The 104,314-nt window shown below is 29.4% G+C and carries 82 protein-coding genes, 19 tRNA genes and 1 riboswitch (2 of these 102 cut by a window edge); of the genes, 6 read left to right on the top strand and 95 right to left on the bottom strand.

Annotated features, from left to right (window positions below):
- The 14 genes from psyc5s11_RS02345 to psyc5s11_RS02280 form a co-directional block, all read right to left on the bottom strand.
- Positions 1-1,557, bottom strand: partial view of a M13 family metallopeptidase gene (locus psyc5s11_RS02345; RefSeq protein ID WP_224036041.1) — the 5' portion only. The gene continues 504 nt to the left of window position 1, outside the view; only the first 1,557 of its 2,061 coding nucleotides appear in the window; its start codon is at positions 1,555-1,557; its stop codon lies off the left edge, out of view.
- A gap of 309 nt (positions 1,558-1,866) precedes the next feature.
- Positions 1,867-2,076 (bottom strand): DUF350 domain-containing protein, encoded by a 210-nt coding sequence (locus tag psyc5s11_RS02340; protein ID WP_224036040.1) that lies wholly within the window; start codon positions 2,074-2,076, stop codon positions 1,867-1,869.
- Between the two features lie 187 nt (positions 2,077-2,263).
- The gene (locus psyc5s11_RS02335) at positions 2,264-4,732 is read right to left on the bottom strand and encodes a glutathionylspermidine synthase family protein (RefSeq protein WP_224036039.1); all 2,469 of its coding nucleotides are present in this window, start codon (positions 4,730-4,732) and stop codon (positions 2,264-2,266) included.
- 110 nt (positions 4,733-4,842) lie between these two features.
- Entirely contained in the window at positions 4,843-5,193 is a 351-nt protein-coding gene (locus tag psyc5s11_RS02330) for a hypothetical protein (RefSeq protein WP_224036038.1), read from the bottom strand.
- A 2-nt stretch (positions 5,194-5,195) separates the two neighbouring features.
- Positions 5,196-5,822: a normocyte-binding protein gene (locus psyc5s11_RS02325; protein WP_224036037.1), complete on the bottom strand. Its 627-nt coding sequence runs from the start codon at positions 5,820-5,822 to the stop codon at positions 5,196-5,198.
- Positions 5,823-5,828: 6 nt separating this feature from the next.
- Positions 5,829-6,212 carry a hypothetical protein gene (locus psyc5s11_RS02320; RefSeq protein ID WP_224036036.1) on the bottom strand — a complete coding sequence of 128 codons (384 nt, stop codon included), beginning with the start codon at positions 6,210-6,212 and terminating at the stop codon, positions 5,829-5,831.
- Positions 6,213-6,759: 547 nt separating this feature from the next.
- Entirely contained in the window at positions 6,760-6,936 is a 177-nt protein-coding gene (rpsU, locus tag psyc5s11_RS02315) for a 30S ribosomal protein S21 (RefSeq protein WP_158519182.1), read from the bottom strand.
- A gap of 344 nt (positions 6,937-7,280) precedes the next feature.
- Entirely contained in the window at positions 7,281-7,694 is a 414-nt protein-coding gene (locus tag psyc5s11_RS02310; protein ID WP_224036035.1) for a response regulator, read from the bottom strand.
- A 12-nt stretch (positions 7,695-7,706) separates the two neighbouring features.
- The gene (locus tag psyc5s11_RS02305; RefSeq protein ID WP_224036034.1) at positions 7,707-10,388 is read right to left on the bottom strand and encodes a PAS domain S-box protein; all 2,682 of its coding nucleotides are present in this window, start codon (positions 10,386-10,388) and stop codon (positions 7,707-7,709) included.
- Positions 10,389-10,404: 16 nt separating this feature from the next.
- Positions 10,405-10,875: a chemotaxis protein CheD gene (locus tag psyc5s11_RS02300; RefSeq protein WP_224036033.1), complete on the bottom strand. Its 471-nt coding sequence runs from the start codon at positions 10,873-10,875 to the stop codon at positions 10,405-10,407.
- Between the two features lie 109 nt (positions 10,876-10,984).
- Positions 10,985-12,721 (bottom strand): methyl-accepting chemotaxis protein, encoded by a 1,737-nt coding sequence (locus psyc5s11_RS02295; RefSeq protein ID WP_224036032.1) that lies wholly within the window; start codon positions 12,719-12,721, stop codon positions 10,985-10,987.
- Between the two features lie 13 nt (positions 12,722-12,734).
- Positions 12,735-13,232 carry a chemotaxis protein CheW gene (locus psyc5s11_RS02290; RefSeq protein WP_224036031.1) on the bottom strand — a complete coding sequence of 166 codons (498 nt, stop codon included), beginning with the start codon at positions 13,230-13,232 and terminating at the stop codon, positions 12,735-12,737.
- Positions 13,233-13,409: 177 nt separating this feature from the next.
- A complete protein-coding gene (locus psyc5s11_RS02285) occupies positions 13,410-14,006 on the bottom strand; it encodes a TetR/AcrR family transcriptional regulator (RefSeq protein WP_224036030.1) in 597 nt (198 codons plus the stop codon).
- A 235-nt stretch (positions 14,007-14,241) separates the two neighbouring features.
- Positions 14,242-16,950, bottom strand: coding sequence for a PAS domain S-box protein (locus psyc5s11_RS02280; RefSeq protein WP_224036029.1), 2,709 nt, complete (start codon positions 16,948-16,950; stop codon positions 14,242-14,244).
- A 327-nt stretch (positions 16,951-17,277) separates the two neighbouring features.
- Between psyc5s11_RS02280 and psyc5s11_RS02275 the strand changes: the two genes are divergently transcribed.
- Complete coding sequence (locus psyc5s11_RS02275; protein WP_224036028.1) at positions 17,278-17,436, top strand: hypothetical protein; 159 nt, start codon at positions 17,278-17,280, stop codon at positions 17,434-17,436.
- Between the two features lie 80 nt (positions 17,437-17,516).
- Here psyc5s11_RS02275 and psyc5s11_RS02270 read toward each other — a convergent pair whose 3' ends face one another.
- Both psyc5s11_RS02270 and psyc5s11_RS02265 read right to left on the bottom strand, forming a co-directional pair.
- Entirely contained in the window at positions 17,517-17,678 is a 162-nt protein-coding gene (locus psyc5s11_RS02270) for a hypothetical protein (protein ID WP_224036027.1), read from the bottom strand.
- Between the two features lie 249 nt (positions 17,679-17,927).
- Positions 17,928-18,806: a hypothetical protein gene (locus tag psyc5s11_RS02265; RefSeq protein ID WP_224036026.1), complete on the bottom strand. Its 879-nt coding sequence runs from the start codon at positions 18,804-18,806 to the stop codon at positions 17,928-17,930.
- 157 nt (positions 18,807-18,963) lie between these two features.
- On the opposite strand from psyc5s11_RS02265, the gene psyc5s11_RS02260 reads away from it, so the two are divergent.
- A complete protein-coding gene (locus psyc5s11_RS02260) occupies positions 18,964-19,158 on the top strand; it encodes a tyrosine-type recombinase/integrase (RefSeq protein WP_311196437.1) in 195 nt (64 codons plus the stop codon).
- Between the two features lie 62 nt (positions 19,159-19,220).
- Here psyc5s11_RS02260 and psyc5s11_RS02255 read toward each other — a convergent pair.
- The 22 genes from psyc5s11_RS02255 to psyc5s11_RS28180 form a co-directional block, all read right to left on the bottom strand.
- A tRNA-Arg gene (locus psyc5s11_RS02255) sits at positions 19,221-19,297 on the bottom strand.
- Between the two features lie 45 nt (positions 19,298-19,342).
- Positions 19,343-19,416: transfer RNA gene (locus psyc5s11_RS02250), tRNA-Gly, on the bottom strand.
- A 19-nt stretch (positions 19,417-19,435) separates the two neighbouring features.
- A tRNA-Gly gene (locus psyc5s11_RS02245) sits at positions 19,436-19,510 on the bottom strand.
- A 5-nt stretch (positions 19,511-19,515) separates the two neighbouring features.
- A tRNA-Leu gene (locus psyc5s11_RS02240) sits at positions 19,516-19,600 on the bottom strand.
- Between the two features lie 16 nt (positions 19,601-19,616).
- Positions 19,617-19,692, bottom strand: a tRNA-Lys gene (locus psyc5s11_RS02235).
- A 5-nt stretch (positions 19,693-19,697) separates the two neighbouring features.
- Positions 19,698-19,772: transfer RNA gene (locus psyc5s11_RS02230), tRNA-Gln, on the bottom strand.
- A gap of 67 nt (positions 19,773-19,839) precedes the next feature.
- Positions 19,840-19,915: transfer RNA gene (locus tag psyc5s11_RS02225), tRNA-Lys, on the bottom strand.
- Positions 19,916-19,938: 23 nt separating this feature from the next.
- Positions 19,939-20,012 (bottom strand) — tRNA-Gly (locus psyc5s11_RS02220).
- 32 nt (positions 20,013-20,044) lie between these two features.
- Positions 20,045-20,119, bottom strand: a tRNA-Gly gene (locus psyc5s11_RS02215).
- Positions 20,120-20,125: 6 nt separating this feature from the next.
- A tRNA-Leu gene (locus tag psyc5s11_RS02210) sits at positions 20,126-20,210 on the bottom strand.
- Positions 20,211-20,226: 16 nt separating this feature from the next.
- A tRNA-Lys gene (locus tag psyc5s11_RS02205) sits at positions 20,227-20,302 on the bottom strand.
- 5 nt (positions 20,303-20,307) lie between these two features.
- Positions 20,308-20,382 (bottom strand) — tRNA-Gln (locus psyc5s11_RS02200).
- A gap of 4 nt (positions 20,383-20,386) precedes the next feature.
- Positions 20,387-20,462, bottom strand: a tRNA-His gene (locus psyc5s11_RS02195).
- A 4-nt stretch (positions 20,463-20,466) separates the two neighbouring features.
- Positions 20,467-20,543, bottom strand: a tRNA-Arg gene (locus psyc5s11_RS02190).
- Positions 20,544-20,580: 37 nt separating this feature from the next.
- Positions 20,581-20,654 (bottom strand) — tRNA-Gly (locus psyc5s11_RS02185).
- A gap of 17 nt (positions 20,655-20,671) precedes the next feature.
- Positions 20,672-20,747 (bottom strand) — tRNA-Pro (locus psyc5s11_RS02180).
- Between the two features lie 11 nt (positions 20,748-20,758).
- Positions 20,759-20,835 (bottom strand) — tRNA-Arg (locus psyc5s11_RS02175).
- A gap of 165 nt (positions 20,836-21,000) precedes the next feature.
- Positions 21,001-21,074, bottom strand: a tRNA-Gly gene (locus psyc5s11_RS02170).
- A gap of 17 nt (positions 21,075-21,091) precedes the next feature.
- Positions 21,092-21,167 (bottom strand) — tRNA-Pro (locus tag psyc5s11_RS02165).
- A 265-nt stretch (positions 21,168-21,432) separates the two neighbouring features.
- Positions 21,433-21,912, bottom strand: a complete 480-nt coding sequence (locus tag psyc5s11_RS02160; protein ID WP_224036025.1) for a metallophosphoesterase — start codon at positions 21,910-21,912, stop codon at positions 21,433-21,435.
- A 167-nt stretch (positions 21,913-22,079) separates the two neighbouring features.
- Positions 22,080-22,691, bottom strand: a complete 612-nt coding sequence (locus psyc5s11_RS02155; RefSeq protein ID WP_224036024.1) for an XTP/dITP diphosphatase — start codon at positions 22,689-22,691, stop codon at positions 22,080-22,082.
- 101 nt (positions 22,692-22,792) lie between these two features.
- The gene (locus tag psyc5s11_RS28180) at positions 22,793-22,912 is read right to left on the bottom strand and encodes an AIR synthase-related protein (RefSeq protein WP_375541985.1); all 120 of its coding nucleotides are present in this window, start codon (positions 22,910-22,912) and stop codon (positions 22,793-22,795) included.
- A 218-nt stretch (positions 22,913-23,130) separates the two neighbouring features.
- Here psyc5s11_RS28180 and psyc5s11_RS02145 point away from each other — a divergent pair, with 218 nt between their 5' ends.
- The gene (locus psyc5s11_RS02145) at positions 23,131-24,888 is read left to right on the top strand and encodes a hypothetical protein (protein WP_224036023.1); all 1,758 of its coding nucleotides are present in this window, start codon (positions 23,131-23,133) and stop codon (positions 24,886-24,888) included.
- A 204-nt stretch (positions 24,889-25,092) separates the two neighbouring features.
- Here the strand turns inward: psyc5s11_RS02145 and psyc5s11_RS02140 are convergent, their stop codons facing one another.
- The 27 genes from psyc5s11_RS02140 to psyc5s11_RS02010 form a co-directional block, all read right to left on the bottom strand.
- Complete coding sequence (locus psyc5s11_RS02140; RefSeq protein ID WP_224036022.1) at positions 25,093-26,589, bottom strand: ABC transporter substrate-binding protein; 1,497 nt, start codon at positions 26,587-26,589, stop codon at positions 25,093-25,095.
- Positions 26,590-26,772: 183 nt separating this feature from the next.
- Entirely contained in the window at positions 26,773-27,045 is a 273-nt protein-coding gene (locus tag psyc5s11_RS02135) for a hypothetical protein (protein ID WP_224036021.1), read from the bottom strand.
- Between the two features lie 3 nt (positions 27,046-27,048).
- Positions 27,049-29,043, bottom strand: coding sequence for an NAD-dependent DNA ligase LigA (gene ligA, locus psyc5s11_RS02130; protein ID WP_224038114.1), 1,995 nt, complete (start codon positions 29,041-29,043; stop codon positions 27,049-27,051).
- A gap of 112 nt (positions 29,044-29,155) precedes the next feature.
- Complete coding sequence (gene pcrA / locus psyc5s11_RS02125; protein WP_224036020.1) at positions 29,156-31,423, bottom strand: DNA helicase PcrA; 2,268 nt, start codon at positions 31,421-31,423, stop codon at positions 29,156-29,158.
- Positions 31,424-32,000: 577 nt separating this feature from the next.
- Complete coding sequence (locus psyc5s11_RS02120; protein ID WP_224036019.1) at positions 32,001-32,717, bottom strand: pseudouridine synthase; 717 nt, start codon at positions 32,715-32,717, stop codon at positions 32,001-32,003.
- A 418-nt stretch (positions 32,718-33,135) separates the two neighbouring features.
- Complete coding sequence (locus tag psyc5s11_RS02115; protein WP_224036018.1) at positions 33,136-33,969, bottom strand: lytic transglycosylase domain-containing protein; 834 nt, start codon at positions 33,967-33,969, stop codon at positions 33,136-33,138.
- A gap of 81 nt (positions 33,970-34,050) precedes the next feature.
- A complete protein-coding gene (locus tag psyc5s11_RS02110) occupies positions 34,051-36,528 on the bottom strand; it encodes a triple tyrosine motif-containing protein (protein WP_224036017.1) in 2,478 nt (825 codons plus the stop codon).
- A 274-nt stretch (positions 36,529-36,802) separates the two neighbouring features.
- Entirely contained in the window at positions 36,803-37,234 is a 432-nt protein-coding gene (locus psyc5s11_RS02105; RefSeq protein ID WP_224036016.1) for a YaiI/YqxD family protein, read from the bottom strand.
- Positions 37,235-37,239: 5 nt separating this feature from the next.
- Positions 37,240-38,589, bottom strand: a complete 1,350-nt coding sequence (locus psyc5s11_RS02100) for a glucose-6-phosphate isomerase (RefSeq protein WP_224036015.1) — start codon at positions 38,587-38,589, stop codon at positions 37,240-37,242.
- A gap of 214 nt (positions 38,590-38,803) precedes the next feature.
- Positions 38,804-39,121, bottom strand: coding sequence for a hypothetical protein (locus psyc5s11_RS02095; RefSeq protein WP_224036014.1), 318 nt, complete (start codon positions 39,119-39,121; stop codon positions 38,804-38,806).
- A 397-nt stretch (positions 39,122-39,518) separates the two neighbouring features.
- Positions 39,519-41,060, bottom strand: a complete 1,542-nt coding sequence (gene guaA, locus psyc5s11_RS02090) for a glutamine-hydrolyzing GMP synthase (protein ID WP_224036013.1) — start codon at positions 41,058-41,060, stop codon at positions 39,519-39,521.
- A 214-nt stretch (positions 41,061-41,274) separates the two neighbouring features.
- Positions 41,275-42,732 carry an IMP dehydrogenase gene (gene guaB / locus psyc5s11_RS02085; RefSeq protein ID WP_224036012.1) on the bottom strand — a complete coding sequence of 486 codons (1,458 nt, stop codon included), beginning with the start codon at positions 42,730-42,732 and terminating at the stop codon, positions 41,275-41,277.
- A gap of 146 nt (positions 42,733-42,878) precedes the next feature.
- Positions 42,879-42,976, bottom strand: a riboswitch (purine riboswitch).
- Positions 42,977-43,080: 104 nt separating this feature from the next.
- A complete protein-coding gene (locus tag psyc5s11_RS02080) occupies positions 43,081-43,572 on the bottom strand; it encodes a prepilin-type N-terminal cleavage/methylation domain-containing protein (protein ID WP_224036011.1) in 492 nt (163 codons plus the stop codon).
- A gap of 254 nt (positions 43,573-43,826) precedes the next feature.
- The gene (gene groL, locus psyc5s11_RS02075; RefSeq protein ID WP_224036010.1) at positions 43,827-45,452 is read right to left on the bottom strand and encodes a chaperonin GroEL; all 1,626 of its coding nucleotides are present in this window, start codon (positions 45,450-45,452) and stop codon (positions 43,827-43,829) included.
- A 77-nt stretch (positions 45,453-45,529) separates the two neighbouring features.
- Positions 45,530-45,814 (bottom strand): co-chaperone GroES, encoded by a 285-nt coding sequence (groES, locus tag psyc5s11_RS02070; RefSeq protein ID WP_224036009.1) that lies wholly within the window; start codon positions 45,812-45,814, stop codon positions 45,530-45,532.
- A 348-nt stretch (positions 45,815-46,162) separates the two neighbouring features.
- Entirely contained in the window at positions 46,163-47,650 is a 1,488-nt protein-coding gene (locus tag psyc5s11_RS02065; RefSeq protein ID WP_224036008.1) for a 4Fe-4S dicluster domain-containing protein, read from the bottom strand.
- Positions 47,651-47,812: 162 nt separating this feature from the next.
- On the bottom strand, positions 47,813-48,745 hold the full coding sequence (locus tag psyc5s11_RS02060) for a DNA-3-methyladenine glycosylase family protein (protein WP_224036007.1): 933 nt from the start codon (positions 48,743-48,745) through the stop codon (positions 47,813-47,815).
- Positions 48,746-48,849: 104 nt separating this feature from the next.
- Entirely contained in the window at positions 48,850-49,254 is a 405-nt protein-coding gene (locus tag psyc5s11_RS02055; protein WP_224036006.1) for a C-GCAxxG-C-C family (seleno)protein, read from the bottom strand.
- A 131-nt stretch (positions 49,255-49,385) separates the two neighbouring features.
- The gene (locus tag psyc5s11_RS02050; protein WP_224036005.1) at positions 49,386-50,234 is read right to left on the bottom strand and encodes a 3-hydroxybutyryl-CoA dehydrogenase; all 849 of its coding nucleotides are present in this window, start codon (positions 50,232-50,234) and stop codon (positions 49,386-49,388) included.
- 394 nt (positions 50,235-50,628) lie between these two features.
- Complete coding sequence (locus psyc5s11_RS02045) at positions 50,629-51,636, bottom strand: electron transfer flavoprotein subunit alpha/FixB family protein (protein WP_224036004.1); 1,008 nt, start codon at positions 51,634-51,636, stop codon at positions 50,629-50,631.
- Positions 51,637-51,658: 22 nt separating this feature from the next.
- On the bottom strand, positions 51,659-52,438 hold the full coding sequence (locus tag psyc5s11_RS02040; RefSeq protein WP_224036003.1) for an electron transfer flavoprotein subunit beta/FixA family protein: 780 nt from the start codon (positions 52,436-52,438) through the stop codon (positions 51,659-51,661).
- A 13-nt stretch (positions 52,439-52,451) separates the two neighbouring features.
- Positions 52,452-53,591, bottom strand: coding sequence for an acyl-CoA dehydrogenase (locus tag psyc5s11_RS02035; RefSeq protein ID WP_224036002.1), 1,140 nt, complete (start codon positions 53,589-53,591; stop codon positions 52,452-52,454).
- 102 nt (positions 53,592-53,693) lie between these two features.
- Positions 53,694-54,479, bottom strand: a complete 786-nt coding sequence (locus psyc5s11_RS02030) for a short-chain-enoyl-CoA hydratase (RefSeq protein ID WP_224036001.1) — start codon at positions 54,477-54,479, stop codon at positions 53,694-53,696.
- 347 nt (positions 54,480-54,826) lie between these two features.
- The gene (locus psyc5s11_RS02025; protein ID WP_224036000.1) at positions 54,827-55,462 is read right to left on the bottom strand and encodes a redox-sensing transcriptional repressor Rex; all 636 of its coding nucleotides are present in this window, start codon (positions 55,460-55,462) and stop codon (positions 54,827-54,829) included.
- A 297-nt stretch (positions 55,463-55,759) separates the two neighbouring features.
- Complete coding sequence (locus tag psyc5s11_RS02020) at positions 55,760-56,341, bottom strand: zinc dependent phospholipase C family protein (RefSeq protein WP_224038113.1); 582 nt, start codon at positions 56,339-56,341, stop codon at positions 55,760-55,762.
- Between the two features lie 614 nt (positions 56,342-56,955).
- Entirely contained in the window at positions 56,956-57,525 is a 570-nt protein-coding gene (locus psyc5s11_RS02015; protein WP_224035999.1) for a bacteriohemerythrin, read from the bottom strand.
- 26 nt (positions 57,526-57,551) lie between these two features.
- Positions 57,552-59,549, bottom strand: coding sequence for a methyl-accepting chemotaxis protein (locus tag psyc5s11_RS02010; protein ID WP_224035998.1), 1,998 nt, complete (start codon positions 59,547-59,549; stop codon positions 57,552-57,554).
- 639 nt (positions 59,550-60,188) lie between these two features.
- Here psyc5s11_RS02010 and psyc5s11_RS02005 point away from each other — a divergent pair.
- Entirely contained in the window at positions 60,189-62,198 is a 2,010-nt protein-coding gene (locus psyc5s11_RS02005) for a methyl-accepting chemotaxis protein (RefSeq protein WP_224035997.1), read from the top strand.
- A gap of 282 nt (positions 62,199-62,480) precedes the next feature.
- On the opposite strand, the gene psyc5s11_RS02000 is transcribed toward psyc5s11_RS02005, so the two are convergent.
- The 11 genes from psyc5s11_RS02000 to ulaG form a co-directional block, all read right to left on the bottom strand.
- Complete coding sequence (locus psyc5s11_RS02000) at positions 62,481-64,589, bottom strand: methyl-accepting chemotaxis protein (RefSeq protein WP_224035996.1); 2,109 nt, start codon at positions 64,587-64,589, stop codon at positions 62,481-62,483.
- A gap of 299 nt (positions 64,590-64,888) precedes the next feature.
- Entirely contained in the window at positions 64,889-65,533 is a 645-nt protein-coding gene (fsa, locus tag psyc5s11_RS01995; protein WP_224035995.1) for a fructose-6-phosphate aldolase, read from the bottom strand.
- Between the two features lie 113 nt (positions 65,534-65,646).
- Positions 65,647-66,573 carry a transketolase family protein gene (locus tag psyc5s11_RS01990; RefSeq protein ID WP_224035994.1) on the bottom strand — a complete coding sequence of 309 codons (927 nt, stop codon included), beginning with the start codon at positions 66,571-66,573 and terminating at the stop codon, positions 65,647-65,649.
- Positions 66,574-66,586: 13 nt separating this feature from the next.
- Positions 66,587-67,402, bottom strand: coding sequence for a transketolase (locus psyc5s11_RS01985; RefSeq protein ID WP_224035993.1), 816 nt, complete (start codon positions 67,400-67,402; stop codon positions 66,587-66,589).
- A gap of 106 nt (positions 67,403-67,508) precedes the next feature.
- Positions 67,509-68,354 carry an L-ribulose-5-phosphate 3-epimerase gene (locus psyc5s11_RS01980; protein ID WP_224035992.1) on the bottom strand — a complete coding sequence of 282 codons (846 nt, stop codon included), beginning with the start codon at positions 68,352-68,354 and terminating at the stop codon, positions 67,509-67,511.
- 27 nt (positions 68,355-68,381) lie between these two features.
- On the bottom strand, positions 68,382-69,071 hold the full coding sequence (locus tag psyc5s11_RS01975) for an L-ribulose-5-phosphate 4-epimerase (RefSeq protein WP_224035991.1): 690 nt from the start codon (positions 69,069-69,071) through the stop codon (positions 68,382-68,384).
- A 200-nt stretch (positions 69,072-69,271) separates the two neighbouring features.
- Positions 69,272-70,300: a hypothetical protein gene (locus psyc5s11_RS01970; protein WP_224035990.1), complete on the bottom strand. Its 1,029-nt coding sequence runs from the start codon at positions 70,298-70,300 to the stop codon at positions 69,272-69,274.
- Positions 70,301-70,484: 184 nt separating this feature from the next.
- Complete coding sequence (locus tag psyc5s11_RS01965; protein ID WP_224035989.1) at positions 70,485-70,778, bottom strand: PTS sugar transporter subunit IIB; 294 nt, start codon at positions 70,776-70,778, stop codon at positions 70,485-70,487.
- A 339-nt stretch (positions 70,779-71,117) separates the two neighbouring features.
- Positions 71,118-72,575, bottom strand: coding sequence for a PTS ascorbate transporter subunit IIC (locus psyc5s11_RS01960; RefSeq protein WP_224035988.1), 1,458 nt, complete (start codon positions 72,573-72,575; stop codon positions 71,118-71,120).
- An 85-nt stretch (positions 72,576-72,660) separates the two neighbouring features.
- Positions 72,661-73,122, bottom strand: a complete 462-nt coding sequence (locus psyc5s11_RS01955; RefSeq protein WP_224035987.1) for a PTS sugar transporter subunit IIA — start codon at positions 73,120-73,122, stop codon at positions 72,661-72,663.
- 60 nt (positions 73,123-73,182) lie between these two features.
- Complete coding sequence (gene ulaG / locus psyc5s11_RS01950) at positions 73,183-74,247, bottom strand: L-ascorbate 6-phosphate lactonase (protein WP_224035986.1); 1,065 nt, start codon at positions 74,245-74,247, stop codon at positions 73,183-73,185.
- A 378-nt stretch (positions 74,248-74,625) separates the two neighbouring features.
- Between ulaG and psyc5s11_RS01945 the strand changes: the two genes are divergently transcribed.
- Positions 74,626-75,420 (top strand): DeoR/GlpR family DNA-binding transcription regulator, encoded by a 795-nt coding sequence (locus psyc5s11_RS01945; protein WP_224035985.1) that lies wholly within the window; start codon positions 74,626-74,628, stop codon positions 75,418-75,420.
- Positions 75,421-75,533: 113 nt separating this feature from the next.
- Here the strand turns inward: psyc5s11_RS01945 and psyc5s11_RS01940 are convergent, their stop codons facing one another.
- The 7 genes from psyc5s11_RS01940 to psyc5s11_RS01910 form a co-directional block, all read right to left on the bottom strand.
- The gene (locus psyc5s11_RS01940; protein WP_224035984.1) at positions 75,534-76,601 is read right to left on the bottom strand and encodes a mannose-1-phosphate guanylyltransferase; all 1,068 of its coding nucleotides are present in this window, start codon (positions 76,599-76,601) and stop codon (positions 75,534-75,536) included.
- 168 nt (positions 76,602-76,769) lie between these two features.
- Positions 76,770-78,716: an SEC-C metal-binding domain-containing protein gene (locus psyc5s11_RS01935; protein WP_224035983.1), complete on the bottom strand. Its 1,947-nt coding sequence runs from the start codon at positions 78,714-78,716 to the stop codon at positions 76,770-76,772.
- 240 nt (positions 78,717-78,956) lie between these two features.
- Positions 78,957-80,282 (bottom strand): SEC-C metal-binding domain-containing protein, encoded by a 1,326-nt coding sequence (locus psyc5s11_RS01930; RefSeq protein WP_224035982.1) that lies wholly within the window; start codon positions 80,280-80,282, stop codon positions 78,957-78,959.
- 278 nt (positions 80,283-80,560) lie between these two features.
- Positions 80,561-81,517 (bottom strand): aldo/keto reductase, encoded by a 957-nt coding sequence (locus tag psyc5s11_RS01925; protein WP_224035981.1) that lies wholly within the window; start codon positions 81,515-81,517, stop codon positions 80,561-80,563.
- Between the two features lie 197 nt (positions 81,518-81,714).
- Positions 81,715-82,554, bottom strand: coding sequence for an AraC family transcriptional regulator (locus psyc5s11_RS01920; RefSeq protein ID WP_224035980.1), 840 nt, complete (start codon positions 82,552-82,554; stop codon positions 81,715-81,717).
- Positions 82,555-82,704: 150 nt separating this feature from the next.
- Positions 82,705-84,489, bottom strand: coding sequence for an ABC transporter ATP-binding protein (locus tag psyc5s11_RS01915; RefSeq protein WP_224035979.1), 1,785 nt, complete (start codon positions 84,487-84,489; stop codon positions 82,705-82,707).
- Positions 84,490-86,250: an ABC transporter ATP-binding protein gene (locus psyc5s11_RS01910; protein ID WP_224035978.1), complete on the bottom strand. Its 1,761-nt coding sequence runs from the start codon at positions 86,248-86,250 to the stop codon at positions 84,490-84,492. It lies immediately after the preceding gene.
- 184 nt (positions 86,251-86,434) lie between these two features.
- Between psyc5s11_RS01910 and psyc5s11_RS01905 the strand changes: the two genes are divergently transcribed.
- Positions 86,435-87,280, top strand: coding sequence for an AraC family transcriptional regulator (locus tag psyc5s11_RS01905; protein ID WP_224035977.1), 846 nt, complete (start codon positions 86,435-86,437; stop codon positions 87,278-87,280).
- A gap of 198 nt (positions 87,281-87,478) precedes the next feature.
- Here psyc5s11_RS01905 and psyc5s11_RS28175 read toward each other — a convergent pair whose 3' ends face one another.
- From psyc5s11_RS28175 to psyc5s11_RS01850, 12 genes are all read right to left on the bottom strand, one after another.
- Entirely contained in the window at positions 87,479-88,609 is a 1,131-nt protein-coding gene (locus psyc5s11_RS28175; RefSeq protein WP_375541984.1) for a glycoside hydrolase family 127 protein, read from the bottom strand.
- Positions 88,531-89,466: a beta-L-arabinofuranosidase domain-containing protein gene (locus psyc5s11_RS28170; protein WP_375541983.1), complete on the bottom strand. Its 936-nt coding sequence runs from the start codon at positions 89,464-89,466 to the stop codon at positions 88,531-88,533. Before psyc5s11_RS28170 ends, psyc5s11_RS28175 begins: the two co-directional genes overlap by 79 nt.
- A 150-nt stretch (positions 89,467-89,616) precedes the next feature.
- Positions 89,617-91,650 carry a glycoside hydrolase family 31 protein gene (locus psyc5s11_RS01895; protein ID WP_224035976.1) on the bottom strand — a complete coding sequence of 678 codons (2,034 nt, stop codon included), beginning with the start codon at positions 91,648-91,650 and terminating at the stop codon, positions 89,617-89,619.
- Positions 91,651-91,667: 17 nt separating this feature from the next.
- On the bottom strand, positions 91,668-93,788 hold the full coding sequence (locus psyc5s11_RS01890) for a methyl-accepting chemotaxis protein (protein ID WP_224035975.1): 2,121 nt from the start codon (positions 93,786-93,788) through the stop codon (positions 91,668-91,670).
- Positions 93,789-93,865: 77 nt separating this feature from the next.
- Positions 93,866-94,711 (bottom strand): carbohydrate ABC transporter permease, encoded by an 846-nt coding sequence (locus psyc5s11_RS01885; protein WP_224035974.1) that lies wholly within the window; start codon positions 94,709-94,711, stop codon positions 93,866-93,868.
- Complete coding sequence (locus tag psyc5s11_RS01880) at positions 94,711-95,619, bottom strand: carbohydrate ABC transporter permease (protein WP_224035973.1); 909 nt, start codon at positions 95,617-95,619, stop codon at positions 94,711-94,713. Before psyc5s11_RS01880 ends, psyc5s11_RS01885 begins: the two co-directional genes overlap by 1 nt.
- A gap of 74 nt (positions 95,620-95,693) precedes the next feature.
- Positions 95,694-96,947 (bottom strand): sugar ABC transporter substrate-binding protein, encoded by a 1,254-nt coding sequence (locus psyc5s11_RS01875; RefSeq protein ID WP_224035972.1) that lies wholly within the window; start codon positions 96,945-96,947, stop codon positions 95,694-95,696.
- A gap of 204 nt (positions 96,948-97,151) precedes the next feature.
- Positions 97,152-98,678 (bottom strand): response regulator transcription factor, encoded by a 1,527-nt coding sequence (locus tag psyc5s11_RS01870; RefSeq protein WP_224035971.1) that lies wholly within the window; start codon positions 98,676-98,678, stop codon positions 97,152-97,154.
- Between the two features lie 12 nt (positions 98,679-98,690).
- Positions 98,691-100,574, bottom strand: a complete 1,884-nt coding sequence (locus psyc5s11_RS01865; protein ID WP_224035970.1) for a sensor histidine kinase — start codon at positions 100,572-100,574, stop codon at positions 98,691-98,693.
- A 371-nt stretch (positions 100,575-100,945) separates the two neighbouring features.
- Positions 100,946-101,623 carry a transaldolase family protein gene (locus psyc5s11_RS01860; protein ID WP_224035969.1) on the bottom strand — a complete coding sequence of 226 codons (678 nt, stop codon included), beginning with the start codon at positions 101,621-101,623 and terminating at the stop codon, positions 100,946-100,948.
- Between the two features lie 211 nt (positions 101,624-101,834).
- Positions 101,835-102,767 (bottom strand): glycyl-radical enzyme activating protein, encoded by a 933-nt coding sequence (locus psyc5s11_RS01855; protein WP_224035968.1) that lies wholly within the window; start codon positions 102,765-102,767, stop codon positions 101,835-101,837.
- Positions 102,768-102,770: 3 nt separating this feature from the next.
- Positions 102,771-104,314 carry the 3' portion of a glycyl radical protein gene (locus psyc5s11_RS01850; protein ID WP_224035967.1) on the bottom strand. Its footprint extends 802 nt past the window's final position, so the window shows 1,544 of its 2,346 coding nt (coding positions 803-2,346); its start codon lies beyond the right edge, outside the window — the gene reads right to left on this strand; it ends in the stop codon at positions 102,771-102,773.

The following is a 104,314-nucleotide window of genomic DNA, read 5'->3' as shown; positions in this document are numbered from 1 at the left end:
ACTTGCATTTTTATCATAAAATGGCGCTTGTAATATCCCTGCTGGAAATACAACTTCGTTGTTTAATGCATTATAATATGCATTCACCGTACAAGCTCCCATATTCCACTCATTTTTATTAACTGGTTTATTTAATTTGGAAAATTGTTTTCTGCTTTGTGCTGTATAAATGTTTATTACATTTTCAATTAAAGAGCCTCCATCCTCATACGAATTAATTTTTATATCGCTATAATCATTCCATTTGTTAGGGTACCCTATTTTTACATTAATGTTTTCTAATTTATTAAGTGCTTCATCTTTTGTTGATTTACTCATCCATGAAATGTTTTGTAATCTATTTTCAAAGTTTTTTATTATTTCTTTTGCCATATTTTCTACATCATCTTTAGAATTTTCATCAAAATATTTATTTACATATAATTTACTTAAAACCTCATTTAATTGGCAATTTGCAAACTTAACTCCAGAGAATTCATTTAAGTCCATTAAATCCACTCCATAGAATATTTTTCGGAGTTCATTGCTTGCTTTTCTATGTTCAGAAGTTAAATAATTATCTGTATTTAATAACACGCTTGTTTTCAAGAAAATCTTCATATTATCTATATTATCTTCAGTTATAAATGAATTTACCACTTTTAATTCTTCAGGGTTTTCTACTATTATTTTTTTTACATTACTTATGTTTAGTTTAGATAATAATTCACATAAATCTATATTAGGTATCAATTCCTTTAGTTTATCACTGGTATATTCATTATATGATTTTTGTATTCTATTATCGTCCTTGGCTTCTTCTTCAGAAGATGGTATCTTTTGAGCAATATTATTTTCAATATCATAAAAAACTTCTGCATTTGTTCTTGCTATGCTTTCATCTTCTCCATATAAAGTATGTAATTTAGTTAAATATTTAATATAGACTTGTTTTATGTTTTCACTTTTGTTGCTAGTATCTTTATAATAAAATGAATTACCTAATCCAAGATTGCTACGTGATATATATAAGACATTAATATCAGTGTTTTTATAATCAGGACCAACACCTAAATTAATTAATGATTGAAAATATGAAAATTCGTTTTCACTTAATATATTTTTCAAATCCTTTAGCGTTTTGATCTTGTCAATTTTATTTATATATTTTTCTATAGGCTTTATTCCTAACTTATTTCTTTTTTCCATATCCAAATAATTGTTATATAAATTTAAAATTTTCAATTCATCACTATTTTTATCATATGCATCTTTATTTTTTTGTATATCTAATATTGTACTATGTATATCTTCATTCACTTTTCCGCATACTTCTTCGAAGGTTCCATAAGAAACATATCCATTTTCAAGTTTTGTATTTGATAACCATTCCTTATTTACTGCATTATAAAAATCATCTTGTACTCTAATATCTTGTTTAAATTCTACTGCGTTACTACTTGCACTACTCTCTATATTAAATTCTGAGCTATATGCAACATTATTTATATTCATTGACATACTTAAAATAAAAACTGTTGTTAGTGATGTTATTTTCTTTAGTAAATTATCTTTCATAGTCTCCCCCTCTTACATTGTTAATTCAACTCCTATTGATTGTATTTAAATTTTATAATTCTTTTATAAAGTCTATAACCCATAAAATCGAGTTATTCTTGGTCATATTTTCTTTTAATTCTCTATTAGTATTATTTAATTTATTGCTACAAATAATACATGATTTTTAAAAAATAAAATCAAATATTATAGTTTTAATTTTTTACACAAAAAAACACCTCAAAAATACTTCTATTTCTAAGGTGTTTTACTTATAATTTTATTATTCTTTAAAAACATGTACAATTATTGGCATCAAGTAAAATCTAATTAAGATACTACTCCAGCAATTATAATTCCAATAGCAATCATAAATCCTGCTATAACAATAGCCATAGCAACATTCTTTTCTTTTAGCTCTTGATTAAAATCAAGTCTAGTTAATACTTTATCAAAAAACCAGTATCCAAACACTAAAAGTAAAATCCCTATAAAACCAAATACAATACTTATTCCAACATTATTTAAAACACCATTCATTAAAATCTTCCTCCTTTTATTTATTATTTGCTAGAAACCCAACTCACACTCACGCGCTGATCAAGTTCTGAGAGCACAATCATAGATTGCACCGTGTAAAGTTCTGCTAAGCAATAAGTATGTTAACTAGCAGAACTAGTTAACTAAGTTCGAATAAATAAATACAAGATTTCGATTCTCACTTATCTCACTTATCCAGCTTAATATATGTAGACATATATGTAGCATTCTTATTAGTTATAAAATCACCCATTCTCGTAAATAGTCCCGATGGTTTATCATCTGTTATATATACCCCTATTACTGGGAATTGATATTTACTATATTCTTTTATTGTTGAATAAACGCTTCCATATAAAGGCTTATTATTGACTCTATTTTGAAATACAATATCCTCTTGTTCTTGGCTCACTCCATCATAACTCAACTCAATGCCTGCACCTTCTCTCGAAAGATATGGCTTGATTACACAATCAGAAGAAAGCTTCTTATCAGGTTCTAAGCATGTATAAGGTATATATTTCAAAATAAAATTTTCATCTTGTTCAGAAAAAAATTCCTTCCCCATAAGCTCATGAATTACTGCAAAAAGTGCCTTAGATTGAGTTATTAATGTATGTCCAGGATTTATTAAATAGTCTCCGGAATTTAAAGGTTCAATTATCTTCTTCATTTCTTCCTCATAATAAAACCAATCTAATGGATAATGTCTATATATAGCATTAATTTCTTTTCCATAAAGATAAAGTTCATTATTGGTTACCTTCAAATCATATATATTTCCAAAGACAATATTATATTCTTTTAATTCCTCTAATATTTGAGCTATCAATTTGCTTGTATATATATCTTCATAATACCACGAAGTCACAACTGCAACATTTTTTATTTTTTTATTTTTTTTGAGCTCTTTTAATATGGACGAAAATGTTTCCCTTATATGATTTTTAAGATTTTCATTAGGATTGTCATATTTAATATTAAGTTTCTCCTTAATTATAGCATTTAGTCCAATAGCTTCAACTAATCCAGCAGGAGTTTCTGAATTAAATTCTAAAATTTTTAGATCTCCGTTGTTATCAATAGCAAAATCTATTCTTCCAAGTGCACAAAGTGCAGAAGTTAATGTCCTAGAAACTAATTTATAAAGATCTTCCGGTATACCTAATATAGGTCCAAAAAGCTCCATATTCTTTTGTATATAAGGATATATTCTTTTTAAAATCTCACAAAATTTATGCGATGCAGAAAATAGTTCTTTATAGAGACTTTCCTTTATAATCACTGAATCTAATGAAATATACTCAGTGATATTTGTGTATGCACCTGTAAATTGATATTTAAATGTGGCTTCCTCTATTATATCATTCCAAACTTCTTTTCTGTTTTTAGGGTTGAACTCTTTTATAAAAATAGAAGAATCTTTAACTCCAAGAGGGCACATCCATGTATAATTATCATTAGTTAAAAAATTCTTACTCCATCTAACTAAAAATCCCTGTGCTTTATAGTTTATCAGATAAACTCCAAAGTTTCCAAACGCTAATGTTGGAATATTCATATTATAAGCACTTGGAGCATAGGTATATTCCTGTTTTATATTGATTAAATTCTGTCTTATATGTATCTTATTACTTTCAGATACAATTTTCATTTGCTCATTCCACTTTTCTTGTGTATAAAGCTTGCCAATATAAACTTCTTGACTATATCTACCTAATGAGGATTTAATAACATATTTATCTTTATTCGTTATCACCTCTTCTGTATCACTTGGTTTTAATATTTCTGTATATGGAATACATTTACTAATAATCATCTTATCTTTTAAAGAAAGAAGCTTAGAGTCTTCTCTTACTAAATTCCACAAATAAGCAAAGAATCCTTTTGCTTGAATAGCAATAATTCTAGGATCATTTATTAATAAAACATTACCTTTATTGGCACACTCTAAAATTTCATTTATATTAGAAATTTCATAGAAAAACTCTGTAGGAAATAATCTTAATATTATAGGTAACTTAATATCAGAATACCCATAAACGTATTCATCCTTAACAGATAAATTACTTGGTCCAACCTGTACTATATTAATATTTGTATTTTTTAAAATATGTTTGAAATAATAACTATGATGTAATTCTTCATAATGACAAGGGTCCATTAAGAATCCCACATTAATTTTCTCTTCACTGTTAGAATAACTACCACAAATTTTTAACAATTCTTTAATAACATTATCTATAAATTCTACATTTAGATTTCCATCAAAATTACTTTTTCCTGCTAAATGCATTTCTTTTTGTCCACAAGGCTTGTCATAATTAAATTCAGCAAAATAAATATTATTCTGTTCATCTCTAAAAGTATCATATCTCGTCCAAAACATTGGAGCTATAGGACATTTTAAATTGAATATTTTATCTTTAAATAAAAAATCATCAAAATAATTTAATGCATCCTTATGTATTCCTGTAATCTCTTGTAATATTCCTAAAGAAATTCTATTTATTTCTTCACTATAAAACACCATTTCATTATAGGTATCTTTATCAAAATAAAAAGGTATTTGTGAATGGACATACTCTTCCCCTAAAGAACTTACCATATAATTATCAAATAAAACATCCTCAGTGTATTTAATTTGTTTCTCCATGTAATAAATCACTTCCCATAACAAAGACTATTTTCTTTTCAATTGTCCATTATAATACTTTAACTATAAATTTTATTAGTCTTCAAAACTCGAAGCTTTTTTAATTCATCTTAACTAGAAGAACTTCCACCCTTTGCACCAGAGTATCCTGAAGATTTTCCACTTGATGAGCTTGTTATACCACTTTTACTACCACTTGAAGAATCACTATTTACAGAAGCATCGCTATTAGAAGACTTTGCACCAGATGAACCTCCACTAAAACTATTCCAGCCTCCATAATAACCTCCACCGCTAAACCCATTTCCATTAACAGTTCCTTCTTCTTCTTCCTTTTGTTTTTCTTGTGGATTATAACATCCTCCCAATCCAAATGGTCCACTAACTAAAAATGCTGTAGCTACAGCTATAGATAGTGCTCTTTTTTTATTTTCCTTTACTATTTGCCCAAAATCTTTCATTATCACATCACCTTTATTATTTGTACCCTCATGTCCTTATTTATAAAATTTACATAATCATTTAAGTCTTCCTTTATATTATCTTTAGTCAAAATAATAACCTTACTGTACTCTAGTTCTTTTAACACATTGATACCCGGAATATCATCTTCCCCTATACCATATTGATTATTTAATTTATCCTTTAAATCATTAGTCCAAAGCTTATCATTATATCTATCATAAGGAATTAACATAACAAACTTCTTACTATTTATCTTTTTTAATTCCAATCCATTATTTATCAATTTATTAATATTATCTTTATTCCCTATTATTCCAAAAGGATGAAATAATAAATTAACGTTTAAAATTGGTTTTATAGAATATTCATTATTTAGGACTAATGCTAAATTTAAAATTTCATCAAGGGGTAAATCAATTATAAGAAAATTATTTTCATTAATATTTTCCATTATAATATCTACTACTTTTTGATCATATCCATTTATATTTTTTGTCTCTAGGGTAAAATCATCATATGTTTGTAATGAAACAAATGGTGTGCTTCTAAAGAACCCTTGAAACGGGCCTAAATCTGACTTCCATCTTCTATAGACATTTCTTAAATCTATTTCCTGTAGAGTCATATAATCCTACCTTTCATATGTAACAGCATAAATTTCGTCTAAGGATATACAATGTTTAAAACCATCCTCATTTATAAATACTAAATGACTATCCGCACATTCACTCTCACATACTTCACCTTTGAATGTGATTTCAGGCTTAGAATCTTTCCAAGACTTAACATTAGAATATACATTAATCTCTTTAGCATAAGATAAAAAACCATACGAAAGTTTATATATAAAAGCAAAGTTATTTTTTAGGGAAAATACTTGTCTATAATTTTTATAATCTATAACCGTATCAATTACTAGTGCTCCATTATATATAGAATTAACTTCTCCTTCAAGAATTTCTGTGGGCTTGTCATTAAACCATTCATCATAAGTTCTATAAATATAAATTTCCATCTTTACCCTCACACTTGTTTTGCAATTTTAAATTAATAATCATATTATAATATATTTTTTCTTTGCAATGTACTATAACTTATAATTTATTCAAATAGTTATAATTTTTAGAATAAATTATAACAAAAAAATAATGATAATATAAATCATTGTAATTTATATTATCATTGTCTATTTGCTCTTGCTTTCCTAGTTTCCATCCAGTCATTTGATCTACTCACAATTTCAAATCCCATTTTTTATGTACTTTATGTGCATCTTCTGTAATTAAAATCCATTGATAAACATCACACATATGCGGATTTTCTAAAGTATAAGTAATTTCTTAAATATAAAAAGCCTAAGGTAGAAAATTATTCAAAAATCTTTTCTACTTCAGGCTGAAATTTTTATTTTTTATATTCTGATAAATTAAGTAGCTCGTACCTATAAATTTTCGTTTCCCCATGGATACTTCTGAGACATAAATTGTTGAAGTTGCTACTTATCTATAACTAAAATAGTCTAATATCAGAATTGTTAGTACTTGTTAGTAAACTACAATTTACTATTTGAATTTTCTTTTTCTAGCTTCAATTGACTTTTTCTTTCTTTTTACACTTGGTTTTTCATAGTGTTCTCTTTTTTTGACCTCGGCAAGGACTCCAGACATTGAACATTGTTTTTTAAATCTTCTTAATGCTTGCTCTAGAGTTTCATTTTCTCTCAATTTAATTTCTGACATGATTATATCCCTCCCTCCATCACTGTACTGTAAACTATAAATACAATTTACAAATGTGAGCTTCTTAATATTATACAATATTTGCTGAAATTCTGTCAATCCTAAAAAGTTTAATAATTAATTATAAATTTGCTTATTAAAGGTATAATATCATTAAAATCTCAGTGATACTTCATACAATATTATTTTTATAAATTCATCTTATTGAAATGCTCTTTAAATTACTTCAACTCATGCCCGCTCAAAATTATTATTTATCCTAAAATATGAAATAATATGCATACACACATATATCCTATTTAAGGAGGTGATGACTTATGGAGTGAAATCTTTGAAATCATTATTCAATCTCCTGCTGTTCCTTTTTTTATAGCATCTAAATTTTTCATTACTTCAATTAACTTATCGGTGTCAATAGGTTTTGAAGCATAGGCCACACAGTCTAATTCAAATGCCTTATGAACATGTTCGGTATCAGCAAGAGCCGTAATCATTATAATTTTTACTTTCTTGTCAGGCATTATTCCTCTTTGTTTTTCGAAATCTCTTATAGCCTTTAGTACCTTTATACCATCAACTTTAGGCATCATAATATCTAAACATATTACATCATATGGTTCTGTTTCCTTTACAGATATTAAATAGGCATCTAATGCCTCCATACCATCAACAGCTACATCACACTCTCCATATTGAGATAAAAACTTCAATAAAAATCTTCTGCTTGTCATATCATCTTCAGCAATTAATATTTTCATATCCTTTTCCTCCTATAATACTGATTTTTTAAATACTTCAAAAACATAGCTGGCCTTCCGCCCTTTTTCAATTAACATTTCAAAATTACCACGTCTTGTTGCCAATTCTATTTTAAATGCAATAATTTTTAGTTCTTCAATACCAAGCTTATTAGATAAGTCTTTTATTTTATGTGCCAGTGACTCAATCATAAGAAACTCTCTTTTTTCTAAATCATTATTCATAGCGTCTATTGCCTTTGATAATTCATTTAACAAAGGCGAATCTTTCTTATCAAAACTTGGTACTTCTATTTTCTTTAGAACAATATTGCCAACTTCATCTAAGTATATACCTACATCTGATATATCATTATTATATTTATTTGAAGATAAACTTTTCTCTATAGCACTGTATAATTCCTCAATTTTTATGGGTTTTGATACATATTCATCCATGCCATGTGCTAAAAACTTCTCTCGATCACCCTTAAGAGCATAAGCTGTTATTGCTATAATTGGCGTATATTTATTTTTTTCTCTTATCTTTTTAGCTGCTTCAATACCATCCATTACTGGCATTTGAATGTCCATTAAAATGACATCATAGGAATTTTTCAAACACATATCTACGGCCTGAAGCCCATTAACAGCAGTATCCACTAAGTACCCGCGTTCTTTTAATATACGAGTAATAACCATTTGATTTATTTTATCATCTTCAGCTAGCAATATATTATATGGTCTATCAATTTTTTTTAATTCAATTATCTCTTTTGGCTTTGTTTCAATTTTAACACCTATAGCAAACTTAAGAATTAAATAAAATTTACTTCCTATCCCACTTTCACTTTCTACCCATAATCTACCACCCATTATTTCTGATAGTTGTTTGGATATTGCAAGACCCAATCCTGTCCCACCGAATCTTCTAGTGATAGAACCATCTAGCTGACTAAAACTTTTAAATAACATTCCTACATTGTCCTCTGAAATTCCTATTCCTGTATCTTCAACAGAAAATTGAATTTCTAATTCATTATCTTGATTTTTTATTTCTTTAACCTTTATCCGAACTTCCCCTCTCTCAGTAAACTTAATCGCGTTACTTATAAGATTATTAAGTATTTGCTGAAGTCTGCTTGGATCACCAAGTACATATTGAGGAATAGCTAACGAAAATGTATAATTTAGTTCTATTCCTTTTTTAATGGCACTTGGAGAATGGGCTTTTATTGTTTCTTCGATTAAAGATTTAATATCAAAATTAATATTCTCAATAACTAGCTTTTTTGCTTCCATTTTCGAAAAATCTAAAATATCATTGATTACTTTTACTAAAGAATTAGAACAAGATTTCACAATCATAAGATTTTCTTTTTGTTCATCGCTTAACTCTGTGGCTAACGTTAAATCAACCATACCAACTATTCCATTTAAAGGTGTTCTTATTTCGTGACTCATATTGGCTAAAAATTCACTTTTTGTCTTATTCGCAATTTCCGCTACTTCCTTAGCAGCTTTAAGACTACTTTCTACAACTTTTCTTTCAGTTATATCTCTTATAATGCTTATAATAACTCTCTTGCCACCTACATCCGACCCCTTAGCACTTATTTCAACTGGAAACGTACTTCTATCCTTGCGATAATGAACAGTTTCATAAAATATTTCACCTTCATCAATATTTTTAATAAAATCCTGTGTAATTATTCCTTCTGCACGCAAATCCCTTATATTAAGTTTTAAAAATTCTTCATAGGTATAGCCATATGAACTTAATCCTGATTGATTAACATCAATAATATTACCCTCAGTATCGATAAAATGTATAATGTCTCTTACCTTTTCTGAAAGTATTTTATATCTTGTAACATCTTCTTCCTTATTTTTTCTATCTGTTATATCCATTAATACTATAACTGCAGTTCTTTTATTTTCATTAATCATTGGCGTAATACTCATTTTAAGCCAAAGTTCCCTTGCCTTTCTATTTTCAATGAAAGATTTGCTGAATTCAATGTTTGTAGTTGCTATTCCAGATTTTAATGCTAAATTCATACCTATTTTCATCTCACAATTTTCGCATTTTCTGCTGTATCTACATCCTTGTTGATCTGAAAAACTTTCTTGACAAAAAAATGCATCTCCAAACTTTTTGCCTATACTTTGTTCTTCAGTACTATTCAAAAAATCTAGTGCAGCCTCATTAACTCTAGTAATCATTGTATTTTCATTGATAACTATAACCCCAACTGGAGCGGAGTTAAATACTTTCATATAGTTACTTTGTTCCTCTATCAGTTTAAGTTCCATACTTCTAATTTGTGTTATGTCTTTAAAAACTGTTACTGTTCCTGATAAAATTCCTGTTTCTCCCACTATAGGCGAAATATTTACTGATATGTATTTACGAGTTCCACTCTTTGTGATTAAAGCAGATCTTTCTTTCACTCCCGTTGCAGTACCTGCTATAAGCACATTATTAATAGCACTTTCTAACAACTGATTCGTATCAGCATCTATAAGTACAAATATATCATAAAACTTTTTACCAATAACTTCACTTGTAGCCCATCCCATTATTTCTTCTGCAGCAGTATTTAAGAATATAATATTTCCATTTATATCTGTAGCAATTACCCCATCACCTATGCTTGATAGTGTAGTAGCCAAAAAACTATTTTTGCTATCTATAGTCATATTTCGTAGCATATTATACATCCACCACCTATATTTTAATCTGTTGGTAAGAGACGGTTACTTGTCCACAAAACATATCTAACTCAATAGTCCTACTAACATTTTTTCCAGTATCCCTATCATTAAACTTTAAATTCATTTCTTTCAAAATGTTTTTTGATACCTCTAAATTTTTTCTTCCTATATTAAATACATCATCGCTTCTGATAGAGTTTGCACCTCCATAAAGATTTATGACCAGTTCTCCTTTTAGACATCCGTAATATTTAGACATTTGATTTATAAGTGTTGGTATTCCTGTTGATGCATAATAACATGACCTATTATTTTTTTCTTCAATGCTGAGTGGATTAGGCAGTGCTATATGAATCATTCCTCCAACCTTTTTCATGGGGGAATATACAACTACACCTATACATGATGCTAAAGCAAATGTTTTGATGCTATCTTCTATATTGTTTGATATAGCCATTTCTCCTATTCCAATTATCTTCTGCACTTTATAACCTCTTCTCTAATCATAGAATCGATAAGTAGATGTATATTGTCTAGATAGGACTGCTTTTCTACTGCCCCTATTATTACCAGGTACATTTAATGTTTATTTTTTAATATTTACCGAATTCTTGATCACTTAGTGCTATTCTTTTTAATTTTTTTGTAGTAACTGCAGCTTCTCCATAGGACTCATTTTTCAAAAATTCAGTTTGGTTTCTTTTATTACTATTCATATTTTTAAGCATTCTTAGTACTTCTGGACTTAATTCATCCATTCCATTGTAAGAAGAATAATTACTTTTCTTTAACCGAAACCTTGCCACTTGCTCTCTTAATAATTCAGCTTGACTTGATAATTCTTCACTTGCTGCTGCGCTTTCCTCTGATGTTGCTGAATTTGTTTGAACCACTTCAGATACTTGCATAACCCCTTGATTTATTTGTAAAATTCCTATTGCTTGTTCATTTGATGCTACTGCAATATCACTTACTATATTAGAAACCTTAGCCACACCATCAACAATCTTATTAAGTGCCTCTGCTGTTTCAGTTGCTATCTTTGTTCCACCTTTAACTTTCTTTATTGAGCCTTCAATCATATCAGTAGTTTCTTTAGCAGCATTTGCTGAACGTGCTGCTAGATTTCTTACCTCTTCAGCAACTACTGCAAACCCTTTACCGTGTTGTCCTGCTCTAGCAGCCTCTACTGCGGCATTTAAAGCAAGAATATTAGTTTGGAAAGCTATTTCATCTATAACTTTTATAATTTTTGATATATTAGAAGAAGATTCATTTATCTCCTCCATTGCCTTTAGCATTTCTTTCATTTGATTATTTCCCTTAACAGCATTTTCTTTAGCAATCTCTGCTAATTGGTTGGCTTCATTTGCATTATTAGCATTTAATCTAGTCTGTGCTGAAATCTCTTCAATTGAAGCAGTTAATTGTTCAATAGAACTTGCTTGTTCTGTAGCCCCTTGTGATAACTCTATACTTGAATCTGAAACTTGTTTAGAGCCTGTAGCCACCTGTTCAGATGCTGTATTTATATTCCCCATAACTTCATTTATATTGTTTGACATTTCTCTAAATGAAGATGCTAGAATTCCAACTTCATCTCTAGTATCAATATTTATAGTTACATCAAGGTCACCATTTGCTATTTTATTAGCAGCATTCATAAGTTCTTTTATAGGCTTGCTAATTATCTTTGCAACAAATAATCCAAGAACTGCAGCAACAACCATTGCTAATATAACAACACTTATCATTACTATTACCGTGCTATTTGTATCATTTGAATATTGATCAGACATTTGATTACCAGTTGTTGATTTAAGACTAAATAGTTTATTTATATCATCGGCAACATCCTTTACTATGGGTGCTAGCTCGGTGTAAAATAATGCTTTAGCTTGATCAGATTGATCCGCAATTACTAAACTTATAACCTTATCTCTACCTGTACTATACTTTTCAATTTCATCGGATAAATTTTTGAAAGTTACACGGCCTTCCTCTGTAGTTATCGATTTTTGAACAGTACTTAATTGTTCTTTCATTTTTTTGTCTGCTTCTTTTATCTTATCAATATTTTCACTTCTCTTGTTTGTATCTTCTAAGAAAATGACATCTCTTATAGTGCTTCTTGTCTCATTAAATGTAATTCCTAATTGACCAACATCCCCTTGTGCTACACCAAAGTTTATAAATAAATCTGAATATTTTGTGTTGATGCTTTTTATATTAGTTATACCTACAACACCAACTATACCTGCAAGTATTGAAACCAATATAAACGTGGAAACAAGTTTTGTACTTATCTTTAAATCATAAAACCACTTCATTTATTTTTCCCCCTTAATTTATACTCTCTAAATTTTGAATTTCATCACTACTTAGCAACTTATCACAGTCAAGTAAAAGTTTAACTTCATTTTTCACTTTACCTATACCTTTTATGTATTTATTCCCAAGTTCCTTGTTTAAGTCAGGTGGCTTAACTATATCTTGATCCTGTATTGATATGACCTCTGAAACAGCATCCACTATAAGCCCTACTGAAATATCCTTAGTTTCTACAACAACTATACATGTTCTATCATTGTATTCTCTAAATGGCTTTCTAAATCTTAATCTTACATCCATAACCGGTATTATCTTTCCGCGAAGATTTATAATTCCTCTTATGTACTCTGGTAATTCTGGCACTTCTGTTATCTCTTGAACACCTATTATTTCAGTAACATATTTAATATCTAATCCGTAAGCTTCACTTCCTAATGTGAAAGTTAAATATTTTCCCTTTTGAGTATCCTCTTCCTGATCAATTACCAATTGTTCAATAACATTAGACATATTCTTTTACTCCCTTCTAGTGCTATTTATATTTTCTCTATGATTTTTCATCTTTTCCAAAACACTAACTTCATAAAAACTACTGCCACAATAACCATATCTCAAATAGTGGAAACGTTTATATTTTAAGGCTTATCTTCTCTAATAAAATAACTCTTTTATACAATGTGCACTACTTTATTTATTCTTTTCTAAAAAAGCATTCAATAACATATCAAGCATTTCTAGTGTTCTATCCTTAATGGAAAAATTAAATTCTGTTTTTCTCCATTTTAGGCAGATTTCTCGGCTCCCCCCAGTAATTAAATCTTCAAGTAATTCACTACTAATATCTGCTTTTATTATTCCATTTTTTTGTCCTTCTTTAACTGTTTCAATAATAAAGTTTGAACGTTTATTTATAATCAATCTTACCTTATCAGATAATTCAGGATCACGCATTAAACTATCATAGGCTTGGATTAGTGCAGTGATTGCTGGATAATTTTCATAGTATTCAGCATAAGAACATACGAAATGTCTAATATTTTCAATTGGACTAAGCTCTCTTTTCATACTAGTTTCTATAATAGCATTATCAAACTGACTAAAGTGATCAATTACTCCAATCATAATTTCAGTTTTATTCTTAAAATGTCTAAATAATGTTCCTTCAGAAACGCCTTCACGTTTAGCAATTAGTTTAGTTGAAAGATTTTGAAGGCCAACCTCATTTAAAACCCCTATTGTAGAAATTATTATACTTTCTCTTCTATGTAATAAAGATATTCCCATATACTACCTCCATGCGGAGTGAATACTTACTCCTCTAACCATAATTGTATCATTTTATATATTTATGTCAATACATATGATTTTTTGAGTATATATGTATATTTTTCCTCTATTAAGCGCTGTGTCATATTTTGTAAAAATCAAAATAACATAAAAGCCTACAGTAGAAATTTATATAAAATTTTTTTTCTACTTTAGGCTAAAACTTTTGACATTATCATCAACTTAACAGAATCTATTTAATCACTTGGTTAATAATATTTTGTAATTTTGTTAAATCTATAGGTTTACTTATATAATCATCCATACCAGCAATCAATGCATGTTCTTTATCTCTTTCCATAGCATATGCAGTTGTAGCTATAATTGGCGTATGTTCACTTGTCAACTTTTCTTTCTCTCTAATAATCTTAGTAAGATCAAATCCACTCATTTCTGGCATTTGTATATCCATTAATATTAAATCAAACTCATTATTCTCTAATATTTCTAATGCTTCTTTCCCATTTTGAGCCACAGAAATATTCCAATTCTTCATCTTGCATATTTGTTTAATTAGCAATTGGCTTACATAGTCATCTTCAACAAGAAGAATATTTCTATTTTTTAGTACTTTCTTATCTTTTTCATTATTTTGAATAGCTAAATTTTCTTGTTGTTGATTTTTTATACCTGCCCAAAATGTAAAATAGAATGTACTCCCTTTATCAATCTCACTTTCAACACAGATTTCGCCACCCATAATTTCTACCAATCTTTTAGAAATAGCAAGACCTAAACCAGCTCCCTGAAATGACTTTGTTTTTGTATCATCAAGCTGTGTAAAATAATTGAATAGTTTCGGTATATCTTCTTCCTTAATACCAATTCCCTCATCACTAATAGAAATCATTAATTCAACCTTATTTTCCACTACTTTTACTTTCTTAATTGAAAATTCAATTTGTCCCATTCCAGTAAATTTAATAGCATTTCCAATCAAATTAGTAATGACTTGTGTCAACTTGATACTATCTACGCATATTTCTTCTGGAACATCATCATTTATTATAATTTTAAAGCTTATGTTTTTATTTTTTGTTATAGGACTAAAAAGTGCGTCTATCCTTCTGATCATACTATGAATATTCATATTTTCTGGTTTAAGTTCAACTTTTCCAGCTTCTATTTTTGATAAATCAAGTATATCATTTATAATTTTCAATAATACATTTGAAGATAACTTTATGATATTAACCATTTCCTTTTGCTCATCGGTTAAATCACCAAATAAAAGTAGTTCTGACATTCCCATAATACCATTCATAGGTGTTCTTATTTCATGACTCATATTAGCAAGAAACTGGCTTTTCGCCATGTTAGCAGAATCTGCTTCTATCTTTGATTTTCTAAGTTCATCTTCAATTTCCATTCTTTCAGCGATTTCTTTTTCCAAAGTAGCATTAATGATTGACAATTCATTATTAGCTTTTTCAGCCTGCTCTTTAGCTTCTAATATAGCCTTTTCAGCCCTGTGCTTTTCTGTTTTATCAAGACCCAACGAGATGGTTCCAACAAGATTTCCTTCATTATCATGAAGCATGGTATTATGCCATTCGCAGAATAATATAGTTCCATCTTTTGTAATATTCTCATTTGATGTAATTTGATTTGTTCCCGAATCAAGTAAATTTTGAGCCACATCAGTTATTGAAGGTTTTATATCTGCTGGTATTAGCAAATCTACAAATCGTTTTCCTAGAACCTCTTCCTTTGACCACCCGAAGACTTCTTCTCCTCTTTTGTTCCAGTCTACAAATCTGAAGTCTTTATCCCATATTCCAAAAACAAGCGGAGAATTCTCGTAAACGCTATGATATAGTTCTTCACTCTTTTTTAAAGCTCTTTGTAATTTTATTTCTTCAGTTATATCAAAAGCAAAACCTATAATACCTATTATGTCACCATTTCTATTAAACATAGGGACTTTGTCAGTTCTAGCCCACTTTTCACCTTCTACTGTAATTACCCTCTCAATAATATTTCTTTTCGCTAAGCCAGTCGCTATTACTTCATTATCATCTTTTGTGTACTGCTCCATATCTCCAATAGGAAAAAGTTCATAAATACTTTTGCTTATAAGTATTTCCTTCGCAATACCGATACTGTTAACATAATTATCATTAACCCATATAAACCTATTATCCAGATTCTTATAGAAAATCATTCCAGTAAAGCCATCTAAGAAGTTCTTATATTCAAAAGTAAGATCTAATATCTCATCTTCCACTTGCACACTCTTTTTAATATTATCAAGTAAACGCATCAATTCCATTTTAGCACGCTCTGGCTTAAAATATTCTTCTGAAGAAATGTAGTAAGGGTTTTTAAATACCTCATCCTCATAAACAACTTTAGGATAGGTACTTATGATAGTTTTTATACGATCAGGCAAAAACTTATTAATATCGTACTGACAAATCTTTATTATGTCGAGTTTTTCTATAACATCGTTTATTTTAAATTCATATTCTATGAACTTTTCAGTATCATTAATCACGCCTAAAATCCAATTCATTTCATTGATTATTCTCAAACCTTTGTAGCCTTTTCTTTTTGCTTCATATAATATATCTTTAAAAACTTTCACTAAATTAGTAGAATCACAGTATCCAAATTGCATGTACACGTCTTTCGCATTTGACATTATTAAAATCCCTTGTTCTTTAGCACTAGTTACATCTAGCCCTCTTGTTTCAAGAAACTTACATATATCTTCTTCTTTGCTTTCTTCAACTAGGCAAATGCACACTTCCTTATTATCAATACCTGTATTAATCTGAGCTTCTATCATTTTGTATTGTTCATCTATACTTGAATAAATAAAACATGCTTGATCGTGAAGGCTTAACGCCTCAATTTTTTTTGAATTTTTAGACTTTATACCGTTGAATCTGCTTTCCATCTTAAGCCTCCCAAATGAATTTAACTTTTATTCTATATAAAAATATCTTATAAAATTAAACAACTTTATTTAATAATATCATAAAATACTTATTTGATTAATAATTTTAATTTGTCTAGCCTATGGCTTCGTGAATTTATTTTTATTTAATCTATAATCATTGTTCATATCCTTCTCAATCTCTACCACATAATCCTTACACATTTCATACAGCCTTGAGCTAACAGCCTATCAACAGAAAATTCACTGGGGCTACTGTTTTCCCTAAAGAGGATGAAGAAACTAAGTTAAATAAGGTTAGTAAAGTTCATGATTTGAGACATACATATGCTAGAAGACTTTTTGAACTTGCTTGGTGAAAAACCTAAGACAGTACAAGAATTATTTGACCATAGCGATACCTCAGTTACTCTCGTAATATATACTCATGCATTAGAAATTATGAAAGTAATAGAAGTTTCAAAATTAGATGATTTATATATATAAATGCAGACTAATTAATACCTGTATTTTTTATATAGTTTTTATAAGGGGCAAAATAAAAATACCAACACTTTAGTCTTTTACTAAAGTGTTGGTATTACTAGTTTTATGGTGCACTTGGTGAGATTCGAACTCATGACTTCCGGAAACATTGAATATTTTTCTTTAAGAACTGATTTAAACTTTTCAATACTTTCTTTAGGCAATATTGATGTTGTTCTTAAAGTAAGTTTTTCCCTTTTCAATAACTATTCCTCTATGTAATCTATAATCTGCGTGTATAATTGCATTTGCAACTGCTTCTCTAACCGCCTTATGAACCCTTGTATCCTCTTGCCTTATTCCATCAATAGTTCTAAAATGAATATTTAAATTATCTGTTATTTTATTTATAATCTTAAAATTGCTTTATCTTCTATTACTCTAGTTTCAACAGAATTGTTACTTAATATATTAGATTGTGCATAGTAATTGCACTTGCTTTTCTGACTATCCTATTTATTCTCACTAAGTTTCACATAGAAATCAGTTAAATTTGAATTTTTTTCATCAAAATAGAATTTAAATGTGTTTGCCTTAGTTATTATACATATTGTCTGAATACTTCCATATTCTTTATATTTCTCAAATTTTATATCATCTATTTTTTCTATAGGCACATATAAAAAACTATAACTATGTATAACCTTTTTCCCATATTGAATTGGAGTCCCTCTATTTATCACCAATAATTCTCTATCATTTAATAAATGCATTGTACTTAATAGTGACCTTGAACTAATTAGTCCAAATAATTTTGTATTATTTAAATTAATAGTCTGTTGAAATACCATTATAGGAAAAACATCACCATGTAGACCTCTTTGTTTAATAAGGCTTTCGTACAAAGAGTCTATTTCTCCATTTTTATTCTTATCAATTACAGATATACTTTTATATGTATTTTGTGTATATCTATTTCTTATTATTTTCACAAGTTCAAAGATAATTTCTATAGAGACTGCATTATATGGAATAATTATAGTACTGTTTTGTAAATGAATAGTTAATTTACCTAATAGCAGAGATCTATAATTTTCTATACTTTCTACTTCATAATAGTAAAACTTTACTTCTTCAACTTCTTTACCATTACGCTTGAGAATATAACAATAGTCCTCATACATGCCAATAACATAATCATATAAATCCATATCAGGTTTAGCTTTTCTTCTTTCTATATCCCTAGGTATTTTTATTAATATTAAATAATCATTATTTTCCTTATAATAGGGAAAAAATAATGATGGCATTGGATTTTTCTCAGTTATTTTGTAAATCCAAGGGCCAAAAGCATCATATTCACTTACTATAAATTTATCTGCTTGTCCCACTTTATTAACACCCCATACTTTCTTAATAAATTTTAGCTAAAACAATATAATGTTAACATAATGTACTATAATAGTTTATTTTTCAATAATACTATATTAGCAGAATTTGGAATCGCTTTCAATTATTAAATAAATCTATGTTGTCTAAACAATATAAATTAAAATAATAAAGCCTAGAAAATTTCATGATTTGAGACATACTTATGCCACTAAACAATTCGAAAATGATATCCCCTTAAAAACTGTCTCCAATTTATTAGGCCATAGTACTATAAAAATGACAGCAGATACCTACACTCATGTACTAAAAAGGCATAAAGATAAGAGCATTGATATACTTGACTCTCTCTAGTGTGGGAAAATAACAAATACCAACGATTTGAATTTCTCTAAACCGTTGGTATTACTAACATATGGTGCACTTGGTGAGATTCGAACTCACGACTTCTGGATTCGAAGTCCAACGCTCTATCCAACTGAACTACAAGTGCATAATATTTGTATATAAATAAAAACAACTGTAAACAGTTGTTTATTGGAGCGGGTAGTCGGAATCGAACCGACCTTTCCAGCTTGGAAGGCTGGAGTATTACCGATATACGATACCCGCATGTATATTTAAATGTAAATGGAGCGGAAAACGAGATTCGAACTCGCAGCCTCCACCTTGGCAAGGTGGCACTCTACCGTTGAGTCATTTCCGCTCATTTGGTGCAGATGAAGAGAGTCGAACTCTTACACCGTAAGGCGCTAGATCCTAAGTCTAGTGCGTCTGCCAATTCCGCCACACCTGCATAATAGTTATTAAATTGGTGGCTTACCCGGGAATCGAACCCGGGACACCATGATTAAAAGTCATGTGCTCTACCAACTGAGCTAGTAAACCATAAATGGCTGGGATGGCAGGATTCGAACCTGCGCATAACAGAGTCAAAGTCTATTGCCTTACCGCTTGGCGACATCCCATTAAATGGAATGAACCATAGAGTTTATTCCACATATTCTAACAATTTGTTAGAGATATATTTACCACTGGTGCGCTATCAGGGATTCGAACCCTGGACACCCTGATTAAGAGTCAGGTGCTCTACCAACTGAGCTAATAACGCATATTATTTTGTAAATATATAAATGGAGCGGGTAGTGAGAATCGAACTCACCTTTCCAGCTTGGAAGGCTGGAGTATTACCGATATACGATACCCGCACATACAGTTTGTCTTATATACCAAATGTAATTGGAGCGAAAAACGGGATTTGAACCCGCAGCCTCCACCTTGGCAAGGTGGCACTCTACCGTTGAGTCATTTCCGCTCATTTTGGTGCAGATGAAGAGAGTCGAACTCTTACACCGTTAGGCGCTAGATCCTAAGTCTAGTGCGTCTGCCAATTCCGCCACACCTGCATAATAGTTATTAAATTGGTGGCTTACCCGGGAATCGAACCCGGGACACCATGATTAAAAGTCATGTGCTCTACCAACTGAGCTAGTAAACCTAAAATGGCTGGGATGGCAGGATTCGAACCTGCGCATAACAGAGTCAAAGTCTATTGCCTTACCGCTTGGCGACATCCCAACAATGGGGTGGACGATGGGGCTCGAACCCACGACAACCAGTACCACAAACTGGCGCTCTACCAACTGAACTACGTCCACCATATGGTGCGTTTTAAGGGATTCGAACCCCCGGCCCACGCCTTAGAAGGGCGTTGCTCTATCCAACTGAGCTAAAAACGCATATTATTTTATGTTTGTTACAAACATTAAGTTTGTATGGAGCGGGTAGTGAGAATCGAACTCACCTTTCCAGCTTGGAAGGCTGGAGTATTACCGATATACGATACCCGCATGTATTATTCTTTAAATGGTCGGGGTGACAGGGATTGAACCTGCGACCTCATCGTCCCAAACGACGCGCGCTCCCAGCTGCGCTACACCCCGAAATATTTAAATGGTGCGTTTTAAGGGATTCGAACCCCCGGCCCACGCCTTAGAAGGGCGTTGCTCTATCCAACTGAGCTAAAAACGCATATTATTTTTTTGTTTTTAAGACGTTTTTTATTATATAACATCTATGTGTATTTGTCAATTTTTCTGTTTTCGGAACGTTTTTTATTGTAACCTGTTCCTAGAAATTTGTCAACACTTTTTGAAAACTACATTTTTATATTTTCATACAAACAACAATCTTGTATGGAGCGGGTAGTGAGAATCGAACTCACCTTTCCAGCTTGGAAGGCTGGAGTATTACCGATATACGATACCCGCATATACTATATTTCAAATGGTCGGGGTGACAGGGATTGAACCTGCGACCTCATCGTCCCAAACGACGCGCGCTCCCAGCTGCGCTACACCCCGAAGTATTTAAATGTGTTTCTTAACTTGTCACTTTATATCTCAGCGACAATGATTATTCTACAATATCAAATCTGTTTCGTCAATACCTTTTTGATAATTTCCTAATAAAAAAGATAAAAATGATTTTACCTTCAATAAAATTCTTTTATTGAAAATTGTTTTTCTAAGATAATATTCATCTTTTGTTTAGCATAATCAATTAGGCATATCGAAAAAATAACAAGTCAGTATACTAGTTTACTACGTCTCATATGCCCAATTAAATTTATGATTTAATTTCTTTTAAATACGTATGAATATTTCCTTCATCACTAATTTCTATAAATCCAACATATCTTCCCTTAAATCTCGGTAGTGATATACTCCCTGGATTCATAAGTATAATTCCATTTTCCTCTTCTATTATCTGTTCATGAGTGTGCCCAAATAGAACAATGTCTACCTCTAGTTCTCTCCCCCTATAATAAATGCTATTCATAGAACTTTTTACACCATATAAATCTCCATGTGTAAAAAATATTTTTCTTCCATTTACCTCAATGATATTTTCTTTAGGATATTTTGCTGAATAATCGCAATTACCAGCAACTGCATATACTTTCCCTTTAAAACCATGTTCTAATACTTCAACGTCATCAATATTATCACCTAAATGTATCAATATATCCGCATCTTTTATTAATTCCTTAGCTGAATTAATATATTTTATCACTCTATGCGTATCGCTTACTACTGCAATCAACATAATTTTTTCTTCCTCCTCTAATCTATCTTTAGTAAATTTGTGAATTAAAATAAAGTTTATCACTATTATAATAAAGTTTGAGGTAAATTAATACTTATTATACTATATATTCTTAATAAGTTTTATTATTTCAATGATATAATCCCATATACGTCATTTATAATCAATTATAATAATTCACGAATTATTTTTTTTAATTCTTTTAGTGCAACACCTCTATGGCTAATTTCATTTTTTTCCTCTGAAGTTAATTGTGCAAAAGTTTTATTTAATGGTTCATAGAAAAACAATGGATCATATCCAAATCCACCTTCTCCATGTAGTTCTTCTACGATATGTCCCTTTACATCTCCTGTAACTTTAAAGTACCCTCCTCGGTCTGTAAATAGGGCTAATTGGCAAATAAACTTAGCGCCTCTATTTTCTTTATGTACTCCACTTAAATTTTTTAGAAGTTTTTCATTATTTTTTTTATCATTACCATGTTCCCCGGCATATCTAGCTGAATATATTCCTGGTTCCCCCTTTAAATAATCAACTGTTAAGCCCGAATCATCTGCTAATACAATAAAATTTTCATCACCTCTTTTTAATAAAAATTCATATATTTCTTTTGCCTTCTTTTTTGCATTTTCTTCAAATGTTTTTCCATCCTCAACTACATCTATATTAATGTTTTCATTTTCTAAAGATTCAACTTCTATATTCAATTCTTTTAATATTTCGTTCATTTCCTTAATCTTTTTCTTATTATTACTAGCTAATATCAATCTTTTCACTATTTATTTTCCTCCTGTTACAAATATTTATAATATATAATTTCCATAAGACTATTAACAATGTAATTACCTTTCAGAATTTCTTAGTTCTTGGTTACAACTTAAAAGTTTTTAGTTATATCAAATATAGGTATTTTATCTTTATAAATTCTAAACCCATTATTTGATGCCATAGCCATCTCAAATAAGCCTCCAAGAAGTCCTCCTTCAGTTATTATCATGCATTGAATTAGCTCCGAATTCTCCACCTATTTTGCCTTCTTCTAGAACACTTATTTTATTTATTAAGCTTTTCCAAAATTCTATTTCTTAAATCATCAAAATCTAATTTTCCTTCCTTCATTATAAAAAGATCTCCTTTTATTTATATTTTATGTACTTTTTATTTACTAATTTCATATTAATGAATAAGATGAGAATTTTATGAGAGGTGTATACATTGAGATATATAGGACCATTCTTTAGGATGAATAGTCTTTCCCCAAAAGAAATCAGTGGTCAGCTTTTTCATTTATCAAAAGAATCCATAAAAACTTTAGTATTGAACTCTAAATGTGGTCTTTTGGCACAAATTAGAACTCCAAAAAAATCTTCTATAAATGATATTAGCATATTAAATAATTTTTCTCCACTATTATGCTTATATAGGAAATCTTCTCCATTATTCATTCATAGCAAAAGTAGTCATGGCTTTGATGAATCAAGTTTTAAGAAGGAAATAAATCCTTCTACTAGTGCTCTTATGACATTATGTTTACTTGAACTAAGTGAATATTACTCACACTATGATGAAGGAGGCAGAAATGTAGTGTCTCTTGAAAAGCCCTTTAAATACCTTGCAAAAGAGCAACTGCAATTTTACTCTGAAAACTTAAGAAATAGTGAGGGTTTGTTTGTTGATAAAAAGAATATATCTGATGGGAATTCAAAAGGTTTTTCTTTAGTCGATAAAGATGGAAAATTTAAATTTTCTGATCAAGCCTTTATGATGGATGCTTACTTATTATATTCATATTATAATGAGCCTGACCAAATCAGCGATGAATTCATTAAATTTTCATATGAAATCTTGGAAATGTTTAAAGACTATAAAGCTGCCTTATATGATTTATCGTTTAATGAAAATGTCCAAATTTTTCTTTCATTAAATATATTTTATAAATACTCTTCCAATTTAGATGCAAAAGAACTTATTTTAGATTTAGGAGATCTCTTAATTTCTAAATTTCAAGAAAAAGATTATTATTTAGATTCAATAGATGATTGTGCATTATTTTCTATATGCTTAATGGAGGCTTATAAACATACAGAAATGATTACTTTTAAAGAAATGGCTAAAGACATCACCGAAAAATTAATTAGCTTATATGATGCTGATAAAAATATATTTATTAAACTTGGTGATAAAAAAGAAAGTAAATATTCTTGCTTAGATGTTAATGCTTATCTTCTTTCATTGATTATCTACTCGAATCAAGAAAATAAAGTTACTGAGCTAAAGCCTATAATTTCTGGCATTTATCGAAAATTCTTTGTGAATGGTGGGCTTTTAACAAGTTGGCCTGAAGCACCAACCTTAGATGAGATTGAAAGATATAAAAAATTAAGTTTACGTTCTGACGATATGTTAGACGAAACATATTTTAGAATGCCAATATTACCTACCCCTAAAAGTACTGGTTTAGCTCCTATATTTATAAAAAATTTAAGTTATTCAAAAAGAAAAGATTCTTTAAGTACTAACAGAACTTCTTTTGATAGTAATAAAAATATGTTTAATTTCTTTTTAATTATTTATTTTCTTAAAGATATGGTTGAAGATTTCATGGAATTCACTCCTTCTCTTGATTCAAATTTACCACTTAATTCAAGAAGTATTAATAAAGTTAAACTTAATTCTGATAAAGGTTCCATAAATAAAAATGCTCTTTCGAATGTTGATAATGAAAATCCAATAAATTTATCTACACCAAATTCTTCAGAATTTATTAATAAGAAAATCAATCCAATTACTCTAACAACTGAAGAATATACTAATTTTGAAGAATCTGAAGCTAAATATATAAATATTTTAAAAAAGACTAATAATATTAATTTATCAACTAAAAATAATATTTCCAAAGCTAACCCTTCATTTAAAAATAAAAAATATAAAAAAAATAAAGCTCAGCATCTTCACAACAATAAAAAAGTTTAAATATATATGTTCCAATGTACAATTGACAATTGTGAATTAAATTCTTACAGAATTTCTTAAATTTGAAATGAAGAATCACTTTCGCACTTACCAGCCTATATTTATAAAATAAATTATTAATTTAAAATTAATAATTGTCAATGCTTAATTATTAATAATTGAGCATTGGTAATTATATATAAAAACTATTTTGTTTTTTTTAATTTATTTGAGTGTAGAGAAATCTATATTTCCATTCCCATCTAATTTAAATTGTGATATTTTATTAGAAATAGCTATGTTTTCATTGTAAAACACTAATGGAAGTATATTATAATTATCAAATAGACTTTCCTCTAAACTTGAATAATCATAATTAGTTTTATTAATTATTTGCTTTTCTAAAATCTTATTTTGATTTTCTGTTAAGTATTCTTTAAATTCAAAATACAAATTTGATTTATCAAATACATTAGCCTCACTATTAATCAAAAGCATATCATATCTTTTCTTTAATTCTTCATCTTTAAATTCTTCTTTTACTAGGCTATATTTTATAGTTATATTTGTATTATCCTTAAACCATTGTTGAATGCTTCTGCTTAAAATTCTATTTTCATTATTATCTTCACATAATAACGTTAATATTTGAGGTTTATTCCATTCTCCTTCTTTATTACTGATAACTTTTCTTGCTTGTAATTTAGTTAAATCTTTCTTATCTTCTCTAAAGAAGCTTCCCTCTGCAACATCAAATTCATTACTATTTAAATTTTGATACGATTCAACAGCTTTACTTATATTATTATAAATTTCTCTTCTTCCTTGAATGGGAATCGAATTTTCTTTATTATTAATAACTAAATATGTTGCTTTCATTTCAGGCAATGTTATTAATCTTTGTTGTTCAGCTAATTTATTAAGTTCGCTTTGAGGCGGATTTATTACAATATCTCTTTGCTTAACTTCATACGCTGCCATTGATGTTTCAGCACTATCATCATTTAATATATTAATATTAGATATAATATTAATACTGCTCTTTTCATTTCTTTTTAATGTCATATTGTCTTTACTAACATAATCAATCTTATAATCGCCCGAATAAATCAATGCGCTATAATTCTTTTTTATATTAGCCCACATTACTAAATATTTTCTTAATCTATATTGTGGTTTAGTTAATTCACTTAAAAAATTATCATTTTTACTATTTAATCTAATAATAACAGAATTTTCTGTACCCTTTATAGCAACTCCAGTTTCAAATATAATTTTTCCAGCTTTAAATTCTTTTGTTCCATATACATTAAGTAATGCTTGTATGTTTTCTTCATCTTCTTGCTTTATTAGTTCCTTGAAAAAGTCAACTATATCATTAGGTGTTATTTTGCTTCCATCACTCCAAAAAATATCATCTCTAAGTTTAAATTCATATTGGATTCCTTCTGAATCTTTTATAATTTCACTTGCCAATGATGGTACTATTTTATTATCTTCACTCTTTGAAACTAGCCCTCTGCTAACTGCACACACAATATCCTCATGTCGCTTAGATAAGTTAGTCACTTTTTCCAAATCCTTTGGAATTTCATCTATTCCATAACTTAATGTTCCTTCTAAATCATTAGTATATACATTGCTGTTTTCCCTATTTATAAATCCTGTACAAAATAAAATTATAGAAATAATTATAACTCCATAGAAAAAATATTTTTTCATAATTACACCCTTTACTTAGCTTTAAATATATAGTTTACTTTTTAATTTGCCTTATATATTTATTATTAACATAAATTATTTTTTCTAATCAAAAAGCTAACTCAAAATAATTTAAGATTATTTTAAGTTAGCTTTTTAATAATATATTAAATTTAAAATTTCTACGCTGTTTAAATATCTTAATTATTTAACCAAATTCATCATAAAGAAAATTAAAGAAATAGATATTGTAAAACTAAATGCAGAGTATATTATTCTCTTTCTCCCAGTTTCATTAATAAGAAATCTAATTCCCAAAATCGTCATAGTGATACAAACACCAAGTTGTATTGGTAAATACGAATTAAAAATTTGATTAACATAATAAAATTGGTATGTTGTTGTAAAAGTACAAATTATTAGAATGCTTGTTATAAATGCTGCCATAGATCCAAGCACATTTACTATTCTTTTCATACTCTACCCCCTTAATATTTTCTCAAACTCTTCTTCTGAAAGAACTTTCACTCCTAATTCTTCTGCTTTAGTCAATTTTGATCCTGCAGCTTCTCCTGCTATTACATAATCTGTTTTCTTACTAACACTTCCTGAAACTTTTGCACCTAAACTTTCTAGTTTATCTTTTATCTCAGTTCTAGAATAATTCTTAAGCGAACCAGTTGCAACAACAGTTTTTCCTTCAAAAGGATTTTCTATAACTTCTTTTTCACTAAATCTCGGATTAACTCCCAAGGCTAATAATTCTTGTATTGTTTCCATTACTTTCTCTTCTTTAAAGAATCCCATAACATCTTGTGCAACTATATCTCCAACATCTTGAACTCCTATAAGTTCTTCAAATGTAGCATTTTTCAAACCTTCTATGGATTTAAATTTATTTACTAAATCTTTAGCTGTTTTTACTCCCACATTTGGAATTCCTAAAGCATATATAAATGCATATAATTCGCAATCCTTACTTTTTTCAATAGCGTCTAAAAGGTTTTGTGCTTTTTTAGTCCCAAACTTTTCTAAATCTATTAATTCCTCTTCTTTTAATTTATATAAATCCGAAATAGATTTAATATTAAGCTTTTCAAATAATTGCTCTGCTGTTCTTTCAGAAAAACCTTCTATATTCATAGCTTCTCTACAAGCATAATGGACTATACTTTTAACCAATTGAGGTTTACATGATAATGTATTTTCACAAAAATAATGTGCTCCATTTAAAATCAAATGGCTCCCACATGCAGGACAAACTTCTGGTACTTTGATTTCTTCTGAGCCTTCTACTGTTTCTGTAACAATTCCCATTATCTCAGGAATAACATCATTGCTCCTACGTACAAATACTTCTGCTCCAATTCTAACACCTTTTCTTGCAATATCATCCATATTATTAAGAGTAGCTCTTTTAACTGTAACACCTGCAAGTTCAACCGGCTCTAGTATTGCTGTTGGTCCAACTCTTCCACTTCTTCCAACATTCCATTCAACATCTAAAAGTTTAGTTGTTGCTTCTTGAGCTTCAAATTTAAATGCAATTGCCCATTTAGGAAATTTAACTGTATATCCGAGTAGTTCTCTTGTTCTTATATCATCTATTGCAACTACTAATCCATCTATATCATAATTTAAATCAAATCTAATATCTTTTATATATTCAATTTCCTTTTCAATCTCATCTATAGATGTGCAAACTTTAATATACTCATCAACAGGCAAGCCTTGCTCTTTTATAAATTCCATCATTTCTAAATAAGTCTTAAATTGATTTCCTTCTTTATATCCCACATCATAAAAAAATGCAGAAAGATTTCGTTTAGCAGTTTCTTTTACATTAAGATTTCTTAAAGCCCCTGCCGCTCCATTTCTCAAATTCTTTAATGGAGCTTTCGAAGTTTCATTATAATTTTTAAAAGCTTCTTGAGTCATCACAGCTTCTCCATGAACTTCCAAAACATCTTTGCTATGAATCTTAAGTGGGATTGGTTTTATTGTTTTTACTTGTGATGTTACTTCTTCACCAATGTTTCCTGTCCCTCTTGTTGCTGCAATTTCAAGTATACCATCATTATTATATGTTAAATTAATTGTTAATCCATCGAATTTTTTTGTAAGTACGTATTTCAAATCTGGTAGGTCTTCACCTTTACTTTTCATATCTTCGATAAACTTAACATTCCTATTATGCCAATCTCTTATTTCTTGAAGACTTTGAGCCTTATCTAAACTCCAAAGTCTTGCTTTATGAGTATACTTTTTAAATCCTTGTAATACTACATCGCCAACTCTTAATGTTGGTGAATAAGGAAGTATATATTCAGTTTCTTTTTCTAACTCTTGAAGCTCATAATAATCTTTATCATAATCCTTATCACTTACAGAAGGGTTATCTAAAGAATAATATTCATACGAATATCTATTTAATTTTTCCACAAGTTCTTTTATTCTTTCAATTTTATCCACAATTAGCCCTCCAAAATTACTCCTATAAAAAATCTCATCATAAACTTTGTGTTTTTATTCTTAACGCTTACTCCTTGAAAAGAATTTGTTCTTCAACGGGTAATTACGCATTCTATTATAGCATCTTTAGCTTTGCAAATGATAATAACAATGATTTAACACCTTGTTTGTCAAAGGCAACAGTTAACTTCTTATCATTACCCGAATCTTGAACGGATACAATTGTTCCGACCCCAAACTTTTCATGAACAACCTTTCTACCAAGTGTTGCTTCATTGCTAGTTATATATTCTGTTGCTATTTCAGCCATAGTACTTCTATCAATTGTATTATTAATGCCACCATTAGAAAGAGTATATGCCCTGTTACCTGTAACACTATTTCTTAAACTATGTGGATTAGTATAAGAATTGCTTTTCATAACCTTTTCTCTATTTTTAATACTTGCCTTTTCTACGCCAACATATTCTTTCAGCTCTGGCTTTATTTCATTAATGAAATCAGATTGAGGATATGCCACAGTTTTACCAAATACTCTTCTAACTTCAGCTGATGTCATAAATAATGTCTCTTTAGCTCTAGTTATGCCAACATAGCATAATCTTCTAGACTCTTCCATCTCTGATTCTTTTTCAAACGACGCATTTCCCGGGAAAATACCATTTTCCATTCCGACCATAAATACCACTGGGAATTCTAATCCCTTTGAACTATGAATTGTCATTAATACTACAGTATCATCCTGTTCTTCAATTTTATCTGTATCTTGAACTAAAGAAACCTTTTCTAAATATGCAGATAATGATTTATCTTCGCTATTTCTTTCAAAATCAACAGCATCAGATACTAATTCTTTTAGATTTTCAATTCTGCTCTTATCCTCAATTTCATTGGATTCCTGCAATTGCTTCATGTATCCAGTATCTTTTAATATAGATTCAATCAATATTGATACTGGCACTGTTTCACTAAGAATCATTAAATTCTCCATTAGTCCAACAAATGGTGTTATAGTTGAAACATTTCTTGGTGTCAATGTAGGAATACTCCTAACATCTGATAATGCATCCCATACGTTTAATTCAAAACTAGCAGCAAATTCTTGTATTTTAGAAACAGTCGCATCTCCAATACTTCTTTTAGGTACATTTATAATTCTTCTAATACTAATATCATCTTGTGGATTAACAAGAACTTTTAAATATGCTAATACATCTTTTATTTCTTTTCTGTCATAAAACCTTGTACCCCCTACTATCTTATAAGGAATTCCAATTCTTCTAAAGCTTTCTTCAAAAATTCTTGATTGAGCATTTGTTCTATATAATATAGCAAAATCATTATAGTTCTTATCGTCTTTGCTTTTTATATCTACAATTTGTTTTGCAACAAAATTCCCTTCATCATTATCAGCATAAGCTCTATATATCTTGATTTTACTTCCAGGTTCTTGCTCTGTTCGAAGTACTTTACTCTTTCGATTTGCATTATTAACAATTACAACATTAGCTGCATCCAATATATTTCCTTTAGATCTATAATTTTCCTCTAGTTTGACTACCTTAGCAGCCGGGTAATCTTTTTCAAAATCCAAAATATTTCTAATATCTGCGCCCCTCCATTGATAAATACATTGATCATCATCCCCGACCACGCATATATTCTTATATTTAGATGCAAGTAATTTTACTAGTTCATATTGAGCACCATTAGTATCTTGATATTCATCAACCATAATGTACTTAAACTTATTTTGATAAAATTCTAATACTTCAGGCTTATTCCTAAAGATTTCAACTGCTTTAAAAATCAAATCGTCGAAATCTAAGGCATTATTTTCTTTTAGTCTTTTTTGATACATTTCATAAACATCTGCAATTTTCTTTTCTCTAAAGTTAGCTTCATTTTCTAACATATAGCTTCTAGTGCCTTGCATTTTATCTTTAGCCTTACCTATTTTACCTATTATCTCTTGTTCTGTTATGTCCTTATCATTAATATTAAGAATTTTCATGCATTCTTTCACTAATACCTTTTGATCTGAGCTATCATATATCGTAAAACTACTTTTATAGCCTATCTTATCTATTTCTCGTCTTAGAATCCTAACACAAGTTGAATGGAAAGTGGATATCCACATATTATCAGCTCTTTCACCAATAAGTACTTTAACTCTATCCTTCATTTCCTTAGCTGCCTTATTCGTAAAAGTAATAGCCAATATACTGTAAGGTGCAATTCCTAAATCTTCAATCATATGAGCCATTCTATGTGTTAAAACTCTTGTCTTACCTGAACCTGCTCCAGCTAAAATAAGCACCTGCCCATCAATTGTAGTTGCACCTTCATATTGCTCTTTATTAAGTAATGTTTTTAAATCCATTTACTCATTCCTCCTTTCCTAACCTTTAATATTATACCATATGTAATAATATTTAAATCACTAAGAGTTCCAAAATATTATTTTTACATTTAATTTTCTCGATAAAAACTTTAATATATATTAAAGTTTACAAATTACTGCTAACAATTGAAGCTGAAATCCATTCAATAATTGTTAAAATTTAATAATTAGTAATAGAAAATATTATATATATAATGAAAAACTGAATGATAAAAATCATATATTTCAAAATATGATTTTTATCATTCAGTTTCTATGTTTTTTTGATATTTTTAACAAACAATCATTTTTTTAATCATTATTTGTTTTGATACCGTATTCATATTTTACAGTAAACATTTTCATTCTATAATAAAAAAAACGCAACCCTTGGGGCTAGGTTGCGCTTTAGCAATAAGCAATAAGCAATAAATAAAAAGGGGGCTATATATTCCTTTTATTTATCCTTGCAAGCTTATTATAGGGTATTATTATTGATAATGCAAGTAATTTAATAAAATTTGTGATTTTTTTTGCAATAAATGAATTATTTTATTGCAAAACAATTTAACATTCGTTAATAACTCTTTAAAACGCTTAATTCATCATCTGTTAATTCTCTATATTCGCCTTCTGCTAATTCAGGATCTAATAAAAGACCTCCAAATTCTTCTCTTTTAAGATATACAACTTGTTTTCCAATAGCTTCAAACATTCTTTTTACTTGATGAAACTTACCTTCTTGTATTGTAAGCCTAATTTCAGCACCATCATCGCTGCTAGATAGTATTTCAAGATTTGCCTCTAAACACTTATATCCATCATCTAATGTAACGCCATTTTTGAAAGTTACTATATCTTTTTCATCAACCTTTTTGTCGATTTTTGCATAATAAACTTTATCAACATGCCACTTAGGTGCTATTAATCTATGGTTAAGTTCTCCATCATTAGTCAATAGTAATAAGCCAACAGTATCTTTATCTAACCTGCCAACAGGAAACGGTTCAAATGCTTGATGATCTACCTCTAATAAATCAATTACAGTTTGATCTCTATTATCCTGAGTTGCAGATATAACACCATCAGGTTTATTCATCATCATATATATATATTTACGATACAATATTTCTTCCCCATTAATTTTTATACTTACTTTTGCAGGATCAACAATCATTCCATTGTCCTTAACTATTATTCCATCAACTTCTATAAGGCCTTTCTTAGCAAAAGATTTAACATCTTTTCTACTTCCATATCCTAAATTAGAAATTATTTTATCTAATCTTTCCATGTTTTCACTCCAATCGTCTTTAATTATTTGCAAATGTAAAAGTGATACTTTTTTAGAGCACGTAAGACAAGAAATTTGTTCTGCAACCTTTTCAATTTACGATGCTATTCCTTTAGAATATCTTTATGTTTTAAGTTTTCGGTTGTGCTTTACGCTTTTTTTATACGTGAAATTATCTTATTTGCTCTTTGCTCTTTTTTCATACGTGTATATTTTATCATAGTGTCCCAACTAGCGACATATAAATTTATTTTTCTCATATTTTTTTACTTTAATACGCATTTTCTATTATTTTAAATTTAACAAAAAAAACAATACACAATGCATAGTTCACAAATCACGACTAAGGATGAAATACTAATAACATTCCTTAATTGTACATTGTGTCTTATGCATCGTGCATTAAAAACACCCTATTCTAGATTCCATTTTTATAATATCCCATTACTCTTGGAACATAATTTTGAGTTTCTTCTGGCATTTTATATAAATCAGATGCTGATGAAACACCTCTTCTTTGCATAGTACCTGGCCCCCCATTGTAAGCCATAAGTGCCATCTCTGCATTTCCATTATATTGATTCAAATATTCTTTAAATAGTTTAGTTCCACCATTAATATTTTGGTCTATATCATATTGATCTGTAACACCTACACTAGCAAAATTTTCTGGCATAATCTGCATTAATCCAGACGCTCCACAACTTGATGTTGAATAAGGATCAAAATCAGATTCTTGCTTAATTATAGATAATATTAAATTTGAATCTACTCCATACTTTTCAGATGCAGCATTTACTGCATTATATATCTTCTGCATATCAGCATCACTTCTACCAGATAATATAGATCCAGATTTTCCTTTTGAATTCACATACTTATTATTTAAAACCATAGGTATATCTTCTAAGTTTTGCCCTGCTGCACATTGTTGTATCGATCTATTAACATTATTTGTAGCTACAACAGTATTAGTAGCATTTGTACTATTTGTAGTACTCAAATTTTCATCATTTGTTGCTTGACTATTGGTTTTATTTATACCATCATTTATTGTATCCGCATTGTTTTTCTTAGAATTCTTTGCTGACTCCGCTAAATTTTTCATTACTAATTGAAATGCTAAATTCGATTCATCATTAGTACTACTACCGCTTGTTGAACTAGAATCACTAGTAATTTGTCCATTCCCTATCATATTCATTGCCAATAGTTGCTCATTTGAGATTTGATTTAAACTATCTATTGCCATCTTAAAATAACCTTCCTCTCAAAATTCATCTTAGGCATCTGAAAAAATAAATATCCACATATGCCTCTAATTATTTTCGAACTATTTTTTTAAACCTTTAACATAAAATACTATTTGATCATAATCTTCATAACTACCCTTTTTATAATAGCTCTTTGCTAATGCTAAAATTTTATATTTCCCTGAAATAAATGGTATAAAGCTATAATAGTGTTTTCTGCTATAGGCTTGTACCTTTTTCCACTCATTATTCTCCATTAGATAAAATTCATAACAAACATCCTTGCCACCTCTGCTTATAACCTCAAACGTCAATTCTTCATTTATGTCACCCTCCACTTTATTGGTTATTATTTTAGTTTCTATTACAGGTGGTGCTTCACTTACATATAAGCTTACTTGTTTCTTAGAGTCATATTCACCCTTGCACTTTAGATTTTTAGCATAAACTTCTATTGTATATTTACCTGCAATCTTAGGCACAAATCTTAATTTTTTATTCTTTGAGAATTCTGTTTGTTCAACAGAATTTCCATTAATCTTCGTTTCATATTTAACTACAACATTTTGCGTGTTTTGAATAATACATTCAAACTCAATAGTTTCTCCAATTAAATGAGTCTCCTTAAAAGGTAAAATTATATAATCTATCTCTCCCGGTACGTATTCCATAGCTTTTAAATGTATAACTGTCTGAGCATCATAAGGCTTGTTTGAGTATTTATCCTTAAGCATTATTTCTACTTCATATTCACCAGCTTGCTTAGGAATAAAATTAATCCAGTTAGATTTATTATAATCCACTCCCTCTAACTTCCTACTATCTTTCCTAATTATAAATGAATATTGAAGTCTTGTTCCACCTTCTCCATTAACCATTATGTTAACAGGCTCTCCAATTATAATTTTCTTTTCCTTATCAATTACTACATCCAAAATTTTTACTAGTTTTTTCCCTTTCTTTTCAATAGTAAATGCAATTTTTCTAGTATCCTCATATTCTCCCTTGTAGTTAAGATCCTTAACATATAATATAATTTCATATTCCCCAGCTTCCATTGGCTTCCATATGAATTCATCTTTATCTATAAAACCTGTATCTTCTTCAATAGGCCCCTTTACCTTATATTTATATAATATATTATTTCCACCTTGAACCTCAGAGGTAAATTTTATATCAGTTTCACTTGCTTGAGGTGAATTTAAGTCAGCTACAAAACTATTAATTTTAATATCCTTATACGGTTTAACAGTATATACTAAAATAGCCCTATCATCATATTCTTTATTAGAAAGAATACTCTTCACAAGACATAAAATCCTATAAGTTCCATTTTCCATCTCTTTATAGTATACATCACTTTTTGTAGAATAATCCTGTATGCAAACTGATTTCCCATCCTTGTAAATTTTATAAAATTTGTATAACAATATAATCTCATCTTTTTCACTAGCTTCGGCTTGAAGATTGGTTTGAACTACAAATTCAAGCTTTTCTCCAACAATTAATGACTTACTTAAACATTTAAAGTTTGTTATTTCTATTTTCCTAATATTTTTAACATTTACTTTTATAGTTCTGTAATCTTCAAAGCTTTCAGTAGATTCCATTCTTTTACATTGTATTAAAAATTCTTTTTCTCCTGCTTCAGTAGCCGTATATTTTAAAATATTACTTGTATCATAATCCCTAACTATATCCCAGTCCTTATATCTTTTAATATAAAACCTATATAAATACCCATTTGTATCATTTGATTTTACTTCTATAGAACACTTTTCACCAATGACAACTTCTTCTTTATCAATGATAATTTCCTTTATAACACTTACTTCTCTATCATTATTATCTTTTGATTCTTCTGATAATACATTGTTTTTTTCTAATATTACTTCATGAAGAATTTCACCTTTATTGTTTTTAACATTTATTTTTTTATCTTTATTTTCTGCTAGTTCTATTTTCAGATTATTATTTCTTTTACCATCTTCAGAAAAAGCTATCTCACCACAATCATCATTAGCCACTACTAGAGTTTCTTTTTCCTCCTTTAAAAGCTCTTTAACATCAAAAAATACAACATTATCTTCTGCATTATTTATTGTTTTTTTTAATTCTATTTTGTTTTCAGTAAAGTCTTCTTTTTTAATTCGTAATAGATCATCATTATCTACTATATCTTTGAAATCTATTTTTTCATTTCCTTCATTCACAGCTTTTTCAATAGATACTTCTTCGTGCATTATATTTATTGCTTCTCCTCTTACTATAGAGTAATCCTCCTTAGCTAGATAATCCAACGGCTTTCTTCCATCTTTTTCTCTCCCCTGTACCATAACCATATACTCCCCTTCTCTTTTAGGTTTCCACGCGCACTCATTGTTTTCTGAAAATTCTTGTATAGTATTCCAAATTCCGCCCTTACCAACAATAAATTTATATTCCAAATTTCCTATTTGACTGTCTACTTTACTTAATATATTTATTTCAGTGCCAACATTTTGTGGCGTTTGCTTATCAAAAATTATCTCAACATATTTCAACTGAAGTTCTTCCATGAAATCCATACCCCCTTTCATCATTGTTCTCAAGCAAGTCCCTATTATTATATTATACATTTATACCAATATTTGTAAATAACTTCAGTCAATTTTTATTTTAATTATATCATATTTCTTTATGCAAACTCATAGATGGAGTAGTTATTCAAAATAACATTTCACTTTTTTGTCTTTTAGATTAAAATTTCCTCAAAAAAAGAAGCCTATAATTTTCATTAAGCTTCTAAATATAATATATAAAACATAATTTTATTTTTTCATATGTCTACGATTAACTTTTTACAAGTTTTATTAAATTTTTTTCTAACCTTAAATTGTCTTCTTCTGTTCTTTTTTTAGCATTTGAAGTTTTTCCGCCACCTCTTCTGATTTTTTGTGAAAGATGCCTTTCTTCTAATAATCTATCAATATTCTTTTCATCATAAATAAAACCTTTAGGATTTATCACCTTTGCTTTTTTAGATAAACATATTGCAGCTACACCATAATCCTGAGAAACAATTATATCACCCTCTTTAGTTTCATTCATCACATACATATCTACACTTTGGAATCCGCTATCAACAACTTTAACTTGTGCATATTCGCTTTGGATAAAATGATGAATATCACAATAAATTATCATTGGAATTTCATGGTTCCTTGCTATTTTTTCAATAATGGAGATGCCTGGACAGGCATCTCCATCAATTATAATTTTCATTTAAATTAAAGTCTCTTTTCTAGTTCTGCTTTAATATCTTCATATCCTGGCTTTCCAAGTAGAGCAAACATGTTTTTCTTATATGCTTCAACTCCTGGTTGATCAAACGGATTTACACCTAAAATATATCCACTTATTCCACAAGCCTTTTCAAAGAAGTAAACCATATATCCAAAGTAATATGGTGAAAGTTCCGGTACATTTAATACAACGTTTGGAACTCCTCCATCATTATGAGCTAATAAAGTTCCTTGAGCTGCTTTCTTATTAACAAAATCCATACTCTTTCCAGCTAAGAAGTTTAAACCATCCATATCATTTTCAGCTGCTTCTATATTGATTTCATATTTTGCTTTTTGTACATTTATAACTGTTTCAAAAAGAGTTCTTCTTCCTTCTTGAATATATTGTCCCATTGAATGAAGATCAGTTGTAAAATCAACTGCTGCTGGAAACAATCCTTTATTGTCTTTTCCTTCTGATTCTCCAAATAATTGCTTCCACCATTCATTAAAGAAATGAAGTGATGGTTCATAGTTTACTAATACTTCAATTACTTTTCCTTTATTATATAAAGCATTTCTAACTGCTGCATATTGATAAGCTTCATTATCTTTAAGAGATGGCTTTGAATAAACTTCTCTTGCATCTGCAGCACCCTTCATCATTTCATCGATATCGATTCCTGCTGCAGCTATTGGTAATAACCCAACTGCTGTTAATACTGAGAATCTTCCTCCGATATCATCTGGAACTGCAAAGCTTTCATATCCTTCTGCATCAGCTAATGTCTTTAAAGCACCCTTAGCTTTATCTGTTGTTGCATAAATTCTTTTTCTAGCTTCCTCTGCGCCATATTTCTTTTCTAAATATGTTCTTAAAATTCTAAATGCTATTGCAGGTTCTGTAGTAGTACCTGATTTTGAAATTATATTTAAACTTATGTCTTTTCCATCTATTGCTTGTAAAAGTTCAGTCATATATGTAGAGCTAATATTATTACCTACATAAAATATTTTAGGAGCCTTTCTTTTATCATTATCTAGTGCATTATGAAAATTATTTGTTAGCATTTCAATTGCTGCTCTCGCACCAAGATATGATCCACCTATTCCAATAACTATTAGGATTTCTGAATCTGCTTTAATCTTTTCTGCTGATTTTTTAATTCTTGTAAATTCATCTTTGTCATAATTTACTGGTAAGTCAATCCAACCTAAAAAGTCATTTCCTGCTCCTGTTCCGTTATGTAACTTATCATGAGCACTTTTAACCATATCCTCCATATAATCAATTTCAGTCATAGCTAAATAAGGTGCAACTTTTGATAAATCTAATGATATCCCTTTATTCATTTTCTATTCTACCTCCATATACAATTAAAAATGTTTTTCTTTTCTAATTATATCACAATTTATAGCAATCTTAACTTATGTTTGTATTTTTTATTATTTGCATAAATATAAATAATAATTCTATTTTCTATATTTCCACTATTAAAAAAAGAGAAATATTTATACAATTCCTCTTTTTAATAGCGCTATTTATTTTTATATAACAATTTTTTGTTTAACAGCAATTTCGTCTGCAGCAACATCTATTTCTTTTTATAAAGCATAAAACTTCTTGTTTCGCCAATTCCTGTCCAGCTTTACACCCTTCTTGAAATCCTTCAACTCGCCCTTTTTCACGACCATCTTTAAATCCATCACAATAGCCTTGCTTATAACCTTCATTGTAAGCATCTGCTAGAACATCAGCAAAACGATCACGATTTCTATGATGGCAATCATTTATTTCATCACTTGATAGATTTCTTCCATCACTGGTTTCAAGTTCATCTACATCATTATTTCTGCATTCCCTTTCATCATTTCTGTTTCCCATATTCTTCTCTCCTTGTTAATTGATTATAATTTATTCAATTAAAAATATTTTCAAATAAAACTTTAGAAGTTTTAACAAGTCTTAATATTATATTATGCTAATTTATTATATTTGTTATTAATCATAGTGAAAAATATACAAGTGCACATATGTATGGAAACTATTGAGGTAATGGACATTAATTTTAATTTTTTCCTTGTTTTATTGAAAAATCACTACCACTCACAATACCTGTTAATGGTTATTAAATATTCCCTACTTACCATTCTAAAAATGTCTTAAAACAAGCGAAAAAGTAGCTACGATATAATATATTTTATATATAAAACGTAACTACTTAAATCATACTTATATTTAATTTTAATCTTTATAAATTATCTAAAATCAGTATCTACCTTTATTCAAACTCTATAGTTGCTGGTGGTTTTCCTGTACAATCATACATTACACGGTTAACCCCTTTTACTTCATTTATAATTCTAGTTGTTACTTTTCCAAGTAATTCCCAAGGAAGTTCAGCTGATTCAGCTGTCATGAAATCACTTGTAGTTACTGCACGAAGTGCTATTGCATAATCATAAGTTCTTTCATCTCCCATTACACCTACTGAGCGCATATTAGTAAGTCCTGCAAAATATTGACCTATTTCTCTATCAATCCCTGCTTTTACAATTTCTTCTCTATAAATATAGTCAGCATCTTGAACGATTTTAACTTTTTCAGCTGTTACTTCACCTATTATACGTATTCCAAGACCTGGTCCTGGGAACGGTTGTCTATAAACTAAATTTTCAGGTATATCAAGTTCTAAACCTGCTCTACGTACTTCATCTTTAAATAATAATCTTAATGGTTCTATTATTTCTTTAAAATCTACACAATCTGGAAGTCCTCCAACATTATGATGTGATTTTATAACTGCAGATTTACCAAGACCACTTTCAATTACATCTGGATAAATAGTTCCTTGTACTAAGAAATCAACTGATCCTATTTTCTTAGCTTCTTCTTCAAATACTCTGATGAATTCTTCACCAATTATTTTTCTCTTTTGTTCGGGTTCTTCTATTCCAGCTAATTTTTCATAAAATCTTTCTTGTGCATTTACACGAATAAAGTTTAAATTGTATTGTCCATTAGGTCCAAATACTTCTTCAACTTCATCTCCTTCATTTTTACGAAGTAAACCGTGATCAACGAATACACATGTTAATTGATTTCCAATAGCTTTCGAAAGCAATACTGCTGCAACAGAAGAATCAACTCCGCCTGATAATGCACATAACACTTTACCATTTCCAACTTTTTCACGTATTTCTTCAATTGTCTTTTCAACAAATGAGTCCATTTTCCAATCTCCAGAACATCCACAAACATCATATACAAAGTTTGAAAGCATCTTTGTTCCTTCTTGTGTATGCATTACTTCTGGATGGAATTGAACTGCATATAAATTCTTTTCTTCACATTCCATACCTGCAACTGGACATGCTGGAGTGTTTGCAACTATTTTAAAGCCTTCTGGTGCTTTTTCTATGTAATCTGTATGACTCATCCAACAGATTGTAGATGGTGATACACCGTTAAAAATCTTTGATTCTATGTTAACATCAACTTTTGTCTTCCCATATTCACTTACAGGAGCTGTTGAAACTTTTCCTCCAAGAACATGTGACATTAATTGTGAACCGTAACATATCCCAAGTATAGGAATTCCAGTTTCAAATAATGTTTTATCACATAAAGGAGAATCTTCGCCATATACACTATTTGGGCCACCTGTAAATATTATTCCCTTTGGATTCATTTCTTTTATTTTATCAACACTTAAGGTATATGTATGAACTTCACAATACACATTGCATTCTCTAACTCTTCTAGCAATTAATTGATTATATTGTCCGCCGAAATCAATAACTAAAATTAATTCTTTTTTCATGCTTTCCTCCTAAAAAATTATTCTACTTGTATTATTAACTAAATACCTTAATTTATCAATACAAAATACAATTTTTTATATTTATGTACTTTGTTAAAGGTTAAAAGCTTATATCATCTAAAGACGGCGGGTTTAAACCACGCGCATAGAAATTAAAATTGTACATTGTGCATTATTTAAACAGTAATTATTTAGGTTAATCAATAATTAACAACTATTGTCCTACACTATAATTAGGAGCTTCTTTAGTGATATTAATGTCATGTGGATGACTTTCTCTAAATCCAGCCGATGTTTGAACTACAAAATTAGCTGTTTCATATAAAATGTCAAAGTTCTTTGATCCTAAATATCCAAGTCCTGATTTAATTCCCCCTATTAATTGGAAGATAGTATCAGCAACATATCCCTTATAAGCAATTCTTCCTTCAACGCCTTCTGGAACTAATTTTTTATTACCTTCTTGGAAATATCTATCCTTAGATCCACATTCCATAGCAGCTAAAGATCCCATCCCTCTATAAACTTTATAACTTCTTCCTTGATATATTTCCATTGCCCCTGGTGCTTCTTCACAGCCTGCAAGTAATGATCCCATCATTGCAACAGATGCTCCCGCTGCTAATGCTTTTACTATGTCTCCTGAATATTTTAGTCCACCATCTGCAATTACAGGAATGCCATATTTTCTACCTATTTCCGCACAATCCATAACAGCTGTTAATTGAGGAACTCCAACTCCGGCAACTACCCTAGTAGTACAAATTGATCCTGGTCCAATACCAACTTTAATACAATCTGCTCCAGCTTTTATTAAATCTTCTGTAGCTTCAGCTGTAGCAATATTTCCAGCTATAACTTGAAGATCAGGATATGCTTTTTTAATTTGCGAAACTGCATCTATAACACCTTTTGAATGTCCATGTGCTGTATCAAGAGTGATAACATCAACTTGAGCTTTAACTAGTGCTTCAACTCTTTCCATCATGTTTCCAGTAACACCTACTGCTGCTCCACATAACAATCTACCTTTATCATCCTTTGCAGCATTTGGGAACTTTCTTACTTTTTCAATATCTTTCATTGTGATTAAGCCTTTTAAATATCCGTCCTTATCAACTAGTGGTAATTTTTCAACTTTATGTTTCTTTAAGATTTCTTTAGCTTCTTCTACTGTAGTATTTTCTGATGAAGTTATTAAATTATCTTTTGTCATTACTTCTGAAATCTTTCTTTGAAAATCTGTTTCAAAGATTATATCTCTGTTAGTTATTATTCCAATTAATTTTCCATCTTCAGTTGTGATTGGAACTCCTGATATTCTATATCGTGACATTAAGTTTTCTGCATCTTGAATAAGATGATCTTGTGATAAGAATATAGGATCCGTAATAACTCCATTTTCCTGTCTCTTAACTCTATCAACTTCTTTTGCTTGTTCCTCAATATCCATATTTTTATGTATAATCCCAATTCCGCCTTCTCTTGCAATCGCAATAGCCATCTTTGATTCAGTTACTGTATCCATTCCAGCACTTATTAAAGGAATATTTAACTTTATTGTTTTAGTTAAGTATGTTTTTGTACTTACTTCTCTTGGTAATATATCTGATTTATTAGGTACTAGTAATACATCATCAAAAGTGTACGCAGTTTTAATTATTTTTGCCATTATAAATCCCCCTTAGATTTGAATTATTTATTTCATTTTTTCTATTTTATGACTTTAAAGTTGCATATTTTAATCTATTTTTATGTATAAAAAAAGCACATTAACCTTCTAAGTGATGTTAATATGCTAATAAAAATCTATATTTAGCCTATACCAATATCACTCATAGTCGGAAATTTACGGCTTCCGCTAGATACTCCTTGCCATATTCAAGGTATATACGAGTTTTTAAATGTGCTATGTTTTGAATTAAAACTATTATAATGTATGTATAATGTAAAGTCAATAAATTTGAAATTAAAATTGCAATTTCAGTATTGTTATCTATGCTTACATCATACATATCTTTCATTCATTTTTCTGAGATAATGAAGTTGTATTCGTTATTGTTTCCGTTTTTAGCATGTCATTATCCCCTTCTATATCAAATTCTCCACCATTAACAATAGCACGACATTCACTTAACGTAGTATCCTCCGGTAAGTTCTTCAAGCTATTTTTATCTAAATACTTACTCAATCCAGCTGTAGCTTTCATGTATGAGACTGTTTTAACTTCTTCTAACAAATTGTTTTTTAATTTATATGATTCAGCTGCCATTACAACTTTTCTACATTGATCCACAACCTTAACCTTTTTAGCTTCTTTTATATATCCATTTACATTAGGTAAAATTGCAGCTGACAAAATTCCTATAATTGCTATTACTGCTATTATTTCAATTAAAGTAAATCCCTTACTCTTTCTACGTTTATTAAGAATTACTTTTCTACAAGCGTTTCTAATTTTTTCTTTTTTAATTATCACTTTTATAATCTTAATATTATAATAATTTTTCATTAATAATCCACCTCACATCTTTTTTATTATCTAAATTATGTCTATTCCATGATTTCTTATACACACTATTAACATAATTTCTAGTAATTTTTGATTAGAGATATTATCTCAATGATATTTATACTAATATTATATAGATATCCTATATAGCTTAATATTAGAATATCTATATTTGAAAATAGAATAAGGGTAAGCACTTATAGTAAATGCTTACCCTTTTAATTATTAGAATATTTCTTTATTTATAAATTATCTTAGTACATTCCATCCATTCCCATGCCTGCCCCACCTGGCATTGCTTGTTCTTTTGATGGAATATCAACTACTGCAACTTCTGTTGTTAAAAATGTTGAGGCTACTGATGCTGCATTTTGAAGTGCTGATCTAGTGACCTTAGTTGGATCTACTATTCCGCCCTTTAACATGTTTATATATGTTCCATGTAATGCATCATATCCTATTCCTGGTTCGCTACTTTTAACTTTTTCGATTATTACTGATGCTTCAACTCCTGCATTAGTTGCTATTTGTCTTACTGGTTCTTCTAATGCTTTAACTATTATATTTATACCAACTTGTGTATCAGGAACATCTGAAGTTAACTTAGCAACTTCATTCATTACATTGATATAAGCAGTTCCACCACCAGCTACTATTCCTTCTTCAACAGCAGCTTTTGTTGCAGCTAAAGCATCTTCAATTCTAAGTTTCTTTTCTTTAAGTTCAGTTTCAGTTGCTGCACCAACTTTGATTACTGCAACTCCACCAGCTAATTTAGCTAATCTTTCTTGTAACTTTTCTGTATCAAATTCTGAAGTTGTTTCTTCAATTTGAGCTTTTATTTGGTTAATTCTTTCTTTTATAGAAGTAGAATCACCTTTACCATTAACTATAACTGTATTTTCTTTACTTACTTTAATACTATCAGCTGTACCTAACATATCAACAGTAACTTCTTTTAAATCTCTTCCTAATTCTTCAGCTATAACAGTTCCACCAGTTAATATAGCTATATCTTGTAACATTTCTTTTCTTCTATCGCCAAACCCTGGAGCCTTTACAGCTACACACGTAAATGTTCCTCTTAGTTTATTAACTACGAGTGTTGCCATTGCTTCACCTTCGATGTCTTCAGCAATAATTAATAATTTCTTGCCTGCTTGAACTATTTGCTCAAGTATAGGTAAAATTTCTTGAATACTTGTAATCTTCTTGTCTGTTATTAATATATATGGATTATCTAAATTAGCTTCCATTTTTTCAGTATCTGTAGCCATATAAGGCGATACATATCCTCTATCAAATTGCATTCCTTCAACTACATCTAATTCTGTTCCCATTGATTTAGATTCTTCTATAGTAATAACACCTTCATTTCCAACCTTCTCCATAGCATCTGCTATCAACTTACCAACTTCTTCATCAGAAGCTGAAATTGCTGCAACTCTAGCTATATCTTCTTTACCTTCTACTTGCTTAGAAATCTTTTGAATTTCTTCTACAGCTTTATCTACAGCCATTTTAATACCTGTTCTAATTAAGATCGGATTAGCTCCAGCTGTAACATTCTTTAATCCTTCTCTAATTATAGCTTGTGCTAGTAGTGTTGCAGTTGTAGTTCCATCTCCAGCCACATCATTAGTTTTTGTTGCAACTTCTTTAACTAATTGAGCTCCCATATTTTCAAATGGATCCTCTAACTCTATCTCTCTTGCAATTGAAACTCCATCATTTGTTATTAATGGTGAACCAAATTTTTTATCTAATACAACATTTCTACCTTTAGGTCCTAAAGTAATCTTAACTGTATCTGCTAATTTATCTACACCTATTTGCATAGATCTTCTTGCATCTTCTCCGAATTTTAACATCTTAGCCATTTATATAACACGCTCCTTATAATAATTTATTTTATTTTCTGATTATCTTTGAATTTTCAACTTAAATTTCAAATTATTTATTCAACTATCGCTAGTATGTCTTCTTGTTTTAATATCGTATATTCTTCTGTATCTACTTTTACTTCTGTACCAGCATACTTAGAGTATAAAACCTTATCTCCAACCTTAACTTCCATATCTACTCTTTTCCCATCTACAATAGCTCCAGGGCCTACTGCTACAACTTCTGCTTCTTGTGGTCTTTCCTTTGCAGTACCAGTTAAGACTATCCCGCTTTTTGTCTTTTCCTCTGCCTCTAATTTTTTAATTACTACTCTTTCACCAAGTGGTTTAATGTTCATGAAAAACCCTCCTTATAATATATACCTTATTTTTATTTTTTTGTTAGCACTCGTCAATGTTGAGTGCTAATATAATTATAATATCCCTTATAGTCATATAATTCAAACATTACTTCTAATATTATATCCCTTTTTTCAGCGAATATTACTCATTATGTTAAATTATATCGCATTTGCTTAAATTTTCTCCATTTTATCGTGATTATAAATATTTTTTAATTAAAAACTCCAATCAAGTAAATCATACTGATTGGAGTTTTACTTCTTTAGTTATATAAAAAGACAACAACCCGTCAAAGAGGCAAAATAAACTAGCATCTTGACTTGTTATTTTTTAAGTCCTAAATATTATCTTTCTAAGTTTATATCATGATATTCTTCTATTGTTTTATTAGATAATACACTCTTAATTGTTCCTTGTTGATTTATTTTTGTAAATGGTGCTTTAGCTTTCATTACTGATACAATCTTAGCAGCTCCATTTATACAACCACCTTCACACATCATACCTTCAATAAAATTTCCATCTAATTTACCAACCTTAGCCATAGTCATAGTCTTCTTGATCTCTGCTCCACCCGAAATTTTAACTGGCTTAAAGTCTACATCAACACCTTTTTCTTGTACGTAGTTTTCTATAGCAGCAGTTAATCCTCCACCTAAAGCAAAATTTCTACCAAAGATTGAAGCCTCATCAACTACTATATCTTCACATGTTGTAGGATCTATTTCAAACGCATCAAATAAGGCTATTAATTCTTCAAAAGTTAATACATAATCAACTGAATCTTTTATAGAATCTATTAACACTTCATTTTTCTTAGCAGTACAAGGTCCTATGAATACTACTTTAGCATCCTTATCTTTAGCTTTTATATATCTACCTGTAGCTACCATTGGCGAAACAGTTCCTGAAATTCTTTCAGCTTGATCTGGCATGATTTTTTCAATATAACTTAAGAATCCTGGGCAACATGAATTAGTCATATAGCTATCGCCCTTTTCCATTCTCTCTACAAATTCATTACTTTCATGTACAGTAACAGCATCTGCTCCGCATGCTGCTTCTAACATATCTGTAAATCCTAATGCTTTAATTGCATTCTTAACTTGTCCATAAGTTGTCTTTGGTCCAAATTCTCCAGTTATCGCTGGTGCTACTACAGCATAGATATTGCCGTTTTGTGTTAATCTATTAACAACCTTGACGATTGAACTTTTATCTTCTATAGCTCCAAATGGACACGCTGACATACAAGCACCACAATTTACACACTTATTTTCTTGAATTTCAGCACTGAAATCTTCTACGTTATAGCTTAATGCCCCTGTTGGACATGATTTCTTACAAGGTCTCATATCTTCTGCAATAGCATTGTAAGGGCATGCCTTATTACACATTCCGCATTCCTTACATTTATCAAGATCAATATAAGCTCTTCCATCAACATATGTAATCGCTCCAAAATTACATGAACTTTCACACTTATGAGCTATACAATTTCTACACGCATCAGTAACTTGAAATTTCTTTGTTGGACATCTATCACATGCTGTTTTTATAACATATAATATTTGCTTTTCTTCATCTATATCCACTAGTTCTTGTGCATTCTTACCACTTGGCATACAACCGGCCGCAAGTTTTGCTCTTTCTAAAACTACATCTCTTTCGTGTTCAACAGTATCTCTATAATTTGCAATTTCTCCTGTAATCATATCATAAGGAATTTTCTCTATTTCTTCTTTGCTGATTTTATTTTCCTTTGCTAATACTGCAACTCTAGTAAGAACCTCATGTTTTAGTTTTAAAAGTTGATTATCAAATTGAAACATTATGCACACTCTCCCATGAATAATTTTATATTATTTTTTAGCATGAGATAATTATAACATATTATTGTTAAAAATATAACAAGTATTATGTAGTTTAAATTTTCTGAATTTTCCAATTTTTATTTTAATTTGTATCTACTTAGTTTTAATATTTTTCAATCTTTACTCTTCAATTTTTATTTTATTTTCCCGTGCATAATAAAAAAGATATTGTTGTGCAAATCCAGCTACTTCACCGAATTTACTTCTTGCAAAAATTCTGATTTTATTTAAAGATGAATCCTCTGCTCCATAAAAATGAATCATAGCTCGTTTAACCCATACATCTACTGGAAATGCTGAAGTCTTTTCCATAGAAAATAACATTATGCAATCAGCAACCTTAGCTCCAACACCCTTAAATTCTTGTAGCGCATTATGACATTCATCATCATTTAAACTTTTTATATAATCTAAATCGTATTTCATAGATGAATTTTCTTCATCTATATTTGAATTCCCTTTTTCCATTTTAGAACTATATGCATTTTTAATTGTATCAATTAAGTATTTACTTCTAAATGAAGCTCCTGTTTCTTGTATTTCTTCTAGGGTAGCATCTTTTATGTCAGATATACATGGAAAAGTATAATAAGTCTTATCTTTATATTCAATTTTTTTGCCCCATTTAATTGATATTTTGTTTACAGTTTTTTTTATTGATGGAATATTATTTCTTGCAGAAATAATAAAACTTAGTAACATTTCAAATGAGTCTTGATTTAAAACTCTTATGCCATATCCAAACTCAATACTTTGTCTAAGCAAAGTATCTTTTGATAATTCATCTTTTATTTTTGAATAATCTCTATCTAAATCAAAATATTTTAACCAGATTTTTTTCACTTCTTCTTCTGTTGAATTATATATTAAGATATTATTGTCCTGTTCCTTAAGTTCTATTACCTTTCCAAAAGCAATAATAATATAATTACTTTCTGCAATTTCCTCAAATCTAAAGATTTGTCCACACTCAAATATATGTTTCAACTTAAAATTCTTAACTTCTTCTATTATTACATAGTCATCACAAGACTTTACTGTTTTATAATCCATTCTATCCTCAAACCTCCTAAATATGTTTATCATACTTTTCAATTGATAATGTACAATTGAACATTAATCCTGAAATTACTCTGCATTCTTCTAAATATATATATCTATTTATGCTTCTCTTTAAGAATAATATCTTCTAAAATTTCAGCACTAATTTCTATCATTAGTGTACACCTTTTTACATTTATATATTCTTTCTTTAAATCAATGCATTTAATATATCCTAGCTTTTCCTTAAATCTTTCAATAAATTCTCTTGTCATTTCTTTAACTATAGGACTTTTATGTCCACTTACTTCAGTAAACATTATCCCAATTACTCCAATAGATCCAGTTACTACGCCACAAACATCACCAGTTGCCATTCCGCCACCAAAACCAGCCATAACTTTTAGTGTTCGCTCCGATAAATTCAAATTATATTCTTCATTTGCTGCATACATTATACATTCTGCACAATTTAAGTCATATTCTTCATTCCAATATTTTTCAGCTGTTTCTTTTAACATTTATATACCATCCTTGCCTAAAAATTATTCTCCTTTAATATATTATATCATTTAGATTATAATCATCAATGAAAAAGACTCCAGAATTATTATTCTGAAGCCTTTTTCTCTATACTATTAATTCTACTTTACTATTTAGAATAATCGTAGAATCCTTTTCCTGATTTTCTTCCAAGCCATCCAGCTCTAACATATTTTCTTAATATGCTACTAGCTCTGTACTTGCTATCTCCTGTTTCACTAAATAAAACATCCATGATAGCTAAACAAACATCTAATCCTATAAGATCTCCTAATGCTAAAGGTCCCATTGGGTGATTAGCACCGTATTTCATTGCATTATCTATATCTTCAACTGAAGCAATTCCTTCTTGTAATATAAAAGATGCTTCATTAATCATTGGAATAAGAATTCTGTTAACTACGAATCCTGGAGCTTCTTTAACTTCAACAGGTTCCTTTCCTATTTCAACAGATAATGCTTTAACAGCATCAAAAGTTTCATCAGATGTAGCTATACCTTTAATTATTTCAACTAGCTTCATTACTGGAGCTGGATTAAAGAAATGCATTCCTATAACTTTATCTGGTCTCTTTGTTGCTGAAGCAACTTCAGTAATTGATAAAGATGAAGTGTTTGAAGCTAAAATTGTTTCAGCCTTACAAATTCCATCTAATTCAGCAAATATTTCTTTCTTTATTTTCATGTTTTCTATAGCAGCTTCAACTACTAAATCGCAGTCAGCAGCAAGCTTCATGTCAGTTGTTCCTGAAATTCTTGAAAGTATTTCTACTTTAACTTCTTCAGTCATTCTTCCTTTAGCAACTTGCTTTTCTAATCCTTTAGTAATTCCAGCTATTCCTCTATCAACAAATTCATCTTTTATATCTCTTACTATTACTTCGCAACCCTTTTGAGCGAATGCTTGAACAATACCAGCACCCATAGTTCCTGCTCCAAGTACAAAAATCTTTTTCATTAATTATTCCTCCTCAAAATTTTTGATTATAGATATACTTAGTTAAAATAATTTATTTTATACATAATAACTCAAAGCTATTATGTATATTTTGTATCAAACAAAAAAGTATGTTCACCTTATAGTATAAGGCTATTAGATGAACATACTGACATAGTTGAAATAATTTATTTCATCCATAATAAATACCAAGTCAAAGCTACTATATATATCTTGTGTCAAATGAGAAAGCAATATTCATTTCATAGTATAAGGCTATTAGATGGACATACTGACGTAGCATGACATAAAATAGACTAGCAGCATAATGACTTGTTAATCTTTAATATGCTTTAACTAAGAATTAATTCAAATTAATATTTTATATTTTTGAATAATAGCTTTTCTTGTCATATTATTCAGCGTTCTTTATTTCTTTAACTTGAGCTGTTAATTCTGGTACTACCTTAGCGATGTCTCCAACTATTGCATAATCTGCAAGCTTCATTATTGGAGCTGAGTCATCTTTATTAACAGCAATGATTAAATCTGATTCTTGCATACCAGCAACGTGTTGGATAGCTCCCGAAATACCACAAGCTATATAAATTTGAGGTCTAACAGTTTTACCAGTTTGACCAACTTGATATGCTCCATCAATCCATCCATTTTCAACTGCTGCTCTTGATCCAGCTACAGTTCCGTCTAAAGCTTTTGCTAATTCCTTAAGTAGTTCAAAGTTTTCTTTGCTTCCAACTCCTCTACCACCTGATACTATGAAATCTGCTTCAGCTATATCTATAATTTCTTTCTTAGATTTAACAATTTCTAAAACCTTAGTCATTATATCGCTTTCAGCTAATTTAACTTCAACCTTTTCAATTTTGCAGTTTGCTGCGTCAGTAGTAATTTTTGCAAATACTCCTGGTCTTACTGTAGCCATTTGTGGTCTATGATCTGGACAAGCAATTGTAGCCATTAAGTTTCCACCAAATGCTGGTCTTGTAGCTAAAAGAGCTCCGCCTTCAACTTCAACTTCAATTGAAGTACAGTCAGCAGTTAATCCAGTTGATAATCTAGCTGCTACTCTTGGACCTAAATCTCTTCCAATAAAAGTAGCTCCTACGAATAATATTCCTGGCTTTCTTTCGTTAGCTAAATCACAGATAACCTTAGTATAAGCGCCAGTTGTATAGTGCTCTAAATCTTTGTCATCAGCAACTAAAACTTCATCAGCACCGTGCTGCGCTAATGTCTTTGCTAATGCATCTATGTTATTTCCTAGTAATAAAGCAGTTAACTTTACTCCTAATTCATCAGCAATTCTTCTACCTTCTCCAAGTAGTTCTAAAGATACTTTTTGTAACTCGCCTTCTCTTTGTTCAGCAAAGACCCAAACGCCTTTGTAATCTTCTATATTCATATTAAATTACCCTCCTATTATCTTAGATGTAGTGTTTTTCTTTTAATTTTCCTACAACATAATATGCTGCATTTTTAGGTGATTCTCTAACTATTTCTCCGGCACCTTTAACTTCTTTAGTCATTGACTTTTTAACCTTTGTAGGTGAACCTTTAAGTCCTAATTCATTCTTATCTACATCTATATCATCTGCTGACATAACCTTGATTTGATCATCATTCGTTGCGAATATATCAGCTATATTCATGTATCTAGCTTCATTTAATTCTTCGATTGCAGTTAATAGACATGGAGTTTTAACTTCTACCACTTGATATCCATCTTCTAATGCTCTCTTTACTATTAATGTATTACCTTCAACTTTAATGTCTTGAACGTAAGTTACTTGAGGAATGTTTAAATGTTCAGCTATTTCTGGTCCAACTTGCGCTGTGTCTCCATCAATTGCTTGTCTTCCAGCAAGTACTATATCATAATCTAACTTTTTAATAACTCCTGCAAGTGACTTTGAAGTAGCTAACGTATCAGCTCCTCCCATACATCTATCTGTTAATAGGATAGCTTCATCAGCTCCCATACATAATGCTTCTCTAAGTACAGCTTTAGCCATTGGAAGTCCCATTGTTATAACTGTTACCTTAGCACCATTAGTTTCTTTTAATTGTAATGCACCTTCTAAAGCATGTTTGTCCTCTGGATTCATTATTGATGGAACTCCATCTCTTATTAACGTACCAGTTTTAGGATCAATCTTTACTGCTGCAGTATCTGGAACTTGTTTTATACAAACTACTATATTCATTATAAAATTCCTCCTATCTTAAAATGCTTCCTGCGATAACCATCTTTTGAACTTCTGAAGTTCCTTCATAGATTTCTGTTATCTTAGCATCTCTCATCATTCTTTCAACTGGGTATTCTTTAGTGTAACCATATCCACCAAAGATTTGTACTGCCTTAGTTGTAACTTCCATTGCAACATCTGCTGCAAATAATTTAGCACGAGCAGCTTCAAGTGAGTATGGCTCACCAGCTTGTTTCTTGCATGCAGCTTTGTATACTAGATACTTAGCAGCTTCAATCTTAACATCCATTTCAGCAATGTACCATTGTAATCCTTGGAATGCTGAAAGTGGTTTTCCGAATTGTTTTCTTTCTTTCATGTATGCAACTGCTTCCTCGAAAGCTCCTTCTGCAATACCTAAAGCTTGAGCAGCTATACCAATTCTTCCTCCATCAAGAGTCTTCATTGCTATACCAAATCCCTTACTTTCTCTACCAATTAAGTTTTCTTTTGGTACTATACAATCTTCCATAACTAATTCAGTAGTTGAAGATGCTCTAATACCCATCTTGTTTTCATGTTTTCCTACTGAGAATCCTTTGAATGATTTTTCTACGATAAATGCAGAAATACCTTTAGTTCCTTGGCTCTTATCTGTCATAGCAAATATTATGAAAGTTTCAGCAACTCCACCATTTGTTATAAAGATTTTTGAACCATTTAATATATAGTTATCTCCATCTAATACAGCTGTTGTTTGTTGTCCTGCAGCATCTGTACCAGCACCTGGTTCAGTTAAACCGAAAGCACCAAGTTTCTTACCTTTGCAAAGATCAGGTAAATATTGTGCTCTTTGAGCTGGAGTACCATTTTCAAAAATTACTGACGCACATAATGATGTATGAGCTGAAAGTATAACTCCTGTAGTAGCACAAACTTTTGATAATTCTTCTACAGCTATTATGTAAGAAAGAACATCTCCGCCTGCTCCACCAAATTCTTTACCGAATGGGATACCCATTACTCCTAATTTAGCCATCTTTTCAACGTTTTCCATAGGGAATCTTTCTGTTTCATCAATTTCAGCAGCTATTGGTTTAACTTCGTTTACTGCGAATTCTCTGATCATTTGTTGTACTAATTGTTGTTCTCTAGTTAATTCGAAATTCATTAAATTATCCTCCTTGTTAATTAAACCTATTTGATACCAAACTATATATAAATCTCTAATAGATTTTTAACTTAATCTTTAAATATTATTTGTTATTTAAAATTATTTATTTTGGAAATTCTTTTCTGTTCTTCTTTCTAAGAACGCAGTCATTCCTTCTGTTTGATCTTCTGTTGCAAAACATTTACCAAAATCTTCTGCTTCTATTAATATAGCTGCATCGATATCAACTTGCATTCCTCTATCAATAGCATCTTTACAATATGCCACTGCCTTTGGAGCATTAGCTGCAATCTTATTTGCCATTGCTTTTGCTTCATCCATTAAACTTTCTAATGGAACTATTTTATTTACTAAACCTATTCTGTAAGCTTCTTCAGCTTTAATAATGTCACAAGTATATATTAATTCTTTAGCTTTTCCAGGTCCTACAATTCTAGCTAATCTTTGAGTTCCACCAAATCCAGGAGTTATTCCAAGACTTGCTTCTGGTTGACCAAATTTAGCTTTTTCTGAAGCTATTCTTATGTCACATGACATAGCAAGTTCACATCCACCACCAAGAGCAAATCCTGATATAGCTGCAATAACTGGCTTATCCAATTTTTCTAATCTTCTGAAAACATTGTTTCCTAAGATTCCAAATTCTTTACCTTGTTCTTCGTTAAGATCTTTCATTTCTGCAATATCTGCTCCGGCTACAAAAGATTTTTCCCCAGCACCAGTTAATATAACTGCATATACATTGCTGTCTTTTTCTAAATCTTCTAAAACAGTATCCAAATCTTTTAATGTTTCTGAATTTAATGCATTTAGTGCCTTTGGTCTATTGATTGTAACAATAGCTAAATGTCCTTCTTTTTCAAGAATCACATTTTTTAATTCCATGTTAAGGTCCTCCTTCAAACTTGCTTATTTATTTTTTTAATTTTCTTACTATTTCTAATAATTTTTTAATCCATTTGTTAATATTATAACAAATGAATCCAAAAAAATATTTAGGTTATAAAACCCTAATTAAAATTATAATACGTACTTAATTTATTTGCAATAAAATATTATGTTTTATTTAGAAGTTTTTTAGCTATTGCATTCTTTTTGATTATTTTCATTCATGTAGAAAATCAGCAATATATTAGGCATACAAAATGAGAAAACAAGTGAAATATACATTGCATCTCTCACTTGTTATTTTCTTTCTATATGCTTAAATAATAATAATAATAATTAAATTTTTAACTATCACTTTCATTTAATAAATAAATTAAAGTTAGCAAACTTTCACTTAAATGTACATTTTCTACCTTAACAGGCTCAGGAACTACTAAGTCTACAGGTGCAAAATTCCAGATTGCTCTTATACCACCCTTTATTAATCCATCAGCAACATTTTGTGCATTTTTTCTTGGAACACATATTATTCCTATATCAATTTTATGTGAATTTAAAACAGATGCCATTTCATCTATATCCATAATTTCTACATCTCTAATTTTCATTCCTATTAATTTAGGATTTGCATCAAATATAGCTGTTATTTTAAAACCCATATTTTCAAATCTTGAATAATTTGAAACCGCTTGACCTATATTACCTGCTCCAACTAATGCCGCTTCGTATCCCCTACCTAATCCTAATATAGAGCCAATTTGGTTATAAAGTTCTTTCACATTATATCCGTATCCTTGTTGTCCAAAATCCCCAAAACAATTTAGATCTTGTCGAATCTGAGATGCCGTAAACCCTATTTTCTCACCTAATTCTTTTGATGAAATTCTATCTACTTCATGTTTCATAAGTTCCTCAAGATATCTATAATATTTAGGCAATCTTTTTATAACTGCCATAGATATATTTTTATTCTTATCCATATATATTTTCTCCTACCTCAATATTTTAATATTTAGTCTATTTTTTAACAATCTATATTTAATAATCTAAATTACATAGAATCTTCAAAACTTTATTCCATTAATAATTGTTATGCTTTATAATTTTACCACACTTATATATTATTATGTTAGTGTTAATAAAAGTATTTCATGAAAATCAAATTTATTATTCTCTTAAAACAATATAAAAATAGACTATCTTAAAAATAATTAAAAAAATACATCTAAATAATTTTTGATTATTTAGATGTATTTTTTCTTATATGTGGTAATCAATTAAATTGCTTTACTTACTTTACTATCATTTAAAAACACATTATTTAGAACCATATTTAATACACTGTCACAAACATAATATGAAAATGTTAAATCATTATGATAATCTAATATTCCGTCATATTGTTTTTGTAATTGTAATATAAACTCTTTTATATTACTTGGTTCTATATGGGTATATATTATACCTGTTGGCTTAAAATCCTTAGCTATTTTAGCTAATTTATTTTCATATAGCATATGATGTTTTACTGCACTAGTACTTTTGAATTCCCATCTATAATAATGTGGGGCACAAAAAAAATCACATAAAAAGTGACATATTACTCCAAGTTCCTCACTAAACTTTCCAACAGTCATATCATAATAAACATCTTCTAGCGTTAATGAAGATAAATGTGTAATTTTTTCAACTATCATATCTATACTTTCATCAAAATAATGTTTCTTAAATTTATATTTAGGTGTGCAGTCTGGTTTGATGTTCCCCCATACAAATCTTTTATTATTAATTAAATAAATGCTCTTTGAATTAGCATATTTTATAATATTCTCGCCCATAGCTTTGTGAGTATTAATCATCAAAGTCTAATCACATCCTCTATATTTTAATTATTTTAATAAAAAACTCTTTAGCTTTACACGTAGTAATCTTTAATATAATTAAAATTTATTTCATACTCATATAATAATACTCTAACTTAAAATTTACAACACCTTAATGATTAGTTGGGACAAATATTATCTCTAAAAATCCCAATAATTATTCAAATTGTTAACTAATTAAACTTGATTCGGAAAAATAAGTATTTTAATCTAATATATTCACCCATCAAAATAAATATTTACTTGAAACATATCTGTCTACATTCCTTTAACAATCACACCCATATATGCTATGTAAACTCCCCCCTTGATTTTTCTAAATATAAACAATCTTTTAAAATGGATATTTTAAATTTTAAATATTGATACTACATCTAAAAGTTTATCTGCACATTTTTTTGTTTTATTTGTTTGATTTACAACTTCTTCTGTTAAATTAACTACATCATTTGTTGCCTGTGAAACTTCATTTATAGATGCAATAATATCTTGTGTAGAGTGAACCTATTATGATATTTTGCTGCAAACTTGAAATTTAAATTAATAAACAAACTATTCATATATCTTAACATTTTAAAATATAGCGTTTATTATCCTCTAAACTTTGCCAGTAAAAACATACCTAAGTCCTTGTCTAAATTTATTATATGCTTTCTATAAACTTTGAAAATTTTTTCATATATATCTACAATAATCGATGCCGATAATTCTTTACTTTCCAAGATATTTCTTAATTTTTTAAGATCATTTTTAAATACTTCATGCTGATCATGTTGTAAATTGTATTTAGGATACTCATTTTGTTTTTGAATAGCTTCCTCTTCGTTAAAATGCTTAATCACATATTTTTCAAGACAATCTAGTTCTTTAATAAGTTTAATTTTACTTTTTTCTTGTTTAAGATTAAATAATAAGTTATTAATTTGGAGAAATATTTCTTTATTTTGGCTATCAATATTACTAATTCCTGTAGCTAAATTATCATCCCAATTTGAATTCATAAAAAGCAGAATAATTTCTGAAGTAATATATGATTTATTACCATAAAGTTCTATAGATTCATCATTATTTTTATTAAGGGAACTATGTTTTGCTGAATAGATGCTCCAATGCAAATTATTACTTAAAATTTGAGTATTTCGTTTTAAAAGCTCAGACATAAAATTATCCCTCCTATAAATTATATTTAAAATTTAAATCTTTGAACCATTTCATTTAGTCTTTCTGCAAGTAGTGCTTGGCTTTTAGCTGTTAATGCAATCTCTTCTATTCCTTTAGTTGTTTCATTAATATTATTTACAATTTCTTCTGTTCCCTCTGATGATGTTTGTGCTGTAACCGCCATATTTTGAACAGCTTTACTTACCTCATCCATTGTAGCTGCAATTTCTTCTGACATAGCAGCTATCTCTTCTGACATTTTACTTACAAATTCTGCATCTTTATGATTTTCCTTTCCTATCTCCACTATTTCATCAAATTTAGGGGTTACTTTTTTTTGTATAAACAATAATACATCATTACTATTATTAGAAAGATTTTGAAATGCACTTTCTACCTTTATTATTGTATCTTTTATAGATCCTACAGATTCTGTAGATTTTTCTGCAAGTTTCCTAACTTCATCAGCAACAACCGAAAAACCTTTTCCATGTTCTCCAGCTCTTGCAGCTTCAATAGATGCATTAAGTGCTAAAAGATTAGTTTGTTCTGCTATGCTTGCAATAGTATCAGCCATTACCTTAATATTATCTACTATTTTTCCATCATTAATTGCTTTTACTATATTTTGTTCTTTCTCTACAAATAAGCATTCTATTTCATCAAGAGATAATTTAGCTTTATTTTGCATATCATCAGTTCTTTCTTTTGCTAAATGTGCATTATTACTGCCTTCAATGGCTTTCCCAGTTAATATATTAACACTGCTATCAACCTCTTTTATTGAAGCAGATATTTCCTCTGAAACTGCACCAGTGTCGTGAATTCCAGAATTTATATTTTTAATTGAACTGTCAATATTTTGTTCCATTGATGAAAACTCCTCTACTGTCGCAGAAAGTTCTTCGCTACTTGCAGTAAGTTCTTGTGAATTATCCAATATTTTTTTTATTAAAATAGTTAAATCATCTTTCATAAAAGCTATTCCTCTAGCAAGATCTCCTATTTCATCTTTGCGCCTAAGATTTTTTTCTAAAATAGGTTTTCTAAAATCACCTTCTGCTACAGATTTAAAGTGTTCAACTGCACGTATTAATGGTTTTGAAATTTTGTAATCAATATAAATATATATAATTACGGAAAATATTGATAAAACAATTAGGGCAATTATAATAGTATTAGCAATAAAACCACTCTTAAAATTATTTGTTTCAATCTGACTTTTTCCTGTAAATATTATTCCGATTACTTTATCAGTTGCTCCTATAATAGGAGTATATGTTGTAATATATTTCGACCCAATAATATCTGCTTCACCAGAATATTTATTATTTGCAAGTACAATTCCTGCAATCCTAGAATCAAGTTTAGTTCCGACAGCTCTGTTACCATCTTTTATTATAGTTGTTGCAAGCCTTGTATCACCTAAAAAAATAGTAGCATCACAATTGAGTTTTGTCTTTATATAATCAACTATCTCATTAGAATCAAGCCTATATCCAGTTGATATGACGCCAATAATTTTGCCTTTATCATTCTTAACTGGAACCCCTGATCTAGCTGCTAACTTAACTTGAGTTCCTTCTTCTACCTTAGAGTTTGCTTTTCCTTCAAGAGCAACTTTTACATTTTCTTGATTTAGAACACTATCTCCCTTTTTCTCTGGTTCATGGGTTCTTGCAAGTACAGTACCGGCTTCATCAGTTATTGTTATAAATTCTATTCCTGAATCTTCTACTATTGGCTTTAAATCATTTAAAATTTTTTCAGTGTCCTTTGTTTCAACCGCTTTTGTTACTATAGGATTAAGTGACAATTGAGTTGCCATATTCATAGAATCATTTTTTAGTTCCTCAATTTTATCTTTAAGTATTTCATTTGCATTTGTAACGTCTCTGTTAACATTTGTGCTTAGATAGCTATTAAATTCTATTACATTATCAATTATAATAACGCCAACAAGTAGAATTATTATAAAAAAAATAAATCCTAGCAATTTAAATTTCAATGAATGTATTTTCATATTCATCCTCCTCACAAATTACTTATAATATTAATTGAAAATATAAGATATTTATCCTTTTGAGTCTCCTCTTACTCAACTATTTCTTGTAATAAGTCTGATATTTTAAATCACCGCTTCAATTATTTAGTTGCTGTTTGTAAAATTTATGATGAGTTTATCTATTTTACCGGTTAAGACTGTAGATATATAGGAAATGAGCAATCAAAAGCATAGTCTTCTGAATTTTCTGATATTTAGTTTGTTGATTATATTTTACTTGTTTACACTAAATTGTCAATACTTGTAGTATTATGCTTCGACAATTCTAATTATTAAAATTAATGTTGATAATTTTCTAATATTATCTAATAAAGTCATCTTATAGCTAGGGTTTAACTGAAAATTAGATTCAATTTAGATCAAGTTTCACTTGATATTTTATGAGCCGAGGTCGAAAAATGTAAAAAAATTATTTTTGCATATATATGTTTAATTGCACTATACAATAAAAAATTAATAATTAAGAAAAAATAGTTAAAATCCCAAAAAAACACAAAAACTGTTTTTATATACTAAATTTGACAACTAAGGATTTAAAATGTACAATATATACATTATGAAAATGTTTTCTTAAATATAAACTTGGGGGGAATATAAATGATAAAGAAAAATAGAAGTTCTATTATGAAAATGATGATTAGTATATTAATTCCTACGAGTGTAATAGTCTGTATGTTATTGGCCTCTAGTGCAATGTATTTTGCAAGAAATGCGATGATTAATACAGGACGAGAATTATTGACTGAAACGAGTAGACTTGGAGGAGAAGAAGTCTATAATGTTTTAAATGAAAAACTTACTGGTGTTGGAATAATAGCTAGTATTCCACTTATGCACGATGAAAATATATCTTTAGATGAAAAATTTAAAATACTTAAGGAAAATGGCGCAGTTCAAAAAAATAATAATATGGGTATCGTTTATGAAGATGGATTAATTCACTTTCTTGATGGATCAGTAGTTGATATTAAAGATAGAGATTATTTTATTGAAGCTATGAAAGGCAAAGCGTATATATCTAAACCATTTATAAGTAGAATAGATAATAAACTCATAGTAGCTTTATCATCGCCAATAAAAGTTGGAAATAAAACTATAGGAACTATTGTAGCACTTAGAGAAGGTAATGATTTATCCAACATTACAAATGCAATAAAGCTTCTAAAAACTGGAGAAGCATTCTTAATAGATAGTTCAGGTACTTTTATTGCAAGTAAAGACGAAACGAAGATAAATGGGGAATATAATCTTATTAAATCTAGTAAAAATGAAGATGAAAAAAAACTAGGTGAAATCTCTTCAAAGATGATTAAAGGCAGTAATGCTGTTGAAAAATGGGAAAATAGTACTGGTAACTCATATATAGGATATGCTCAAGTAGGCGATTTAGGATGGTCTATTGGACTGATAGCTAAAGAAGAAGAACTACTTAGTGGGTTGAATCTTATGAATATATTACTAATAATAACAGCTAGTATATCTATAATCGTAATTAGTATTACTATTTTTAAAGTTTCATTGAAGATATCTAGACCTGTAAAAGCTGTAGATAATATAATTGGAGAAATGGAACATGGTGATTTCACACATGAGATAGACCAAAAGCATTTAGACGATGCTACAGAAATAGGAACAATGAGCAGAGCTCTCAAGAATATGATGCAGAAGATTAATAGTGTATTGAAAAATGTTAAAGGCAATTCAAAAAAAATAGATGCTCAAGCTACAACACTTGCAGCCATTTCAGAAGAAATGTCAGCATCAACAAACAATATAGTAGCTGCAATAGATCAAGTCGCTCAAGGGACAACTAGTCAAGCTACAGATTTAGTTCAAATATCAACCCAATTAAATGAGTTTAGTAGTGATATTAAGATGGTTAATGATAATATTGTAATTATAAATGATTTATCTAGCGAAATAGGCGTAAGATCTTTAGATAGTAATGGAGAATTGAAATATTTAACAGAAGTTATAGAAAATTTAAATAATAATTTTAAAAGCTTCAGTGTATCTTTATATAAGATGATTAATGATATAAAAAAAGTAAATGAAATGACTGATTTAATAAGTAGCATTTCAGAACAAACTAATCTTTTAGCTCTAAATGCGGCTATTGAAGCGGCAAGAGCTGGTGAGTTTGGAAAAGGTTTTGCAGTAGTTGCTGATGAAATAAGAAAACTTGCAGAAATGAGTAAAGATTCTTCACAAAATATATATAATATATCACAGAATATATTGATTAGCACTAATGAAATTAATGATAAGACATCTTTAATTACTGAAGACATAAATAAACAAAATGAAGTGGTTAATAAAACTATAAAAACATTTAACAATATATCTGAAGGCATAAATATTGTGATACCTAAGATAAGAGATGCAGCAAGCAAATTTGGTACTATAAATATTAAAAAAGAAAATATATTAGCAAGAATAGAAAATATTTCGGCAATATCACAGGAAGTTGCTGCAACATCAGAAGAAATTGCAGCCTCATCACAAGAAATACATTTAGCATCAGATGAAATTGCAGTCTCAGCACAAAACTTATCCATTTCAACAAATGAAATGGATGATCAATTAAAATTCTTTAAATTAAAATAATTAAGTTAATTTATAAATAAGGAGCATGAAATCGTAAATTTTGCTAGGTATTCTCTGTCTACCAGATGCCTATAATTCAAACTTTACCAAATAATGCTCCTTATATTTTTAATTAGACTAAAAATATAATTAAGTAAATTTACTTTAAAATCAGTTTATTTAAAATACCTCCAAGATAGATTTTAGTCATACATATTCCATTCATTTCATATGAATCTAAATAATAATCTTTTTATAAAACTTTATTATAAAACTTTATTATAAATAATTTTTAAACATAGTCTAAATTTTAAATATTGATACTACTTCTAAAAGTTTGTCTACACTTTCTTTAGTTTTATATGTTTGCTCTACTACTTCTTCGCTTAAGTTAACTACTTCATTTGATTTAGTTGCAATTATTGTTGTTCCTGTAGCCCCTTCATTTGTTGCTTGTGCAACTTCATCTATTGATGTAATAATCTCTTCAGTTGAATTAATTAATTTATCTGAAATTTCACCTATAGTACTAACTAGTTCATTGAATACTATAGCATCATTTTTATATTGTTCTCCTGTGTCAACGAGTTTATTATAATCTTCAACTACTTGAGTTCCAATAAAATTAATAACTTCAGTTGAAGTTCCTTTAAGATCATTTACTGCTACAACTACTTCTTTATTTATTTGTTGAATTTCTATAGCTGTTTCTTTTGAGGTCTCAGCAAGTTTTCTTATTTCATCTGCAACTACTGCGAATCCCTTACCAGCTTCCCCTGCTCTTGCTGATTCTATTGCTGCATTCAACGCTAATAAATTTGTTTTATCAGTAATCTCCAATATTCTAGATGTTAATTCATTTATTTTATTTACCGCCTTAGATTTTTCTACTGCTGTTTTTAAGCTTTCTTGCATTTCTAAAGTTATATTATTAGATTTTTCTTGTGATTTTATTGCATCATATTTAAGTCTTATAGCTCTTTCTTCAATCTCCTTTGCAGTTTTCTCCCCATCCTCAACACTTGAACCCATAGTTTTTATTAAAGATTCCATCTTTGAAGATGAAGAATTTATTTCTTCTGTTGAAGCTGCTGTTTCCTCCATACTTGCAGACAATTCTTCCGTCGTTGCAGATACATCCGAAATTCTAATATTTAAGTCATCTATTTTTTCTTTGGTAACATTTATAGAATCTAATACTATATTACATTCTCTCTTAACTCCAGTTATTATATGTCTATAAGATTTTTGCATTTCTCTCATAGATTTAAACATTTTTCCTATCTCATCTTCTTTTTGTAAGTACTTTTCATCTAATTCTATTGTAAGATCTCCCTTAGCTAATAAATCCATTTGTTTTTCTGCATATTTTATACCTGTTGTCATCTTCTTAATTACAAGCCATATTACAAAAATCACTATAACTAATGAGGCAATTGCTGCAACTATAATTACATTAAATATTTTATTATAACCTTCTAATATTTTATCCTTCGGAATTTGACTACATAAAATCCAATTTGTATTAGTATTTTCTAAATTAACTGGATATGCTACCATTAACACTTCCTTACCTTTTGTAACTGAATTTCCATAAGTATAAAATTCTTTTCCTTGTGAAGTTTCGCTTATGATTTTAGCCCAAACATCACTGTTTTCTTTAGCGTTTTTCATTTTCAAACTAGGATCTTCACCACTTGCTATATAAATCCCTGCATTTGAAAGCAATTCAACAGTTCCTCCAAGTGGTGTTTTCTCTTGTACAATTTGTTCTAATGTGTCAAGTTTATAATCTATTGATATTACCCCTAAGAAATTTCCATTATCATTTAATATTGGTATTGCCAAAGATGCCATCGTAACATCTTTACCATTAACTTTATAAGATGTAGGTTCTGTAATGTAAGTACCTTTCAATTCCTTCGGCTTATTATACCAAGTCATTTCTGTTTCATCATTATATGCAGCCTCAACTACTAGTTCATTTTCTCCTCTACTTACATATGGTATAAACATACCAGTTTCTGAGAATTCTTTTCTACCTTTATAATAATCATCCTTTTGGTCAAATGCATTTGGTTCAAATGCTACTGTTATTCCAAACACCTCAGGATTCATATCTAATATTTCCTTCTGCATTCCGATAACAAGTTCTCTGTTTTGTGTTCCAAATTTCATTTGCTTAGTTACTGCATTTTTTAAATCTTTAGTTATAACTTCTAATTTTTCAAAGCGACCTGTAATTTGAGTTGTATAAGATAACGATACTTCTTTTGCTAATGCTTCACTATCACTTATGCTTTTTGCTTTTAGTTGTACTAATATCGTTGAAAATACACCAACGTAACATATAAGTATTATAATTGCTATAATACTGCTGATTTTTGTTCCTAAATTAAGTTTTTTAATCATAATTATATACCCCCTTTAATTAGTTTTGAAACTAACATGTGTTGACTAAGTCATTACTATAATATAGTTAAGTAAATTTAATTAATTATATCATTAAACATTCTTTTCTTGTAGTATTTTATCAAAATTTACACTATTTTGCACCTATAAATTTAATGTTTTAACTAAATATTAAACCCAAATTAACATACTACTAGCAAAATATATCCTCACATTATTTTAAAATTATATAACAAAATGTCTCAAAATGATTTTTTATAATCATTTTGAGACATTCTTTTTTCTATTTAGCTTATTTATTACTTATTCATACCTTCATAATCTTTTAAAAACTTTTCAATACCTGCATCTGTAAGTGGATGTTTTATCATTTGCACTATTACATTATAAGGTATTGTAGCTATATGAGAACCTGCCTTAGCACAATCTAGTACATGGATTGGGTTTCTAACGCTTGCAGAAATAATTTCTGCATCTATACTATGAATTTCAAATATTTCTGCAATATCTTGAATTAATGTAATTCCCACACTTCCAATATCATCTAATCTACCTAAGAATGGACTTACATAGCTAGCACCAGCTCTTGCTGCAAGTAGTGCTTGAAGTGCTGAAAATATTAAAGTTACATTTGTTTTTATACCTTCTTTATGAAGAATACTTACAGCCTTTAAACCTTCTTCACACATTGGAATTTTAACAACCATATTCTTATGCATTTTAGCTATTTCACGAGCTTCAATAACCATTTCTTCACTTTGCATTGAAATAACTTCTCCACTAATTGGTCCATCAACTATACTTGTAATCTCTTTTATTACTTCTTTAAAATCTCTACCTTCTTTTGCTATAAGTGATGGATTAGTTGTTACTCCACAGATAACCCCTAAAGCATTGGCTTTTTTTATTTCTTCTATATTAGCTGTATCTACAAATATTTTCATTCTGCCCACTCTCCCATTTTTTAATAGATTTAATCTTTTCTAAAATACTTCTATAATAATTGAAATATTGTTTGTAACTTATAATTTTTATTTATATACATTAACTTTAAATCTTATTTTAATATTGCTTTTACTTCTTCAATAATAGCCTTACTAGTTAGATTATACTTTTCCATTAATTCGTCTGGCGTTCCCGACTCTCCAAACGTATCTTTTATCCCAACCATTTTTATAAGAGTAGGACATTCAGTACATACAACTTCTGCCACCATAGCACCAAGTCCACCTATAATTGAATGCTCTTCAGCAGTAACTATTCCTTTTGTATCTTTTGCTGCTTTAATGATTAATTCTCTATCTATTGGCTTTATAGTTGAGATATTTATAACTCTTGCATTGATTCCTTGACTTTCTAGTATTTTTGAAGCTTCAATAGCTTTTTGAACCATCATTCCTGTTGCAATAATTGTTACATCATTACCTTCTCTTACTTGAACCCCTTTACCAATTTGAAATTTGTAATTTTCATCAAATATATCTTCTGTATTACATCTTCCAAATCTTAAATAAACAGGTCCATCAAATTCTGCAGCTGTTTTTGTTGCTGCCATTGCTTCTCTATGGTCTGCTGGTACTATTACTGTCATATTAGGAAGCGAATTCATAAGTGCAATATCTTCAATTGATTGATGTGATCCGCCATCTTCTCCAACTGTTATTCCTGCATGAGTTGCTGCTATTTTTACATTCACTTTAGGATAACAAATTGAGTTTCTTATTATCTCAAAAGCTCTTCCTGTTGCAAACACTGCAAAAGTACTTGCAAAAGGTATGTTTCCTACGTTTGCAAATCCTGCTGCCATTCCCATTAAGTTTTGTTCTGCAATTCCTGCATTAAAAAATCTATCTTTAAATTCTCCTTTAAAACCATTTGTCTTTGTTGATTTTGAAAGATCCGCATCTAAAACTACTACTTTATCATTTTCGTGTCCAAGTTCTAATAATGCCATTCCATATGATTCTCTTGTTGCCTTACCCATAAAAAAACTCCTCCTATCTATCAAGCTCAATTAATGCTTTATTTTTTTCATCTTCATTAGGAGCTTGTCCATGCCATCCTGCATTATTTTCCATAAAACTAACACCCTTGCCTTTTACGGTCTTTGCAATAATCACACTTGGTTTTCCTTTAACTTTATCTATTTTTGAAAATGCTTCATCAATTTTATCAAAATCATGACCGTCTTCACAAACAATAACATTAAATCCAAAGCTTTCAAACTTTTTATCTAAAGGATCAATTCCCATTACTTCTTCATTCTTCCCATCAATTTGAAGTCCATTATTATCAATAATAGCAACTAAATTATCTAATTTATAATGAGCTGCCGCCATTGTAGCTTCCCAAACCAAACCTTCTTGAAGTTCTCCATCTCCTAAAAGTACATAGATTTTTGCATTATTCTTTTGACTTCTAAGTCCTAAAGCCATACCTACTGCATTTGATATTCCTTGCCCTAGTGAACCTGTTGAAACATCAACACCAGATATATGTTTAGAATCCGGATGTCCTTGAAGAAGTGCTCCTATTTTTCGAAGTTTCTTTAATTCGTCTTTAGGAAAATATCCTTTCTCCGCAAGTACAGCATAAAGTGCTGGTGCTGCATGTCCTTTGCTTAAAACAAATCTATCTCTACTAGGCTCCTTTGGATTTTCAACATTTATATTCATTTTTTCATAATATAAATAAGTTATTATATCTGCACAAGATAATGAGCCTCCTGGATGCCCTGACTTTGACTCATAAATCATTTCAATAATATCTTTTTTAACTTCCTTTGATATAGAAATTAATTCTTGTTTATTCATAGTTCACCAACCTATCTATTGATTTTATAATGGTTATATTTCTAAGTAAGTTGTTTTCTCCATATTAAATCCATTCATTCTCTATAAAAATTATTTATTCAAATTTCTATTCTAAAATTTTTTTAAACTTTTCATCCATGAAAATTTTTGTATCTTTAATTACATCTTTCCAATCATCATTTCCAACATACCAAAACTCTGCTGTGTATTTTCTAACACCAAGTTTCCATGATTTTTTTATTATCTCTTGGAAATTAACATGTCCTGTTCCAAATGTAATTTCTCTAAACTTTCCTGGAACAGTTTCTTTTAAATGTACAGCTGAAATATGACCTCTGCCTTTTTCAAAGTCTTCGATAGGACTTGTACCATAGTCTAAAGTTGCATTAGTTACATTTCCGCAGTCCGGATAAACTTGAAGATATGGAGAATTAACTAATTTAACAAATTCCATTGCTTTCTCAACAGTATTCATAAATTCTGTTTCCATAGTTTCAAACGCAAGAATTACACCTTTATTAGCTGCCATTTCCACAGATTTTTTTAAATTTTCTTCAAAATATTTTCTAGTTTGTTCATTTCCTTCTTCATAGTAAACATCATATCCAGCTATTTGAATTATTCTTACACCGATATCAGAAGCTAAATCGATTGCCTTTCTCATGATATCCATTCCTTTATTCCTAGTAGTCTCATCTGTGCTTCCTAAAGAATATTTTCTATGTCCACTTAAGCACATTGTTCTTATTTCAATTCCACATTTAAACATTAGTTCTACAAGTTGTCTTCTCTCTTCTATAGTCATATCTAATCTAGATAACTTTTCTTCGGTTTCATCTATACTTATTTCTAAAGTATCAAATCCACATTCTTTAGCACAATTTAATTTTTCTTCCCATGATAGAAAATTCGGCATAGATTTTTCATAAAGCCCTAATGTATATTCTTTCATAAAATCACCAACTTTCTAAAAATAAATCTATTGCCCATAATAAGCATTAGGTCCATGTTTTCTCATAAAATGTTTTTCTATCAATTCCTTTGGCATAGTTTCAATACTATGATTTGCTAAAACTTCTGTATTCCAAGCCATCATTGCAACTTCTTCTAATACAACTGCATTGTGAACTGCTTCTATAGCATCTTTTCCCCATGTAAAAGGTCCATGATTCTTCACTAAAACTGCAGGTACATGCGTTGGATTTATGTTCTTAAATAATTCAACAATAACTCCTCCAGTGTTATCTTCATAATTTGATTTTATTTCTTCTGGAGTCATATCTCTTGTACAAGGAATTTCATTATAAAAATAATCTGCTTGAGTTGTGCCATATGGTTTAATGGATTTTCCTGCTTGAGAGAATATAGTTGCCCATCTTGAATGAGTGTGCACAATACCTCCAACTTCAGGAAAGTTGTTATATAGTTTAACGTGTGTAGGTGTATCTGATGATGGTTTATATTTTCCTTCAACTACTTCTCCAGCCAAATTAACCACTACCATATCTTCTGGACTCATTTTTTCATAATCAACACCTGATGGCTTAATTACTATTAACCCTGTTTTCCTGTCTATTGCAGAAACATTTCCCCACGTAAAGGTTATCAATTTATATTTAGGTAAAAGCATATTTGCTTCATAAACTTCTTTTTTTAATTCTTCTAACATTAAATACCTCCCATTTTAAATTAATCCGATTGATTTAATTGGATTTTGATTTATATCTAAGTCAACTTTTATAATATATCTTGAGCATAGAAATTTAAATCTCCATGCTTATAAATTTATATTATTAAATTTTATTTATAATCTTGTTTTATTAAATGTAAATTTTTCTTTGTCATCACATTATATTTTCACTATATATACTATTCCTTTACCACTTTATATACTGCTGCTTCATTTTTAGTATGGTTAGCCGAAACAATTAAATCACAATCTTTCAAATTGATAACTGTTACATTAGCTGGGCCAGCACCCTTTTCGATAATTGTTTCCTGACATTTTCCGTGAGTCCATTGGATATAGAATAATTCAGCCTCAACACGTCTTACACCACCAACAAAGCTTGGTACACCACAAAGTGTTGTTCCTACTAAAGTATGAGCAAAATCAATTTCGTATGGATAAGTATAAATTTCAGTATACTTTCCATCAATAAGCTTATAAATCTTCATTGCATTTCCATGGAATGGTTCAATAGTCATTAATTCATCTTGACCATCACTATCCAAATCACACCAAGCAACTTCACTAATTTTACCTTCTAACAATTGATTAACTTGCCATTCTCCATCTTTATTTGGGATCACTTCAAATACTCCCTGTTCACAGCCAAAAGTGCCTCGTGGCTTACCATCAACCATATGACGAGTATATCCATGATTTTTAAACAAACCTGTTTTAAGAACTTTAAGATCTATTCCATCAGTCGGTACATTTGGTAATTTACCATAATAGATAGTTCCTGAGTGACTCCAGTCATCTTTAGACTCTTTGACATCAGCTATAGTAGCTCCAACAACATAGATTTCTCCATCAACATCCCATACATCAAAACGATGTAAATAAGGTAATTTATTAACAGTTTCAATAACCCATTCACCATCTGCTAAATGACCCCAGACTAAACGAGCACCACTTGGACTCTCCTTTAAATAGAAGTCGCGAACAGCCAAGAATTCATTATTACGATTTGGAATAGGAATTATTGACATGCATCCTCCACCATTATCCCAAACTGTATGACGGTGCGTAAAATCTTTGCCACTATATGCATAACAAGGATATCCCTTTTCTTCAGAAGCTACGAACAAATTTAGTTCACCATCTATCTCCATTGAACTTGCTGAATATGCACGGTACATTTCATCCAAGTGTTTTTTTATAATTTTCATATTCCATTCACCTCAACTTACATTATCTATTTTAATTTTCACATCTTCTGTATTCTTTGGCTTAGATAAAATTCAATTGCTAAATTTCATCTAAGCTTTAGAATAACTTATTATCTACTAGCATCAATCCGTAATATTATCTCAATGAAGAATATCAATTTACAGTTGGTAGATGTAATATAAACTATTTCTTATTCACTATCTTTTCTATAACTTTTTCTTCCATTTCTTTTTCTGACAAAATATTTTTTAAGCCTATGATTATAGTTCCTGAATCTTCTGCTCTTTTAAAATTGGATGTTAATACTTGTGAACAAAATACTACATCAAAGTTTGAAGCTTGACTTTTAGCTTCTCCTACACTATTGTGTTGAATTGTCACTGGTATGTTTAATTTTTTAAAAACCTTCTCTATTTTCATCTTTATTATTTGGCTTGAACCCATCCCGCTTCCGCAAGCTGCTATTACTTTTAACATTTTCAAACACACCCTTTAAATTTATTTTTTACTTCACTTTAAATTTAGTCTTACTTATAGTTTGCAACTTTCTATGAAATTATAAATTGTTTTTTATCTAAGTTGCAATTTTTAATATAGAAATTACAACTTAGGGATGTTCAAAGAAATAACAAGTCAGTATGCTAGTCTATTTTGCGTCATACTGCGTCGCTAAGTCTCACTAATAGCTCGCTATTAGCAAACCTCAGCTCCTTGTCTGGCGCAAAATATACATCGCATCTTTGACTTATTATTTTCTTTCACATCCCTTAGACTTTCTCTTTTAATATAATTATCTAATTAATAATTTTTTATAATTTATGCCTTTTCCATTTCAATAAGATATTCATCATAGTCTTCAGCTATTTTGAAGTATCCCTTTTTATTCCTTCTGTATTGAAGTTGTGGTATTAAAAGTAATGCTACAACTGCAATTCCAAATCCTACGTATTGGAAGTTTTTCATCAATACTCCGATTACTGGCCATACTGTATCCCAGTCAAAGTTTCCATGCCATCCACCGAATTTTGCTAATCCAAAGTAGTAAGCTGCAAATGCTCCACCTAATACTTGAATAATTCCTGATACGAAAGGAATTATACAAGCTGCTCTTAAGCCACCTTTTTTGTTTGCAAATACTGCAAAAGTTGCATTATCAAAGAATAGTGGTACGAATCCTGATATTATTAATACTGGACTTTGGAACACTACTAATCCTATGATTGATATAAATTGTCCTAATGCTCCAAATAAGAATCCAATTGTTACTGCATTAGCATGACCGAATCCGTATGTAGCTGCGCAGTCAACTGCTGGCATTGACCCTGGCAAAATTTTATTTGAAATACCTTGAAATGATTCTGTAAGTTCTGAAACGAACATTTTAACTCCAAGTTGTAATATGCTTAAGTAAACTGCAAAGTTTAATGATTTTTCCATTATATAGAATAAGAAGTTTCTATTTGCTGCAAATCCTGTTTTATCTATTTGATGCAATAAGTCTGGTCCTAGTATTCCCATTATTGTTCCGAAGAAGAACATCATTAGTATACCTGTTGCAACTACGTTGTCACTAAATATTTCTAGAAATCCTGGTAATTTAAGATGTTCTATTGATTTTTCTTTATTACCAATTTTTCCTGCAATTTTGTGTGTAAGCCAAATTCCAAACATTTGTTGATGACCAACTGCAAATCCACCACCTTCAGTTAATTCTTGAGTTGCTTCAACTGTAAGATTTGATGCTACTGCCCAATAAGTTCCAAGTAATAAGCCAAGCATAATTACTGCTTGTGTATCAATTATATTTGGGAAACAGAATAATACCATCCATAAAGCTGTTGAAGATTGTTGAACCATTATATGACCTGTAATAAATACGGTTCTTACTTTTGTTTGTTTTCTAAACAATACTAATACTATGTTAAACATAAATGCTATTAATAGCACTATCATCATAAGCGAAAAGGATCTACCTATATTCTCTATAGCTGCTTGCGCTGCTGTTTGACCAAAATAAGGATCAATAACTGCCGCTGTTAAATTAAAACGATCTTTTAATCCCGCTAGTATTGGACGAAAGTTACTTACAAGTCCTCCAGATGCTACATTCAAAATCAAATAACCAACTGTTGCTTTTATAAATCCTGCTATTGCTTCGTAAATTGGACGTTTTAATAATAAATAACCTATAAGTACTATAAAACCTATAAAGAATGCTGGGTTTGTCAAAATATTTGTTTGGAAAAAATTCCATATGCCTAATAATATATTCAATTTACTTCCCCCTTGTATTTAATAAATTTATTTTAAATTATATTTGTTTATATAACTTCTTTTTATATGTTTAACCATTTGTTGTTTAAACAACCTTTGCTTTTAAAATTTCAACAATTACCTCTAAATCTTCCTTTGATTTCGCTTCAAGTAATTTATCTACTATTGATTCATCTTCTATTAATCCAACCATATTTGATAAGTTTTGCAAATGTACCTCATTATCTGTTGAAGCTAAAACAAAAAATAATCTTGCATCTTCATCTGGATTATCACTAAAATGAACTGGATTTTTAGTTCTCATAAAACACATTGCTGTTTCATTAACTCCTACAACGCCTTCTTGAGCATGTGGTATACAAATATTTGGTGCTATAACTATATATGGACCATATTTTTTTACATTTCCTATTATTGCATCCACATAAGTACTTTCTATCGCCCCATCCTCTATTAAAGGTTTACACGAAGCTGCAACTGCTTCCTCCCAAGTATCAAAACCTTCATGAAATGAATATCTTTTTTTATCAATTAATCCTTGTAACATTATATTCTCCTCCACATTTTATTTTTTAGAGGGTTAAGTTTTAACCCTCTATGAATTCTATTACAACATTGATCTAAATGGTAGATCTGGCTCTATTGTAAATGCATCATGGAATCCTCTATCGTGGTGATATTCCATTTTATTCTTATCGTTTGGATAAATGAATTTACCGCCTACTTCCCAAATAAATGGTTTGAATTTATATTGTAGTCTATATTTTCTCATATTCCATAAAGTCACAATTTCTTGTGGATCAGCCATAAAGTTTGTCCAGATATCATGATGGAATGGAATAATAACCTCAGTATTTAAACATTCAGCCATTCTTAACATATCAATAGATGTCATTTTATCTGTCATACCTCTTGGATTTTCACCAAATGATCCTAATGCAACATCAATTTTATGATCATTACCATGTTTTGCATAGTAATTAGAATAATGTGAATCACCACTATGATAAAGATTTCCACCTGGTGTCTTGAAAAGATAATTTACAGCTAACTTATCCATATCTCTTGGCATTTTGTCTTTTAATATTGTACCTTTTGGTGCTGTAACAAGCTCAGTACGGTCAAAAGAATCAAGTGCAACAATTTCTGTATCTTTAATTTTTACTACATCACCAGGTTTTACAACTATACATTGTTCTTCTGGAACTCCCCAACCTAACCAAAGATCTATACAAGCTTGTGGTCCAATAAATTTAACATCTTTAGAACAATTTTGAATTACTGCTGCTGCAACATTAGCATCAATGTGATCGCCATGATCGTGTGTAGACAAAATTGCATCAACTTCTTTAATTTTAAAAGGATCAATAACACAAACTGAGTTTCTTAAATTTGGTTGCATTGCTACACAACCAATCATTCTTTGATGTTGATGTTGTGATGCCATCAATGGATTTGCTTTTGATTTTTTTCCTGTATTAACCCATAAATCAACACATATATTTGCATTTCCTTCAGATTTAACCCATATACCTGTACATCCTAACCACCACATTGCAAATGTACCTGGTTTTACTTCTTCATGTTCTATTTCTTCATTAAGCCATGTTCCCCATTCTGGAAATGTGTTTAATATCCAAGACTCTCTTGTGATTTCGTTTACTTTTGCCATTTTAATCTCCCCTTCAAAATTATAATTAGTTTTTGTCTAATTTTATTATTTTCATACAATTAAATCTTTATGTTCCTAGCTTCAAAGTTATAAACTTGTAACTGTACAATTGAATTACAAATTTGTATTTTAAGCGTTTTTGAACTTCTTGTTTTTCTTTTTTTGAACTTCTTGTTTGTTCTTGTCTTTATATTACATCAAACATTCACATAATTCAAGTCTTTTTTTGAATGTTTTTAACTTTTTCATTTTTTGAATGTTTTTATTGAACTTTTTGAATGTTTGGCTTATAATTATTATAGATAATTAATATAAGTATGATGGATACTCTTTAAAACATCTGTAGATTACATTTATAGCATGAAGGTGGCGACAAATATGAAAAAAACTCAAAGCATAGTATCTAAAAGAAGATCGAAAATTTTAGATTATATAAGTACAAATGAATCAATTAATACTAATGAACTCGCAGAAAAATTAAATATATCTCCCCTTACATTAAGACGAGATTTACAAGCTTTAGACGATGAAGGTTTAATAATCCGATACTATGGCGGTGCAAAGTTAGCAACTGATATAAATATTGATAATAAAAGTGACTCTGAAGAGAATACCATTGATTCAACTTATAATCAAAAGAAACATGTAATTGCAAAATATGCAGCTGATTTAATAGATGATGGAGATACAATTTTTATAAATTCCAGTTCAACTGCACTTTTAATACTAGAATATTTAGATACTAAGCGTGTCTGTGTTATTACTAATAACGGTAAAGCACTCCAATCATCTATTGGTCCTAATGTTGAATTAGTATTAACTGGTGGTCAAGTTTATGAAAGAAAGCAATCTTTAGTTGGCGAATTTGCCACTTATATTCTTTCTAAAATAACAGCTGACAAATGCTTCTTAGGAGTAAGCGGAATAGCTTGTGATTCAGGTATTAGTACTTCAGTTCTTCAGGAAACATTAATTAATCATGAAATGATTAATCGTTGTAGTGGGCCTGTTTATGTTCTAGCTGATAGTTCAAAAGTAGGAAGACATCATAGTTTTTCTAGTGGAGATATAGATGAAATTTCTCATCTTATTACAGACTCTAATATTAAAGAAACTGATATTAAAGACTTTCAAGAGAATGGTGTCACTGTAGTACCTCTAGATTGGCAATAAATAGTTCGTGATAAGTATATATACTTTATCATTTATAATTTACTTTAATTTTCTTTTAAGCAATAAATAAGCTGTTTCAAAATATTTAAAATTATTTTGAAACAGCTTATTTATTATAAAAATTTATTATATTTACTTTGTTCATTAAGCTTATTTAATAAATGTTTTATTTCTTGATCTTTATTTTTATCCATTACAAGTATTACATCTCCTGCATCAACTATGACTAAATCCTTTATCCCAAATCCAATTATTAAATTCTCATCTCCAAATATGGAGCAATTCTCGCATTCATCAATATAAACATTTGAAGATATATTATTATTTCTATAGGTACCGAGCAACCTACTTAAAGCTCCAAAACTACCCATATCATCCCAACTAAAATCGCATTTTATTACATATGCCTTCCTTGTTTTCTGCATAACTCCAAAATCTATGGATATTCCATCTATAAATTCATATTGTTCCTTTATAACCTCTTCCTCATTTTCCTCGCCCAAATTCTTATATATTTCCATAAGTGGTTTATGCAATTTAGGTAGATATTTTTCTATTTCTCTTAAGATAACATCTGCTCTAAATATAAACATTCCAGAATTCCATAAATAAGTTCCCTTTAATATAAAATCCTTGGCAACCTCTAAATTAGGTTTTTCAGTGAATCTAGCTATCTTATAGGTTGATATATTCCCAGTAGTTGTCTCACCCATTTCTATATAACCATATCCTGTTTCAGGTCTACTTGGCTCGATTCCTAATGTAACAATACATCTTCTCTTATTCGCCATCTCAATTGCTTGAGATAACGTATCTATATAATTCTTCTCACCTTGAATATAGTGATCTGATGGTAGTACAACCATAACTGCATTAGCATCTTGTTTTAATAGCTTTACTGCAGATAAACCTATACATGTAGCAGTTTCCTTATTAGCAGGTTCCAAAAAAATATTCTCATCTTTTATTCCTATAAGCTCATTTTTAACTTTTTCTCTGTATTCCATATTCGTCACGACATAAATATTATCTCTATTAATTATTGGTATTATCCTATCAACAGTGTTAACTAAAAAGCTCTTATCGTTAATAAGCTTTAAAAATTGTTTTGGCTTTCCGGCTCTTGATAGAGGATATAGTCTACTGCCCTTACCTCCAGCTAAAATCAGCCCGTATATCACGCATTTTCAACTCCATGTAATGATATTAGTCCATTATATGTTGAAATATGTGCATTTGTGAGTCTATTGATTACGAGAATACCATATATAATTTATTCTTTATTAACACATAAAAAAATAGCAAACCCAGATATTATTTTGCTGGGTCTGCTACTTTCTTTCATTTATCTAAAACAACTTTATTACATTGCCATCTTTAGCACAACAATTTTTATATTTTTTACCACTTCCACATAAACAAGGATCATTTCGTCTTACAATCTTTTGTTTTTCACTCCTTATTATGTTTGGTTTTTTTTCATTAAGATTAGCACCCTTAAATCTCCATAATCTAATATTTCTTAGAAATTTTCCAACGCTGTTACTCATAAACTCTTTAATTTCTTTATTATCATCTTCTAATTGTTCTAATATTTCAGTCATAACAGCTTCTAATTCATTTTCTTGAATTTCTAAGTATAAAGATTCCATCAATCCTTCTAAAATATCTTCTTCCATACTAAACATACTAAGAAATTCTTTAAAAAATGCGCTTCCAAACTGTGATTCATAAATATAATTATCATCTGACATCGCTAATAAATCTTCTTTTGAAATCATAGTATAATTAACCTTTATTTGTTGTTCTATTTCTTTTAATAAATCTACCCAATTATCTATGTAGCAGTTTATAAAAAATATTCCTTGAATCTCATATTCTCTATAATAATCTTCTGCTTTCGTTATTACATCTTCTATTCTATATTTCTGGGATTCATAAAGTGAATTGCTCTCTATGTGCTCCGCACTCTCTTTATAAGGTGAATATCTTTTAAATAATTCTTTTATATCTTTAAATTTAAGAAGTCCATAAGCTTTATTCATACCTCTATAAAGATTTACTATTTCACTATTAACTTTTATCATACTTCTATATTGTATATTGTTTTTTTCTTTAACTAACTTTTGAACAACTTCTGGCATTAATATTACTAGTTCTTCATCTTTAACTGCTGAGAAAAGCATACCATTTTGCAAAAAGTATCCTATCTTATATAAATTCTCTTCAGATATTTCATTAAAGGCTTTTATTCCATTGTTATCCCCATAACTCTTTAAAAGTTTGTATCTTTCTTCATCAAATAAAGACATTCTTTCTTCAATTAATCCTTCATATTCACATAGTAATTTCTCTACTAATTTACTTTTATTTAAACTTGATATTTTAGTCATACCAAGATACTTAGCTATATCATATACAGTATCTTTCGATAAATCACTTATTAATTCATTTATGTCAAAGGAATATATTCCTCTATTAAATGCTTTATTTACAATGATTTTACTTTTACTTAATAAGTCATCAAATGCATACTCCATATCTGGTGAATCTTCAAAAATATCATCTTCATAAGCTGATATGCTTTTATAATCATCTTGCACTTTCATATTCTTTTTAGAAAGTTTATATTTCTTAGTATTACCAGGTAAATACATATTTTCAGCTTCTTTATGTCCTTCATAACCACAAACACCATCTCTTGGCGAATTACAATATTCAAATTCAGATATCATATCATTATTTTCATCAATACAGTTTTCACATTCCCATTCATCTTTTTCATAGTTAAAATACTTAGCTTCTGCTCCACAAGTTTCACATTCATGCTTAATATCATGATTTCTTGCTATTATTTCTATTTGAGAAAAACTACTAGGTACTAATCTTATATCCACTACTTCTAAAATTAAATGTGTAGTACTTCCAAAATCATATTCATATTCGAATTTCTCATCAATATCTAAAATATCATTTAATCTAGTATTCATTGAATGATCTTGATAAAACTTTCCTCTAATTCTAAAACCACTTAAATGATCACAACACTCTACCCAAATATCTCTTATAAATTGATCTATATGTACTAATCCTAATGTTCCATCTATTGATAAGTATATGCAATAATCATTTCCAGTGTATTTAGGTTTAATAGCTATAATAAATTGATTTCTTAGATTTTCGTCTGTAGTTCTTTTTTCATCTATTCTCTTTTCCATTTCACTACAATTTTTCATATGTCTTTTAATAGTTCTTTCAGTTAATTCTTTATTGCAATAATAACATTTTGCCTTCAAGTAAGAGCCCCTCCTCTTTGCCTATACAATATGTATGATTTTTCCTATGTAATATATCACTTGGTTTAATTGTTGTATTAATTCTGCTTGTTATACCTTGTTACATTTTACATATACATTGCATTTAAGTCAACATACTGCTCCGCTCAATTATCCCTTTTATTTCACTTTAAGTGAGAATCTAAAAGTAAAATTTCAAATTATCTCGAGACTTTATATTATTATCTTTCTTTTGATATTTTATTTATATATATTAATAACCTTCTCACCTTTGCCGCAACATTTTTTATACTTCTTACCGCTACCACATGAACAAGGATCATTTCTTCCAATATATTTATTTTCTTTTAAACTAACTAAATTTGATTTAATATCATTAGTGCTTGAACCCTTATACTTCCACAACCTAATTTTCTTAACAAACTTATTCATCATATTACATGCAACAAACTTAGCATCTTCATTTTCTATATTAATTAATTCTAACATCTGATCTACTGAATCCTTTGGTTCATTTTCTTGAACATCAAAAATCAAATCTTCTATCATAGCTATTAACATATCTTTATCTACACTAAACATATTAGTAAATTCTTTATAAAAATCTTTTGCTGCTTTACTATTATAAACCCAATTTTCTTCAATCATATTCAATAATTCTTCTTTGGGAATCATGGCATATTTTAAATCCGTTTCTTTATCTATATCCTTTAATAATTCTTCAAAATCATCTATTTCATTATTTATAATAAATATTCCTTCTTCTCTATATTCATTATAGTAATATCCAGCTTCTCTAATTAACTTTTCTACTTCACAATTTTCTATATTCGAATATCTTTCTATTATTTCTTTGGCATCTTTTAATCTTAAAATACCATATGCCTTATTCATTCCCCTAACGATATTTAAAATTTCACTATTAGCTTTTATTACACGTCTATATTCAATATTATTATTTTCTCTAATTAATTCTTGTACTATTTCAGGCATTAAAAATATTGATATCCCATCCTTTGCAGTTGGGAAAAGTATTCCTTGTTGTATAAAATATACACTCTTATCTGCTTCTTCTTCATCAATATCCTCAAAAATTTTTACGCCCTTACTGTCCACATAACTTTTTAAAATTTTATATCTTTCTTCTTCAAATACGAGAAGTCTTTTTTCAACTAAGCCCTTATATTCTTCAAGTAATTTTTCAATTAACTTTTCTTTATTGAAACCTGATATCTTGTTTACACCAAGATTTCTTGCTATATTATATATCTCATCTTTTGATAAGCAATTAATTAATTCATTTAGATCAAATGAATATACTCTTTCACTTAATTTTTTCTCCATTTTATCTGCAAGTTTATCTAACTTTTCTTCTATACTTCTACAATTCTCACATAGCCAGCCATTATTTTCACTACTAAAATAACTTGCTTCTTCTCCACAGTTTTTACATTTATTATTTTCTATCTTTTCTTTAGTACACATTCTTATATCAATACAGTTATCCTTATTTTCTTTTGTTTTCCCATGATTTGATTTTTTATTATAATCGTTCTTTTCTTTCAAGTAATCTTATCTCCTCTACATCTATATAATTCAAGTTAATCTAATACACACAAATTTGATTTTATATATAAATTGAATTTAAGTCAATAACACGCTGATACTTTCTATTTTATCTGAAGTAATATTATTTATTAAGATATTTTCATTTCCCTTCTAATTTAATGTTATTTATTCAATAAAAAAATTGAAGCAATAATTGAAACTACTAATGCACTTTAATAGTTTATATCAATTATCACTTCATTTTACTTTTTCTTATCACTCTATTTAATTAGTTTTTATTTTAAAATTTCATCGATTCTATCTAATTCATCTTTAGAAAATTCTAAATTATTCAGTGCCTTTACATTGTCCTCAACTTGTGATGGTCTGCTCGCTCCAATTAATACTGAAGTTACATCTCCTCTTAAATCCCAAGCAAGTGCCATTTGCGCAAGACTTTGGCCTCTTTCTTTTGCTATTTCATTAAGTACAACAACCTTTTTTATCTTTTCTTCCGTTACATCACTTTCATGTAAATACAGCCCGTTCCTTCCTATTCTTGAATCCTTTGGAATTCCATTAATATATTTATCAGTAAGTAATCCTTGAGCTAGTGGTACAAATGCTATAGTTCCAATACCTTCTTCTCTATGAACTTCAAATTGCTTCCCTTCAATATGTCTATCAAACATTGAATATCTAAGTTGATTTATAAGACACGGTGTTCCTAGTTTCTTTAAGATTTCTGATGCTCTCTTAGTTTCTTCTGGTCCATAATTTGATATTCCAACATATAGAGCCTTGCCTTGTCTAACCATTAAATCTAAAGCTGCCATTGTTTCTTCCAGTGGTGTTTCTGGATCATATCTGTGATGATAAAATATATCCACATAATCAAGTCCCATACGTCTTAGACTTTGATCTAAACTTGCAACTAAATATTTCTTAGAACCACCATCTCCATAAGGTCCTTCCCACATATCATAACCAGCTTTTGTTGATATAGCCATTTTATCTCTATCATAAGAAGTATAATTTTTCTTTAATATTCTTCCAAAAGTTTCTTCTGCTGAACCATCAGCTGGCCTACCATAGTTATTAGCTAAATCAAAATGTGTTATTCCAAGCTCAAATGCCTTTTTTAAAATCGCTTCACTGTTTGCAAATATATCGTTTTCACCAAAGTTATGCCACAACCCTAAAGATATAGCTGGTAATTTAAGTCCACTGTTTCCACATCTGTTATATATCATTTTTGATTTCCTCCTAATAATTTATATATATCTTTGTTTGCTATATATATTCTATTTTTAATATCTCCTGTGTTTCTTTGTTTTATTAAGGATAACATTGTTAAAGAATATAATAAATATCATAATGTCATATATATATTACCTTATGTCTCTAAATCATAACAAGGGCTAAATATTGTTAAGATAGAGGGCACAAACTATTCAATGGAATCCCTATATTTACTTGGCGATAATCCATTAATTTTTTTGAATGTTTTTGAGAATATTAATGGATTATCATAACCTACAGAACGTGATATATCTCCTATTGATAGTTGTCTGTCTTTCATCATTTCTTTAGCTTTATTTATTCTAAAACTTATCAAATAGTCTTGAATAGTAATTCCAACTATATCTTTAAATAATTTTGAAATATATTTTCTATCCAAACCTATAAATTTTGCCACTTCAGAAATTCTTATTTTACGAGAATAATTAATTTGTACAAAATCAATTGCATTATTTATATACATATTCTTATTTGTTTTAAACTCTTTATAAGATGGATCTAAAACTGCTTCATCAATTATAGTTGCTAAAAAAAGATACAACAAACTCTGCAATCTTAAATCACTGCTCTTTTCCATATTAATAGCTTGCACCATTTTTTCGAAACATTTACTTACCTTATCATCTTTGTTATATTCAAGAATGGGATTTTTAATTGTTAAATTAGCTCGAGCTAAGTATGCTTCTGCATTAATCCCATCAAATGCACACCATGAGTAGCTCCAAGGTTCCTTATCATCTGCTTTATAATATGAAATAACACTTGGACATATAAGAAATCCTTGTCCCTCTTTTAAGTGATAAGTTTCATTTCCCAATCTAAAAACGCCCTTACCTTTGTGTATATAATGTATTTTAAAATGTTCCTTAATTGCAGGACCCCAACAATGATTAGGACTACAATTCTCTGTACCACAGTAATATAACTTTAAATCCAAATTATTTATTAGGTTTAATTTATTTATATCCATCATTTTTGTATAATCCATCCTCGTTGTTATTTTTTATTGCAATTATAACATTATCATTTTTATCCTTCAATTAACAATATTATGTTCATTAAATAAAAAGGGATAAGCTGCATGAGTATTTCAGCTTACCCTTACCTATTTTATAATTTTTCACGTTTCTTACTATTTCTATACAGCTTTAACCATCTCATATTGTGATGTATAAAGTTCGTAATATTCACCTTTTATATTCATAAGTTCATCATGACTTCCTTGTTCTATAATTTGCCCATCATTTATAACCATTATTCTTGTAGCATTTTTTATTGTTGATAATCTATGGGCAATAACAAATGAAGTTCTTCCTTTAAGCAATCTATCCAAACCTTCTTGAAGCGCTTGTTCTGTCTTGGTATCTATACTTGATGTTGCTTCATCTAAAATTAATATTTTAGGGTCTGCAAGTAGTGCTCTTGCAAATGAAATTAGCTGTCTTTGTCCTACAGAAAGCCTGCTTCCTCTTTCATTAACTTCTGTATTATATCCATCTTTTAAATTAACAATAAAATCATGTGCTTTAACTGCCTTAGCTGCATTTATAATTTCTTCTTCAGTTGCATCTAATTTTCCATATCTTATATTGTCTAGTATATTTCCTGAGAAAATAAATGTATCTTGAAGCATAACACCCATTTGTTTTCTTAAAGAATCCAGAGTTACATTTCTTATATTATTACCATCTACTAAAACTTCACCAGATGTTACATCGTAAAACCTGCTTAAAAGATTTATAATTGTTGTCTTTCCAGCTCCTGTAGGTCCAACTAAAGCTATAGTTTCTCCTGCATTTACATTAAACGATACATTCTTTAATATTTCTCTATCTTCATCTTCATACTTAAATAATACATCTTTAAATTGAACATGTCCTTCTATTTCTGAAATTTCATATGCATCTGGTAAATTAGCTATATTTACTGGTTCATCTAAAGTTTCAAAGATTCTTTCTAAATATGCCATAGCCATTATTAATGTATTATAAAAGTTAGAAATATTAACTATTGGATTCCAAAATCTCCATATATATCCCACAAAAGCTATAAGTGTACCTATGGTTATTGACTCTCCAATTGATCTTACTCCAATTAAATATACTAATGCAACTGTAAATACTGAAGTATTTTCAATAGCTGGCCACAATAATAATTGAGTTCTTACAAATTTAATCCAGGTGCTTCTAGTTTCACCACTTACAGTTCTAAAATTCTCAGCATTTGCTTCTTCTCTAGCAAATGCTTGAGTAACTTTCATTCCACTTATACTTTCTTGTATATAAGCATTAAGATTAGATTGCTTATTGCTATAAGCTTGAGATGTTCTTCTTTGAATCCTTGCAAGTAATGCTACAATTATGGCAAGAATAGGCATTCCAATCATACATATTAAGGTTAATCTAGGACTTATAAATACCATAAACCCTACAATTACAAATATACTGAATAAATCTGTCAACAAATTTATAAGCCCATTAGATAATAAGTCACTTAGGGAATTTACGTAATTAACTACTCTAACCAAAATCTTTCCATGAGGTCTACTGTCATAATATGAAAAAGGTAGCTTTTGCAAATGATTGAAAATATCTGTTCTAATATTTTTTACAACCTCCTGCCCTACATAAGTCATGGTTTTTATTCTATATTTCATGCACCAAGCACTTACTATTATAGTAATAAAAAATATTATACATACTATAATAAGACCTTTAACATCTTTATTAGGAATGTTAGTATCCATGGCTATCATTACTAAATAAGGTCCAAGTAAAGTTGATATACTAGATATAAGCATAACTATAAGAGTTGCAATCATTTCTTTTTTATACGGTACCACATAACTCAATAGTCTTTTAGTATACGCCCAGCTAAATGGTGTTCCTAATTCTTCATCCTCATCATATTTATTTCTTGCCACTTATACCACCTCCTTGTTCTTTTCACCATTTACTTCATCCAAATAGTCACCATACTGTGCTTTATAAACACCATAGTAATGTCCTTTATTATTTAATAATTCTTTATGTGTACCACTTTCTACTATCTTTCCTTCATCTAGAACCAAAATTAAATCTGAATCTTTTATAGATGAAATTCTGTGAGCTATTATGAAGCAAGTTGCGGCTTTATATACTGTATTTAGATTCTTTTGAATCATAGCTTCAGTTTCTACATCTAAGGCTGAGGTAGTATCATCTAATATTAATATTGAAGGGTCCTTTATTATTGATCTTGCAAGTGTTATTCTTTGTTTTTGTCCTCCAGATAACCCTACACCTCTTTCTCCTACTACTGTTTCATAAGAATCCGATAATTTTTGAATAAAGTTATTGGCATCAGCCATCTCAGCAGCCCAAGTTACTTTACTATTATCTGCTTCTGATACTCCATAACTAATATTTTCTTCTATTGTATTGGAAAATAAAAATACATCTTGCATTGATATTGAAATATCTTTTCTTAAGGCTTGTAGATTATATTTCCTTATGTCTATTCCATCTATTAATATTTCTCCAGAAGTTGCATCATAAAATCTCTCTATTAAATTAATTATTGTAGATTTACCTGCACCAGTTTGTCCAAAAATCGCAATAGTTTGTCCAGGTTTTACTTTAAAGCTTATGTCTTTCAAAATAGGTTCATAGTCATATTCAAAGCTAACATTCCTGAATTCAATTTCACCTTTTAACTTCTTAGGTTCTATTCCATCAATTGGATTTTTTATTTTTGTTTCTTCGTTAACTAATATTTTCATTTTTCTAGCAGCTGCTATAAATCTTTGAGCATCATTAATAAGCCATCCCACCATATTCATTGGATTGTTTATTGCCCAAATAAGGCCATTAAACATTACTAACTCTCCCATAGTTAACTGTTCATTTATAACAAATATTCCTCCTGCCAAAATCATGACAATTGTAAATATATTTGATAGAGCGTTAAGCATAGGCAGATATTTTTGCGCAACATTTGCAAGCTCCATATTAGCATCCATATATGCTTTATTTTTCTCTTCAAATTTTGAAGTTTCATAATCCTCTTTTGCAAAGGCTTTAACAACTCTATTTCCACTTATATTTTCCTGCACTACTGTATTTAGTTTTGAGAATTGTTCTCTTATTCCAAAAAATATTGGGTTTGCTTGTTTCGCAAATTTATATGCACAAAAAGCAACTAACGGTGTTAATGCAAACATGAGTAAAGTAAATTTAACATTTATAATAAACATACTGACTATTGCAAATATAAAAACAGTAACATTTTCAAAAATATTATATATAACCCAGGCAACAAAATGTCTAACTGCATCCATGTCTCCTGTCATTCTTGCCATTATATCCCCTGTTCTTGTTTTGTTATAATAGTCCAAATCTAATTCTTGTAATTTATTATACATATTTTGCCTAAGTTCAAATATTACATTTTGAGATACAAATTCAAAGGTCATTTGATAAGTATACCTAATAATTGTTTTTAAAATGGTAGCTATAATCATTGACCCTAATATAGGAATCAAAGCATTACCATTATTCTTTATTATTACTTCATCCACTAATTTTCCGCTTAAATATGGATTTACCATAGATATTAATGAGCTTAATAATACTGCTGAAAGTGCAACATAAAATCTAAATTTGTATTTATTAATATAACCAAAAATCCATTTAATGCTACTCATTAACCTCTCCTCCTTTTTTGAATACTCCATAAAATATCAAGCCAGCATTCTAATTTATTTTATTTCATATCCTTCATTTCAATATATTTAACATGTTTAATTATCTATCAAAATATATTAAATTGAAATGTACTTTTTTATTCACATGATGTATATTCTTATATATAAAGGGGGCGATATTTAAGTGTGTAATGTAGGTGTTGCTATTGAAAATTTTAATCCCGAAATCTTATATGCATTTAATTGTTATAACAAGGATTTCCTAAACGGTAAGTATCACTGTCATGATTTCATAGAATTTAGCTATGTAGTATCAGGGAGTGTAAATTATAGAATAGATGATAAATTTCATAAAATTAATGAAAAGACTCTCCTAGTTTTTAATCCTGGAGTATATCATCAAGAGTCTTTGAGTAAGGGTGAAGAAACCACAGAACTTCATATTGGATTTCGTAATATTAAAGTTGACGGACTTCCTCTTAATTATATTTTGAAAGAACACTTTGATGCTCCATTAGAATTTAAGCAATATAAAGAGGACTTTCATAAATGTTGTTTAGAAATAATAGAAGAGCAAAACGCGTGCGAGATTGGGAAAGAACTTATTTTAAAAAGTCTTATAATGAAATTAATTGCTCTTTTCCTTAAAGAAACTAATTATGTTAAAAACACAAAGAAAATTGATAGATATGATTTTCCATTTTATGATAAATCTAATGTAGTGAAAATAATTCTAGAATATTTTGATAATAATTATATGAACAATGTTTCCTTAGATGATATGTCTAGAAACATGTATTTAAGTTCTGTCTACATTTCTAAAGTATTTAAAGAAAAGACAGGTGAATCACCTATAAATTACTTAATAAATCTTAGATTAGAAAAAGCTAAAGATTTACTTATTTCTACTGAATCGCAAATAAAATCTATCGCTCAAGCTGTAGGTTATAATGATGCATATTATTTTAGTAAATTATTCAAAAAATACTATGGACATTCTCCTTGTAAATTTAGAGCAATTAATAAGTAACTTTTCTGTCTCCATAACCCCCAACCCGCATTTTTGTAGCATATTCTTCACCATATTTATGGTGAACCATATTAGAATATATATGTTTTAATCATATATATTAAGTGAAATACTAAATAAATGGAGTATATTAATTCGTAAGAAAAAATAACTACCTAGTATGCAAAATATATGAGCATACTAGGCAGTTGTTTCAACTTATTTTTCTCTCACCCACACGGTCATCTCACCTATACTTCGGTTTGCCCAAGTGTAGTATGGCACAAATTTTATATTAACAGGGGCATACTCTTCCTTTATTTCAGAACTATAGAGTTCATTTTCCCATTTGCTACTATTTGAAACACGGTTTGCCTCTGCTTTTATTACCATTACACCACCTAGCAATTCTGCTTCAAAACTTTCTTCTAATTTAGCTTCTTTAGGTAAATATATTTCATGAAGATTTGAACCATTATCTATTTCCTCCAAACAGTAAACTAAAGGTCCTCTTTGTATTGCAACCTTACCTATATCATCTCTTACCATTGGATTTGCTTTCATTCTAAGAATAGGCATCTTCAAAACAAGTTGAATTTCATCACAATCCTTCCACTCTCTATTTATCATTATATATCCATCAATCTTTATTTCTTCAATATCTATCACTTCATTATTTACCTTAACTTCAGCTTTGGGGCACCAACTTGGTATTCTTAATCCTAAAGTGAATTTTGTTCCCTCTTTTGTGGATACTTTAATTGATACTTTTTCATCCCATGGATACTCTGTTTCTTGAACAAGTTTAATCTCATTATTTCCTACACTAATAGTAGCTTCTCCACCAATATATAAATTTGTATATACAGTATCTTCATTTACAGTATAAATATATTGACCTAGGGATGTTAGTGTTCTTGTTATATTAGGTGGACAGCATGCGCAGGTAAACCATTTTTGTCTTATAGGTTTAACATGCTGCTTAGCTAGGTCTTTTTCACAAGCTTCTGGTTTTACCTCAAGTGGATTTACATAGAAGAAACCTTTACCATCCTGAGACATTCCTCCTATTATAGTATTATAAAGAGCTCTCTCCATTATATCTGCATATTCACTTTTTTGCTCAATCATCAGCATTCTATGAGCGAAAAATGCAAGTCCGATAGAAGCACAAGTTTCTGCATAAACAGTATCATTAGGAAGATCATAATCAAATGTAAAAGATTCTCCTATTGAAGTTGAACCGATACCTCCAGTTATATACATTCTCTTTAGAACAATGTTTTCCCAAAGTCTCCTACAAGCCATAAATAATTCCATATCGCCAGTTTCTGCAGCAACATCAGCCATAGCCATACACATGTATACAACCTTACTGCATGTCCTTCTGCTGAACTCTGTTTTTTAATTGGCAAATGTGTTTGAAAATAAGTTTTTCCCCACTCTCTCTTAACTCCACCTTGCCAAAAATCTGTTTTGCCTCTCTTTTCCCATTGCATATCAAAAAAATCTGGCTCTGCTCCACGTTCATCCAAGAAATATTTGCTTAAATTAAGATACTTTTCATTTCCTGTAACCTTATAAAGTTTAAAAAGTGCTAATTCTACTTCTTCATGTCCATCGTAACCGTGAATTTTGCCTTCTTCTGGACCAAAAGTAGAGTCAATGTAGTCAGCAAACCTGCATGCTATATCTAAAACCTTTTTTTTATTTGTAGCATTATAATAAGCTACTACCGCTTCAAAAAAGTGACCAGCACAATACAATTCGTGGCACTCAGCTAAATTTGTCCATCTATTTTCTGGCTCTTTAAGAATAAAATATGTATTTAAATATCCATCTGGCCTCTGTGCCATTTCTAAAATATCAATTACTTCATCTGCATTTTTTTCAAGCTCAGCGTCAGGATGAGTTTCAAGACTAAAACCTACTGCCTCAAGCCACTTTGACACATCACTATCTTGGAATACCATTCCATGAAACTCTCCAGTTTCAAGCCCTGCAGCTATACGAAAATTCTCTATTGCGTGACTAGGTTCAGCATCTGGAATCCTGTCATTTATAGCCTCCCATTGGTACGGTATAACTACTTCTCTCGCGAGTTTTCTATATTTAGACCAAAAATTATCCTTTATCTTCACATTTTTTAATGGAACTTCTTTAGTCACTTTTCTTAAATCCTTATTAAATTCAAACGAATCCTTCATCCTTGATTCCTCCCGTAATATAGTTTTAATTTCGTAAATCCTTAATATTTATCCGAAATATTGTATTTTATTTATATAAAATCCGACAACCTAATTTGTAAAAGCTGTCGGATTCTAATTACAATTTATTAAATTTCTAAGATAATTAAATTATTCAATAATAGGAATGTTTGCATCATCCTTAAGGAATAATGGTATAACTTCCAATGGAGCATCATAGTTAACCCATTGTCCTCCATTTAATATTTGTCCAGAGTTTATATCCTTCCACTTAGCTCCTTCTGGTAAATACACTTTTCTTGATATATCACCTTTATGAAGTATTGGCGCTACAAGAACATCTGGTCCAAACATATACTGATCTTCAATATCAAAGCAAAGCTTATCTTGAGGGAAATCATAAAACAGTGGTCTAATAACTGGAGTTCCTTTCTCATGTGCTTCCTTCATGATTTGAGTAATATAAGGCTTCATTCTTTCACGGATAAACATATATTTCTTAAATATTTCATATGCTTCCTCACCATAACTCCATACCTCATTTGCTGCACCACTTTCGCATAATCCTCCACCACTAGTTCCGAGAGGTTTAGAGTGTGGTTCACGATCACCATGTAACCTAAAGACAGGGCAGAATACTCCATATTCAAACCAACGAATTATACATTCTCTGAAATCAGGATCATCTGGATTTCCACCATGAAATCCTCCTATATCAGTTGTCCACCATGGTATACCTGCTAATCCCATATTGAGTCCAGCAGCAAATTGATTTCTTAGAGATTCAAAACTTGAATCAATATCTCCAGACCATACAAGAGCACCATAACGTTGGCTTCCTGCCCAGGCGCATCTAAGAAGATTAATTATATTTTCTTGACCTTCTTCTTTCATACCATCAAAGAAAGTCTTTGCATACATAACAGGATAGATATTACCTATTTGTTCATTTGGACCTAGATGATATCTATAGTTATCAAAGTCATAAACTGAATACTCTGGTTCAGCTTCATCTAACCAGAATAGTTTTATGCCTTTATCATAGTAATTTTTCTTAGCAGTGTTCCATACAAAATTGCGAGACCCTGGATTCGTAGCATCATAGAATACTGTATCTCCTAAAAAGTCCATAGTTGTCCTAATTCCTCTATCAGTTCTTACTAAATAACCTTTCTCCAGCATCTTATTATAGTTTTCGCTTTTTTTATCGACTGTTGGCCAGATAGAAACCATTAGTTCAATACCCATTTCTTTAAGTTCTTTAACCATGCTATCTGGATCAGGCCAATAATCTAAATCAAATCTCCAATCCCCTTGATTTGGCCAATGGAAAAAGTCAATTACTATAACCGAAATAGGAAGTTCTCTTCTTTTATATTCACGAGCAACTTCTAATAATTCCTCTTGAGTTTGATATCTCAGTTTACATTGCCAAAATCCCATAGCATAATCAGGCATCATTGGCACTGTGCCAGTAGCTTTTGCATAGGACTCTTCTATTTCTACTGGAGTATCTCCTGCTGTTATCCAGTAATCAAGCTGTTTTGTTGAATTAGCTATCCATTCAGTAACATTCCTTCCAAAGCTTACCTTTCCAATACCAGGATTATTCCACAATAAGCCATATCCTAAACTAGATAATAGAAAAGGAACACTCGCCTGTGAATTTCTATGTGCAAGCTCTAAAATACAATTTTTTAAATCTAAATTTGATTGTTGATATTGTCCCATGCCAAATAGCTTCTCATTAGGATCTGATTCGAATCTCATAGTTAAATTATAATCTCCACCAATGATAGGCTTGAATTCACGTGCATCTATATTTAATGCACTGCAAAATGTCTTCACATTATTTCTATTTCTAACATACTCCTCTAAAAGAATGTCCCCGTTCTGATTATAGAATGCAATCTTTCCTCCAGCATCAATATCAGCTCTAATTTTTCCATTTTGAATACACGCTTCATTACCATCAATTTTTATTGTAACGTTGTTGCTGCTTTCTTGTGGTAATAGAGCCCAATCATTATTTATAAGTTCTGCCTGTTTTGTACTTCGTATACGAAAGCTATTTTCACCCCAAGGTTCAATTTGTAATTTTTCACAATCGTATTGACGAATTAATATATTTCCTTCAACTTTAAAAAAGCTATCATCTAAATTATGTTTATTTCTAGATCCCATATTTTTACACTCCAATCTTAATTAAATTTAAATCTTTCCATTAAGTTTTTTAACCCTAAAGCTTTTTGATGTAAAATTTCTGATAAGTGATTCATTAATTTATTGTCATTTGACTCTTGCTCAATTGTTGCTGCAATTTCTTCAGTTGCAGCACTATTTTCTTCAGTTATATTTGCAATCTCAGTAATTGCTTGAAAAAGCTCATTTTTTTGATTATTTATAGCTTCAATCGATGACTTACTTGTCTTTACTAAATCATTTATGTTATTTACAGATTCTTTTATATAATTAAAATATTTAATTGTATTATTAACTTCATTAAATTCAATTTTAAAACACCCTTGAGCTTCTGATGAGATATCCATCGAATGCTGTATTGATGAATTTATGTCATTTAAAATATCTTTTATGTTCAATGAAGCATTTTCTGATTGTTGTGCAAGCTTTCTTATTTCACTAGCTACTACAGAAAATCCCTTCCCGTATTCTCCTGCTCTTGCAGCCTCTATTGAAGCATTTAAAGCTAATAAATGAGTTTGTTTTGCTATCTGATTTACATTTTCTAAAACACTCATAACTTCTTTTGTGTTATTGCTAAGGTCTAAAACGGTTTCACTAACTTGATCCATGGCTTTTGAATTATTATGTGCAGATATATTTAAATTGGAAATAATATTTGAACTTTCATCTAATATATTAACTGCAGTATAAGTTGTGTCCCCCACTTCATTCAAGACTTTAATTGTACTTGTTAATTCATTTTCGAACTTGTCATATACTTGCACCGATCTTTGAGCACTTTCTGCCTGCGTATTTGATCCTTGTGCTATATCATCTACAGTAATTACAATTTCTTTAGATGACTCAGCTATATTTTTTGATAAATCCAATAATTTGATTGAAGAATTACTGGCTTCACCTGCTAGATTAGAGGTTTCAATAAAAAATTCCCTTAAATTTAACAACATGCTATTAAAGTTTTTATTTAATTCTTTTAATTCAAATATATTGCTAGATACATTTGGATTTATACTTAAATCTCCTTCTGCTATTAATTTTGTCGAATATATTATTTCTTTGATTGGAGTAGTAATTTGTAATGTGGTCCTAGTTGATATAATTATTGATGTAACTATTGATACTAATGTAAATAATAATGAAACCATTCCAATACTTGTAGCAGTCGCTGATAATTCTGATTTTGGAACTACTGCAACAAACCTCCACTCTTTCGCATCATCAGTACTATATACTCCATATGTGCTTATACCAGCTTGTTTAAATTCAAAATTGCCTTCAATTTCATTTGTAATCTTTGACATCACATCATTGGAAATATTTTCTCCAACTTGTTTTGTATTATTAGATGCAAGAATATATCCATCTTGATTGATAATAAATACATTTCCACTTTTCCCAATTTTGGCGTCATTTATAGAATTTGAAAACTTATTTTCATCTAAATTTATTTGAAGCACCCCAAGAGCTTTACCGCTTATACCATCCTTTACTAAAATAGATTTACTTATTATAAGATTATTTGAGTTCGATACTATATTTTTCATAGGTATTGACCATACAGGCTTTCCATTTGCATTTATTGTATTCTTGTACCAGCTCAATTCCTTAATTTGATCATTAAGATCTTTATTATCCGTTTTCGAAGCATTTGTCGCATCAGAAGCTACCGATAGTCCTTCATCACTATAAAAATATATACTTGAAATTGGAGAATATTTATTTGTACTTGATGAAAAAGCAATATTCTTTAATAAAGTTTCTAACTCCTGTTTTTTCTTAAATAATAAAAAACTATCTGTTGGCGGCTTACTAATAATTGATAATATTTGCTTATCCGTACTAGTTTGATATATCATAGTATCTACAGTTGAATTCATAGTCTGAATATACTTTTTATTATCATTAAGAATTTGTAATGTAGACATTTTAAAATCTTCTGTAACTTTATTTTTAGTTATGATAAATGTAGCTAAACTTGATACCAATAATGAAAATATTATCAGGAGTGAAAAAGTAAATACTAATTTTCTCAATAAACCATCTTTTATCTTTAATTCTTTAAAGTTAAAAGTTTCTTTAATTTTGAATTTTAAAATCCTTTCTATTAAGGCCTTCATTGTTTTATTCCCCCTATTATCATGTGAGAACATTACCTTCTAAGAATTATAGTAACCCTATAGATAAAAATTATTATTTACCCCTTAACAGCACCGTTAGTCAATCCTCCAATTATATATTTTTGAAGGAAAATAAACACTAAAACAACAGGTAGAACTAGAAGTACTCCATACGCCATTATGGAATTCCATTGTATCCCATATTTGCCCATAAAGTTATATATACTAGCAGTCATTGTTCTCTTTTCAGGGCTAGTTATAAATGTAAGTGAATACGCTAAATCTCCCCAAGCATATAAGAATGAAAAGGCAGCAGTCATTATTAATCCTGGATAAGATATTGGAAGCATTATTTTAGTAAATGCTGTAAATGTATTACATCCATCAATCCTAGCTGAATCTTCAAGCTCCCTTGGTAGTGCAAGAAAATAGGTCCTCAGAATAAGAACTACAAATGGTACAGATATAGTTGCATCTGATAATATTGGAGCCCAAAGAGTATCAAGCAGATGTAAATTCTTATATACCATAAACATTGGTGTAAGTATTAATGCTACTGGAAGCATCTGTGTTACTAAAAATATCATAATAAATGACTTTTTCCCTCTCATCTTAAATCTTGCTAAGCCATATCCTGCTGGAATAGCTAATGCACATGATAAAATCATTGAAATAAATGCAACTTTGCAACTATTTCCAAAAGTCACCAATATGCTGCTTTTACCTTCAAACTGTGCTGTATAACTACTTAATGTAAATTCTTTAGGTATAAAGGTAGGAGGTGAAGCAAAAATTTCAGTATTGGTTTTAAAAGAACTTACTACAATCCAATATATTGGAAAAAGCATGATGCAAGCTATAAAAATTGATAAACAACATAATATTATATTTTTTTGTTTATCCTTAAGAATCATCTTCTTCATTATCCAATCACCTCATCTTCCTTTATTAATTTAAGATATCCTAAACTTACACAGAATAGAATTGAAAACAATACATTAGCAACAGTAGCACCTTTGCTAAATGAAAATTGTGTAAATGATAATTTGTATGCAAATGATGACATTAACTCAGTACTATTAACTGGTCCTCCATTTGTCATAACAAATACTAAATCAAAAACCTTAAAAGTATAAATAAATCCAAGAACCAATACCGATAAAATTGCTGGCCTTAATGATGGTAATGTAATTTTAAAGAACCTTTGAAAAACATTGGCACCATCAACTTTACCTGCCTCATATAACGTAGCTGAAATGTTGCTTAATCCTGTTGTTAATAATAGCATATTAAATGGAATTCCAACCCAAGAATTTGTTAGTATAACTGAGAGCATAGATGTCTTACTATCTATAATCCAGCCAATTGGCTCAGAAATCAAATGACATTGCATAAGTACTTCGTTTATTATTCCTCCACTTGTACTATACATAAATTTAAATAGCAATGCAGTTACTGTCATTGGTATAAGGTAACTGACTACCATAAGTCCTCTAATAGGTTCAGACAGTTTAAACTTTAAATTGAACAGTAAAGCTAAACCTAATCCTATAACGAATTGAATTGATATACTTCCTAGGGTAAAAACTAACGTATTCTTAATACTTATCATCATTGTAGGATCTTGAAATACATCAATGTAGTTTTTCAATCCAACAAAAGGCTTAATAGGATTACTAAAAGTTGTTACATTTACATCACGAAAACTTAATATAAAATTATATATAATTGGATAGCCCACAAAAGCCAGCATAAATATTAGTGCTGGTAATACAAATAAGTACCCTTTTCTTTCTTCGCTAATAAATTCTCTACTATATTTATTTTTCAAAATTATTTCCACCTACCTTACTTCAATTTTAAGGTGCCCTTTGCTAAGTGCTAAGGCACCTTAAGTACAATAATTTATTTTAATACAGTATCAATCTTAACTTGTGCGTCTTTTGCTGCTTGCTCTGGAGTCTTTGCATTTGTAAAGCTTTCTTGCATTGCAGTAGACATTGCATCTGATATTTCTGGCCATTTTGCATGTGGTCCTCTTGGCATTGCATATTGTAGCTCATCTAAAAATACGCTCATGATTGGATCTTTAGTTATTTTATCATTACTTTCAGCAATATCCTTTCTAGATGGAATGTAACCAAAATCAGCACAATACTCATTCATTATGTCTTTTTGTTGTGTGAATTTAATGAATTCCCAAGCTGCATCTTCATGATGTCCTTTAATTACTCCCCAGTTTTCTCCACCTAAATCTGATGCAAATACTTTATCTTTAGGAATTTTTACAACTCCCCATTTTAAATTAGGTGCATCTTTCTTAACAGTATCTATAATCCATGGACCGTCTGTAATCATAGCTGCTTTATTTGTTACGAATTGTTTTTCTAAGTCATTTTGTGTCCAGTTTATAACTTCCTTACTCATTGATCCATCTTTTATAAGATCAGTAAGATATTGAAGAGAACTTATACCTGCTGGACTACCAACTTCATTAAATTTAGCTCCTGACGAAAGTAACCATGGAAGATATTGGAATGTTCCTTCTTCATTCTTAGGTGCAGATATAGCTAATCCATAAGTATCTCCTTTAGTCAATTTCTTTGCTGTAGTCTTTAATTCAGCATAAGTTGTTGGTGGCTCTACACCTGCTGCACTAAACATATCTTTATTATAAAATAAAGCTAAATCGTTACTTCCAAGTGGAATACCATAGTATTTCCCATCTAATTGACAAGATGATATTGGTCCAGGATAGAATTGATCCTTACCATCATAAGAATTCATCTTATCAGAAATATCTGCAAATAATCCCATTGCTGCAAATGAAGCCATATCTGGATTATCTACTAAACCAAGGTCTGGTAATTTATCTGCAACAAGCCCTATTGTAAACTGTTTAGTAAGTTCAGCTCTTGGTACAAATTCTACTTCAACTTCTATTTTATCTTGAGATTTATTGAACTTATCAGCTAGATTCTCCATAGCCTTTTGTTGTTGTTGTCCATCAAAGTAATGCCATACTGTAAGCGCTGTCTTTGCAGATGCATCTGTTTTAGTTTGGCTTGTAGTTGTATTACTACTTCCACATCCAACAAATATACTCGCTGTCATAACCACGGCTGTCAAACAAGTTAACAATGTTTTAGTTTTCTTCATTTTATTTCCCTCCTAATTTTTTACTATAATAACGTTTTCTACAGTTTTAATTATACTGTTTGAAAACGTATTCTAGAATTCTATTATCATAAGAAAAGTGTAAAATTATGATATAAATTTTACACTTAACATTTCAGCACAATCAAAAAAATAACAAGTCCATCTGACAGTATATTTTGAACTTGTTATTTTATTTCATGTGCCTTAATAAAACTTCATATATTCTTTTGGTGCCATACCTGTATATTCTTTAAATACCTTGCAAAAATACTTAGAATCACTATAACCAACCTTCTCAGCAATTTCATAAATTTTCATTTTTTTATTTGTTAATAATTCTTTTGCTTTCTCGATTCTAAATTCTTTCAAATAATCTGAAAAGCTTTTTCTTAGTTCCTTTGTAAATAACCGGCTTAGGTATTCAGGGGTTATATTCATTCCATTTGCTATTTCTTCAAGAGAAATCTTATCACTATAATACTCTTTTATATAATTCATGGCTTTTCTCACAATCAAAGAATTTATTGTAGATTCATCATCATTTTTTTCCCCTACCTTATCAATTACATAATCTAATCGTTCTTTTAATTCATCAAATGTACAACTAATTTTAATGGAATCTAAAATACCTTCATTTTTTAATTGAGTATAAAAATCATTATTACAGCTTTTAGAGACGGTCAAAATTGAAAAAATGTACTTACTACAGATATCAATTATATCAATTGGATCATAAACATTAGCTTTTAAATATGACATAAACTTTTCATTACTGTCTACCAATCTTGCTTGATCATTATTCTTTATTGCCTTTATCACTTCATTTTCAATTTCTCTTGGATAATTGCATTGATTTATTTTTAATTTAGAAATCAATTCTTCATAGATTATCTCATCATTTCCAAATACAATAGGCCATCTAGATAACCTTTTAAGCTCATTAAGGGAACTTCTGATTTCAGCTAATCCATTTATATTAATAACACTAACTGTAATACTAGAAAATCCACTTTTTCTTATGGAAAATAACAAATTATACTTTAACATCTTTATAAATTCTAAAAAAGCTGTTGTAGTATTTATGAAAATTGGTAAATAGTTATATTCTTTTAAAACAGAATAATAAAAAATTTCAATCTTGTAATACTTCATAAAGTCATATATTTCTTTTATTATGAATTCGCTTTTCTCTTCATATTCGTCTCTTAAATACAAATTTACAAGATACATATTTTCATGTTGTTTTACATTACTTTCAATAATCTTATAGAACTTGTCTAAATTCCTACCTTTATTTAATAATACTTGTCCTAATATTTCTTCCTTAGGTATGCCCTCTACAAGCAGTTCAGCATTTTTCAGACTGAATTTTCTTTCAATCTGTTCCATGCTGCTTTTCAAAGCACTGTAAGTTATTGGTTTTAATAAATATTCTTCTACTCCTAATTTTATACCTTTTTGTGCATATTTAAAGTCTGAATATCCACTCAATATAATAACATATGGATCTTGACCATCCTCTTTAATTTTTCCAATCATATCAAGTCCATTTAGCTTTGGCATTTCAATATCAGTAAAAATAAGATCCGGTTTATACTCTTTAGCTAAAATTAACCCTTGCTCTCCATCAGACGCTTTTCCACAAACAATATAGTTATCACTAAGTTTTCCTAATAAGTTCCCTAAGCCTTCTCTAGCATTAACTTCATCTTCTACAATCAAAATTTTCATAAGTTTCCCCCCCTAAACAATCAATGAAATAACTAACGCTATAGTAGTTCCTTCCCCTTGAATACTTTCTATATCAAATTTAGCATTATCACCATAATAAATTTTTATCCTATCATAGACATTCTTTATACCTATATTTTTATCCTCATCTTTCCCTAATTTTATGTTATTAATTATTTCTTCAAGTTTTCTGTTTTCAATACCATTTCCATTATCGTTTACTATAATTTTGATATGATTATCTTCAAATTTATTTATATCAACTTTTAAGATCCTTCCACTATCATATCCTTTGAATCCATGAATAATAGAATTTTCAATTAAAGGCTGCAATAATAACTTATGAATTCTATAGCCTAAAACAGTTTCATTTACATCTAAATCCAGTGTAAAACTGTTATTAAATCTAATTTGCTGTAAGTATACATATTTTTTCAACCATTCAACTTCATCGTAAATAGTCACTTCTTTATTTATATCACCTATACTATACCTTAGTATCTGTGCAAAGTTTCCAATGGTATCACTAACTTCATAATTCTCATTTTTAATTGCCATCCAATTTATGCAATCTAAAGTATTATATAAGAAATGCGGGTTAATTTGTGCAACGATTGCCTTTATCTCTGCTTCTCTTCTCTTATTTGATAATTCAACAATATAATTACTTTGACTTTTTATATCTTCTACTAAAATATTTATTGTTGATAACATTTCATTGAATTCATCGCTTATAAATGACAACTCATCTTCAGTATTAAGTTTTATTTTTACATTAAAATCACCTTTTTTAGCTTCTTTCATTCCCTTAACAATAATTCTGACTGACTCATAAAATTTATTAGAAAATATTATAATAACAATCATAACGATGATAACAATTACAGCTAAAAATGCAAATGTTAAATTCCTTAATAAGTTAACTTCGTAAAATAAATTATCTTTATCAACAACACTAATTACCTTCCAACCAACACTATCTATAGGGATAGTGCTTACGGATATATCCCTATTTGTAAAACTAGGAATTGAGTAAATTAATTGGTTTAGAGTTTCAGCATTGCCTTTATCATTAACCTCTTTGTTAGAATAATCTTTTATGTAGGTTCCAATATATTTTTTGTCTTGAAATGATATGATTCTTCCATTATTATCAACTATTACTGAACACATATTTATTTTATCCTCTGCAAAATTTTCTTTATCCATCTCCACATTACATACGTCAGATAAAACTTGCTCATCAAAGCTCATAATCATTATGCCCATCTCTTCTTTAGTTCTTATATCTCTGACTTTTAGTCCCATGTGAAACATGTACTCCGGCTTTCTACCAATATAACTATTAGAAGTTGTAGGTAGTATAACTTGGGTATTACTATTTAAAATCTCAGAATAAATTTCGGCTTTATCAGAGTCACTATACATATTCCAGACTCTGTTATTTATACCTTGATTTCTTTTATCATAATATACATTCCTGCCATCCTTCCCCACAAAAGTTATGGCCCTAATTTGACTTCTCGAATACGAATAAGACCCAAAAGCTTCTCTAATTTTATTAATGGATGCTGCCTTTTCAAATTCATCTCCATCATTAAACATATTTTCTAACCCTAAGCAATCATTGTCTGCTGTGATTCTATATAAAATATCCTTATAGTAATTCATATCTGTTTCTATATTAGTTTTTATGTAAAATAAATTTCTATCTGTGAGACTTATGATTTTCTTTTCAAGATAATGTTGCGATAGCTTGTACAAAAATAATTGAGTAAAAACCATTGGGATAATTGAAATAATTATAAATATACTTAACAGTTTTACTTTTATACTATAACGTTTCCAATTCAAATAATGCTTCATATTATTTTTTAAATTACTAAAAAACTTCATTACTACATCTCCTAAAATGTATAATATGGATTTGTTGATGTTAGCTTTATAAGGTAAATATGATTAATTGTATTACGTAAGGCACAATCAAAAAAATAACAAGTTCATATGTCTAAAGTTTACTGCATCTTTATTTTTCGTTTTTTTATTAATACTAAAATTTATACTATACAATAATGTTTTATGTCTTCCACAATTAGTAATTTAATGAAATCATATATGCACAGGAATGTCAACTTGTAATTACAAGTTGACATTAATTAAGAAGGTCATATCATACTTTCTGTTTCTCAATAAAGTATGATATGACCTTCTTAATATTTTATTTTTCATTAATAATATTGCGCCTGGAATATTTAATCGAATATAAACTATAAATTTTCCATTGTATTTCCTTCACCAACTAAACTATAGAAATCTTTCGTAAATACATCTACTGCATTAGTTGTTGCATCATGTTTAATTAATCCTTCTATTACATCTGGTGCAGCTGTAACAGATCCAATTCCATGTTTACATAAATTTAAGACTTGTTGTGAATTTTTAAAACTTGCTGCGAGTACATCAGCATTTAAATTATGCATTCTAAACATATCATGAATATCTTTTGCAACCTGAACTCCATCAGCTCCCATATTATCTATTCTATTTACATATGGTGCTGTATATCTAGCTCCTGCTTTTGCTGCTATGAATGCTTGCATTGATGTATAAATAGCTGTAGCTGTTATATTTACATTTTCATTCTTTAATAACTTCATAGCTTTAATTCCTTCACTTGTTACAGGAACTTTTATAAACGTATCTTTCCCAAGTACTTCTAACATATGATGAGCTTCATCAACCATTTTTTCAGCAGTTAATGATACTACTTGTGCATGAAGTTGTGCTCCTTCTGGTAAAAATTCTCTAATTGCTTTTAACACTTCCATTGGATTTCCACCTTGTTTCTTCAATATAGAAGGATTTGTTGTTACCCCATCACATGGAAATTCTTCATAGATTTTTTTGATTGCTTCTAAATTTGCATCATCGACTAATATTAACATTTTCATTCTTCCTCTCTGTTTCTTATTTTTATAATTTAGGTTATTAAATAAGTAATTTTTAAATCAAATAAGTTCTTAACCTGTATTTTACAAGCAAATTCTAAAATTCTAAAATTGTTTAGAATCTTAGAACTTAAGAATATTACAATAAAAACATTTTTATTTATAACATTTATACTTACTTAATAACCAATGACTATCTAATACATGACTACTTTATTAAGTTTTGTACTCCTTCTAAATAAGCAATATCCTGAAATTCTTTCATTTGCTCATCTGTATACATCTTGGGGTTTTCTTCAAAACAATAATCCAAATTATCTATTAAATTATATTTTGATTTTGCAAGCGGATTATAATTTAGTAATTCATATTTTACATTTGGATAAATGTCTGAAATATATTTACTTATAGCACTAATATTATCATTATTTGCTGTAAAGTTTGGTATCAGTGGTGTTCTAATAATGACATAATCTTTCTTATCACTTTCTAAAATAAGCTTAATATTTCTTTTAATAAGCTCATTACTGACACCTGTAAAAGCTTTATGTTTTTTATTATCAAATTCCTTAAAATCTGCAAATATTATATCAAGATAAAGTAATGCTTCTAATAGATATTCGCTAGACACAAATAGTGAAGTTTCTATAGCTGTATTTATTCCAATCTCTTTTAGACGTTTGAGTAACGCAATGGTAAAATCCGCTTGAGAAAATGGTTCTCCACCAGATAAGGTAACTCCACCACCATATTTAAAAAATGCTTTGTCTTTTATTGCTATTTCCACCACTTCATCTAAAGTATAACTCTTAGAATCCATGGTTAATGCACCTGTAGGACAAATATCAACAGCAACATGATTTTGCTCGTCTGTACATTTTTCTTTAACAATACATATTTTGCCACCTTTTTCTATTATCGATTCATTAGAGCAATTTTTTACGCATAATCCACAATTAATGCATTTATTTTCAAAATATATTAAATTCTCTTCTGAAGAAATGCCCTCAGGATTTTGACACCATGCACATTTTAATGGACAGCCTTTAAGAAAAATTGTTGTTCTTATTCCATCACCATCATGGGTTGAAAATCTTCTTATATCAAAAATTCTTCCCATTAGATTATTGTTTTTTTCCATAGGCTATACATCTCCATAACTTGTTCTAGCTATAATTTCATTTTGCAATTCTCCTGCAAGTTCAGTGAAATATGCCGTATATCCTGCTACACGTACAGTTAAACTACGATAATTTTCAGGGTTCTTTTGTGCTTCTAATAAATCTTCTCGTCTTAATACATTAAACTGAATATGAGGTATTTCTAAGTCTACAAATGTTCTTAAGAATTTGGAGAATTTATCAATACCATTTTCTGTTTTAAAGAACTCAGGTAAGAATTTCATATTTAGTAATCCACCATTTGTAGTTAAAATATTATCTAATCTAGATACAGATTTTAAAACAGCTGTAGGACCAGCAGAATCCCTTCCGTATACTGGTGACATTCCTCCATCGGCTAATGGTTGTTTTGCATATCTTCCATCAGTGGAAGCTCCTACATTTTCGCCCATTGGTACGTGAGCTGATACAGTATACATTCCTGTATGATATCTTCCTCCACGATAATTTGTATAATTAGTAAGCTTTTTATTGAAATATCTAGCCCATTTAGCCCCAATTTCATCTACCCATTCAACATCGTTACCATACTTAGGTGAACGATTTAATAACATAGCTCTTATAACTTCATGACCTTCAAAATTATTTTGAAGTGCTTGTAATAAATTTTCTTTTGAAATTCTTTTTTCGTCATATACTAAGAGTTTAATTGCTGCTAAACTATCTGCTAAATTTGCAACTTGTATCATTTGAATTCCTGATAGATTATAAACTGCTCCACCTGCTGTAACATCTATCCCTTTTTCTATACAATCATCTATAACTGATGATAAGAATGGTGACGGCAGCACATCTATATGTGCTTTTTCAACTTGTTCACAAGCCAAAATCATCTTATCAATAAAATAATCTATTTCACTGGTAAATGCTTTTTCTAAATCTTCATAAGTTTCATAGGTTGTTATATTTCCTAAGTTTGGAGCAATTAAATCACCTGCAAGTAAGCACTTACCATTATTAAGTGTTAATTCTAAAGTCTTATTTAAATTAAACATGGCAGCATCGCTCCACCCAAGATTATTACCTTGTGTTGTAATTTCTACACAACCAACAATTGCATAATCTCTCGCATCCTTTTCAGAAATCCCTAGTTCCATAATAGAAGAAATAACTGCTTCATCATTAAAAAATTGTGGCATTCCACTACCTTTTGCTACAACTCTTATGCTTTCCTTTAATAACTCTTCTGATGTTTCTTTATGCAATCTTACAGATAAGTTAGGTTGTGGTAATCCAAAATGCTCTTGTGCCTTCAAAAATAAGAAGGATAATTCATTAGAAAAATCATTACCATTTTCATCTTGCCCACCAATTGCAATGTTAAATCCTATTGGAAATCCTGCAAAGAATTTAGCACTATGTGAATTTCTTAAGTATACAATTTGATTGAATTTTAACCAAATACATTCTATTATTTCTAGGGCCTTTTCATTATCCAAAGTACCATTGTCTATATCCTTCTTATAATACGGATATAAAAATTCATCCATTCTTCCTGGTGAAAATG

The sequence above is a fragment of the Clostridium gelidum genome (assembly GCF_019977655.1).
Taxonomy (GTDB): domain Bacteria; phylum Bacillota; class Clostridia; order Clostridiales; family Clostridiaceae; genus Clostridium; species Clostridium gelidum.
The sequence above is the reverse complement of the archived record's forward strand: the minus strand, read 5'-3'. Positions and strand labels throughout refer to the sequence as shown.

Excerpts from the sequence above, each read along its gene's own strand:
- psyc5s11_RS02340 (WP_224036040.1), bottom strand. The coding sequence starts at position 2,076 with ATGAATGGTGTTTTAAATAATGTTGGAATAAGTATTGTATTTGGTTTT.
- psyc5s11_RS02335 (WP_224036039.1), bottom strand. The coding sequence starts at position 4,732 with ATGGAGAAACAAATTAAATACACTGAGGATGTTTTATTTGATAATTAT.
- psyc5s11_RS02330 (WP_224036038.1), bottom strand. The coding sequence starts at position 5,193 with ATGAAAGATTTTGGGCAAATAGTAAAGGAAAATAAAAAAAGAGCACTA.
- psyc5s11_RS02325 (WP_224036037.1), bottom strand. The coding sequence starts at position 5,822 with ATGACTCTACAGGAAATAGATTTAAGAAATGTCTATAGAAGATGGAAG.
- psyc5s11_RS02320 (WP_224036036.1), bottom strand. The coding sequence starts at position 6,212 with ATGGAAATTTATATTTATAGAACTTATGATGAATGGTTTAATGACAAG.
- rpsU (WP_158519182.1), bottom strand. The coding sequence starts at position 6,936 with ATGTCAGAAATTAAATTGAGAGAAAATGAAACTCTAGAGCAAGCATTA.
- psyc5s11_RS02310 (WP_224036035.1), bottom strand. The coding sequence starts at position 7,694 with ATGAAAATATTAATTGCTGAAGATGATATGACAAGCAGAAGATTTTTA.
- psyc5s11_RS02305 (WP_224036034.1), bottom strand. The coding sequence starts at position 10,388 with ATGCTACGAAATATGACTATAGATAGCAAAAATAGTTTTTTGGCTACT.
- psyc5s11_RS02295 (WP_224036032.1), bottom strand. The coding sequence starts at position 12,721 with ATGAAGTGGTTTTATGATTTAAAGATAAGTACAAAACTTGTTTCCACG.
- psyc5s11_RS02290 (WP_224036031.1), bottom strand. The coding sequence starts at position 13,232 with ATGTCTAATGTTATTGAACAATTGGTAATTGATCAGGAAGAGGATACT.
- psyc5s11_RS02285 (WP_224036030.1), bottom strand. The coding sequence starts at position 14,006 with ATGGGAATATCTTTATTACATAGAAGAGAAAGTATAATAATTTCTACA.
- psyc5s11_RS02280 (WP_224036029.1), bottom strand. The coding sequence starts at position 16,950 with ATGGAAAGCAGATTCAACGGTATAAAGTCTAAAAATTCAAAAAAAATT.
- psyc5s11_RS02275 (WP_224036028.1), top strand. The coding sequence starts at position 17,278 with ATGCTAGAAGACTTTTTGAACTTGCTTGGTGAAAAACCTAAGACAGTA.
- psyc5s11_RS02160 (WP_224036025.1), bottom strand. The coding sequence starts at position 21,912 with ATGTTGATTGCAGTAGTAAGCGATACGCATAGAGTGATAAAATATATT.
- psyc5s11_RS28180 (WP_375541985.1), bottom strand. The coding sequence starts at position 22,912 with ATGATAATAACTGAAGGAGGACTTCTTGGAGGCTTATTTGAGATGGCT.
- psyc5s11_RS02140 (WP_224036022.1), bottom strand. The coding sequence starts at position 26,589 with ATGAAAAAATATTTTTTCTATGGAGTTATAATTATTTCTATAATTTTA.
- psyc5s11_RS02135 (WP_224036021.1), bottom strand. The coding sequence starts at position 27,045 with ATGAAAAGAATAGTAAATGTGCTTGGATCTATGGCAGCATTTATAACA.
- pcrA (WP_224036020.1), bottom strand. The coding sequence starts at position 31,423 with ATGGATTTAAAAACATTACTTAATAAAGAGCAATATGAAGGTGCAACT.
- psyc5s11_RS02120 (WP_224036019.1), bottom strand. The coding sequence starts at position 32,717 with ATGGAAAGATTAGATAAAATAATTTCTAATTTAGGATATGGAAGTAGA.
- psyc5s11_RS02115 (WP_224036018.1), bottom strand. The coding sequence starts at position 33,969 with ATGGCAATAGATAGTTTAAATCAAATCTCAAATGAGCAACTATTGGCA.
- psyc5s11_RS02110 (WP_224036017.1), bottom strand. The coding sequence starts at position 36,528 with ATGGAAGAACTTCAGTTGAAATATGTTGAGATAATTTTTGATAAGCAA.
- psyc5s11_RS02105 (WP_224036016.1), bottom strand. The coding sequence starts at position 37,234 with ATGAAAATTATAATTGATGGAGATGCCTGTCCAGGCATCTCCATTATT.
- psyc5s11_RS02100 (WP_224036015.1), bottom strand. The coding sequence starts at position 38,589 with ATGAATAAAGGGATATCATTAGATTTATCAAAAGTTGCACCTTATTTA.
- psyc5s11_RS02095 (WP_224036014.1), bottom strand. The coding sequence starts at position 39,121 with ATGGGAAACAGAAATGATGAAAGGGAATGCAGAAATAATGATGTAGAT.
- guaA (WP_224036013.1), bottom strand. The coding sequence starts at position 41,060 with ATGAAAAAAGAATTAATTTTAGTTATTGATTTCGGCGGACAATATAAT.
- guaB (WP_224036012.1), bottom strand. The coding sequence starts at position 42,732 with ATGGCAAAAATAATTAAAACTGCGTACACTTTTGATGATGTATTACTA.
- psyc5s11_RS02080 (WP_224036011.1), bottom strand. The coding sequence starts at position 43,572 with ATGAAAAATTATTATAATATTAAGATTATAAAAGTGATAATTAAAAAA.
- groL (WP_224036010.1), bottom strand. The coding sequence starts at position 45,452 with ATGGCTAAGATGTTAAAATTCGGAGAAGATGCAAGAAGATCTATGCAA.
- groES (WP_224036009.1), bottom strand. The coding sequence starts at position 45,814 with ATGAACATTAAACCACTTGGTGAAAGAGTAGTAATTAAAAAATTAGAG.
- psyc5s11_RS02065 (WP_224036008.1), bottom strand. The coding sequence starts at position 47,650 with ATGTTTCAATTTGATAATCAACTTTTAAAACTAAAACATGAGGTTCTT.
- psyc5s11_RS02060 (WP_224036007.1), bottom strand. The coding sequence starts at position 48,745 with ATGGATTATAAAACAGTAAAGTCTTGTGATGACTATGTAATAATAGAA.
- psyc5s11_RS02055 (WP_224036006.1), bottom strand. The coding sequence starts at position 49,254 with ATGTTAAAAGAAACAGCTGAAAAATATTGGAATGAAGAATATGACTTA.
- psyc5s11_RS02050 (WP_224036005.1), bottom strand. The coding sequence starts at position 50,234 with ATGAAAAAGATTTTTGTACTTGGAGCAGGAACTATGGGTGCTGGTATT.
- psyc5s11_RS02045 (WP_224036004.1), bottom strand. The coding sequence starts at position 51,636 with ATGAATATAGAAGATTACAAAGGCGTTTGGGTCTTTGCTGAACAAAGA.
- psyc5s11_RS02040 (WP_224036003.1), bottom strand. The coding sequence starts at position 52,438 with ATGAATATAGTAGTTTGTATAAAACAAGTTCCAGATACTGCAGCAGTA.
- psyc5s11_RS02035 (WP_224036002.1), bottom strand. The coding sequence starts at position 53,591 with ATGAATTTCGAATTAACTAGAGAACAACAATTAGTACAACAAATGATC.
- psyc5s11_RS02030 (WP_224036001.1), bottom strand. The coding sequence starts at position 54,479 with ATGGAATTAAAAAATGTGATTCTTGAAAAAGAAGGACATTTAGCTATT.
- psyc5s11_RS02025 (WP_224036000.1), bottom strand. The coding sequence starts at position 55,462 with ATGGATAAGAATAAAAATATATCTATGGCAGTTATAAAAAGATTGCCT.
- psyc5s11_RS02020 (WP_224038113.1), bottom strand. The coding sequence starts at position 56,341 with ATGATTAATACTCACAAAGCTATGGGCGAGAATATTATAAAATATGCT.
- psyc5s11_RS02015 (WP_224035999.1), bottom strand. The coding sequence starts at position 57,525 with ATGTCTGAGCTTTTAAAACGAAATACTCAAATTTTAAGTAATAATTTG.
- psyc5s11_RS02010 (WP_224035998.1), bottom strand. The coding sequence starts at position 59,549 with ATGAAAATACATTCATTGAAATTTAAATTGCTAGGATTTATTTTTTTT.
- psyc5s11_RS02005 (WP_224035997.1), top strand. The coding sequence starts at position 60,189 with ATGATAAAGAAAAATAGAAGTTCTATTATGAAAATGATGATTAGTATA.
- psyc5s11_RS02000 (WP_224035996.1), bottom strand. The coding sequence starts at position 64,589 with ATGATTAAAAAACTTAATTTAGGAACAAAAATCAGCAGTATTATAGCA.
- fsa (WP_224035995.1), bottom strand. The coding sequence starts at position 65,533 with ATGAAAATATTTGTAGATACAGCTAATATAGAAGAAATAAAAAAAGCC.
- psyc5s11_RS01990 (WP_224035994.1), bottom strand. The coding sequence starts at position 66,573 with ATGGGTAAGGCAACAAGAGAATCATATGGAATGGCATTATTAGAACTT.
- psyc5s11_RS01985 (WP_224035993.1), bottom strand. The coding sequence starts at position 67,402 with ATGAATAAACAAGAATTAATTTCTATATCAAAGGAAGTTAAAAAAGAT.
- psyc5s11_RS01980 (WP_224035992.1), bottom strand. The coding sequence starts at position 68,354 with ATGAAAGAATATACATTAGGGCTTTATGAAAAATCTATGCCGAATTTT.
- psyc5s11_RS01975 (WP_224035991.1), bottom strand. The coding sequence starts at position 69,071 with ATGTTAGAAGAATTAAAAAAAGAAGTTTATGAAGCAAATATGCTTTTA.
- psyc5s11_RS01970 (WP_224035990.1), bottom strand. The coding sequence starts at position 70,300 with ATGAAAATTATAAAAAAACACTTGGATGAAATGTACCGTGCATATTCA.
- psyc5s11_RS01965 (WP_224035989.1), bottom strand. The coding sequence starts at position 70,778 with ATGTTAAAAGTAATAGCAGCTTGCGGAAGCGGGATGGGTTCAAGCCAA.
- psyc5s11_RS01955 (WP_224035987.1), bottom strand. The coding sequence starts at position 73,122 with ATGTTACAAGGATTAATTGATAAAAAAAGATATTCATTTCATGAAGGT.
- ulaG (WP_224035986.1), bottom strand. The coding sequence starts at position 74,247 with ATGGCAAAAGTAAACGAAATCACAAGAGAGTCTTGGATATTAAACACA.
- psyc5s11_RS01945 (WP_224035985.1), top strand. The coding sequence starts at position 74,626 with ATGAAAAAAACTCAAAGCATAGTATCTAAAAGAAGATCGAAAATTTTA.
- psyc5s11_RS01925 (WP_224035981.1), bottom strand. The coding sequence starts at position 81,517 with ATGATATATAACAGATGTGGAAACAGTGGACTTAAATTACCAGCTATA.
- psyc5s11_RS01920 (WP_224035980.1), bottom strand. The coding sequence starts at position 82,554 with ATGGATTATACAAAAATGATGGATATAAATAAATTAAACCTAATAAAT.
- psyc5s11_RS01910 (WP_224035978.1), bottom strand. The coding sequence starts at position 86,250 with ATGAGTAGCATTAAATGGATTTTTGGTTATATTAATAAATACAAATTT.
- psyc5s11_RS28175 (WP_375541984.1), bottom strand. The coding sequence starts at position 88,609 with ATGGCTGATGTTGCTGCAGAAACTGGCGATATGGAATTATTTATGGCT.
- psyc5s11_RS28170 (WP_375541983.1), bottom strand. The coding sequence starts at position 89,466 with ATGAAGGATTCGTTTGAATTTAATAAGGATTTAAGAAAAGTGACTAAA.
- psyc5s11_RS01895 (WP_224035976.1), bottom strand. The coding sequence starts at position 91,650 with ATGGGATCTAGAAATAAACATAATTTAGATGATAGCTTTTTTAAAGTT.
- psyc5s11_RS01890 (WP_224035975.1), bottom strand. The coding sequence starts at position 93,788 with ATGAAGGCCTTAATAGAAAGGATTTTAAAATTCAAAATTAAAGAAACT.
- psyc5s11_RS01885 (WP_224035974.1), bottom strand. The coding sequence starts at position 94,711 with ATGAAGAAGATGATTCTTAAGGATAAACAAAAAAATATAATATTATGT.
- psyc5s11_RS01875 (WP_224035972.1), bottom strand. The coding sequence starts at position 96,947 with ATGAAGAAAACTAAAACATTGTTAACTTGTTTGACAGCCGTGGTTATG.
- psyc5s11_RS01870 (WP_224035971.1), bottom strand. The coding sequence starts at position 98,678 with ATGAAAATTTTGATTGTAGAAGATGAAGTTAATGCTAGAGAAGGCTTA.
- psyc5s11_RS01865 (WP_224035970.1), bottom strand. The coding sequence starts at position 100,574 with ATGAAGTTTTTTAGTAATTTAAAAAATAATATGAAGCATTATTTGAAT.
- psyc5s11_RS01860 (WP_224035969.1), bottom strand. The coding sequence starts at position 101,623 with ATGTTAATATTAGTCGATGATGCAAATTTAGAAGCAATCAAAAAAATC.
- psyc5s11_RS01855 (WP_224035968.1), bottom strand. The coding sequence starts at position 102,767 with ATGGAAAAAAACAATAATCTAATGGGAAGAATTTTTGATATAAGAAGA.